The sequence below is a fragment of the Streptomyces sp. NPDC005402 genome (genome assembly GCF_040606575.1).
In the GTDB taxonomy this organism is placed as follows: Bacteria; Actinomycetota; Actinomycetes; order Streptomycetales; family Streptomycetaceae; genus Streptomyces.
The window spans coordinates 286,596-401,938 of sequence record NZ_JBEXFB010000002.1; the positions used below are offsets into that span (position 1 = coordinate 286,596).

At 70.3% G+C, this 115,343-nt stretch carries 84 protein-coding genes and 1 pseudogene (2 of these 85 cut by a window edge); 39 read left to right on the forward strand and 46 right to left on the reverse strand.

Annotated elements, in window-relative coordinates; all coding sequences use genetic code 11:
* The 3 genes in view from ABZT02_RS04450 to ABZT02_RS04460 are tightly spaced (each overlapping or abutting the next) and all read left to right on the forward strand, a layout consistent with a single transcriptional unit that may run on beyond the window.
* Positions 1-1,213 carry the 3' portion of an extracellular solute-binding protein gene (locus tag ABZT02_RS04450; RefSeq protein WP_356014101.1) on the forward strand. The gene continues 161 nt to the left of window position 1, outside the view, so 1,213 of the gene's 1,374 nt are visible here — the last part of the coding sequence; the start codon falls outside the window, past its left edge; its stop codon occupies positions 1,211-1,213.
* Complete coding sequence (locus tag ABZT02_RS04455; protein ID WP_356014102.1) at positions 1,213-2,235, forward strand: sugar ABC transporter permease; 1,023 nt, start codon at positions 1,213-1,215, stop codon at positions 2,233-2,235. Before ABZT02_RS04450 ends, ABZT02_RS04455 begins: the two co-directional genes overlap by 1 nt.
* Positions 2,232-3,110 carry a carbohydrate ABC transporter permease gene (locus ABZT02_RS04460; protein ID WP_356014104.1) on the forward strand — a complete coding sequence of 293 codons (879 nt, stop codon included), beginning with the start codon at positions 2,232-2,234 and terminating at the stop codon, positions 3,108-3,110. Before ABZT02_RS04455 ends, ABZT02_RS04460 begins: the two co-directional genes overlap by 4 nt.
* On the opposite strand, the gene ABZT02_RS04465 is transcribed toward ABZT02_RS04460, so the two are convergent.
* Both ABZT02_RS04465 and ABZT02_RS04470 read right to left on the reverse strand, forming a co-directional pair.
* Entirely contained in the window at positions 3,074-5,284 is a 2,211-nt protein-coding gene (locus ABZT02_RS04465; protein WP_356014106.1) for a glycoside hydrolase family 3 N-terminal domain-containing protein, read from the reverse strand. The genes ABZT02_RS04460 and ABZT02_RS04465 overlap by 37 nt on opposite strands.
* Positions 5,281-6,357, reverse strand: coding sequence for a BadF/BadG/BcrA/BcrD ATPase family protein (locus ABZT02_RS04470; RefSeq protein WP_356014108.1), 1,077 nt, complete (start codon positions 6,355-6,357; stop codon positions 5,281-5,283). Before ABZT02_RS04470 ends, ABZT02_RS04465 begins: the two co-directional genes overlap by 4 nt.
* A gap of 8 nt (positions 6,358-6,365) precedes the next feature.
* Here ABZT02_RS04470 and ABZT02_RS04475 point away from each other — a divergent pair, with 8 nt between their 5' ends.
* The gene (locus ABZT02_RS04475) at positions 6,366-7,688 is read left to right on the forward strand and encodes a glycosyl hydrolase (protein WP_356014583.1); all 1,323 of its coding nucleotides are present in this window, start codon (positions 6,366-6,368) and stop codon (positions 7,686-7,688) included.
* Positions 7,689-7,770: 82 nt separating this feature from the next.
* Here ABZT02_RS04475 and ABZT02_RS04480 read toward each other — a convergent pair whose 3' ends face one another.
* The 7 genes from ABZT02_RS04480 to ABZT02_RS04510 all read right to left on the reverse strand — a co-directional run bounded on the left by ABZT02_RS04480 (position 7,771) and on the right by ABZT02_RS04510 (position 22,304).
* The gene (locus tag ABZT02_RS04480; RefSeq protein WP_356014109.1) at positions 7,771-9,249 is read right to left on the reverse strand and encodes a glycoside hydrolase family 3 N-terminal domain-containing protein; all 1,479 of its coding nucleotides are present in this window, start codon (positions 9,247-9,249) and stop codon (positions 7,771-7,773) included.
* Between the two features lie 56 nt (positions 9,250-9,305).
* Complete coding sequence (locus ABZT02_RS04485) at positions 9,306-10,781, reverse strand: tryptophan 7-halogenase (protein WP_356014111.1); 1,476 nt, start codon at positions 10,779-10,781, stop codon at positions 9,306-9,308.
* 30 nt (positions 10,782-10,811) lie between these two features.
* Positions 10,812-18,671: a type I polyketide synthase gene (locus ABZT02_RS04490; protein WP_356014113.1), complete on the reverse strand. Its 7,860-nt coding sequence runs from the start codon at positions 18,669-18,671 to the stop codon at positions 10,812-10,814.
* A gap of 207 nt (positions 18,672-18,878) precedes the next feature.
* Positions 18,879-19,286 carry a peptide-methionine (R)-S-oxide reductase MsrB gene (gene msrB, locus ABZT02_RS04495; RefSeq protein WP_356014115.1) on the reverse strand — a complete coding sequence of 136 codons (408 nt, stop codon included), beginning with the start codon at positions 19,284-19,286 and terminating at the stop codon, positions 18,879-18,881.
* A gap of 13 nt (positions 19,287-19,299) precedes the next feature.
* Positions 19,300-20,691, reverse strand: a complete 1,392-nt coding sequence (murC, locus tag ABZT02_RS04500) for a UDP-N-acetylmuramate--L-alanine ligase (protein WP_356014117.1) — start codon at positions 20,689-20,691, stop codon at positions 19,300-19,302.
* 188 nt (positions 20,692-20,879) lie between these two features.
* Entirely contained in the window at positions 20,880-21,353 is a 474-nt protein-coding gene (locus tag ABZT02_RS04505) for an indole-3-glycerol phosphate synthase (protein WP_356014118.1), read from the reverse strand.
* Positions 21,354-21,506: 153 nt separating this feature from the next.
* Positions 21,507-22,304, reverse strand: a complete 798-nt coding sequence (locus tag ABZT02_RS04510; RefSeq protein ID WP_356014120.1) for a pyrimidine reductase family protein — start codon at positions 22,302-22,304, stop codon at positions 21,507-21,509.
* A gap of 73 nt (positions 22,305-22,377) precedes the next feature.
* Between ABZT02_RS04510 and zapE the strand changes: the two genes are divergently transcribed.
* The 14 genes from zapE (at position 22,378) to ABZT02_RS04580 (ending at position 36,017) form a co-directional block, all read left to right on the forward strand.
* Positions 22,378-23,442, forward strand: a complete 1,065-nt coding sequence (zapE, locus tag ABZT02_RS04515; protein WP_356014586.1) for a cell division protein ZapE — start codon at positions 22,378-22,380, stop codon at positions 23,440-23,442.
* A 691-nt stretch (positions 23,443-24,133) separates the two neighbouring features.
* Positions 24,134-24,712: a carbonic anhydrase gene (locus ABZT02_RS04520; protein WP_356014122.1), complete on the forward strand. Its 579-nt coding sequence runs from the start codon at positions 24,134-24,136 to the stop codon at positions 24,710-24,712.
* A 5-nt stretch (positions 24,713-24,717) separates the two neighbouring features.
* Positions 24,718-26,199: a SulP family inorganic anion transporter gene (locus tag ABZT02_RS04525; protein ID WP_356014124.1), complete on the forward strand. Its 1,482-nt coding sequence runs from the start codon at positions 24,718-24,720 to the stop codon at positions 26,197-26,199.
* A 100-nt stretch (positions 26,200-26,299) separates the two neighbouring features.
* Positions 26,300-27,076 (forward strand): slipin family protein, encoded by a 777-nt coding sequence (locus tag ABZT02_RS04530; RefSeq protein WP_356014125.1) that lies wholly within the window; start codon positions 26,300-26,302, stop codon positions 27,074-27,076.
* A gap of 100 nt (positions 27,077-27,176) precedes the next feature.
* Positions 27,177-28,544, forward strand: a complete 1,368-nt coding sequence (locus ABZT02_RS04535; RefSeq protein WP_356014127.1) for a PhoX family protein — start codon at positions 27,177-27,179, stop codon at positions 28,542-28,544.
* Between the two features lie 80 nt (positions 28,545-28,624).
* A complete protein-coding gene (locus ABZT02_RS04540) occupies positions 28,625-29,521 on the forward strand; it encodes a polyphosphate kinase 2 family protein (RefSeq protein ID WP_356014129.1) in 897 nt (298 codons plus the stop codon).
* 21 nt (positions 29,522-29,542) lie between these two features.
* The gene (locus ABZT02_RS04545) at positions 29,543-31,060 is read left to right on the forward strand and encodes an FAD-dependent oxidoreductase (RefSeq protein WP_356014131.1); all 1,518 of its coding nucleotides are present in this window, start codon (positions 29,543-29,545) and stop codon (positions 31,058-31,060) included.
* A 57-nt stretch (positions 31,061-31,117) separates the two neighbouring features.
* Positions 31,118-31,945, forward strand: coding sequence for a polysaccharide deacetylase family protein (locus ABZT02_RS04550; RefSeq protein ID WP_356014133.1), 828 nt, complete (start codon positions 31,118-31,120; stop codon positions 31,943-31,945).
* 9 nt (positions 31,946-31,954) lie between these two features.
* Positions 31,955-32,134: a hypothetical protein gene (locus ABZT02_RS04555; protein ID WP_356014134.1), complete on the forward strand. Its 180-nt coding sequence runs from the start codon at positions 31,955-31,957 to the stop codon at positions 32,132-32,134.
* 16 nt (positions 32,135-32,150) lie between these two features.
* Positions 32,151-32,867, forward strand: coding sequence for a peptidyl-tRNA hydrolase (locus tag ABZT02_RS04560; protein ID WP_356014136.1), 717 nt, complete (start codon positions 32,151-32,153; stop codon positions 32,865-32,867).
* Complete coding sequence (locus ABZT02_RS04565; RefSeq protein ID WP_356014138.1) at positions 32,864-33,466, forward strand: TetR/AcrR family transcriptional regulator; 603 nt, start codon at positions 32,864-32,866, stop codon at positions 33,464-33,466. The genes ABZT02_RS04560 and ABZT02_RS04565 overlap by 4 nt, the downstream gene beginning before the upstream one ends.
* Before the next feature lie 82 nt (positions 33,467-33,548).
* Positions 33,549-33,956 (forward strand): hypothetical protein, encoded by a 408-nt coding sequence (locus ABZT02_RS04570; RefSeq protein WP_356014139.1) that lies wholly within the window; start codon positions 33,549-33,551, stop codon positions 33,954-33,956.
* The gene (locus ABZT02_RS04575) at positions 33,956-34,561 is read left to right on the forward strand and encodes a TIGR03086 family metal-binding protein (protein WP_356014140.1); all 606 of its coding nucleotides are present in this window, start codon (positions 33,956-33,958) and stop codon (positions 34,559-34,561) included. Before ABZT02_RS04570 ends, ABZT02_RS04575 begins: the two co-directional genes overlap by 1 nt.
* Positions 34,562-34,709: 148 nt before the next feature.
* Positions 34,710-36,017, forward strand: coding sequence for a DUF692 domain-containing protein (locus tag ABZT02_RS04580; RefSeq protein ID WP_356014141.1), 1,308 nt, complete (start codon positions 34,710-34,712; stop codon positions 36,015-36,017).
* A 162-nt stretch (positions 36,018-36,179) separates the two neighbouring features.
* Here ABZT02_RS04580 and ABZT02_RS04585 read toward each other — a convergent pair whose 3' ends face one another.
* Positions 36,180-36,662 (reverse strand): ACT domain-containing protein, encoded by a 483-nt coding sequence (locus ABZT02_RS04585; protein ID WP_356014143.1) that lies wholly within the window; start codon positions 36,660-36,662, stop codon positions 36,180-36,182.
* Between the two features lie 160 nt (positions 36,663-36,822).
* On the opposite strand from ABZT02_RS04585, the gene ABZT02_RS04590 reads away from it, so the two are divergent.
* The 3 genes from ABZT02_RS04590 to ABZT02_RS04600 all read left to right on the forward strand — a co-directional run bounded on the left by ABZT02_RS04590 (position 36,823) and on the right by ABZT02_RS04600 (position 40,292).
* Positions 36,823-37,617: a DUF4142 domain-containing protein gene (locus ABZT02_RS04590; RefSeq protein ID WP_356014146.1), complete on the forward strand. Its 795-nt coding sequence runs from the start codon at positions 36,823-36,825 to the stop codon at positions 37,615-37,617.
* A 99-nt stretch (positions 37,618-37,716) separates the two neighbouring features.
* Positions 37,717-38,559 (forward strand): TIGR04222 domain-containing membrane protein, encoded by an 843-nt coding sequence (locus ABZT02_RS04595; RefSeq protein WP_356014147.1) that lies wholly within the window; start codon positions 37,717-37,719, stop codon positions 38,557-38,559.
* Positions 38,560-38,675: 116 nt separating this feature from the next.
* Positions 38,676-40,292 carry an alpha/beta hydrolase gene (locus ABZT02_RS04600; protein WP_356014149.1) on the forward strand — a complete coding sequence of 539 codons (1,617 nt, stop codon included), beginning with the start codon at positions 38,676-38,678 and terminating at the stop codon, positions 40,290-40,292.
* Here ABZT02_RS04600 and hemQ read toward each other — a convergent pair whose 3' ends face one another.
* Together hemQ and hemG are read right to left on the reverse strand one after the other, a co-directional pair.
* A complete protein-coding gene (hemQ, locus tag ABZT02_RS04605; protein ID WP_020122144.1) occupies positions 40,293-41,024 on the reverse strand; it encodes a hydrogen peroxide-dependent heme synthase in 732 nt (243 codons plus the stop codon). It abuts the gene before it with no gap.
* Positions 41,025-41,029: 5 nt separating this feature from the next.
* A complete protein-coding gene (hemG, locus tag ABZT02_RS04610; RefSeq protein ID WP_356014151.1) occupies positions 41,030-42,469 on the reverse strand; it encodes a protoporphyrinogen oxidase in 1,440 nt (479 codons plus the stop codon).
* 157 nt (positions 42,470-42,626) lie between these two features.
* Here hemG and ABZT02_RS04615 point away from each other — a divergent pair, with 157 nt between their 5' ends.
* Entirely contained in the window at positions 42,627-43,616 is a 990-nt protein-coding gene (locus tag ABZT02_RS04615) for a DUF4349 domain-containing protein (protein ID WP_356014152.1), read from the forward strand.
* A gap of 27 nt (positions 43,617-43,643) precedes the next feature.
* Complete coding sequence (locus tag ABZT02_RS04620) at positions 43,644-45,038, forward strand: FAD-dependent oxidoreductase (protein WP_356014154.1); 1,395 nt, start codon at positions 43,644-43,646, stop codon at positions 45,036-45,038.
* Positions 45,039-45,041: 3 nt separating this feature from the next.
* On the opposite strand, the gene ABZT02_RS04625 is transcribed toward ABZT02_RS04620, so the two are convergent.
* Entirely contained in the window at positions 45,042-45,368 is a 327-nt protein-coding gene (locus ABZT02_RS04625; RefSeq protein ID WP_356014155.1) for a hypothetical protein, read from the reverse strand.
* Between the two features lie 135 nt (positions 45,369-45,503).
* Between ABZT02_RS04625 and ABZT02_RS04630 the strand changes: the two genes are divergently transcribed.
* Entirely contained in the window at positions 45,504-46,331 is an 828-nt protein-coding gene (locus ABZT02_RS04630; RefSeq protein ID WP_356014158.1) for a rhomboid family intramembrane serine protease, read from the forward strand.
* A gap of 1 nt (position 46,332) precedes the next feature.
* Here the strand turns inward: ABZT02_RS04630 and hemE are convergent, their stop codons facing one another.
* A complete protein-coding gene (gene hemE / locus ABZT02_RS04635) occupies positions 46,333-47,388 on the reverse strand; it encodes a uroporphyrinogen decarboxylase (protein WP_356014160.1) in 1,056 nt (351 codons plus the stop codon).
* A gap of 116 nt (positions 47,389-47,504) precedes the next feature.
* On the opposite strand from hemE, the gene ABZT02_RS04640 reads away from it, so the two are divergent.
* The 3 genes from ABZT02_RS04640 (at position 47,505) to ABZT02_RS04650 (ending at position 50,462) form a co-directional block, all read left to right on the forward strand.
* The gene (locus ABZT02_RS04640; protein ID WP_356014161.1) at positions 47,505-48,173 is read left to right on the forward strand and encodes a DUF3000 domain-containing protein; all 669 of its coding nucleotides are present in this window, start codon (positions 47,505-47,507) and stop codon (positions 48,171-48,173) included.
* A gap of 211 nt (positions 48,174-48,384) precedes the next feature.
* Positions 48,385-49,047: a response regulator transcription factor gene (locus ABZT02_RS04645; RefSeq protein ID WP_356014163.1), complete on the forward strand. Its 663-nt coding sequence runs from the start codon at positions 48,385-48,387 to the stop codon at positions 49,045-49,047.
* A gap of 134 nt (positions 49,048-49,181) precedes the next feature.
* A complete protein-coding gene (locus tag ABZT02_RS04650; protein ID WP_356014165.1) occupies positions 49,182-50,462 on the forward strand; it encodes a ribonuclease D in 1,281 nt (426 codons plus the stop codon).
* Between the two features lie 108 nt (positions 50,463-50,570).
* On the opposite strand, the gene ABZT02_RS04655 is transcribed toward ABZT02_RS04650, so the two are convergent.
* From ABZT02_RS04655 to ABZT02_RS04665, 3 genes are read right to left on the reverse strand one after another with little or no spacing between them, the layout of a single operon-like run.
* The gene (locus ABZT02_RS04655; RefSeq protein WP_356014167.1) at positions 50,571-51,401 is read right to left on the reverse strand and encodes a carbohydrate ABC transporter permease; all 831 of its coding nucleotides are present in this window, start codon (positions 51,399-51,401) and stop codon (positions 50,571-50,573) included.
* The gene (locus ABZT02_RS04660; RefSeq protein ID WP_356014169.1) at positions 51,398-52,339 is read right to left on the reverse strand and encodes a sugar ABC transporter permease; all 942 of its coding nucleotides are present in this window, start codon (positions 52,337-52,339) and stop codon (positions 51,398-51,400) included. Before ABZT02_RS04660 ends, ABZT02_RS04655 begins: the two co-directional genes overlap by 4 nt.
* Positions 52,339-53,658 (reverse strand): ABC transporter substrate-binding protein, encoded by a 1,320-nt coding sequence (locus ABZT02_RS04665; RefSeq protein ID WP_356014171.1) that lies wholly within the window; start codon positions 53,656-53,658, stop codon positions 52,339-52,341. Before ABZT02_RS04665 ends, ABZT02_RS04660 begins: the two co-directional genes overlap by 1 nt.
* Before the next feature lie 154 nt (positions 53,659-53,812).
* Here ABZT02_RS04665 and ABZT02_RS04670 point away from each other — a divergent pair, with 154 nt between their 5' ends.
* From ABZT02_RS04670 to ABZT02_RS04685, 4 genes are all read left to right on the forward strand, one after another.
* Entirely contained in the window at positions 53,813-56,272 is a 2,460-nt protein-coding gene (locus ABZT02_RS04670; protein ID WP_356014172.1) for a glycoside hydrolase family 2 protein, read from the forward strand.
* Positions 56,269-57,306 carry a LacI family DNA-binding transcriptional regulator gene (locus ABZT02_RS04675; RefSeq protein ID WP_356014173.1) on the forward strand — a complete coding sequence of 346 codons (1,038 nt, stop codon included), beginning with the start codon at positions 56,269-56,271 and terminating at the stop codon, positions 57,304-57,306. Before ABZT02_RS04670 ends, ABZT02_RS04675 begins: the two co-directional genes overlap by 4 nt.
* A 118-nt stretch (positions 57,307-57,424) precedes the next feature.
* Positions 57,425-58,651 carry an acetyl-CoA C-acyltransferase gene (locus tag ABZT02_RS04680; RefSeq protein ID WP_356014175.1) on the forward strand — a complete coding sequence of 409 codons (1,227 nt, stop codon included), beginning with the start codon at positions 57,425-57,427 and terminating at the stop codon, positions 58,649-58,651.
* On the forward strand, positions 58,648-60,774 hold the full coding sequence (locus ABZT02_RS04685) for a 3-hydroxyacyl-CoA dehydrogenase NAD-binding domain-containing protein (protein ID WP_356014177.1): 2,127 nt from the start codon (positions 58,648-58,650) through the stop codon (positions 60,772-60,774). Before ABZT02_RS04680 ends, ABZT02_RS04685 begins: the two co-directional genes overlap by 4 nt.
* An 80-nt stretch (positions 60,775-60,854) precedes the next feature.
* On the opposite strand, the gene ABZT02_RS04690 is transcribed toward ABZT02_RS04685, so the two are convergent.
* Positions 60,855-61,883, reverse strand: a complete 1,029-nt coding sequence (locus tag ABZT02_RS04690) for a hypothetical protein (protein ID WP_356014179.1) — start codon at positions 61,881-61,883, stop codon at positions 60,855-60,857.
* 70 nt (positions 61,884-61,953) lie between these two features.
* Here ABZT02_RS04690 and ABZT02_RS04695 point away from each other — a divergent pair, with 70 nt between their 5' ends.
* Entirely contained in the window at positions 61,954-62,319 is a 366-nt protein-coding gene (locus ABZT02_RS04695) for an NTP pyrophosphohydrolase (protein WP_356014181.1), read from the forward strand.
* A gap of 157 nt (positions 62,320-62,476) precedes the next feature.
* Here the strand turns inward: ABZT02_RS04695 and ABZT02_RS04700 are convergent, their stop codons facing one another.
* From ABZT02_RS04700 to ngcE, 10 genes are all read right to left on the reverse strand, one after another.
* On the reverse strand, positions 62,477-63,907 hold the full coding sequence (locus ABZT02_RS04700) for a glycosyltransferase family 39 protein (RefSeq protein WP_356014182.1): 1,431 nt from the start codon (positions 63,905-63,907) through the stop codon (positions 62,477-62,479).
* 74 nt (positions 63,908-63,981) lie between these two features.
* A complete protein-coding gene (locus ABZT02_RS04705) occupies positions 63,982-65,481 on the reverse strand; it encodes an amino acid permease (RefSeq protein ID WP_356014184.1) in 1,500 nt (499 codons plus the stop codon).
* A gap of 142 nt (positions 65,482-65,623) precedes the next feature.
* Positions 65,624-67,543, reverse strand: a complete 1,920-nt coding sequence (gene dxs / locus ABZT02_RS04710; protein ID WP_356014187.1) for a 1-deoxy-D-xylulose-5-phosphate synthase — start codon at positions 67,541-67,543, stop codon at positions 65,624-65,626.
* A gap of 135 nt (positions 67,544-67,678) precedes the next feature.
* Positions 67,679-69,010 carry a sugar ABC transporter permease gene (locus ABZT02_RS04715; protein WP_356014188.1) on the reverse strand — a complete coding sequence of 444 codons (1,332 nt, stop codon included), beginning with the start codon at positions 69,008-69,010 and terminating at the stop codon, positions 67,679-67,681.
* Positions 69,007-69,798, reverse strand: a complete 792-nt coding sequence (locus ABZT02_RS04720; RefSeq protein ID WP_356014190.1) for an ATP-binding cassette domain-containing protein — start codon at positions 69,796-69,798, stop codon at positions 69,007-69,009. Before ABZT02_RS04720 ends, ABZT02_RS04715 begins: the two co-directional genes overlap by 4 nt.
* A gap of 288 nt (positions 69,799-70,086) precedes the next feature.
* Entirely contained in the window at positions 70,087-71,178 is a 1,092-nt protein-coding gene (locus ABZT02_RS04725) for a substrate-binding domain-containing protein (RefSeq protein WP_356014588.1), read from the reverse strand.
* 133 nt (positions 71,179-71,311) lie between these two features.
* On the reverse strand, positions 71,312-72,511 hold the full coding sequence (locus tag ABZT02_RS04730; protein WP_356014590.1) for an ROK family transcriptional regulator: 1,200 nt from the start codon (positions 72,509-72,511) through the stop codon (positions 71,312-71,314).
* 183 nt (positions 72,512-72,694) lie between these two features.
* A complete protein-coding gene (locus tag ABZT02_RS04735; protein WP_356014193.1) occupies positions 72,695-73,618 on the reverse strand; it encodes a carbohydrate ABC transporter permease in 924 nt (307 codons plus the stop codon).
* Between the two features lie 17 nt (positions 73,619-73,635).
* Positions 73,636-74,571 (reverse strand): sugar ABC transporter permease, encoded by a 936-nt coding sequence (locus ABZT02_RS04740; RefSeq protein WP_356014195.1) that lies wholly within the window; start codon positions 74,569-74,571, stop codon positions 73,636-73,638.
* A 67-nt stretch (positions 74,572-74,638) separates the two neighbouring features.
* Positions 74,639-76,084, reverse strand: a complete 1,446-nt coding sequence (gene ngcE, locus ABZT02_RS04745) for an N-acetylglucosamine/diacetylchitobiose ABC transporter substrate-binding protein (protein ID WP_356014197.1) — start codon at positions 76,082-76,084, stop codon at positions 74,639-74,641.
* Between the two features lie 434 nt (positions 76,085-76,518).
* On the opposite strand from ngcE, the gene ABZT02_RS04750 reads away from it, so the two are divergent.
* The gene (locus ABZT02_RS04750) at positions 76,519-80,247 is read left to right on the forward strand and encodes a GH92 family glycosyl hydrolase (RefSeq protein ID WP_356014592.1); all 3,729 of its coding nucleotides are present in this window, start codon (positions 76,519-76,521) and stop codon (positions 80,245-80,247) included.
* A 20-nt stretch (positions 80,248-80,267) separates the two neighbouring features.
* Positions 80,268-82,211, forward strand: coding sequence for an alpha-glucuronidase (locus ABZT02_RS04755; RefSeq protein WP_356014199.1), 1,944 nt, complete (start codon positions 80,268-80,270; stop codon positions 82,209-82,211).
* A gap of 6 nt (positions 82,212-82,217) precedes the next feature.
* Here the strand turns inward: ABZT02_RS04755 and ABZT02_RS04760 are convergent, their stop codons facing one another.
* The 6 genes and pseudogenes from ABZT02_RS04760 to ABZT02_RS04785 form a co-directional block, all read right to left on the reverse strand.
* Positions 82,218-84,227: a beta-galactosidase gene (locus tag ABZT02_RS04760; RefSeq protein ID WP_356014201.1), complete on the reverse strand. Its 2,010-nt coding sequence runs from the start codon at positions 84,225-84,227 to the stop codon at positions 82,218-82,220.
* Positions 84,224-84,886, reverse strand: a pseudogene (locus ABZT02_RS04765) (hypothetical protein); the annotation flags it as partial. The pseudogene ABZT02_RS04765 and the gene ABZT02_RS04760, both read right to left, overlap by 4 nt.
* Positions 84,887-85,101: 215 nt before the next feature.
* Positions 85,102-86,616 carry a xylan 1,4-beta-xylosidase gene (locus ABZT02_RS04770; RefSeq protein WP_356014594.1) on the reverse strand — a complete coding sequence of 505 codons (1,515 nt, stop codon included), beginning with the start codon at positions 86,614-86,616 and terminating at the stop codon, positions 85,102-85,104.
* Positions 86,616-88,271: an extracellular solute-binding protein gene (locus ABZT02_RS04775; RefSeq protein WP_356014203.1), complete on the reverse strand. Its 1,656-nt coding sequence runs from the start codon at positions 88,269-88,271 to the stop codon at positions 86,616-86,618. Before ABZT02_RS04775 ends, ABZT02_RS04770 begins: the two co-directional genes overlap by 1 nt.
* A 37-nt stretch (positions 88,272-88,308) precedes the next feature.
* Entirely contained in the window at positions 88,309-89,181 is an 873-nt protein-coding gene (locus ABZT02_RS04780) for a carbohydrate ABC transporter permease (protein ID WP_356014205.1), read from the reverse strand.
* Complete coding sequence (locus ABZT02_RS04785; RefSeq protein ID WP_356014207.1) at positions 89,175-90,155, reverse strand: ABC transporter permease subunit; 981 nt, start codon at positions 90,153-90,155, stop codon at positions 89,175-89,177. Before ABZT02_RS04785 ends, ABZT02_RS04780 begins: the two co-directional genes overlap by 7 nt.
* A gap of 204 nt (positions 90,156-90,359) precedes the next feature.
* Here ABZT02_RS04785 and ABZT02_RS04790 point away from each other — a divergent pair, with 204 nt between their 5' ends.
* Positions 90,360-91,373, forward strand: coding sequence for an acetylxylan esterase (locus ABZT02_RS04790; RefSeq protein ID WP_356014208.1), 1,014 nt, complete (start codon positions 90,360-90,362; stop codon positions 91,371-91,373).
* Here the strand turns inward: ABZT02_RS04790 and ABZT02_RS04795 are convergent.
* From ABZT02_RS04795 to acnA, 6 genes are all read right to left on the reverse strand, one after another.
* Positions 91,354-94,623 carry a GH92 family glycosyl hydrolase gene (locus ABZT02_RS04795; protein WP_356014210.1) on the reverse strand — a complete coding sequence of 1,090 codons (3,270 nt, stop codon included), beginning with the start codon at positions 94,621-94,623 and terminating at the stop codon, positions 91,354-91,356. The two genes, ABZT02_RS04790 and ABZT02_RS04795, sit on opposite strands and share 20 nt — an antisense overlap.
* Before the next feature lie 352 nt (positions 94,624-94,975).
* Positions 94,976-96,040 carry a lytic polysaccharide monooxygenase gene (locus ABZT02_RS04800; RefSeq protein WP_356014212.1) on the reverse strand — a complete coding sequence of 355 codons (1,065 nt, stop codon included), beginning with the start codon at positions 96,038-96,040 and terminating at the stop codon, positions 94,976-94,978.
* A 314-nt stretch (positions 96,041-96,354) separates the two neighbouring features.
* Positions 96,355-96,903 carry a DUF1062 domain-containing protein gene (locus tag ABZT02_RS04805; RefSeq protein ID WP_356014214.1) on the reverse strand — a complete coding sequence of 183 codons (549 nt, stop codon included), beginning with the start codon at positions 96,901-96,903 and terminating at the stop codon, positions 96,355-96,357.
* A 300-nt stretch (positions 96,904-97,203) separates the two neighbouring features.
* Complete coding sequence (locus ABZT02_RS04810; RefSeq protein ID WP_356014596.1) at positions 97,204-98,766, reverse strand: ATP-binding protein; 1,563 nt, start codon at positions 98,764-98,766, stop codon at positions 97,204-97,206.
* Positions 98,767-98,786: 20 nt separating this feature from the next.
* Complete coding sequence (locus tag ABZT02_RS04815) at positions 98,787-99,521, reverse strand: response regulator transcription factor (RefSeq protein ID WP_356014216.1); 735 nt, start codon at positions 99,519-99,521, stop codon at positions 98,787-98,789.
* Positions 99,522-99,657: 136 nt separating this feature from the next.
* Positions 99,658-102,375 carry an aconitate hydratase AcnA gene (acnA, locus tag ABZT02_RS04820; protein WP_356014218.1) on the reverse strand — a complete coding sequence of 906 codons (2,718 nt, stop codon included), beginning with the start codon at positions 102,373-102,375 and terminating at the stop codon, positions 99,658-99,660.
* Between the two features lie 516 nt (positions 102,376-102,891).
* On the opposite strand from acnA, the gene ABZT02_RS04825 reads away from it, so the two are divergent.
* Positions 102,892-103,017, forward strand: a complete 126-nt coding sequence (locus tag ABZT02_RS04825) for a hypothetical protein (protein ID WP_356014219.1) — start codon at positions 102,892-102,894, stop codon at positions 103,015-103,017.
* Here the strand turns inward: ABZT02_RS04825 and ABZT02_RS04830 are convergent.
* The gene (locus ABZT02_RS04830; protein ID WP_356014221.1) at positions 103,011-103,457 is read right to left on the reverse strand and encodes a hypothetical protein; all 447 of its coding nucleotides are present in this window, start codon (positions 103,455-103,457) and stop codon (positions 103,011-103,013) included. The two genes, ABZT02_RS04825 and ABZT02_RS04830, sit on opposite strands and share 7 nt — an antisense overlap.
* A 902-nt stretch (positions 103,458-104,359) precedes the next feature.
* Between ABZT02_RS04830 and ABZT02_RS04835 the strand changes: the two genes are divergently transcribed.
* Both ABZT02_RS04835 and ABZT02_RS04840 read left to right on the forward strand, forming a co-directional pair.
* Positions 104,360-104,560 carry a DUF4236 domain-containing protein gene (locus ABZT02_RS04835; RefSeq protein WP_356014223.1) on the forward strand — a complete coding sequence of 67 codons (201 nt, stop codon included), beginning with the start codon at positions 104,360-104,362 and terminating at the stop codon, positions 104,558-104,560.
* A gap of 83 nt (positions 104,561-104,643) precedes the next feature.
* On the forward strand, positions 104,644-106,173 hold the full coding sequence (locus ABZT02_RS04840) for a UDP-N-acetylglucosamine 1-carboxyvinyltransferase (protein ID WP_356014224.1): 1,530 nt from the start codon (positions 104,644-104,646) through the stop codon (positions 106,171-106,173).
* A 676-nt stretch (positions 106,174-106,849) separates the two neighbouring features.
* Here the strand turns inward: ABZT02_RS04840 and ABZT02_RS04845 are convergent.
* Positions 106,850-109,507, reverse strand: coding sequence for a discoidin domain-containing protein (locus ABZT02_RS04845; RefSeq protein ID WP_356014598.1), 2,658 nt, complete (start codon positions 109,505-109,507; stop codon positions 106,850-106,852).
* On the opposite strand from ABZT02_RS04845, the gene ABZT02_RS04850 reads away from it, so the two are divergent.
* Entirely contained in the window at positions 109,416-109,748 is a 333-nt protein-coding gene (locus ABZT02_RS04850) for a hypothetical protein (RefSeq protein WP_356014622.1), read from the forward strand. The genes ABZT02_RS04845 and ABZT02_RS04850 overlap by 92 nt on opposite strands.
* A gap of 54 nt (positions 109,749-109,802) precedes the next feature.
* Here ABZT02_RS04850 and ABZT02_RS04855 read toward each other — a convergent pair whose 3' ends face one another.
* The 4 genes from ABZT02_RS04855 to ABZT02_RS04870 form a co-directional block, all read right to left on the reverse strand.
* Entirely contained in the window at positions 109,803-111,263 is a 1,461-nt protein-coding gene (locus ABZT02_RS04855) for a glycoside hydrolase family 32 protein (RefSeq protein WP_356014225.1), read from the reverse strand.
* A 100-nt stretch (positions 111,264-111,363) separates the two neighbouring features.
* Positions 111,364-113,691, reverse strand: a complete 2,328-nt coding sequence (locus tag ABZT02_RS04860; protein WP_356014227.1) for a glycoside hydrolase family 3 N-terminal domain-containing protein — start codon at positions 113,689-113,691, stop codon at positions 111,364-111,366.
* A gap of 70 nt (positions 113,692-113,761) precedes the next feature.
* Entirely contained in the window at positions 113,762-114,655 is an 894-nt protein-coding gene (locus ABZT02_RS04865) for a carbohydrate ABC transporter permease (RefSeq protein WP_356014229.1), read from the reverse strand.
* Between the two features lie 6 nt (positions 114,656-114,661).
* Positions 114,662-115,343, reverse strand: partial view of a sugar ABC transporter permease gene (locus ABZT02_RS04870; RefSeq protein ID WP_356014231.1) — the 3' portion only. The gene runs 296 nt beyond the window's last position; 682 of the gene's 978 nt are visible here — the last part of the coding sequence; its start codon lies beyond the right edge, outside the window — the gene reads right to left on this strand; its stop codon occupies positions 114,662-114,664.

Sequence of the window (115,343 nt, forward strand, 5' to 3'; positions counted from 1 at the left end):
CGAGGTGAAGGGCGACATCACCTTCCAGACGACCAACCTGAAGAAAGACTTCGGTGACTTCTTCAACGGGGTGATCAAGTCCTTCGAGACGGCCCACCCCGGCACGAAGGTCAAGTGGATCGACGACCCCGGTGACTCGACGTTCGGCCAGCGCACCGTCGCCGACGCCCAGGCGTGCACCCTGCCCGACGTGCTCAACGTCGACTCCCCGACCGCCACCTCCCTCACCAAGGCCGGCTACCTGCTCAACGTCGGCGTCAAGGACCCGGACGCCGCCAAGCCGTTCGTCCCGGCGTTCTGGAAGTCCAGCACCATGAAGGACCCCTCGGGCGCCTCGGTGCACACGGTGCTGCCCTGGTACACCGGCGGCATTCTCCTGACGTACAACACCGACCTGCTGAAGCAGGCGGGCATCGACCCGGCGAAGCCGCCGACGACGGTCTTCGGACTGTTCGCCGACTACGAGAAGGTCGCCAAGGCGGCCAAGGGCAAGTACTTCGCGACGATGGCCAACCCGGTGTGGCGAATCCCGGCCGACTGGGACCAGATGAACATCAAGACCCTCTCCGCGGACGGCAAGTCCGCCGTCTTCGCCGACGACCCGCGCACCACCCAGTGGGTCGAGTGGATGACGAAGCTGTACAAGGAGGGCGCGATGCCGAAGGACTCGCTGTCCTCCAGCAACGACCCCTCCACGCTCTACAGCCAGGGCAAGGTCGCCTACGGTTCGACCAACCCGAGCTTCGTGCGCTTCGTGCAGCAGAACAGCCCGTCGGTCTACGACAAGACCGCCGTCGGACAGCAGCCCTTCGACGCGCTCGGCCACACCACCGGGGCCCCGCAGTACATCGCGACCACGGCGACCAGCAAGAACGCCCCCACGGCGCTGGCGTTCGCGGAGTTCCTCACCAACGCCGAGAACCAGACGGCCTGGTGCAAGGACCCGAAGGTGGTGATCTTCCCGACGACCACGACCTCGCTGGACGACCCGTTCTTCCAGAAGGTCAGCGGTGACGACCCGTTCGCCCAGGCGCGCAAGCTGGTCGCCGAGCAGCTCAAGACGGCGACCGCCTACCAGACCAACATCTCCTCGGCCATGCTGAACGTCATCGTGGGCCAGGTGCAGCTCGCCATGCAGGGCAAGAAGAGCGCGGCGGACGCGGTCAAGGACGCCCAGGAGAAGGCGAACGAGCTGCTGAAGCAGAGCAGCTGATGGTGGCGACGCACACCACGAACCCGGTGTCCGTGTCCGGTGCGCAGACCGAGGTCTCCGCACCGGGCCCGGCCCCGTCCCGCGCCCGCCGGCTCGCCAGGGCCGTCCTGCCGGGGCCCGCTCCCGGCGCCAACGGGGCGGCGATGTACCGCCGTTGGTGGCTGCCGTGGCTGTGGACCGCGCCCGCGATCGCCTGCGCGGTGATCTTCGGCGTGTTTCCGTTCCTCAACACGGTCCTGCTGTCGTTCACCAACGCCAAGCCGCTGGGCGGCGCGTCGAGCTTCGTCGGGCTCGACAACTACACGCGGATGCTGGACGACTCGGACTTCTGGCTGGCGACCCGCAACAGCATCCTGTACGCGCTGATCGTCGTCCCCCTGATGGTGCTGCTGCCGCTGCTGCTGGCCGTGCTGGTGGAGAAGAACCTGCCGGGCATCGGCTTCTTCCGGTCCGCCTTCTACACACCGGTGCTGGCCTCCAGCGTGGTCGTGGGCCTGAGCTGGCAGTGGCTGCTGGCCGACGACGGCCTGGTGAACACCTCGTTGCAGAAGGCCCACTTGATCAAGTCGGCCATTCCCTTCCTCTCCGACTCCTGGCTCATCCTGCTCTCCGCGATGGGCCTGACCCTGTGGAAGGGCCTCGGCTGGTACATGGTCTTCTACCTGGCCGCCCTCGGGAACGTTCCCAAGGAACTCCACGAGGCCGCCTCCATGGACGGCGCCGGGGCGGCCCGCCGCTTCTGGCACATCACCGTGCCCGGCGTGCGCCAGGCCATGATGCTCGTCGGCACTCTCACCGGCATCGGCTCGCTCAGGGTCTTCACCGAGATCTACATGCTGGGCAGCTCCACCGGCGGCCCCGGCGGCGCCGACCGCACCCTGCCGTTCTACATCCGGGACGTCGGCCTGGACCCCATCACCGGAAACGCCGGCTACGGCTCCGCCGTCAGCGTGGCCCTGTTCCTGCTGACGCTGGGACTGACCCTGCTGGCGCAGCGCCTGACGAAGGAGGACGAGGCATGAGCACGGTCGTCGAGAGGCGCCGCCGCCTGATGCCGCGGTGGCGGGACTACGGCCGCCCCCGCGAGCTGATCGTCCGCTATCTGCTGCTCCTGCTGGTCCTCGGCCTCACCGTGGGCCCGCTGCTCTGGCAGCTCCTCGCCTCGCTGAAGAGCACCGGCGAGGACGTGTTCGGCGCCAACGCCACCCTGCTGCCCCACCACCCGACCCTGCGGGCCTACCGGACCATCTTCGACCAGGTGCCGGTGGGCACGTACATCAGGAACAGCCTGATCGTGGTCGCCCTGTCGGTCACCAGCCAGCTGGTGTTCTCCACCACGGCCGGCTACATGCTCTCCAAGCCCGGCTGGAAGGGTCGCAAGGCGGTCTGGGTGGTCCTGATCGCCTCGATGATGTTCCCCTTCGAGTCGATCATGGTGTCGCTGTTCTTGAGCATCCGGGACATGGGCCTGGTCGACAACCTGGCCGGCGTGTGGCTGCCCGGGTTCGTCGGCGCCATCAACGTCCTCCTCATGCGCGGCGCGTTCCTCGCGGTCCCGCGCGAGATCGAGGACTCGGCCATGCTCGACGGCGCCAACGAGTGGCAGCGCTTCAGGCACCTGTATCTGCCGTCCGCGTGGGGCGCGATCCTGGTGGTCGTCATCAACACCTTCATCAGCGCCTGGGACGACTTCCTGTGGCCGCTGATCGTGCTGCGCTCCGAGAGCAACATGACGCTGACGCTGGGGCTGTCACGTCTTCAGAGCTCGTCGTTCGGCTACGACCAGCGGATGGTCATGGCCGGTTCGGTGATCTCCGTGATCCCGGTGCTGGTGCTGTTCGTGATCACCCAGCGGTGGTTCTACAAGGGCGTGTCGTCGGGGGCCGTCAAGCTCTGACCCCGGGCTCCGAGGGCCTCCCGTGCCGAGGTGGCGACCCTGATCTCGACCGTGCCGCTGAGGCCTTCGAGGGGCAGGGTCACCGTACGGCGCTCGCCCGGGGCCAGGCCGACACCCTCGAACGCGCACAGTTCGAGGGTGCGCGGCCAGGTCGGCGTGACCAGGCGGCGCAGATAGACCTGGACGACCGAACGCCCGTACCGCTGACCGGTGTTGGTGACGTCCACCTCGACCACGAGTCCCGTCGGGCGTGGCTCGCCGTACGCGAAACTCGTGTACGACAGCCCGTGCCCGAAGGAGTAGCGCGGCTCGGCGCTCTCGTCGACGTATCCGGCGTACTCGGTGTCCTTGTGGTTGTAGTGGACGGGGAGTTGGGCCACCGAGCGCGGCACGGAGAGGGGCAGGCGGCCCGCCGGTTCCGTGAGTCCGAGCAACACCTCGGCGATCGCCTCGCCGCCCCAGGGGCCGGGATACCAGGCGCAGAGCAGGGCCGGCGCGGTGTCCGGGACGATGTGCGGACGTCCTTGGACCAGCACGACCGCGGTCGGCGTGCCCGTCGCCACGACGGCGTCCAGCAGCGCGTACTGGGCTGCTCCGAGCCGCAGTCCGGCCAGGTCGACGCCTTCGCCGCAGGTCATCTCGGAGACCGCTGTGCGCGCGGCCCCGTTGGCGTCGAACTCGGTCTCCGGGGTACGGGCGCTGCTGCCGCCCAGCACCAGGACGGCGAGGTCGGACGCGGCGGCCTGGGCGATCGCCGCCGGGATGCCGGAGAGGTCGTCACCGGTGAGGGAACAGCCGGGGGCGTGACGGACGTCGAGGCCGGGCGGGGCGAGCCTGCGCAGGGCGTCGAGGACACTGCTGCCGGTGCCGGGGCGCTGCGGGGCCGTGTAGTCGCCCAACTGGTGGGCGGTGGTGGCGGCTTGGGGGCCGAGCACGGCGATCCGTGAGACGTGTCCGCCGAGGGGGAGCACCCCGTCGTTGCGCAGGAGGGTGACGGCGGCCCGGGCGACCTCCTTGCTGAGATCCTCCCCGCCGGCCGGCGGCGCGGCCGTCGTGTGCTGCGGCTCGAACAGCCCCAACCGGAACTTGAGGCGCAGCACGCGGGCGACGGCGGCGTCGAGGTCGGTCTCCTTGACGAGCCCGCGCTCGACCGCCTCCTCCAGATGCGTGAAGCCCTCGTCCCAAAGGCTCAGATCCACACCGGAGTTGAGGGCGAGCGCGCCCGCGGAGACCTTGTCGCCGGTGATCCGGGCCAGCCGGTCGACGGCCAGGCCGTCCGCCATGACCAGCCCGTCGAAGCCCCACTCCTCGCGCAACAGCCCGGTGAGCAGGGCGCGGTTGCCGGAGCAGGGCATGCCGTCGACCTCGTTGTACGCGGCCATCACGGCGGCGGCACCGGCGCGCACGCCGGCCCGGGCGGCGGGGAGGTGGATCTCGTGCAGTTCACGCCATCCCAGTTCCGACTCCGCGGAGTTGCGGCCGCCGACGGTGGCGCCCTGTCCCGCGAAGTGCTTGAGGACGACAGGGGCCTTGTCGGGGGCGAAGTCGGCACCCCGGCCCTGCATCCCCCTGACGAGCGCTTCCGTCAGACGGGCGGCCAGGTGGGGATCCTCGCCGAAGCACTCCTCGGTGCGGCCCCAGCGCGGGTCGCGGACGATGTCCAGCGCCGAGACGAGGGCCACGTGGCCGCCACGGGCGCGCAGTTCGGCGGCGGCATGGGCGGCGGCGCGCTCGTACAGGCCGGGATCCCAGGTGGCGCCGATCGCCAGGTTGACCGGGAGGACCGTGCCCTCGAGGGCCATGAGGCCGTGCGGGACCTCCTCGACGAACAGCGTGGGGATGCCGAGCCGGCTCCGGGCCACGACATGCCGCTGCACCAGCTCGGCGAGGGCGGCCCCGTCCGCCGCGCCGGGCCCGCTCCCGTGATCGACGCCGGACCAGGCGTCGGCGCGCTGGAGGCCGTACAGGGCGCCGAGTCCCTCGAAGCGGTCGGTCTCGGCGTGGAGGGCCTCGGTGAGTTCGAAGCCGCCGTCGGGGGTGCGGCGGTAGGCGTCCCAGCCGTACATCCGCTGGTTGAGCTGGCCGACCTTCTCGCGCAGGGTCATCCGGGAGAGGAGGTCGTGTACGCGGGCGTCGGTCGGGGCGGTGGGGTCGCGGTACACGGCATCGCTCATGACAGGTGCGCCAGCCGTGCGAGGGCCACCGCGCCCGGGCAGCCGTCGGCCACCCAGTCCAGGCTCAGGCCGTGCGCGTGGAGCCGTTCGGCCAGCGGGGTGGTCAGCGGCCCATCCGGACCGAGCAGGCCGCCGGTGGCGACGATCCGCTCACCGGGGCGCGGTTCCAGCGCCCGCACGGTCTCCAGCAGGTGGTCCGCCGCCTCGCTGAGGATCGTCCCCGCCACGGCGTCCTTCTCGGCGGCGGCCTCGGCGACCAGCGGGGCGAAGCGGGCCAGCCGGATGGGCGGATCGGCCATGACGGCGGGCAGCAGACGGCGGCGGAAGTCCTCACGCCGGGCGCGTTCCCAGCCGGGGACGCCGGTGGGGTGGGACGCGGTACCGCTCGGCGGGACGGCGCCGGCACGGTCGTACGAGGGGATCGCGCTCTTCGGGAGGACGTCCACCGGCAGGTTCAGGGCGCGGCCGACCCAGCCGGCGAGGACCGTCGGACGGCCGCGGCCGTCGGCCATGCGCAGGGCTGCGCGGACCGCGCTGCGGCCGATCCAGAAGCCGCTGCCCTCGTCGCCGAGGAGCCAGCCGTCGCCGTCCACGGTGGTCGTGGCGTGCCGGCCGGTGATGCGCATGGCGACCGCGCCCGTGCCCGCGACCAGGGCGAGGCCCTCGGAGGGGGTGCCGGGGGCGGCGGCGAAGGCGGCCTCGATGTCGCTGCACACACCGATCCGGACGGTCGGGACGGCGAGGCGGCGCAGGGCCTCGGTGAGGGCGGCGCGGGCCCGGCCGGTACCGGGGTCGTCCTCGGAGGCCGCCGTGGCGCCCGCGAAACCGCCGGTCACGGCCACGACCCTGGCGCGCGCCGACTCGGGCACCACCCGGGCGAGCGCCTCGGTGAGGTGGTCGGTGAGCTGCGGGACCGGGACCGTCATGGCGTTGCCCGGCCCGCAGGTGCTCTCGCCCAGCACACGGCCGTCGTCGGCGGCGGCGAGGACGGCGCGGGTGCGGGTGCCGCCGGCGTCGAGGCCGATGACCAGGTCGCGCCCGGCGTGCGGTGCGTGGTTCAAATCATTACCCATCGATGACTATGGTGATTGATACATTCGCGCAGGACAAGAGCGGACCACGAGCCGGACCGAGATCGGACCGAGGTCGGACCGGGCCCGAACCCGAGGAGGATCCCATTCCCACGCTCCGCTTCGGCGTCAACTACACGCCCCGCCACGGCTGGTTCCACGCCTGGCACGACTTCGATCCGGCCCGCACCCGTGAGGACCTGGCCCAGGTGGCCGGGCTCGGCCTGGACCACGTCCGGGTCTTCCACCTCTGGCCGCTCCTGCAGCCCAACCGCACCCTGATCCGCACCGCCGCCGTGGACCAGCTGGCACAGCTGGTCGACCTGGCCGCCGAGGCGGGCCTCGACGTGCTGGTGGACGGCGTACAGGGCCATCTGTCGAGCTTCGACTTCTACCCGGAGTGGACCCGCAGCTGGCACCACCGCAACGTCTTCACCGACCCGGACGCCATCGACGCCCAGGCGGACCTGCTCCGCACCCTCGGCCACGCCCTGTCCGGCCGCCCCAACCTCATCGGCCTCCAGCTCGGCAACGAGCTCAACAACCTGATCGAGCACAACCCGGCGACGCCGGCGGAGGTCGACCACTACCTGGACTCGCTGCTGGCGGCCGCCCGGGAAGGCCTCGGCGCCGACGGCGGCCTGGTCACCCACTCCGCGTACGACGCGGCCTGGTACGGCGACGACCACCCCTTCACCCCGGAGGCCTCGGCCCGCAAGGGCGACGTCACCACCGTCCATCCCTGGGTCTTCTCCGGCGGCTGCGCGAGCCTGTACGGCCCCCGTTCCCCCCAGGTCCTGCACCTCGCCGAGTACGGCACGGAACTCGCCAAGGCCTACGCCGAGGACCCCTCCCGCCCCGTCTGGATCCAGGAGACGGGCGCCCCCGAACCCCACATCCCGGCCGCCGACGCCCCGCACTTCGCCCGCGAGACGATCCTCAACGCGTCGGGGTGCGAGGGCCTGTGGGGCGTGACCTGGTGGTGCTCCCACGACGTGGACCGCTCACTGGCGGACTTCCCGGAACTGGAGTACACGCTGGGGCTGTTCGACGCGGAGGGCAGGCCCAAGCCGATCGCGGAGGCGGTGGCGGCGACCATCTCCGAACTGCGGGCCGGTTCGTTGCCGGTCGAGCCTCGCGACACGGCCCTGATCCTGGACTGCACGCCGTCCACGCGGTCGGTGTCGGGCCCGGGCGGGGCGTACTTCGAGGAGTGGATGCGCCTGCGCCGGCAGGGGGTGCGTCCGGCGGTGGTCCTGGCGGAGCGGGCGGGGGACGAGGCCTACCTGTCGGCAAGGGGAATCAAGGAGCTCATGGAAATGCCGCGAAGGTGAGCGCCCTACAGGGGCGCGGGGCTGTGCCGATGTGCGGCTCGGCCGCGTGGGCGCGACCAGCCCGCACCGACGCGCAGACACCTCACCGCTCCCCGCCCAGCACCTCGGCCACCGCCCGCAGATTGACCTTGCCCCGCCCGTAAGAACACAACGCCCCGTCCTCCGCCAACCCCGTGGCGACCCGCACTGCCCCCGGCCTGCGGGCCAGCAGTTCATCCCGCACACGGGCCTGCCACGGGTACAGGCCCGCATCACACGTGGCCACGACCAACGGGGCACTCCGGGCCTCCGCCAGAACCACGTCGACGAGCGCGGAAGGGTCGACCGGCTCTCCGGCCACCGCCGTCCCCGTGGCCGTCGGATCGACGGCGAGCACCTCGGTCAGCAGATCCTCGCCACCCCAGTTCAACGCGGGATGCGGCGTCGGAAACAGGTCGACGACGTGCGCGCCGGCCACGGGTGCCGGAAGAGCCTGCGAGCACACCGCCCGCCGAGCCGCCTCCAGCCCCGCCCCCGCGTCCCATATGGCGACCTCGCTCGCCGGCGTCGCGTACCGCTCGACGAGCCGCTGAACCCGCCGGGAGGCCTCGCCCACCCGCTCCTGCCCCAGCACCCCGTCCCGCAACGCCTCCAGCAACGCGTCCCGGCACTCGAGGGTGACCCCGAGATCCGCCACGGCGACGATGACCTGGTCCGCCCCGGCGGCGAGAGCGATCCGCGCGCCCGCCGCCTCGCCGTACAGGTCGGAGATCGCCTTCATCTCCAGCGCGTCGCTGACCAGCACCCCGTCGAAACCGAGCTCGTGCCGCAGCAGATCCCCGAGGATGCGCCGGCTGAGCGTGGCCGGCCGGTCGGCGTCCAGTGCCGGAAAGACGACGTGCGCGCTCATCAGCATCGGCACGCCCGCGGCGATCGCGGCCCGGAAGGGGTCGAGGTCGAGTTCGTCGTACGGCCGCGGGTCGACGGCGAGTTCGTGGTGGCTGTCGGTGAGCGTGCCCCCGTGCCCGGGGAAGTGCTTGGCACAGGACGCGATGCCCCGCGCCTCGGTGGCCGCGATCCAGGCGCCGAGGTGCCGGGAGACCAGCGCGGTCTCCTCGCCGAAGGCACGCGTGCGCACGATCGGGTTGTCGGCCTGCCGCTGGACGTCGGCGACGGGGGCGTAGGAGGCGGTGATGCCGAGGGTGGCCAGGTGACCGGCGAGGGCGTCGGCGCAGCGGGCGGTGAGGTCCGGGTCGTCGACGACGCCGAGGGCGTAGGAGCCGGGGACCTCCGGGGCGCCCGCGGCGACCAGGTGCCCGATGCCGCCGCCCTCGTTGTCGATGGCGACGAGCAGGTCGGGGCGCAGGGCGCGCAGGGTGTCGGTGAGCCGGCGCACCTGTTCGGCGTCGCGCACGTTGCGGGTGAACAGGATGACCCCGCCGAGACCGCGGTCGATGAGCCGCTTCAGGGTGTCGGGGACGGCCGTGGTGCCTTCGAACCCGGCGACGAGACAGCGGTGGGCGGCCTCGTCGAGGTCGACGGGGAGGGCGGTGCGGGCAGACGGGCGCTCGGTGTGGGTCACCCCTGGAATCCTCTGGCTGACTCAGCCGAAAGTCAACATACCAATGGTTCGGTCATTCATCCCGCCCTCTCCCAGCCCAGCCCGTCGGCGGAGGCGACGAGGTGGCCGGACGGGGCGGGCGCGGTGTCGTCCAGGGGGCCGCCGTACAGCGCCTGCTCCTGGAGGTCGTTGCCGGTCCGGAAGGTCTCGCCGACGACCCGCGTGGACAGCAGCGGATTGGTCCGGTCGCCCGCGGTCGCCAACCGGCCGACCGCGCCCTCCAGTTCGGACGCGGCCGCACTCCACTGGTCCCCGAACCGCTCCGGCCCCAGCACCGCCGTGTCACCCGAGACCAGTCCGCCGGCCAGTTCGGCGAAGGCCGCCACCTCGGTGCTGTCGACCTTCGTGACCTTCTTCGCGGACCAGAAGTACGACTCGTCGTTGCGCTCCATGTCGTAGAAGGCGATCAGGAACTCGTAGAACACCCCGTACTCGTGCCGGTAGCGGGCCTCGAACTCGGCGAAGCCGCGCTCCTCGGGCACACTGCCGTCCAGCGCGGAGTTGACCGCGCGGGCCGCCAGCAGGGCGCCGTAGGTGGCCAGATGGACCCCGGAGGACAGCACCGGGTCCACGAAGCAGGCGGCGTCGCCGACGAGCGCCATGCCAGGCGTCCAGAAGGACGTCCTCCAGTACGACCAGTCCTTGCGCACCCGCACCCGGTCGTACGGCGGCTCGGTCGCGGCCGGCACGCCGTCCAGCAGCTCGGCGACCTCCGGGCAGGCCGCGATCATGTCCTGCCAGGCGGCGCGCGGATCCCGCTGGACGGCCGGGTGGTGCTCGGGCGAGATCACGGCGCCGACGCTGGTCAGGTCGTCACGCAGCGGGATGTACCAGAGCCACCCGGCGTCGAACGCGGCGCAGAAGATGTTGCCCCGGTTCGGCTCGGGGAGCCGGCGTCCGCCCGCGAAGTACCCGAACACGGCGAGGTTGCGGAAGAAGTCGGAGTAGACGCGCGTCCCGCCCACCCCGGAGTGGACCCGGCTGGTGTTGCCGGACGCGTCGATGACATGACGGCCGTATGCGGTACGGGCGTTGCCGTCCCGGTCGGTGTACTCGACGCCGCGCACCCGCTCGCCGTCGGCGACGATCCGGCGCACCGGACTGCCCTCGCGCACCTCGGCGCCGACGCGGGCGGCGTTGCGCAGCAGGATCTCGTCGAACCGGGAGCGCTCCACCTGGAAGGCGGTCGCCGTGGGTTCGGGCAGCCGGGGCGTCATGGCGAAGGAGAACTGCCACGGCTTCGGGTCGCGGCCCCAGCGCAGCGTGCCGCCGCGTTTGAGGGTGAACCCTGCCGCGGCGACCTCGTCGGCGGCACCGAGGATGCCGCACAGGCCGTGCACGGTCGCGGGCAGCAGCGACTCGCCGATCTGGTACCTCGGGAAGGTCTCCCGCTCCAGCAGCAGCACCCGGTGTCCGCGCTTCGCGACGGCGGCCGCCGCGGTCGATCCGGCCGGTCCGCCACCGACGACGATCAGGTCGTACTCGGGGTCCATCGGGGCACTCCCCCTTCGTTTGTGGGACGGTCAGTCGGTCAGCCAGGCGCGGATCGCCGCTGCCGTGGAGTGGGCGTCCTGGTGGACGACGGAGTAGTGGTCGCCGGGGACGTCGGCGGTGTCGTGGGGCAGCGGCCAGTGCGGCAGCCATTCCCCGTCGGGGTCGGTCCGCCGCATCTCGGCGGTCGGGCGGCCGCGCACCAGCAGCGTCGGCACGGGCGGGGACCCGGGGACGGGCTCGGGGTGCCATCCCTCGAGAACGCGCGCATAGCCACCGCCCGCGATCAGCAACGAGTCGTCGAACTCCTCGACCACGTCCTCCGGCAGGGCGGCACCGGCCGCCATCAGGGCGAGTGCGCGTGCGTCTCCACGCTGGAGGACGCCCGCGTGGGAGTCGACCAGCACGACACCGGCCGGCGGCTCTCCGGCGGTCGCCAGCTGGCGCGCCACCTCGTGGGCGATCACACCACCGGCGCAGTAGCCGACCAGGACGACGGGGCCGCCCCGGGCGAGCTCGCGCACCGCGTCGGCGTGCGCCCGCGCCAGCGTCTCCATCGAGTCCGGGACCGCTCTGCGGGCGCCGAATCCGGGGTGCTCAAGGAGGTACAGATCCCGTTCCCCGTCGAACTGTCCGGCCAGTCCGGTCGGGACCCGGTGGAAGGGCGCGAGGTAGTCGGGGAGGTAGGCGAGCGCCGCGGCCTTTCCGCTGCTGCCGCCTCGGGCGAGCCGGACGGGTCCGACGGCGTGCCGGGCGCGGTCGGCTCGGGTGAAGGACGGCAGGGCGTACGAGGCGACGTACCGCAGGGTCATCGCTTCCAGTGGGCCCTGCTCGCGCAGGACGCGGTGGTAGAGGGTGCTGAACCGGTAGGCGGACGAGTGGCCTTGGGCCGCTGTCTCCGTCACCCGGGTGTCCGCCTGTTCCGGCAGCGCGCCCGCCTCCCCCAACGCGGCGAGGAGGTGCGCCGACAGCCCCTCCAGCGTCGGGTGTTCGAGGACCACCGTCGGCGCCAGCCGCACCCGGGTGAACGCGCTGAGCCGGTTGCGGAACTGAAGGGCCGTCAGTGAGTCGAAGCCGAGCTGTCCGAACTCCCGGTCGGCGGGGAACGCGTCCGCGTCGGGGAAGCCGAGCACCGCTGCCAGTTCGGCGCGGAGCAGACCGGCCAGTACTGCCTCGCGGTCGGTCTCGGGAGTCGCGGCGAGCTTCTTGCGCCAGGCGCCGGGAGCCTGGTCGGCCGCCGGTGACACGGCGACCGGGGCCGGGCGGGGCGGGAACAGGTCGGCGAGCAACGGCAGGGGCGAGCCGCTCTGCGTGGCGCGGGCGAACGGGACGGGCACCAGCACCGGTGCCGCCGTGCGCAGCGCGGAGTCCAGCAGTTCGAGGCCCTCCTGCTCGGTGATCGCGGGCACTCCGTCCTCGGTCAGCAGGTTCGGTGCGACCCGGCCCGCCATGCCGTCGTCGTGGGCGGTGGTCCACGGGCCCCAGGCGAGGGACCGGGCGGGCAGCCCGCGGGCGGCCCGGTGCTCGGCGAGCGCGTCGAGAAATCCGTTGGCGGCCGCGTAGTTGGACTGTCCCGGCCTGCCCAGCACTCCGGCGGCCGAGGAGTACAGCACGAACGCGGACAGCCCCAGGTTCGCGGTCGCCTCGTGCAGATGCCAGGCGGCGTCCGCCTTGGGCGCCAGCACTTCGGCCACCCGCTCGGGCGTCATGCCGTCCACCACGCCGTCGGACACCACCCCGGCGAGATGGAACACGCCGGTCAGGGGCGGCTCGCAGGAGTCGACCAGGGCGTCGACGGCTTTCCGGTCGCTCACGTCACACGCCACCACCCGTACGTCGGCGGCGAGTTCGGCGACCCAGTCAGGGCTACGGCCGCTGCGGCTCGCCAACAGCAGGTGCCGGACGCCGTGTTCGGCCACGAGGTACCGGGCGAGGCTCGCGCCGAGCGCTCCCGTGCCACCGGTGATCAGCACGGTGCCGTCGGGGTCGAGGGCGGGTGGAGCCTGGCTCGCGGGGCCTGTGGTGACCAGCCTGGGCACGAGAACCGTGCCGTCGTGCAGGGCGAGTTGGGGCTCGCCGGTGCGCAGGGCCGCGTCCAGTGCCGTCGGCGTGACGGTGCCGCCGCGGAGGTCGACCTGCACGATACGGCCGGGGTGCTCGGACTGGGCGCTGCGCAGGAGCCCGGCCACCGCGGCCTGCGCCGGGTCCGGGTCGTCACCGGTGGCGTGGTGGGTGAGCACCAGCAGCCGGCCCGGACGGCTGTCGGCGACCCAGTCACGTACCCGGGCGAGGACGGCCGTGACGAGGTCTCGGGCCCGGTCCGGCATGTCCACGGACGGCTGGGGCGACAGGTCTGCCGCATCGAGCAGTGCGTGCTCGGTGCCGGCGTGCCCGGCCTCCGCGGCGGGCCGCCAGGCCACCTTGTACAGCTCGGTGGGCCGCACCTTCATCACCCGGGTGACCAGGGACTCGACGGTGGCCAGCGGCCGCCCGTCCACGCCGGTCAGCGTCACCCGTACCTCGTCGGCCCCGAGTCGCTCCAGACGTACCCTCGCGGCGGTGGCGCCGCTCGCGTGCACGGTCACGCCGGTACAGGCGAGCGGGACCCGCGCCTCGCCCGGTCCCTCGGCCAGCAGCGCGGCGTGCAGGGCGGCGTCGAACAGCGCGGGATGCAGGGTGTACGAGCCGGCGTCCGCCGCCTCCTGCGGCCGCAGCGCCACCTCGGCGAACGTCTCCGCGCCGCGCCGCCAGAGCCTGGTGACCGCGCGGAAGGCGGGCCCGTAGTGGTGCCCGTACGCGGCGAGCCGCTGATAGTCGACGGCGAGCTCCTCGGCGCCAGCGGGCGGCCATGGCATGTCCCGAGCAGCCGCGGGAGGCGCTCCGACCGGGGCGACCGACGCACCGGCATGGCGGGTCCATGTCCCGTCCGTTCGCGCCCACACGGTGACCGGACGGCCGCCCTCCCGGTCCGGGGCGTCCGCGACCACCTGGATCCGCACCTGGTCCGACGCGGCAAGCACCAGCGGCTCGTGGAAGACCAGCTCGGACAGCCGTAGCGGCCCCTCCTCCACCGCTGTCCCCGCCGCCCGGAAGGCCAGCTCGGCGAAGACCGTCGCGGGCACCAGCACCCGGTCGCCGATCACATGGTCCGCGAGCCAGGGCTGCCGCGCGGTGGACAACACACCGCTGTGCCGGGTGCCGGGCCCGTCGGCGTCCGGCTGCGCCTCACCGACCAGCTTGCGATCCTCACCGCCGCCGTGGTCCCGGACGTCGAGCCAGTAGCGCTGCCGCTGGAAGGGGTACGTCGGCAACGGCCGCCGTCGGGCACCGGTTCCGGCGTACACGGACCGCCAGTCCACCGGCACCCCGTGGACGTGCAGCTCGGCCAGGGCGACGGCCATCTCGGCACCGGACGTGAACAGGGCTCCGGAGTCCGGCTCGACGCACTCCTCGGCCGCCGTGCTCAGCGCCGCCGACGGCCCGGCCTCCACGTACGCCGTCACACCCGTCCGCGCCAGCCACTCCACCGCGTCGGCGAACCGCACGGTCTCCCGCGCCTGCCGTACCCAGTACTCGGCGGTCCGGATCGCGTCCGGCTCCGGGCGGCCGGTCAGCGTCGACACCACCGGTACGGACGGCCGGTGGTAGGTGACCGACTCGGCGACCTCCCGGAACGCGTCCAGCATCGGGTCGAGCAGCGGCGAGTGGAAGGCGTGGCTGACCTTCAACCGCGTTGCGGAACGCCCCAGTCGGTCGGCCAGAGCGGACACGGCCTCCTCGTCGCCGGACAGCACCACGGACTCGGGTCCGTTGACCGCCGCGACGGCGACCCGGGCACCGGGCACCTCGTCGAGCCGCTTCACCACGTCCGCCAGCGGCGCCCGTACGGCCACCATCGCCCCGCCTGCGGGCAGTTGGGCCATGAGGCGGCCCCGCGCGGCCACCAGCCGTACCGCGTCGGCCCGGGAGAACACGCCCGCGATGTGCGCGGCGGCCAGCTCGCCGATCGAGTGGCCGACCAGGTGGTCCGGCCGTACGCCGCAGTCGGCGAGGAGGGTGTGAAGGGCGACCTCGTAGGCGAACAGGGCGGGTTGGGCGTAGTCGGTGCGGTGCAGGAGGTCGCTGTCGGGGTCGTCGATCACCTCTCGGAGAGGCCGGTCGAGCAACGGGGTGAAGGCGTCGCACAGTTCGTCGAAGGCGTCGGCGAACACAGGGAAGGCGGCCGCCAGTTCACTGCCCATGCCGGTCCGCTGGGCGCCCTGGCCCGCGCAGAGCAGCGCCACCTTGAAGGTGCCGCGCGCGGTGCCCTGGCGCAGGGCGGGGCTGTCCGCTCCTTCGGCCAACTCCCGAAGCCCGGCGAGGAGTCCGTCGGTGCCGGTGGCCAGTACGGCGGCGCGGCGCTGGAGCGGGGCGCGGGTGGTCGCGAGCGAGTACGCGACATCCAGGGCGGCCGTTTCCCCCTCGATGTCGGCGAGCGCGGTCGCCAACTCCCGTGCGTGGGCGCGAAGTCCGGCCTCGTCGCTGCCGCCGACGAGCCAGGGCGTGACGGCGTGCGGGCCCGAGCGGGCGTCCCGGGGCTCGTCCTCGGCTTCCGCCGGCTCCTCGATGATCACGTGCGCGTTGGTCCCGCCGATCCCGAACGACGAGACCGCCGCCCGGCGCGGCCGGTCGCGTTCCGGCCAGGACCGGGCCCGGTCCAGCAGCCGTACCGCCCCGTCGGACCAGTCGACGTGGCGCGACGGCTGCTCCGCGTACAGCGACCTGGGCAGTTCGCCGTGGCGCATCGCCTCGATCATCTTGATGACGCCGGCGACCCCGGCGGCGGCCTGGGTGTGCCCGAAGTTCGACTTGACCGAGCCGAGCCACACCGGGTCGTCGGGCCCGCGGCTCTGGCCGTACGTGGCCAGCAGGGCGCCCGCCTCGATGGGGTCGCCGAGCGCGGTCCCGGTGCCGTGGCCCTCGACGACGTCGACGTCGTCCGTGTTCAGCCCGGCATCGGCCAGCGCGAGTCGGATCAGCTCCCGTTGGGCCTCGCCGTTGGGGGCGGTGAGGCCGTTGGAGGCGCCGTCCTGGTTCACGGCCGAGCCGCGCAGGACGGCCAGGACCGGATGGCCGTTGCGCCGGGCGTCCGACAGCTTCTCCAGCAGCACCAGGCCGACTCCCTCGGCCCACGCGGTGCCGTCGGCGCCGTCCGCGAAGGACCGGCAACGGCCGTCCGCCGCCAGCCCCCGCTGACGGCTGAACACCACGAACGGCTTCGGACTGGCCAGTACGGTCACCCCGCCGGCCAGTGCGAGGGTGCACTCGCCCGCGCGCAGTGCCGCGGCGGCGAGGTCCATGGCGACCAGGGAGGACGAGCAGGCCGTGTCGACGGTCAGGGCCGGGCCGCGCAGGCCCAGCACGTAGGAGATCCGCCCGGAGGCCACGCTGCCGGACGACCCGGCACCGAGGTGCGCCTCCAGCGCGTGCGCCGAGGCCCCGCCGCCGTACCCGCCGTGCATCAGACCGACGTAGACGCCGGTGGCGCTGCCGCGCAGCGCGGGCGCGGGGATGCCCGCGCGCTCCAGCGTCTCCCAGGCGACTTCGAGCAGCAGCCGGTGCTGCGGGTCGGTGGCCGTGGCCTCGCGCGGCGAGATGCCGAAGAACAGCGGGTCGAAGTCGGCCGCGTCGGTGAGGAAGCCGCCACGTCGGGTGTACGTCGTCCCGAGCCGGTCGGGGTCGGGGTGGTACAGGGCGTCGACGTCCCAGCCCCGGTCGGCCGGGAACTCCCCGGTGGCGTCCACCCCGTCGGACACCAGCCGCCAGAGGTCCTCCGGGGAGCGCACCCCGCCCGGGTAACGGCAGCCCACGGCCACGATCGCGATCGGCTCGGCTGCGGGGCCGCGGGTCGGTTGTGCCGTCTCGCGGGCACTGCCGTACAGCCGCTCGTCCAGGTGTGCGGCGACCGCCGCGGGGGTCGGGTGGTCCCAGACCAGGGTGGCGGGCAGCCGCAGTCCGGTACGGAGGCCGAGCCGGTGCCACAGGGTCATCGCACCCATGGAGCTGAGACCGAGGTCGGCGAAGGCGGTGTGCGGGTCGATCGCCGCGGCGTCGGTGACGGGCGCCTCGGGCCGGACGGCAGCTTCACGGCCGACGGACCGGTCACGGCCCACGGCCTGCTCACGATCGACCGCCGCCTGCCTCCCCATGACGCGCCCCGCAACGCCCCGCCCCAGCCCCGGGGCCCGGGCAGCCGGTGCCTCCGCCGTCGGGCCGGCGGCCGTCGCAGCCCCGTCGGCGGCGCCACCGATCGTCGCCGTCTCCGCGCACACCAGCTCGGTCAGCACCGCCCGCCGCTCCGCCGGGGTCCGGTCCGCGAGGCCCGCGAGCGCCTCCTCGGAGGGGCGTGCGGCGAGGCCCTCGCGAAGGACCGCCCGTCGTGGCTTGCCGGCCGCGGTGCGGGGGATGGCCGGGGTGAACAGGACGTCCTCGGGCACCTTGTGCGCGGAGAGCACCTCGGCGCAGGCCCGCAGCAGTGCGCTCGTGTCGAGGCCCCGTTCCGTCGGTACGACGAACGCGACCGGGACCTCGCCGAGCAGCGGATGCGGCCGCGCCACCACGGCCGCGTCCAGCACTCCGGGCAGCCCGCACAGCACCTGCTCGACCTCGACGGGGTCGACGTTCTCCCCGCCCCGGACGATCCGGTCGTTCACGCGCCCGGTGACGGTGAGGTACCCGTGCTCGCCCAGCCGCCCCAGGTCGCCGGTGCGGTACCAGCCGTCGCCGTCCGCCCCCGCCCCGTCGTGGTGACCGAGCATGAGGCCGGGTCCGCGCACCCAGATCTCCCCCTCGGCGCCCACGACCTCCGCCCCGGTCCCGGGATCGACGAGCCGCACCTCCATGCCGGGCAGCACGGCCCCGCTGCTGCCCCGCACCCGCGGCCCGGTCAGGGACTCCATCGCGATCTTGCCGCAGGTCTCGGTGCTGCCGTACCCGTCGAGCAACGGCGCCCCGAACCGCCCCTCGACCCGCTCCCGCAGCTCCGGATCACTGGGTGCGCCGGCGGTGACGCAGACCCGCAGCGAGGGCACCTCGCCGAGTCCGGCGTCGAGCAACTGCTGGTAGGTGAGCGGCACTCCGCCCAGAACCGTCGGCGTGAACTCCTCGATCAGCCGTACCAGCGCGGCCGGTTCCCGCACCGCGGTGATCCGCGCGCTGCCGCCCGCCACGGTCGTACCGAGTACACAGAGCGAGTGGGCGTAGGTGTGCGCGAGCGGCAACGGCCACAGCAGCCGGTCGTCCGCCGAGAGTCCCAGCCGGGGCACGTAGCAGGCGACCGGCGACCAGAGCGCGGAGCGCTGACTGGCGACGGCGGCCCTGGGGGTGCCCGAGGTGCCGGAGGTGTAGAGCAGCCAGGCGGGCTCGTCCAGACCGAGGTCGTCGCGGGGCTCGGTTGAAAGGCCGTCCGCCACCAGGTCGTCGAAGTGCGCGACTCCCTCCGGCACCAGGCCGTCCCCGGTCACCACCAGTCGCGGTGACCGGTCCCCGACCACACTGGCGATCCGCGTCAACTGCCTTCGGTCGACGACGAGTACGTCCGGATCGCAGTCGGCGAGCAGCGCCGCGAGCTCGGCATGGGTGCCCCGCGGACTCAACGGCACCCCGACGGCGGCGGCCCGGACCGTGGCGAGCAACCCCTCGACCAGTTCCACGCTGTTGTCGAGACAGAACGCCACCCTGGCCCCGCGCCGCACCCCGAGCGCACCCGCCAACCGCCGTGTCCTGAGCTCCAGTTCGGCCCAGTTCACGGCCCGCCGGTCGTCGGCGAACGCGAGCTTCCCGCCGTGCCGCGAGGAGTTCCCGACCAGCAACTCCGCCACGGGCCGGACCGCCGACACTGTCCCGACGCGCATCGGGCCTCCTTCTGGATCACCGAATCCGCACCGTATCCCGCCCGCGCGCCCGACACCGCATCGCAAATGGGGGCCGGGCGAGCGGAGTTGGCGGAACCAGCCACCGAACTCTGCCCACCCGGCCCCCGTACTCCCACCTCTCGACGGGACCAGGATCCGGTCATGCGGCCGGAGCGAGTGAACCACCCGGGCCGCGACCGCTGAGCGTCAGCCCTCGTCCGCCGTCAAGCGCAACGAGATGCTGTTGATGCAGTACCGCTGGTCGGTGGGCGTCGGATACCCCTCGCCCTCGAACACGTGCCCGAGGTGCGAGCCGCAGCGGGCGCAGCGCACCTCCGTCCGCACCATCCCGTGCGAGCGGTCCTGGATCAGTTCGACGGCGTCGGTGTCCTTGGGGTCGTAGAAGGACGGCCAGCCGCAGTGGGACTCGAACTTCGTGGTCGAGGTGAACAGTTCGGCACCACAGGCGCGACAGGAGTACACGCCGGTGGTCTTGGTGTCGGTGTACTCACCGGTGAAGGCGGGTTCCGTGCCGGCCTGGCGGAGTACGGCGTACTCGGCCGGGGTCAGCTCCGCACGCCACTGCTCGTCCGGCTTGTCGACGTCGTACGACATGACTCTCAGCCCCTTACTTCGCGAGACGGTCCAGGATCAGCGGGCCGAGGTCGGTGACATCGCCCGCGCCCATGGTGAGAACGAGATCACCGGCCTTCGCCATTCCCGCGACCACCTCCGGCACGTCCGCCTTGTCGTGGACCGGCGTCACGTCCGCGCCCGCGGCCCGCGCCGCCCCGATGATCAGCTCACTCGTCACACCGGGGATCGGGTCCTCGCGGGCCGGGTAGATGTCCAGGACCAGCGAGCCGTCCGCGAGCGCGAGGGCGTCGCCCATCTCCTTGCCGAGCTCCTGCGTCCGCGAGAACAGATGGGGCTGGAAGACGACCAGGATGCGGGCGTCACCGGCGGCCGCGCGCATGGCCTCCAGGTCCGCCGTCATCTCGGTGGGGTGGTGGGCGTAGGAGTCGATGACCTGCACCCCGGCCGCCTCGCCCTTGAGCTGGAGGCGCCGCTTGACTCCGGTGTACGCGGCGAGCGCCGGCGCCAGCTCGGCGGCGGGGACCCCGAGCGCCACGCCCGCGGCCAGGGCGGCCACCGCGTTGTGCGCGTAGTGGCGGCCGGGGACGGACACGGTGAAGGTGAGCGGCGAACCGTCCAGCTCCACGGTGACCTCGCTCTTGAGGCCCTGCGCAACGACCGACAGCACGCGCACGTCGGCGTCCTCGGCGTCGCCGTACGTCACCACGCGCACGCCACTGGCCGTGACCCGCCGGGTCAGCTCCCGGGCGCCCTCGTGGTCCGCGTTGACGATCAGCGTGCCGCCCCCGGCGATACGGCCCACGAACGTCTCGAAGGACTCGTAGATCTCGTCCATCGACGCGTAGTTGGCGTGGTGGTCGAGCTCGACGTTGAGGATGATCGCGACCTCGGGGGCGTACTTGTGGAAGCTGCGGTCCGATTCGTCCGCCTCGGCGACGAAGATCTCGCCCTCGCCGTGCAGGGCGTTGGAGCCGGGGGCGTCCAGGTCGCCGCCGATCGCGTACGAGGGCTTCAGGCCCAGCTCGGACAGGGAGACCGCGAGCATCGAGGTCGTGGTCGTCTTGCCGTGCGTGCCCGCGACCGCGATCGGCCGCAGGCCGTCCATCAGCGAGGCGAGGGCGTCGGACCGGTGCACGACCGGGATGCCGAGCTCGGCCGCCCGCGCCAGCTCCGGGTTGTCGGCCCGGATCGCCGACGACACGACGACACAGGTGGCGTCGGAGGCCAGGTGCTCGGCCGCGTGCCCGATGTGCACGGTCGCGCCGAGCGCGCGCAGGGCGTCCGCGGTCGCGGACTCCTTGGCGTCACTGCCGGCCACCTTCGCCCCGCGCTGCGCGAGGATCTTCGCGATCCCCGACATCCCGGCCCCACCGATCCCGATGAAGTGCGGTCGGTCCATGGCGGTAGGAAGGCCGGGTGCCATGCGTGTTCTCCCCAGATGCGGTACGACGGTGAGTCCTCAGCCTATTGCGTACGAGGGCGTGCCCGGCCCGAGGGCCGCGTGACCGTGGTCGGGACACGGCTCTGCCGGACGGGTGCGGTCGGCCACCGGGCCCGCGGCCGACGACTGCCGGCAGCCCACGGCGCCTACGGTCCGGCCCGGCGGCTGCGCTACGCCTTGCTGTGCGAGAACAGCTTCAGCACCGGTACGCCCACCTTGTGACGGGCCCGGGACGCCCAGTCCCGGTGGAAGAACTCCTCCACGTAGTGGGGGTCCGTCAGCACGATCACCTCGTCCGCGCCGATCTCGCCGACCAGGGCCTTCAGCGCGTCCAGAGGGTGGTTCTCGATGAGCCGCCCCTCCGCCTCGCTCCCGGAGGCTCTGAGTGCCTGCAGGGACACCTCCAGGGCCCGCTCCCCGACGCCCTTCGCGGCCTCGCCCTCGGGCGTCTCCCGCTCCCGTACGGCCTCGTCCAGCTCGCCCAGCGCCACGTCGTCGATGGCCCGCAGCAGCCGGTCGGCCTGATCCCCCCGCGGCTGGAGCAGCACATGGAACGCGACCGACTCGTCACCGTGCAAAGTGGTGACGAACTCCACGTCGGCGGACGTCAGGGCCTTCTCGATCATCAAAACGCTGGTGAACACCGGGCGTCCCCTTCTCTGCTCGCTGCGGAAACCATCCTGCCCCGTGATCGCACGGGTACCGCCGGATTCAGTGTGCCCGCCGGAAGCTGACCGGAACGACAGATTCCGTCGATGTCGGCCTCAACGGCACCGACCGAACCCGCAGCCGGGCGATCAGTGCCTGCGATACCTGCTGAAGAGGAATCCGTCCTCCTCCAGCAGGGAGTCCAGTACGAACCGTGCCGGGACCGCCACCGACGGCCCCCCGGCGATCCGCTGCGCGTCCCCCGCGGTGAGCATCGGGGACAGGGTCAGACAGAGCTCGTCGAGCACCCCGGCGGCCACCAGCTGACCGAGCAGCCGGGGGCCGCCCTCGGTCAGCAGCCGGGTGTGCCCGAGCTCGGCGAGCGCCTGTACGGCCCGCGCGGGGTCCACCCCGACCCCGTCCCCGGCGATCACCACCCGCGCGCCCGCCTTCTCGGCCGCGGCGATCCGGTCCGGGGCCGCCGCGGCGCCCGTGAGGATCAGCGTGGGCACCAGGGGCGAGGTGTACAGCGGCAGCGAGAAATCCAGGTCCAGGCTCGCGGTGACCACCGCGAGCGCCGGGACAGGGCCCTGTCCGGCCGCCTCCCGCAACCCGGCGAACTCGTCACGCACGCGTGCGGGCCGGTAGCCCTCCTGCCGGACCGTTTCCGCACCGGCGATCACCACGTCCGCCAGCGCTCGCAGCGTCCCGAAGATCCGCATGTCGGTGGCGGTCGAGATGGGGTGCGACCGGCCGTCGTGCTGGGCGGCCCCGTCCAGCGTGGAGACCATGTTGGCGCGCAGCCACACCTCGGGGGTCCCGGGGCCGGGCCCGAGCTCGGGGTACGCGTAGGCGGCGGCCAGCTCGGCGAGGCTCCAGTCGTGGCCAGCCTCCCCTTCCTGGCTCCGGATCGCTGTCTCGTCGGTCACAGGGAACAGGCGTCGCATGTCGTGCAGTGTGGCACGGCGCTTAGCATGGTGAACCGTGTCTACTTCCCCCGCCGCGTCCGGGTCCGGTTCGATGACCGACACCGCCCCGCCGTCCCTGTGCGACCGTGAGCCGCACGTCCCCGCGGACCGGCTGGTCGCCGAGATGGTGCCGCCGCCGCGGTTCGACTCGGTGCGTTTCAACACCTACATCCCGGACCCGGACCAGCCCAGCCAGACCGAGGCCGTCCGGGTCCTGGAGGGCTTCGCGGCGGGCCTCGGCGGCGCGCACGCGGTCGGCGGCGGCAAGCGCGGCTTCCTCGGACTCGGCAGGCCCCGGACCCCGAAGCCCCCGGCGGGCCCCCGCGGCGTCTACCTCGACGGCGGCTACGGCGTCGGCAAGACCCACCTGCTGGCCTCCCTCTGGCACGCCACCCCCGCCGAACCCTCCCTCAAGGCCTTCGGCACCTTCGTCGAGCTGACCAACCTGGTCGGCGCCCTCGGCTTCCAGAAGACGGTGCAGACACTCTCGGGCCACCGTCTGCTGTGCATCGACGAGTTCGAGCTGGACGACCCGGGCGACACCGTCCTGGTCTCCACCCTGCTCGGCAAGCTGGTCGACGCGGGCGTGGCGCTCGCCGCCACCTCCAACACCCTGCCGGGCAAGCTCGGCGAGGGCCGGTTCGCGGCCGTCGACTTCCTGCGCGAGATCCAGGGCCTGGCGGCACACTTCCGCCCGCTGCGCATCGACGGCGAGGACTACCGCCACCGCGGACTGCCAAAGGCTCCGGCGCCGTTCACCGAGGAGGAGGTCACCAGGGCGGCGTACGCCACCGAGGGCGCCTCGCTCGACGACTTCCCGAGTCTGCTGGCGCACCTCGCCAAGGTCCACCCCAGCCGGTACGGCGCCCTGACCGACGGCCTCAAGGCGGTCTGTCTCACCGACGTGCAGCCGGTACCGGACCAGTCGACGGCGCTGCGGCTCGTGGTGCTCGCGGACCGGCTCTACGACCGCGAGGTCCCGGTGCTGACCTCCGGGCTGCCCTTCGACCGGCTGTTCAGCGAGGAGATGCTGAACGGCGGCTACCGCAAGAAGTACTTCCGCGCGATATCCCGGCTGACCGCGCTGGCGCGCGACGCGAAGGGTCTCGTCGCTTAATCACAGCGAAACCTCGCACGTCAAGGGCCAGTTCGCGTCAGCGACCCCGCAGGCTTCAGCCTCTCTTCAGCCGGAAACGTTAAGTTAACCCTGCAAACGACTTTGCCGAGTTAAGGTGTTTCTTGACCAGCCGTTGACCAATGGTTGGTCTGGACTAGAAGTGTGAACTGCCGAGAGGGGGACGCGTGTTCCGAGGTGCGAGGGTACGGACCGTGGTAGCGGTCGTCTCCGCCGTTCTTCTGGCGCTCCCCTTCTTCGGATCCACCGAGGGATTCGCAACCGCGCACACAGGCCGTCAGGCTGAGGCCAAAGCTCAGACCGGAACCAAGCTCTCCGGCAAGGCATCACGCGCCGAAGCCTCCGGCAAGCGCCACTGCAACCACATAGGGGGCCCGACCGGCCCCCTGCGCACCCGCGACCGGCACCGCGCCGTCGACTTCGCCCCGGAGGGGCCCGAGCGCTCCTTGCCGGCGCAGGAGCCGGCGGCCGCGCCCGAGCGGGTCGCAGCAGGCGAGTTCCCCCTGTCGAGACCCTCGACAGCCCATGCTCCGGCGGCACTTCAAGTTTTCCGCTGCTGACAGCAGAGCAGTGCCCCACCTCTGTTCCCCCCACCTGTCATGTAAGCCGACGCGCCCTGCGGCGCGCCAGGTAACCCGACGCGCCCCCACGGCGCGCCAGGAGGAGTCACCACATGCAGCCCCTCATCGACAACGCCCGTACGTTCGGACAGCGCCCTGAGGAGTTCGCCAAGCTGGCCGAAGGCCAGTCCCCCCAGGTTCTGTTCATCACCTGCTCGGACTCCAGGGTCGTCCCGGCCCTGATCACGGGCGCCCGCCCCGGCGAGCTCTTCGAGCTGCGCACCGCGGGCAACATCGTTCCCCCCTACGCCTCGGAGCACCCCACCAGCGAGGCGGCCACCATCGAGTACGCCGTGGAGGTGCTGGGCGTCCGCGACATCGTGGTCTGCGGGCACTCGCACTGCGGCGCCGTCGGCGCCCTCGTCCGCGGCGACGACCTGGACGCCGTTCCGGCCGTGCGCGACTGGCTCAATCACGCCACCCCGCGCCCGGCCGGCACGACCGAGGACCCGGAAGTGGCCGAGGGCGTGCAGAACCACGTCCTGGCCCAGGTGCTGCGCCTGCGGTCGTACCCGTTCATCGACAAGAAGCTGGCGGAGGAGCAACTGACCCTGCACGCCTGGTACTACGAGGTGCACACGGGCGCGGTGCGCGTCCACCGCAGCGAGACCGACGCGTTCGAGGGTCTGTGATCGCCATGATGACCAAATACCCTCACCTGCGGCAGGACTTCGCCGCGTCCCTGGTCGTCTTCCTGGTCGCGCTCCCGCTCTGCGTGGGCGTGGCCGTCGCCTCCGGAGTCCCGGCCGAACTCGGCCTCGTCACCGGCATAGTCGGCGGTCTGGTCACCGGACTCATGCGGGGCAGCAGCCTCCAGGTCTCCGGGCCGGCCGCCGGTCTGACCGTCCTCGTCTTCGAGGCGGTCGACGAGTTCGGGCTGCCCGCTCTCGGTGTGATCGTGCTGACCGCCGGACTGCTCCAGCTCGCCATGGGCGCCCTCAGGCTGGGGCGCTGGTTCCGGGCGATATCCGTCTCGGTCGTCGAGGGCATGCTGGCCGGAATCGGCCTCGTGCTCATCGCCGGCCAGCTGTACTCGGCGGCCGGCCTGAAGGCACCGACCACGGGTGTCGACAAGATCCTGGGGCTGCCCGGTGCCGCCCTCGACGCGCTCGGCAGCAGCACGGCGCTTGCCTCGCTCGCCGTCGGCGCGGGCACCGTCGCGGTGCTCGTGCTGTGGAAGAAGCTGCCCAAGAAGGCGCAGACCGTGCCCGGCGCTCTCGCCGCGGTCCTGCTGGCCACCCTGGTCACCCAGGTCTTCGGCCTGTCGATAGCCACCGTCGAGGTGAACGGCCTGCTGGACTCCATCCAGCCGCCCGGCACGGACGCCTTCGGCGAGCTGGCCAACCCCGCCATCTTCGGCACGATCATCGCCTTCACCCTGATCGCCTCCGCCGAGAGCCTGTTCAGCGCCGCGGCGGTGGACCGTCTGCACGACGGCCCGCGCACCGAGTACGACAAGGAACTCATGGCCCAGGGCGCGGGCAACACGCTGTGCGGCGCGCTCGGCGCCCTGCCCATGACCGCGGTCATCGTGCGCAGCTCCGCCAACGTCCAGGCGGGCGCGAAGACCAAGGCGTCCCGGGTCATGCACGGCGTGTGGCTGCTGCTGTTCGCGGCTCTGCTGCCCTCGACGCTGGCGCTGATCCCGCTGCCCGCGCTCGCCGGCATCCTGGTCCACGCGGGCTTCAAGCTGATCCCCTTCCGGAGCATCGTGTCGCTGTGGCGCGGCCACCGCGGCGAGGCGCTGATCCTGGTGGCCACGGCCGTCTCCATCGTCGCGGTGAACATGTTCGAGGGCGTGCTGATCGGTCTGGCCCTGTCGGTCGTCAAGACCGCGTGGGAGGCCTCGCACCTCAAGCTGGAGATCGTCGACAAGGGCGCGGGCCCGATCCAGGCGCACCTGTCGGGCAACGCGACCTTCCTGCGGCTGCCGAAGATCCTCGACAGCCTGGAGTCGCTGCCCCAGGACCGGCCCGTGGAGCTGGACCTCTCCGGTCTGCACCACCTGGACCACGCGTGCCGTACGGCCCTGGAGAACTGGGCCGAGCGGCACAGCGCGGTCGGCACGGAACCGGTCCGGGTCACCGAACCGGAGCTGGTGAAGGCCACCACGCCGTAGTGCTCCGACGCCCGGTCCGGGGCCTGTCATGGCTTCGGACCGGGCACCGGGCATATCGTTGCAGGAGCAGACATACAGACCTCTGGACGAGGAGGTCGGAATGCTCCAGGAACTGTTGACGGCGGCCGTGGCGGTCGGTTCCGCGGGGGTCGTCTACCTCGCGGCGGCGGCCCGGGTCGTCAAGCAGTACGAGCGCGGGGTGGTCTTCCGCCTCGGACGCCTCGCGGGCGAGGTGCGCGAGCCCGGATTCACGGCGATCGTGCCGTTCGTGGACCGGCTGCACAAGGTGAACATGCAGATCGTCACGCTCCCCGTGCCGGCCCAGGAGGGCATCACGCGGGACAACGTGACCGTGCGCGTGGACGCGGTCGTCTACTTCCGGGTCGTCGACGCGGCGAGCGCCCTGGTCAAGGTCGAGGACTACAAGTTCGCCGTCTCCCAGATGGCGCAGACCTCGCTGCGCTCGATCATCGGCAAGAGCGAGCTCGACGACCTGCTGTCCAACCGCGAGAAGCTCAACGAGGGCCTGGAGCTGATGATCGACAGCCCGGCCGTCGGCTGGGGCGTGCAGGTGGACCGCGTCGAGATCAAGGACGTGTCCCTGCCGGACGCGATGAAGCGGTCGATGGCCCGGCAGGCCGAGGCCGACCGTGAGCGGCGGGCCCGGATCATCAACGCCGACGCCGAACTGCAGGCCTCCAAGAAGCTCGCGGAGGCCGCCAAGGAGATGTCCGAGCAGCCCGCCGCGCTCCAACTCAGGCTGCTCCAGACGGTCGTGGCGGTGGCCGCCGAGAAGAACTCGACGCTCGTCCTGCCCTTCCCGGTGGAGCTGCTGCGCTTCCTGGAGCGGGCGCAGGAGCACCCGCCCGGGACGTGACGGGCGGGGACACGCTACGCGCGTGGTTCCCGCGGGCCGACCCAGGTGATAGACACAGCGACGTCACAGTCCTGTCCGCCAGCAGGAAGGTTGCTTTGCCATGTCCGCAACACGACGTCAGGTCCTGGCCCGCTCCGGCGCCTTGGGCGTGGGCATCGCCTTCACCGGCGCCCTCTCCGAGCTCTTCGCCGGCACCGCCGCCGCCCAGTCCCTCGGACACACCGGCTACGGCCCCCTCGTCCCCGATCCCAAGGGCCTGCTGGACCTGCCGAAGGGCTTCCGCTACAAGGTCCTCTCCCGCGAGGGCGACCAGCTGCGCTCCGGCGAGGGCAAGGTCCCCTCCAACCACGACGGCATGACCGCTCTGCCCGGCAGACACGGTCGCGTCCACCTGGTCCGCAACCACGAGAACCGCCCCACCGCGGCCATCGCCGTCCCCACCGTCGAGGGCCTGACCTACGACCCGGCGGGCAAGGGCGGCTGTACGGCCCTCACGCTGGACTCCCGCAACAACGTGCTCTCGGAGCGGGTCGCCATCGCCGGTACTGCGGTCAACTGCGCGGGCGGGCCCACCCCTTGGGGCACCTGGCTGACCTGCGAGGAGACCGAGGACAAGGCCGGCACCAACGGCTACACCAAGGACCACGGCTTCATCTTCGAGGTCGATCCGACGGACCCGGGCAAAAGTGGCGCGGTCCCGCTGACCGCGATGGGCCGCTTCCAGCACGAGGCGATCGCGATCGACCCCAAGCGCGGCATCGTCTACGAGACCGAGGACGCCTTCCTCAAGCCCTTCGGCCTCTTCTACCGCTTCCTGCCCAACAGGCCCGAGGGCGGCCTCGGTTCACTGCGCGCGGGCGGCCGGCTCCAGGCGATGCGGGTGCCCGGGGTACCCGACCTGTCGGTGGTCCAGGAGACCGGTGCCTGCTTCGAGGGCATCGAGTGGGTCGACGTACCGGACCCGCTGGCCACCCAAACCCCGGTCCGGCTCCAGGACTTCGGCCCGAAGGGCATCACGCACGCCCAGAAGCTGGAGGGCTGTTACTGGGGCGGGAAGAGCGTCTACTTCGTGTCGTCGTTCGCGCACAGCGCCGAGGGGTCGGCCGCCGACCACTTCGGGCAGATCTGGCGCTACGACCCTTCGGCGCGCCGGCTGACCCTGGTGATCGTCTTCGGCCCGGACACCGACGTGCAGCTGCCCGGCGAGTCCCCGGACAACATCTGCCTGGCCCCGAGCGGCGGCCTGATGGTGTGCGAGGACGGCAACGGCGCCCAGCACGTCTTCGGTGTGACCCGGCACGGCGAGGTCTACGCGATGGCCCGCGGCCGGCAGAACATCGGCACGCCCGAGGCACCGGAGTGGGGCGAGTTCGCGGGCGTCACCTTCTCCCCCGACGGGCAGACGATGTACGTCAACTGCTACACGCCCGGGACGACCTTCGCGGTGACGGGGCCCTGGCGCAGGTAGCCGCCCTCCACGACGGCTGGCGCGCCCCGGTCCTCCGGCGCAGGATCGAGGGGCCGGGCCCGGACCGGAAGGGGTGCCCCATGGCGAAGAAGGGCTCGAAGACCCACGCTGCGAAGAAGGGCTCGAAGGGCGGGGGCGACCTCGCCCTGCGCGAGCTGCTGCGCGTACCGGGCGGCAAGCCGGTGGACCTGGCCGCCCACGACGCCCGGGAGACCCCGGCAGGCCCCCAGGACAAGCGGGCGGGCCAGGCCGCGATGACCGAGCTGGCCACGCCGCTCGCCGACCTGCAGGAACGTCTGTGGGCGGCGAGCACGGCGGGCGACCGGCGCCGGGTCCTGCTGGTGCTGCAGGGCATGGACACCAGCGGCAAGGGCGGCACGGTCAAGCACGTCATCGGCCTGTTCAACCCGTCGGGCTGCCGTATCCACGCCTTCAAGGCGCCCACGCCGAAGGAACTCACGCACCCCTTCCTGTGGCGCGTCAAAAAGGCCCTGCCGCAAGCCGGTGAGCTGGGCATCTTCGACCGCTCGCACTACGAGGACGTCCTCATCGCCCGTGTCCGCTCGCTCGCCCCGCCCGCCGAGATCGAGCGCCGCTACGACGAGATCAACCGCTTCGAGAAGTCCCTCACCGACGACGGCGTCACCGTCGTCAAGTGCTTCCTGCACATCTCGTACGGCGAACAGCGCGACCGCCTCCTCAAGCGACTGGACCGCCCGGACAAGCACTGGAAGTTCAACGTCTCGGACATCGACGAGCGCGCCCTGTGGCCCGCCTACCAGCAGGCGTACGAGACGGCCCTGGAGCGCTGCTCGACACCGCACGCCCCCTGGTATCTGGTCCCCGCCGACCGCAAGTGGTACCGGAACTGGGCGGTGAGCCGGCTTCTGCTGGAACACCTGTCGCAGCTGGACCCGCGCTACCCCAAGGCCGACTTCGACGTGGAGGAGGCCCGCAGGCGGCTGCTGGAACAGTGAATCCCGGGGTACCCGGGGCACATGACCGAGAACCGGCACGTCAAGGGCTCGTACTGGCTGGAGACGGCACCCGGCGGGGCCCGGCCGCCACTGACCGAGGATCTCGACGTCGACGTGGCCGTCATCGGCGCCGGTATCGCCGGGCTGAGCACGGCGTGGGAGCTGACGCGGGCCGGGCGGCGGGTGGCGGTTTTGGAGGCCGGGCAGGTGGCCGCCGGAGTCACCGGGCACACCACCGCCAAACTGACCGCACTGCACACCCTGATCTACGACAAGCTGCGCCGTACCCGCGGCCCCGAGGGCGCCCGGCTGTACGCCCGCTCGCAGAGCGAGGCGATCGAACGGGCCGCGGAGATCGCGGCCGAGCTGGGCGTCGACTGCGACTGGGAGCAGCGCAGCGCCTACACCTACGTCCGTGACGAGAGCCGGGTCGAGGAGCTGCGGGCCGAGGCGGCGGCCGCCCGGGAGGCGGGGCTGCCGGCGTCGTTCGTGACGGAGACCGGGCTGCCGTTCCCGGTGGCGGGCGCGGTACGGGTGACCGGTCAGGCGCAGTTCCATCCGCGCAAGTACCTGCTGGCGTTGGCCGAGGACCTGGTCGCCTCGGGCGCGGCCGTCCACGAGCACACCGCAGTCCTCGGGCTCGACGAGGGCGAGCCGTGCCGGCTGTCGACCGACACCCGGGCCACGGTGACGGCCCGGGACGTCGTGGTCGCCACCCACTACCCGATCTTCGACCGGGCCCTGCTGTTCACCCGGCTCTCGCCACGCCGTGAGCTGGTCGTCGCCGGGACCCTCGACCGGGAGCGGGATCCGGACGGCATGTACATCACGCCGGACGAGGACACCCGGTCGGTCCGCACGGCTCCCTGGGACGCCGACCGGCGTCTGCTCATCGTCACCGGTGAGCACTTCACGCCGGGCACGGGCGACACCCGGGCCCGGTTCGACGAGCTCTCCGCCTGGGCCGTCCGGCACTTCCCCGGCGTCGAGCTCACCCACGCCTGGGCCACCCAGGACAACGACCCCACCGACACCGTGCCGATGGTCGGCCCGCTGCACCCGGGGGCCCGGCACACCTACGTCGCCACCGGCTTCGGCGGCTGGGGCATGAGCGGCGGCATCATGGCGGGCCGCCTGCTCGCGGCCCAGATCACGGGCGAGGACTGCGCCTGGAGCGACCTGTACGACCCGCGCCGTCTGCTCTCCCAGGTCCGTGAGGCCCCGTCCTTCCTCAAGACCCAGGCCCAGGTGGCCCGTCACTTCGTCGGCGACCGCCTGCGTCCCGCGCCTCCGCTGGAGTCGCTTCCGCCGGGAGAGGGCGCCGTGGTCCGCGTGAACGGCGACCGTCTCGCGGTCTACCGCGACGACGACGGCAGCCTCCACGCCGTCTCCCCCCGCTGCACCCACCTCGGCTGCCTGGTCTCCTTCAACGGGGCCGAGGACGCCTGGGAGTGCCCCTGCCACGGCTCGCGCTTCGCCACGGACGGCAAGGTGATCCAGGGACCGGCGACCAAGCCGCTGGAGCGGCGGGACATCTGAGCGGGTGACGTCACGGCCAGGGTGAGCGGGAAATGATACATTTCGCCCTATTTTCATATGGTGATCACTCTGGTACGACGCGTCACCGCCGCCTGTGTCCTCGCCGCCGCCCTCACGGCCTGCGCCGCCACTCCCCATCCGGCGGCCCCTCGCCCGGCCCACCCGGCCCCCTCCGCGACCTCCGCACCCCCCACGCTCGCCCCCGGCCCCGGAGGCCTGACCCCCGTCTTCAAGAACGGCTCCCGCGCCCACGGCAGGACGGTCGCGCTCACCTTCGACGCCGACATGACCGCGGACCAAGGGGCCCGGGCGGCAGCCGGTGAGCACTTCGACAATCCCGGGCTGATCGCGGCGCTGCGCGCCCTGAAGGTGCCGGCCACCGTGTTCATGACCGGGCGCTGGGCCGAGGAGTATCCGAAGCAGGCCCGCTCCCTCGGACGGGACCCGCTGTTCGAGATCGCCAACCACTCCTACAGCCACTACGCCTTCACCGACGACTGCTACGGGCTGCCGACGGTCTCCGGTGACCGGATGCGGGCGGACGTGGAGCGGGCGTACGCGGCGTTCCGGAGAGCCGGGGTGCCGGACGCGAGGCCGTACTTCCGTTTTCCCGGCGGATGCTACGACCGGCGGGCGCTGAAGGCGCTGACCCCGGTCGGCGTGACCGCCGTGCAGTGGGACGTGGTGAGCGGGGACGCGTTCGCGACGGACGCGGAGGCGGTGTCCCGGCAGGTGCTGGAGGGGGTGCGGCCGGGGTCGGTCGTGGTCATGCACTGCACGCGCAGTGCCGCGCCGACGACGGAACGGGTGGTGCGGACCGTGGTGCCGCAGCTGCGCGCGCGGGGGTTCCGGTTCGTGAAGGTGTCCGAGCTGATCGGGTCCTAGGCTGGAGGTATGAGCGAGGACTACTGCACGATCGGCGACGTGCCGAAGCCTCCGGTCGCCGACGGGCCGCCGTACGCGCAGTGCGTGCTGTGCCGGGAGCCGACGGAGTATCCGGAATCGTACAAGGGGATCACCCTGTGCCCCGTCTGCGAGTGGCAGGAGGCACAGCGGACGGCTTGTTCGGGGTGACCTTAGGGTTGTCCGGGTGAGCCACGACGTGACGCCCTCGACCGACAGCCCCTTCCGCCCCGAGCCGACCGCACGCGACCAGGCACCCCAGTTCGTGCTGCCCCTGGTCGTCCGCATCGAGAAGGCCGCTCCGCCCGCTCGGACCGACGCCCTGGAGACCGCCGCCCGCGCCGTTCTCGTGATGCTCGGCGACGAGCGCTCGGTCGGCGACGGGGAGTGGGCCGAGGCCGTGCGGGACTGGCAGGACGCCCGGATCCGGAAGGTCGTACGACGGGCCCGCGGGGCCGAGTGGCGGCGGGCCGAGGCACTGCCCGGCATCACCGTGACGGGGAAGGCGGCGGAGGTACGGGTGTTCCCGCCCGTGCCGCTCGACGGGTGGCCCAAGGAACTGGCCAGACTCCAGGTCTCCGGCACCGACCTCGACGATCCCGAGCCGCCCGGCGAGGCGGACACGACCGCTCCCGTGCTGTGGCTCAGCCCGGACCTCGACATGTCGGCCGGCAAGGCGATGGCCCAGGCCGGTCACGGTGCTCAACTGGCCTGGTGGGAACTGTCGGACGAGGAGCGGGCCGCCTGGCGGGACGCCGGGTTCCCGCTCGCCGTACGCACCGCGGATCCCCGGCGCTGGTCCGAACTCACCACCAGCGGGCTGCCGTTGGTCCGTGACGCCGGCTTCACCGAGATCGCGCCCGGCTCCTGCACGGTCGTCGCGGACCATCCGGCGCTGCGATGACCAGGGTCGACGGGCGCGTCGAGCGGGGCAACCGCACCCGGCGGACCGTGTTGCGGCGTGCCGTCGACATCGCCTCGGTCGAGGGACTGGAGGCGCTGTCGGTGGGGCGGCTGGCCGGGGAGCTGGAGCTGAGCAAGAGCGGGGTGTTCGCCCTGTTCGGCTCCAAGCAGGAGTTGCAGCTGGCGACCGTGCGGGAGGCCTCGCGGATCTTCGTCGCCGAGGTGCTGGAGCCGGTCTCCGAGGCGGCCGACGGGGTCGATCGACTGCGGGGCCTGTGCGAGGGCTGGCTGCGGTATTCGGAGCGGCGGGTCTTCCCCGGGGGCTGTTTCTTCTACGGCGTGATGGCCGAGTTCGACGCCCGCGAGGGAGCCGTCCATGACGCCCTCGTCGAGGCACAGCGCTCCTGGCTCGGGGAGTTGGAGAGGTGCGCCGGACGGGCGAGGGCCGCGGGTGAGCTGGGCGCGGACACCGATCCGGCGCAACTCGCCTTCGAGGTCGTCGCGTTGATGGAGACGGCGAACGCGATGTCGGTACTGCACGGCGAGGCCGCGCCCTATGTGCGGGCCCGGCGGGGCATCGCCGCACGGCTGCGGACCTGACACCTGAACCATTGCTCGGCCGGAGTCGTCCCGGGCACGGAAACTACTAGCACGATCGTTCGTTTAGTTTTATGGTCGGGGCATGGGCATTCCTCGACCACGCATCCTGCGCTCCCGCTGGAAGTCCGGCCCCGCCATCCCGCTCGACGATCCCGTGCTCGTCGGCGTCACCGACTTCACCGCCCACGACCACGGGCAGTTGCTGGCCGTCGCGCGGGCCGGGATGCGGTTGCGCCGCACCTGGCCGTCGACTCCCGGCGCGGTCGGGATGTGGCTGTGGGTGGACCCACTCCGCCGACGGTCCGGGTCCGTGTCCGTGTGGGCCGACGAGCGAGGACTGAAGGAGTTCACCGGCCGCCCCGACCACGTACGCATCGTCCGCGCGTATCGCGGGCGCGGCGAACTGCGGTCGGCCCGGCGGGAGTTCGAGGAGTTCGACCCTGATGCCGTGTGGGCGTACGCCCTGGATCTGATCACCGAGGAGCACTGATGGATGTGGTCGAGCTGGACCGGATCGCCGTACAGGAGGCTGCGCGGGTGGTGGAGCTGGCCCGGGGCGGGGACGACGGGGACTGGGCGCGGGACACCCCCTGCGCGGGGTGGGACCTGCGACGGCTGGTGGCCCACATGACCGCGCAGCACCACGGGTTCGCGGCCGCCGCCCGCGGCGTGGGCGGCGAGTTGGGGTACTGGCGGGAACCGGAGGAGGTGGACGAGCCCGCCCGGGCGCATCGCGCGGCCGCCGACGCGGTGCTCTCCGCGTTCGCCGAACCGGGTGCGCTGGAGCGGGAGTTCGTGCTGCCGGAGCTGGGCGGAGGGTTCGCCGGCCGTACGGCGATCGGCTTTCACTTCGTCGACTACGTCGTGCACGCGTGGGACGTGGCGGCCGCGCTCGGGGTGCGACTCCGGCTGGCCGACGAGGTGCTCGTCGCGGCGCTGGCGGTGGCCCGGCGCGTCCCGACCGATCCCGCCGGCCGTGGCCCGGGGTTCGCGTTCGCGCCCGCACGGAAGGTGCCGGAGCGGGCCGGGCCGCTGGAGGAGACGCTGCGGCTGCTGGGCCGGGAGCCGGAGGCGTGGCCCGGAACCAGCGTGTGACCTCACGTCCTCGCGGGGGTCGAACCTCAAATGTTGCTCTGAACGTCCCCCCGGCACGGTTCGAGCCCGTACCCCGGGGCCATACCTCCGTCACGCCGAGCGGGCGACGACCGAGCGGATGCGGGAGAGGCCGAGGAGGGGGACGGACATGGAGCGACTGGGCACGGGGATCGGGTGGCGGCCGGAGATCGCGGACGCCGTGGAGGGCATGCCCGGCATCGAGTGGGTCGAGGCCGTGGCCGAGAACGTCTGCCCCGGGCACCTGCCCGAGTCGCTGCGGCGGCTGCGCGAGCGCGGGGTGACCGTGGTGCCGCACGGCGTCTCGCTCGGCCTCGGCGGCGCGGACCGGCCCGACGCGGGGCGGCTGCTGGCTCTCGCCGAGCGGGCCGAGGCGCTGGGATCGCCGCTGGTCACCGAGCACATCGCGTTCGTCCGCGCGGGCGGCCCGCTGACCGTCTCCCCGCGCCTGGAGGCGGGACATCTGCTGCCCGTCCCGCGCACCCGGGACGCCCTGGACGTCCTGTGCGAGAACATCCGCATCGCCCAGGACGCGCTGCCGGTGCCGCTCGCCGTGGAGAACATCGCCGCACTGATCTCGTGGCCGGGCGAGGAGATGACCGAGGGGCAGTTCCTGTACGACCTCGCCGACCGCACGGGGGTACGGCTGCTGATCGACGTGGCCAACCTGCACACCAACCACGTCAACCGCGGCGAGGACCCGGCCGCGGCACTCGCCGAACTTCCCCTGGAGGCCATCGCGTACGTCCATGTCGCGGGCGGGTTCGAGCGGGACGGGGTGTGGCACGACAGCCACGCCCACCCGGTCCCGCGACCGGTCCTCGACATCCTCACCGACCTCGCGTCCCGGGTCTTGCCGCCGGGGGTACTGCTGGAGCGGGACGAGAACTTTCCCGAACCGGCTGAACTGGAGCGGGAGTTGGGGGCCATTCGCGAGGCGGTGGAGAAGGGGGGCGGCGCGCGGGCCGGAGGCGCGTGGGGCGCCGCCGCGTCCGCGGAGCCGTCGGGCGTCTCGACCGACCCCGCCCGCCAGCGGCTCGCCCTCGCCCAGACCGCCCTGCTGTCCGCGCTCGCGGCGGGAACGCCAGTGCCGGAGGGCTTCGACCGGGTACGGCTGGGGGTGCAGGCGCGGGCGCTCGCGGGGAAGCGGGCGGATGTGGTGGCGAAGGTGGCGCCCGAGCTGCCGGTGATCCTGGGGACGGGGTATCGACCGGCGTTCCTGGCGTATGCGCAGGGGGCGCCGATGGCCGACGGGTATCGGCGGGATGCGCTGGACTTCGCCGAACACCTGCTGCTGGGAGGGGAATTGCAGGAGGCGAGGGCACGACGGGAGCTGCGGGAGTGGTGGTTGGAGCGGTCGGGCCCGGCACCGAGGTCCCGCAGGCCGGGGTTGCGGCTGGCCCGGGCCACGCGCAAGGTGCTGCTGCGGCGCCGTTGACCGGCGCGCAGTGAGCACAGATCGAGCCGTTGCTCGGCAACCGGCAGAGCATCCACAACGACGCTGAGGGGCGGCAGACCGCCTCACGCGCCGGCTCAGAAAAGCTCGCCGTACACCTAGTGACAGAGGCTCAGACCGCTGGCCACCCCTGTCTCGGCTCAGTCATTCGGCCACATGGTGACCGGCCCGGCGGAGCACACCGACGGCTTCCTCAAGTCGGTCGGCCGGGACGAGTACGAGGTCTCCGTCGTAGCTCGCGGCGGTCCAGACCGGGAGCTCACCGGCCGCGAGCGGCGCGACGACGGCGCTGAGCATCCCCGTCGCCTCCGGGTCGTGCGCGTCATCGCCGTTCCACAGCGCCGCCCAGCCGTCCTCGGCCGTGTCGTCGCGCCGCATCGCCGCGCCTCCGTCCGGACCGAGCACGAGCGCGAGCAGGCCGGATTCGAGGGTGACCTCGCGGACGTCGGAGACCCGCTCGAGAACGAAGCGGCCTTCGAGCACACGCAGGTTCTGAGTCCGGGCGACCGGCACCGAACTCACGCCCCGCGCGGCCGGTGCACGCGCTGGTACAGCATCCGAGTCCGCCTGACCGTTTTCGTCGTCGCCGTCCTGAGCCATGCGCATGTCCTCCGATTGCGTCGTCACGATCCCGAAGGTGGCCGAGGGCGTTGCACCCCCGAAAGGGCACGATATTCGGCTGTTCCGCGAGGGACCACACCCTACGAAGGGCCGCACGGACTCGGCAGTAATATGTCAGTCCCGCACCTGAAACCCTCTAGCGTGCGGTGCCGCAACAGGAGGCACCATGCGAGCGCGACCGCGACCGCCCGTCAAGGGGCGAGGCATCTTCACCGGCACCGGGGTCATCATCGCCGGACTGACGGCGACCCTCGTGGCCCTGCTCATCCCGATCTGGTCGTACGCCGACCGCTCCGGCACCGGACTGAGCGTGCTCAAGGCCGGAACCGTGACGACACCGTACGGACCGCTCTCGGCGCTGGACCGGGACTTCGTCACGAAGGTGCGGCTGGCGGGGCTGTGGGAGCTGCCCGCGGGCCAGCAGGCCCAGCTGAAGGGGACGACGCAGGCCGTGCGGACGGCGGGGCAGCACCTCGTGGAGGGGCACACTTTCCTGGACGCACGCGTGCGTGACGTGGCGTCCAAGCTCGGACTCGCCCTGCCCAACGAGCCCAACGACCAGCAGAAGCAGTGGCTCGCCACCTTGAACCAGGCGCAGGGCGTCGACTACGACCGCCAGTTCGCCAACATCCTGCGCCTCGCGCACGGCAGGGTCTTCTCGGTCGTCGCCGAGGTCCGCGCGAGCACCCAGAACTCCCTGGTCCGCGCCCTGGCCGACGACGCCAACACCACCGTGCTCGACCACATCAAGATCCTGGAGGCCACCGGGTACGTCGACTTCGGCGCCCTGGCACAGGACATGGCCGCGGGCAGCACCCCGCCGATCGCCAACTCCCCCACGCCGCCCGGCCCGACGACCGACCCGGGCCAGGTCGTGCCTGTCACCCCGACGCCGTACGCGACGACCTTCACCCTTCCCCCGGCCGCCTCCAGCCCGCCTCCGGTCCCCGTGCCGTCGTAGTTCACTTCCGGACAAACGGAACGTCACACACCGACAACGCTCCGTCCGGATCCTGAACAGCCCATGGCGCCGCCAGGGCCTTTGGCATAGAAACGCGGCATGTTCTGGGTTCTTCTTCTGCTGCTGGCCTGGGCCGCCGCCGGCACCGCGTGCACCCGGCTGTGCCTGGCCGCCGTACACGCGGCGGCCGCGGACGCGGATCCCCGGGCACATGATCTGACGCTCTACGAGGCCGCGTTCCTGTCCGGCGGCCCGCGACGGGTCGCCGATCTGACGCTCGTCTCCATGGCCCGGCAGCGACGGCTGCTGCTGGCACACACCGGCTGGGCGACCGTCGTCGATCCGCGCGGCCGGGACGAGATGGAGCGCACGGTCATCGGGGCCATCGGGCCGGAGGGACAGTCCCGGATCGCTCCGGTGCGGGCGGACGCGGCCTCGGCGGACGCGGTGCGCAGCCTCGCCGACCGGCTCGTGGACGCGGGACTCGCCGTGCCCGACGGCGCCCGCTCCGGCATCGCGGCAGGCGTACGCCAGGTACGGCTGGCCGCGGTGGCCGTCGTCGCACTGGGCGCCATCGCCCTGCTGGTGCCCGCCCCGTCGGAGATGCCGCGGCACCTGGTCGCCCTCTGGTTCGCGCTGCCGCTCGCCCTCAGCCTGAGCTGTCTGGCCATCACGCGGGTGGAGGTCCACCCGTACTCGCGCTGGGCCTCCCCGGCCGGCCAGCGGCTGCTCGGCGCCCTGACCCGGCGCCCTGGCGGCACGGACGAGCGGACGTATCTCACCTCCGTCGCCGTGCGCGGTATCAGCGCGATCGGCGAACCGGGCCTGCGCGCGGCCTTCGCCCACCGTGAGCAGCACCACGGCCCGCACCGCGCGCAGGGGCGAGGACAACGGCCCGGTGGGCACGGCGAGGAGGACCGCCGTCCGCACCGGCGCGACTGAGCCCACCCGGGGGCGCACGGAGGCATTGGGGCCGACACCGGCGGGGCGGTGCTTGCCTTCACCCACAGCCGAACGAAACTTCCCTTTTGTCGCTGCCGCGCACCGAAGGGATACCGATGAGAGCTCCCGCCCTCTACACGGCCGCCGGGTCCTTGCTCCTGACCGCGCTCGTCGCCGCACCGGCCGGGGGCGCTACGGCCGCCCCGGGCGCGGCGGAACTCCACGGCACCGCGGTCGCCGCCGCGCGTGCCGGGGCGGCCGGGATCCGCTTCGGCGCCTGCCCCGCGGTGGAGGACCTGCCCGAGGGCGTCCGGTGCGGCACGGTGTCCGTCCCGCTCGACTACGCGCGCCCCGACGGCCGGCAGATCGAACTGACCGTCAGCCGCGTGCCGGCCACCCACAAGGACCCGCACAACAGCAAGCGCCGCGTGCCCCGGCAGGGCGCCCTGGTCTTCAACCCCGGCGGTCCCGGCGCCTCCGGCATGTACTTCCCGCTGGTCGGCGCGCTCCCCGAATGGAAGAGGCTCGCCGCGGCCTACGACCTGGTGGGCTACGCCCCGCGCGGGGTGGGCCGTTCGGCGCCGCTGTCCTGCACGGACCCGAAGCACTACTTCAAGGCACCCACGCAGGCGCCGACGCACCCCTCGGAGTCGTACAAGAAGGAACGCATCGCGCAGGCGAAGGCGTACGCGCGCGGATGCGCGCGGCGGGCGGGAACGGCTCTGCGCTCCTACACCTCCCTGAACAACGCCCGGGACCTCGACGTCCTGCGGGCCGCGCTGGGCGAGCGGAAGCTGACGTTCACGGGGGCGTCGTACGGGACCTACTTCGGCGCGCTGTACGCGACGCTGTTCCCCTCACACGTACGGCGGATGGTGTTCGACGCGGCGGTGAACCCGGACCCGGAGCAGGTCTGGTACCGCAACAACCTGGACCAGTCGGCCGCGTTCGAGGGGCGCTGGGCGGACTTCCGGGAGTGGGTCGCCCGGCACGACGACGTGTACGGGCTCGGGGCCACGGCCGACGAGGTGCTGCGCAGCTACGAGAAGGCGGCGGCGCGGCTGGCCGCCGAGCCGGCCGGCGGGAAGGTCGGGCCGGGCCAGTTGCAGGGGGCGTTCCTGTCGGCCGGTTACTACGACGACTTCTGGCCGCATCGGGCACAGGCCCTGTCGGCGTACCTCAAGGGCGATCCGAAGCCGCTGATCCAGCAGGCGCGGCCGCATCAGGAGGCGGCGAAGGAGGCCGAGAACTCGAGTGCGGTCTACACGGCCGTCGAGTGCAACGACGCGGCCTGGCCCACGGACTGGAAGGTGTGGGACCGGGACAACACACGGCTGGCACGGGTGGCGCCGTTCGAGACATGGGGCAACGTGTGGACGAATCTGCCCTGCGCGTACTGGCCGGCGCCTCGTCAGCAGGCCCTGGACGTGCGGACCGGGCCCGGTGAGGTGCCGCCCACGCTGATCCTGGCGGCCGAGCGGGACGCGGCGACCCCCTACGACGGCGCCCTGGAGCTGCACCGGCGGCTGTCCGGGTCGGTGCTGGTGACCGAGCGGGACGCGGGCACGCACGGCATCGCGGGCGGCCCGAACCCCTGCGTCAACGGATACCTGGACGCCTACCTGCTGGAGGGCAGCCTCCCGGTGCGGCGCGCCACGTGCGCCCCGCACCCCGAGCCGAAACCGAAGCCGAAGGCCGGCCCCCACAAGGCGACCGGCAAACCGACTCGCTGATCAGGCGAGGCCCGCCACGAGGTCGCCGAGGTCCTTGCGGCGGCCCGTGTAGAACGGCACCTCCTCGCGGACGTGCATGCGGGCCTCCGACGCACGCAGGTGGCGCATGAGGTCGACGATGCGGTAGAGCTCGTCGGCCTCGAACGCCAGGATCCACTCGTAGTCGCCCAGGGAGAAGGAGGCGACCGTGTTGGCGCGGACGTCCGGGTAGCCGCGGGCCATCTTGCCGTGGTCGGCGAGCATGCGGCGGCGGTCCTCGTCGGGCAGGAGGTACCAGTCGTAGGAGCGGACGAACGGGTACACGCTGACGTAGTCGCGAGCGTGCTCGTCCGCCAGGAACGCCGGGATGTGCGAGCGGTTGAACTCGGCGGGGCGGTGCAGCGCCATGTTCGACCAGACCGGCTCCAGGGCGCGGCCCAGCTTCGTGCGGCGGAAGAGGTTGTACGCCTCCTGCAGCTGGTCACTGGTCTCCGCGTGCCACCAGATCATGACGTCGGCGTCGGCGCGCAGCCCGGACACGTCGTAGGTGCCGCGGATCGTGACGTCCTTGGCCGCGAGCTGGTCGAACAGCTCCTGGACCTCGTCGGCGTAGCCGGTGCGGTCCTCGGGCAGCACGTCCTTCAGCTTGAAGACGGACCAGAGCGTGTAACGGATGACCTCGTTGAGGTCCTTGGCCAGCTTGCCCTTGTTCGGGACCCTGCCGGACTCGGGGGTGGGGGCGTCGTTGCTCATGGGTCTTATTCTCCCGCTCCGCCATGGAGACTCTGCACCGGGTTGGCGGTGAGCTCCCGTACGGCGGTCAGGTCGCCCCGGATCTGGTCCACGGCCGCGTAGGCGCTCGCGATGCAGGCCGGGATGCCGACGCCGTCGTACTGCGCGCCGCACACCGCGAGGCCCGGGAGCTTGGCGACGTGCTCACGGATGCGGGACACACGCGCGTAGTGACCGACGGGGTACTGGGGCAGGCCGTCGGTCCAGCGGGTGACGCGGGTCTCGAGAGGGGTGGCGTCCAGGCCGGTGGCCGCTTCGAGGTCCTGGCGGGAGACGTCGACCAGGTCGGCGTCGGCGCGCTCCAGGATCTTCGTCTCGCCGTAGCGGCCGACGGAGGTGCGCAGGACGACCATGTCCGGGTTCTCGTCGGCGATCCAGCCCCACTTCTGGGAGGCGAAGGTGGACGCCTTGATGGTGCGGCCGTCGACCGGCGGGACGAGGAAGCCGCTGCCGGCCGGCAGGGCGGTGTCGGCGCGGCGGTAGGCGAGGGTGACCAGGGCCATGGAGGCGTACTCCACGGTGTCGAGCTCGGTGGCGGCCTCGGGGGCCTCGGCGCGCAACAGGCCCGCGGCGGCCGGGGCCGGGACGGCGACGATCACTGCGTCGGCGTGCAGGACGCGGTCCCCGGTGACGACCCTCCAGCCGCCGGACGGCTCGCGGCGCAGTTCGCTCACCGGGGCGCCGGTGACGATCTCGCCGCCGCGCGCGCGGACCGAGTCGGCGACGGCGAGCGGGAGGGTGCCGACGCCGCCCTCGATGCCCATGAACACCGGGCCGGTCTGCTGGTTGGCGGCCATCCGCGCCTGGATCTCGCGGACGCCCTCCGTGAGGGAGGTGTGGGTCCTGGCGACCTGGAAGAGCTGCGGGACCGCCGAGCGCATCGAGATGCGGTACGCGTCGCCCGCGTACACCCCGCCGAGGAGGGGTTCGATGAGGCGGTCGACGACCTCGCGGCCCAGGCGCGCCGCCACGTACTCCCCGACCGCCACGTCGTCGCCGACCTCCGTGCGGGGCAGCTCGGCGTCCTGCCCGATGCGGGCGAGGCCCTCGTCGGACAGCACCCCGGCGAGCGCGTCGGCGGTGCCGGGGACGCCCATGACGTGGCCCTTGGGCATGGGGCGCAGGGCGCCGCGGGTCCAGATCGAGGCGGTCGCGGTGGCGGGCGGCTGGAGGCGCTCGCCGAGGCCCACCTCACGCGCCAGGTCCACCGCCTCCGGCCTGCGGGCCAGCATCGACTCGGCGCCGAGGTCCACGCGCGCGCCCGCGATCTCGCCGGGCAGCAGCTTGCCGCCGACACGGTCCGACGCCTCCAGCACGGTGACGCGCGCGCCACCCCGCGACAGCCGGTGGGCCGCGGCCAGTCCCGCGATGCCGGCTCCGATGACGACGACCTGTGATCCGCTCATGGCCCCAGCCTCTCAGACCCCACTGACAGTCCACCGGTGCCCCGGTGTCCTCCACGAGTCCTGACCGTGACCGCATCGGAACCACCGGAGTCCAACGTCCGCGGCCCCTCCGGCGTCGAAGGAGCGTCAGTTGTTCACGACCCTCGGGGGGACACCCATGCGGACATCACGTTCACGAAGTTCGGTACGGCCCGTGCAGGCCCTGGCCGGGCTTCTGCTGGCCGCGGCTCTCGCGCTGACCGGGTGCAGCGGGGGCGCCGACTCCAGCAGCGACGGCGGCAGCGCCCTTTCCGACGGCAAGGCGGCGCAGAGCGAGGCGAGGGGCGCGGCCGGTGCCGAGGACAGCGCGAGCGGCAAGCGGGCCACCGCCGCACCCCAGCCCGCCACGAACCACATCATCCGCACCGCCACGCTGACCGTGCAGGTCAAGAACGTACCGAAGGCGCTCGCGGCGGCCCGCACCACCACCGAGAACGCGGGCGGGTTCGTCGGCAAGGAGTCCACCTCCCGCGACGAGGAGGGCCACGAGCAGACGGAGGTGGTGCTGCGGGTGCCCGTCGAGAAGTACGACGAGGTCCTCGCCGATCTGGAGGGCGCGGGCAAGCTCCTGGAGCGCACCGCGAACGCGCAGGACGTCACCGACCAGGTCGTCGACGTGCAGAGCCGGATCGCGACGCAGCGCGCGAGTGTGGCGCGGATCCGGGAGCTGATGGACAAGGCGACCGTGCTGAGCGACGTGGTGACCCTGGAGGGCGAACTGAGCACCCGTCAGGCCGACCTGGAGTCGCTGCTGGCCCGCCAGGCGTCCCTGAAGGACCGCACGACGCTGGCCACCATCACTCTGTCCCTGTCCGAGAAGCCCGTCGTCATGGCCGAGGAGGACGACGACCCCGGCGTCGTGGACGCGCTGGCGGGCGGCTGGGACGCGTTCGTGACCATGCTGCGCTGGGTCGTGATGGCGCTGGCCGCGGTGCTGCCGTTCCTGGCGGGGATCGCGTTGCTCGTGCTGGTGTGGCTGCGGGTGGTCCGGCCCCGGCTGCCGCGCCGGCCCGCCCCCGCCGCCGCCTCGACCGCTCTGGGCCCGCTGCCCATGGCGCGTCCCGTACCGGACCCGGAGCGTGAGCAGGAGCGGGGCGGGCAGGACTGAAATGCCCCGCCCTCGTAGCGTGTTCGCATGAACATGAGCCGTACGCGGGACACGAGGGAACGTCTGGTAGTGATCGGTGGCGACGCCGCGGGGATGTCCGCGGCGTCGCAGGCACGCCGGGTGCAAGGCCCCGAGGAACTGGAGATCGTGGCGTTCGAGCGGGGCCACTTCACCTCCTACTCGGCGTGCGGCATCCCGTACTGGGTGGGCGGGGACGTCGCCGGGCCGGACCAGCTGATCGCCCGTACGCCCGAGGAGCACCGGGCCCGCGGCATCGATCTGCGGATGCGCACCGAGGTCACGGAGATCGACGTCGACCGGCAGCGGGTACGCGCGCGTGACCTCGATTCGGGGGCCGAGTCCTGGACGTCGTACGACAAACTCGTGATCGCGACCGGCGCCCGCCCGATCCGCCCGGACATGCCGGGCGCCGACGCCCCCGGTGTCCACGGGGTGCAGACCCTCGACGACGGCCAGGCGCTCATCGACACGCTGGCACACACGCGTGGCCGCAAGGCGGTGGTGGTGGGCGCCGGTTACATCGGCGTGGAAATGGCCGAGGCCCTGATCAACCGCGACTACGAGGTGACGGTCCTCAACCGCGGCAGCGAGCCCATGTCGACGCTCGACCCGGACATGGGCCGCCTGGTGCACGAGGCCATGGAGGGCCTGGGCATCACCATGGTCAACGACACCGAGGTGACCAAGATCCTCACCGGCGAGGACGGCCGGGTCCGCGCGGTGGCCACGCAGGACGGCGAGTATCCGGCCGACGTGGTGGTGCTCGGCATCGGGGTGCGCCCGGAGACGACGCTCGCGAGGGCGGCCGGTCTGCCGCTGGGCAGCCACGGCGGCCTGCTGACGGACCTCGCGATGCGGGTGCGCGGTCACGAGAACATCTGGGCGGGCGGTGACTGCGTGGAGGTCCTCGACCTGGTCTCCGGGCAGCAGCGCCACATCGCGCTCGGCACCCACGCCAACAAGCACGGCCAGGTCATCGGCACGGGCGTGGGCGGCGGTTACGCCACCTTCCCCGGGGTCGTCGGCACGGCCGTCAGCAAGGTCTGCGACCTGGAGATCGCCCGCACCGGGCTGCGGGAGAAGGACGCGCGTCGGGCGGGCCTGCAGTTCGTGTCGGTCACGATCGAGTCCAGCAGCCGGGCCGGCTACTACCCGGGCGCCTCCCCCATGACGGTGAAGATGCTCGCCGAGCGCCGCACGGGGCGGCTGCTCGGCGTGCAGATCGTCGGGAGAGAGGGCGCGGGCAAGCGGGTCGACATCGCCGCGGTGGCCCTGACGGCGGGGATGACGGTGGAGCGGATGACAACGCTGGACCTGGGGTACGCGCCGCCCTTCAGCCCGGTGTGGGATCCGGTGCTGGTGGCGGCCAGGAAGGCCGTCGCGAAGGTACGGGCCTCCTGACGGCTACGCCGTCCCGTTGATCCGTTCGATGGCCTGGCGGGCCTGGTCGGCGGGCGGCCGGGGCGGCAGCGCCGACACGGAGGCACTGCTGCCGGCGGGCATCGCGGACGGCTGCTCACCCGCCGGCTTCGCGTGCGCCGCGGACCGGGCGGACCTGAGCCGGTTGCTCACCGCCTCGTCGAGCGTCACCGGCCGCTGCATCTGGGACGCCAGCCGCCCGGCCTCCTGACCGAGCCTGGCCACGTCCTCCCACGGCAGCCGCACCACCAGGGAGAGTTCGGCCTCACCGTCGGGAAGAGCGTGCATCGGAGGAGTAATACGGTCGTTCATCGCTGTTCCTCACGTAGTCCCCGCGGCCCGCCTTCCCCGTGCCGCGGGCGGTTGAGGAGACATACGCACGCGTGCCTGCGGGTGTTCACCGAAGCGGCACCGATTCACGGGGCCCATCGCGGGCAGTACTTCCTTGTGGTCATCCCCGTCCATGACGTGAACCCCGTGCGCCGCACCCCCGTGGTGACGTACGCGCTCATCGCCGCGAACATCCTCGTGTTCCTGTACACGCCCGGCCTGGCCGGCTCCGTGGCGGGCGACAGCAGCCTGTCCCAGCTGTGCCACCTCCAGGCGTTCCTGGACCACTACGCGGCGGTGCCACAGGAGTTGATCCACCATCAGATGCCGCACCTCGTCCCCACGGGCGACGTCGGCACCAGCGCGCAGGGCTCGGCGGGCTGTGTGGTGGCCCCGCCGGACTACGACAAGTCCCCCGCCCTGTCGGTCATGACGGCGATGTTCCTGCACGGCGGCTGGCTGCACCTGCTGGGCAACATGCTGTTCCTGCTGATCTTCGGCAACAACGTCGAGGACCGCATGGGGCATGTGCGCTTCGCGTTGTTCTACGTCGTCTGCGGCTACGCGGCGTCGTACGGCTTCGCGCTTCTCAACGACGACTCGGGCGACCCGCTGATCGGCGCCTCGGGGGCCATCGCGGGAGTCCTCGGCGCCTATCTGGTGCTGTACCCGAAGGCCAGGGTGTGGGTCCTGGTGCCCTTCCTGGTCTTCCTGCCGCTCAGACTGCCGGCCTGGCTGGTGCTGGGCTTCTGGTTCGTGCTCCAGGCGGTGTACTCGTCCGGTGAGGGCGTCTCCGCGGCGGGCACGGTCGCCTACGCGGCGCACGTCGTGGGCTTCCTCGCCGGGATGCTGCTGGTCTGGCCGCTGAAGCCGGGCACTCCCCCGCCGCCGGAACCGCGCGGCCTGCTGTTCGGCAGGAAGGCGCGGCCCCGGCACACGTGGTGACTCAGCGGGCGGTGTGCGTGTGTACGTACTCCACGAGGCGGGTCAGGGCGTCCGGGTCGGTGGACGGCATCACGCCGTGGCCGAGGTTGAAGACGTGCCCCTCCAGGCCCTCGGCCGAGTCCAGGACCTCGCGGGTCTTGGCCTCGACGGCCTCCGTGGACGCGAACAGGACCGTCGGGTCGAGGTTGCCCTGGAGCGCCTTGCCGGGGCCGACGCGGCGGGCGGCCTCGTCGAGCGGGACGCGCCAGTCGACGCCGACGACGTCCGCGCCGGCCTCTCCCATGAGCCCCAGCAGCTCGCCGGTCCCGACACCGAAGTGGATGCGAGGGACGCCGTACCCCGCGACCGCCTCGAAGACCTTCGCGGAGGCGGGCAGGACCGAGCGGCGGTAGTCGACGGGGGCGAGCGCACCGGCCCAGGAGTCGAAGAGCTGGACCGCGGAGGCGCCGGCCTCGATCTGGACCTTCAGGAAGGCGGCCGTGATCTCGGCGAGCCGGTCGAGCAGGTCGGCCCACAGCTCGGGGTCGCCGTACATCATCGACTTGGCGTTCTCGTACGTGCGCGACGGGCCGCCCTCGACGAGGTAACTCGCGAGGGTGAAAGGCGCGCCGGCGAAACCGATGAGCGGGGTCGGACCGAGCTCGGCGGTCAGCAGGCCGATGGCCTCGGTGACGTAGGAGACGTCCTCGGGGGTGAGGTCGCGCAGCTGGGCCAGGTCGGCACGGGTGCGGATGGGGCGCTCGACGACCGGGCCGACGCCGGGCTTGATGTCGAGGTCGATGCCGATGGCCTTGAGCGGGACGACGATGTCGCTGTAGTAGATCGCCGCGTCCACGCCGTGCCGGCGGACCGGCTGGAGGGTGATCTCGGCGACCAGCTCGGGCCGCGTGCAGGACTCGAGCATCGGGATGCCCTCGCGGACCTTGCGGTACTCCGGCAGCGAGCGCCCGGCCTGGCGCATGAACCACACCGGGGTGTGCGGCACGGGTTCGCGCCGGCAGGCCTTGAGGAAGGCGGATTCGTACGTGGCTGACGGCGGCGTCTGGTGTGCACTCACGTCGGAAAGTCTCGCACGGTGTGATGAGTGCCGAGTGCGCGGTGTCTGTGTGGGCATGGAGCCGAGTCAGGGTGTCTAGGCCCGCACCACGCCCCCGTTCCCCTTAACCTTCCCGCATGGCTGCGGCACAGGGACGACTGTCGGACGACACGGGCGGAATGGACGACGCGAAGGGGAGTGACCGGGAAGGGAGCGGAGCGGCTCCGCCGGCCTTCCAGGCCGCGGTTCAGGCACTGCGCACCAGTCGGCTGCGGCCGCAGATCGAGATCGAGTCGACGCGGGCACCGCAGCGGCTCGCCCCGCACGCGTACGCGTTGGAGGCCGCCGTCGTCGACGGCGACCAGGACCTCGCCGACGGGCGCCTCGTGCTGCTGCACGACCCGGACGGCCACGACGCCTGGCGGGGCACCTTCCGGCTGGTGACGCTGGTGCGCGCGGAGCTGGAGCCGGAGATGGCCGCCGACCCGCTGCTGCCCGAGGTGTGCTGGTCGTGGCTGACCGGCGCGCTCTCGGCGCGGGGGCTGTCGTACGGCGAACCGAGCGGCACCGTCACGCGCGCGAGCTCGCACTACTTCGGCGGCCTGTCCGAGCGCCCCGCCGCCTCTCAGATCGAGATCCGTGCCTCCTGGACGCCCCGTGAGGGCCTGGGCGGGGTGCCGGACACGGCGGGGCACCTCGCCTCCTGGTGCGATCTGCTGGCCCAGGTCGCGGGCCTGCCGCCGGCCGGTCCGGGGGACGCGTCGGTCGTGACGTTGCCACAGCGGCGGGATCCGCAGGCCCGCTGACCACCCGTGCGGAGCATCAATTTGTCGATACGGCCACTTTCAGTCAGGAGTGGCCCCTCGAACGAACCGATATGTTCACCGAACGATCGACCGTACGTCCGAATTGCACTAATTGTTACTCACTAGATCGTGATCATTCTCTAAAGGACGCCGGGTTCGGTGCCGAAGACGTCTGTGACCTTCCAAGCCGTCCCGCACCCCAGGAGGCCCGGTGTCCGTTCTCCTCGAGCAGCCCGCAAGCCTGGTCGCCTACCGCCCGAACAAGCCCACCGCCATGGTGGTCGTGGCCGACCCGCGTGTCCGCTCCACCGTCACCCGTCACCTCTGGGCGCTCGGTGTGCGCGATGTCATCGAGGCCTCGTCCGTGGCAGAGGCCCGCCCCCGTATCGGCAGCCCCAGAGACATCTGCGTCGCCGAAGTCCACCTACCCGACGGCTCCGGCCTGACCCTGCTGTCGGAGACCCGCGCCGCGGGCTGGCCCAACGGGCTCGCCCTCTCCGCGGCCGACGACATCGGCGCCGTGCGCAACGCCCTCGCGGGCGGCGTCAAGGGCTACGTCGTCACCGGCACCCGGACCAACATCGGGCTCCCCACCCGACCGGGAGCCGCCCCCATCGGCGCCGCCGCCGCCCGTATGCACCGCCGCCCCCCGGGTGCCCCGAGTCACCCGGGCGGCTACCGCGAACTCTCCGGCCGTGAGGTCGAGGTGCTGCGGTTGGTGGCCGAAGGGCAGTCGAACAAGGCGATCGGCGTCTCGATGGGCCTGTCCGCACTGACCGTCAAGAGCCACCTCGCCCGGATCGCCCGCAAGCTCGGCACGGGAGACCGCGCCGGCATGGTGGCGGTGGCTCTCCGTACCGGCATCATCCACTGAGGCTCTTCGGGAGCCTCACTGTTCAAGGACGTGAACCAGTGCTTTCTCCGAGCTGACTGGTTTACGACCCTCAGGCGCCTGCCGACGGAACGTTCCGTCGGCAGGCGCTGTCCATACACAGATACCCTTGACATGTGACCGACGCCCAAGAGACCGCAGCAGACGTTTCACTGCGAACCACCGGAGGCGGCCCTCCGGACGATGGCGGATCTTCTGTCGCGGAGGCTCCGATCCCTCTGCTGGAGCCGCGCGAGGGCATTCCTCCCGTGATCGCCGACGAGGACGCGCTCGCCGAGGTGATCGCCGCGTTCGCCGCGGGCTCCGGCCCCGTCGCCGTCGACGCCGAGCGGGCGTCCGGCTACCGCTACGGACAGCGCGCGTATCTCGTGCAGCTGCGCCGCGCGGGGGCGGGGACCGCGCTGATCGACCCCGTGGCCTGTCCCGATCTCTCGGGCCTCGGCGAGGCACTCTCCGGTGTGGAGTGGGTGCTGCACGCCGCCACGCAGGATCTTCCGTGTCTTCGCGAGATAGGCATGATCCCCTCGCGTCTCTTCGACACCGAGCTGGCCGGGCGGCTCGCCGGGTTCCCCCGGGTCGGGCTCGGCGCGATGGTCGAGGGCGTGCTGGGCTTCGTACTGGAGAAGGGGCACTCGGCCGTCGACTGGTCGACCCGTCCGCTGCCCGAGCCCTGGCTGCGGTACGCCGCCCTCGACGTGGAGCTGCTCGTCGATCTGCGGGACGCGCTGGAGAAGGAGCTCGACCGGCAGGGGAAGCTGGAGTGGGCCCTTCAGGAGTTCGACGCGATCGCCTCGGCTCCCCCGGCTGAGCCGCGCAAGGAACCCTGGCGCCGGACCTCCGGGATGCACAAGGTACGGCGGCGTCGGCAGCTGGCGGTCGTGCGGGAGCTGTGGGAGGCGCGGGACCGGATCGCCCAGCGGCGGGACGTGTCGCCGGGCAAGGTGCTGTCCGACGCGGCGATCGTCGAGGCCGCGCTCTCGCTGCCGGTCAACGTGCACGCGCTGGCCGCGTTGAACGGGTTCGGGCACCGCATGGGGCGGCGGCAGCTGGAGCAGTGGCAGGCGGCCGTCGACCGGGCCAGGGCCCTGGCCGAGGCGCAGCTGCCGCAGCCCGGGCAGCCGGTGACGGGGCCGCCGCCGCCGCGGGCCTGGGCCGACAAGGATCCCGCGGCGGCGGCTCGGTTGTCCGCGGCCCGGGCGGCGGTGTCCGCGCTGGCCGAGACGCTGAACATGCCTCAGGAGAACCTGATCACGCCGGACACGGTGCGGCGGGTGTGCTGGGAGCCGCCGAGTGTGGTCAGTGCTGAGTCGGTGGGCGCCGCGTTGGCCGGCTTCGGGGCTCGGGCCTGGCAGGTCGAGCAGGTCACGCCGGTGTTGGTCGCCGCGTTGTCCGCATAGCCGCCGTGGGTGGAACTTGAGACACGGCGGCTGCGGGTTCGTCGTGGCTTGTCGCGCCCACGCGGCGGAGCCGCACATTGATACAGCCCCGCGCCCCTGGAGGGGCGCTTACCTGGTCGCGCCCCTCATGAAGCCGTTGTAGATGAATCGCTGCAATGACAGGAAGACGATCAGCGTGGGCAGGATCACCAGGACCGCTCCCGCCGAGATCACCTCCCAGTGGGCCGCGTACGGGCCCTTGAAGCGGAACAGCGACGTCGAGATCACGCCAAGATCTTCCGAGGGCATGTAGAGGAACGGGATGTAGAAGTCGTTGTAGACGGTGATGCCCTTCACGATCACCACGGTCGCCGTCGCCGGCTTCAGCAGCGGGAAGATGATCTTCCGGTAGATCGTGAAGGCGTTGGCGCCGTCCAGGCGGGCCGATTCGTCCAGGGAGATCGGGATCGAGCGGACGAACTGCAGGAAGATGTAGATCGAGACGATGTCCGTGCCCATGTAGAGGACGATCGGCGCCCACAGGGAGTCGAACATGCCGAAGCTGTTGACGATCTGGAACGTCGCCACCTGGGTGGTGACGCCGGGGACCAGCGCGGCCGTCAGGAAGAGCGCCACCACCAGCTTCTTGAAGCGGAAGGTGAAGCGGTCGATGGCGTAGGCCGTCATCGAGCCGATCAGGACCGTGCCGCTCACCGAGACCAGCAGGATGATCGCCGTGTTGGTGAAGGCGGAGAGCATCCCGCCGTCCTGGAAGGCCGCCACGTAGTTGTGGAAGTTCAGCGGATCGTCCGGGAGTTCCAGGGCGCCGCTCGTGTTCGCCATCTCCTTCTCCGACTTGAGGGAGGTGAGCAGGACGACCACGAGCGGGAGCAGGACCACCACCGTCGCGGCGATCAGCGACAGATGGACCAGGACGCGGGCGATCGTTCGGCGGGTCATACGAGGTCCACCTTGTCGTCGGGGACCAGGCGCCGCTGCACCCAGGTCACCAGCAGGATGATCAGCAGGAGGACGACGGCGGCCGCCGAGGCCAGGCCCGTCTTGTTGAAGCGGAAGGCCAGGTTGACCGTCTGGATCACGAAGGTCTCGGTGCCGGTCGCGCCGCCGGTCATGATGTACGGGATCTCGAAGACCGAGAGCGAGCCGGAGATCGAGAGGATCACCGTCAGCGTCAGGACCGGTTTGATGCCCGGCGCGATGATGTAGCGGAACTGGTGCCAGCGGTTGGCTCCGTCCAGCTCCGCGGCCTCGTACAGCTCCCCCGGGATGGACTGGATCGCGCCCAGGAAGAGGACGAAGTTCAGGCCCAGGTAGCGCCAGACCGAGACACCGGCCAGCGAGGTGTTCGCGGAGGCCGGGGTGCCGAGCCAGGCGTGGTCGGTGTGGACTCCGAACAGGCTCAGCACCGAGTCGAGGGTGCCGCCGTCCTGGAAGAAGTACAGGAACACGAAGCCGATCGCGACCCCGTTGATCAGGTACGGGAAGAAGAGCACGCCCTTGAAGAAGTTCCGGAAGCGGACGTTGAAGCTCAGGACCGTCGCGAAGTAGAGCGCGAGGACGATCTGGACCGCGGAGGCGGCGAGGTAGTAGCCGCTGACCCAGAACACCTCGAAGAGATCCGGGCGGGTGAAGACCTCCTGGTAGTTCTCGGTGCCCGTGTAGTGCAGTACGGGGCTGACGCCGTCCCAGTCGGTGAAGCTGTACGCGAGCATGTTGACGATCGGCGCGTAGGTGAAGGTGACCAGCAGGGCCAGCGGGGCGATCAGGAACAGCCAGGGGGTGACGCCTCGCCACGCACGGGTCCGGCGCGGGGCGGGCGCCGGGACGGGGGCGGCCGGGGTCACCTCCACGGCCGCCTTCTGTGTCGTGTCCGTCATCAGGACCCCAGGTTCTTCTGGGCGTCCGTCCAGCGCTTGCTGAGGTCGTCGAGGAAGCCGTCCAGGCTGCCCTTGCGGGCTCCGCGGGCGAGATCGACGAGGTTCTGGCGGTACTCGGGGGCGTAGATGCCCACCTCCGAGTCGCTGTCGAGCTGCTTGACCCGGGCGCCCTTGGCGTCGTCGACCTCGATGAGCTTCACGCCCTGCTCCTCGTACGGCTTCATCACCTCGGGCAGGGCCGCGTCCTTGAGCGGGGAGATGGCCAGGTTGTCCTCGACGTAGCCGGACTTGTCGGTGAACCAGTCGATCCAGGCGCGGGCGGCCTCCTTGTGCTGGGAGTGGACGTTGACGGCCTGGTTGTAGTCCGGGGCGACGGTCGCGCAGAACCTGCCGTCCGTCTGGGACGGGAAGGGCATGAAACCGATGTCGTCCGGGTTCACCCCGGCCTTCTTGGCGGCGTCCTTGAACTGCACGATCGCCCAGGTGCCGAGCCACTGGGTGGCGATCTCGCCCTTGGCGGTGCGGGGCTTGGACTCCTCCCAGTTGCTGGTCGTCGGGTCCTTCTCGATCAGGCCCGCCTTCACGATGTCGTAGAGCAGGGTGTCGCCGACGCGCAGGTCGGCGCCCTCGGCCCACGGGTCGTCCTGGGCCAGCTTGGTGGTGGCCTGCGGGTCGCAGTGGACCGCGCCGTCGACCGACGTCCACGAGGTGAGCGTCCAGCCGGCCGCGAAGTTGGTGTAGTACGGGATCGCGTCGGTCCTGGCCTTGATCGCCTTGAGGTCCTTGATGAACTCGGCCGGGGTGGTGGGCCATTCGGTGACCCCGGCCTCCTTCCAGATTCGCTTGTTGTAGACGAACCCGGGGGCCACGCCGATCGGGCTCTGGCCGTAGACCTTGCCGTCGACGGTGGCGTAGTCGGTGAAGCGGTACTTCTTGGCGCGTTCGGCCTGGGTGCCCAGCGAGGCGAAGAACCTCGGGTAGTCGGCCTTCTTGATGACCGCGGGGATCAGCAGGACGTCACCGTAGTTCTCGGTGTTCATCCGGATCTTGACCTCGGCCTCGTAGTTGGTGAGGGCCTCGAACTCGACCTTGACCTTCGGATAGGTCTTGTTGAACGCGGCGGCGTACTTCTTCATCGTGCCGTCCTGCACGAGGTCGGTGCGCTGGGTGAGGACCTTGATGGTGCCGGTGACCTTCGACGGATCGTCAGGAGCCTTGGCGTCGGCGCCCTTTGAGGATCCCCCGGCGCCTGTGCACCCAGGGAGCAGCAGGGCGGCACTCGCGACCATGGCCAAGGACAGGACTGTACGGCGGTTCATGTGCATCAGCTCCGTTCACGGGACGGACGAGCACGAGCGGGTTGGCTGGTTCGGTACTCTGACAACGTTTTCTTAACCGGTAAAGTCCCTATCGCGCCAACGATGCCGAAAAGCTTTCGCAACACTGGACTTGATCGGTTTAGGGAGTGCGTTCATGCTTCAGGCCACACCGCTCACCGACGGCTGGATCCTGCGGCACGAGGAGGGCACGCTGCCCGCCGTCGTGCCGGGCTGTGTGCACACCGATCTGCTGGCGGCGGGGGTGATCCCGGATCCCTTCCTCGGGCGCAACGAGACCGAGGTCGCGTGGGTGGGGCGGCGGGAGTGGACCTACGAGAGCGACCTCGCGCCCCCGAACGGGCATGAGCAGACCGACCTCGTCTTCGACGGCCTGGACACCGCGGCCGAGATCCGGCTCGACGGGCAACTCCTGGGCCGGACAAGGAACATGCACCGCTCGTACCGCTTCGACGTGACCGGCATGTCCGGGCGGCTCGTCGTGCGGTTCGTCTCCGCGTACGCCGAGGCCGAGGCGGTGCGCGGGAAGCTGGGCGAGCGGCCCGCCGCGTATGCCGAGCCCTATCAGTACATCCGCAAGATGGCCTGCTCGTTCGGCTGGGACTGGGGGCCCACGCTGGTGACGGCCGGGATCTGGCGGCCGGTGCGTCTGGAGCGGTGGTCGACGGCCCGGATCGCCCGGGTGAGGCCGCTGGTGACCGTCGAACAGGGCGTGGGGATCGTGGAGTTGGCGGTCGACGTGGAGCGCTCCCGGGTCGAGGCGCCGCTGACGGTGGAGGCTTCCGTGGGCGGGGTGCGGGCGCGCGCGGCGATCGACGGAACCTCGGGGACCGTGCGGCTGGAGGTGCCCGACGCCCGGCTGTGGTGGCCGCGCGGCTACGGTGAACAGCCGCTGTATGACGTGGAGTTGACGCTGCTGCACGAGGGCCGACCGCTGGACGTGTGGCGGCGGCGGGTGGGCTTTCGGACCGTCGAGCTGGACCGATCGGCAGATGAGCACGGCACGGGGTTCACGTTCGTGCTGAATGGCGAGCGGCTCTTCGCTCGCGGCGTGAACTGGATCCCGGACGACGTGTTCCCCTCCCGGATGACCCGTGAGCGGTACCGGGAGCGACTCGGGCAGGCGGCCGACGCGGGCGTCGATCTCGTACGGATCTGGGGCGGGGGGATCTACGAGAGCGAGGACTTCTACGACGCCTGCGACGAGTTGGGGCTGCTGGTCTGGCAGGACTTCCCGTTCGCCTGCGCGGCCTATCCGGAGGAACAGCCGCTCAGGGGCGAGGTGGAGGCGGAGGCGCGGGAGAACGTCGTACGGCTGATGCCGCATCCCTCGCTCGTGCTGTGGAACGGCAACAACGAGAATCTGTGGGGGTTCCGTGACTGGGGGTGGGAGGCGCGGCTCGCCGGGGACTCCTGGGGCGAGGGGTACTACCTGGGCGTACTGCCGGGGGTGGTGGCCGAGTTGGACCCCACGCGTCCTTACACGGCGGGCAGTCCCTGGTCCGGGTCGTGGGAGCACCATCCGAACGACCCGGCGCACGGGACACACCACTCCTGGGAGGTGTGGAACCGTCTCGACTACGCCGGGTATCGCGACGATGTCCCTCGATTCGTGGCCGAGTTCGGCTGGCAGGCACCGCCCTCGTACGCCACGCTCGCGCGTGCGCTGCCCGGGGAGGAGCTCGCGGCGGACTCCCCCGGGGTGCTGCACCACCAGAAGGCGGACGACGGGAACGGGAAACTACGTCGTGGCCTGGAGCGCCATTTCGCCTTCCCCGAGGGGGACTTCGACCGCTGGCACTACCTCACGCAGGTCAACCAGGCACGGGCGGTGGCCGCCGGGATCGAGCACTGGCGGTCGCACTGGCCGGTGTGTGCGGGGACGGTGGTGTGGCAGCTCAACGACTGCTGGCCGGTGACGAGTTGGGCGGCGGTGGACGGTGGCGGGCGGGAGAAGCCGCTGTACCACGAGCTGCGGCGACTGTACGCGGATCGGTTGCTGACGGTTCAGGAGCGGGAGTGGGGGCTGGTGTTGGCGGTGGTCAACCAGGCGGGTGAGCCGTGGGCGGGGGTGCTGCGGCTGCGGCGGATGTCGGTGGACGGCGACGTGATCGACGAGTCCGAGGTGGGCTTCCGCGCGGACCGACGGACGGTGGCCGATGTGACGGTGCCGCCGGAGCTGGTGCCGGCGGGGCCGAAGGAGTTCCTGGTGGCGGATGTGGGCGGGTTCGGTGGGACGACCCGAGGGGATGAGGCGGACGCGGGGCCGGAGACGGGCGCGGGCGGGCTCGGTGGGGCGGGCCTGGGCGCGGGTGGGCTGCGGGCCCTGCACTTCCCCTCCCCCGACCGTGAAATCCCCTACCCGCGGCCGGAGTTCGACGTGTCCGTGGGCCCGGGGGCCGTGACGGTGACGGCCCACACCCTCGTACGGGATCTGTTGCTCCAGGCGGACCGGTTGGATCCGGCGGCGCGGGCCGACCGGGGGCTGGTGACGCTGTTGCCCGGGGAGCGGGTGACCATCGGGGTACGGGGCTGGGAGACTCCTGATGCGGATGCCGCCCGGTCCGCCCTGTACTGCCTGGAGCCCAGCCGATGACAGCCCAGCCGGCCCCTCGCGTCACCATCAAGGACGTCGCCGCGCGCGCCGGGGTGTCCAAGGGGGCCGTGTCACTCGCCTTCAACCACAAGCCGGGGCTGTCGGAGGCGACCCGGGACCGGATCTTCCTGGCCGCCCGGGAGCTGGGCTGGGCGCCGAACCTCACGGCGCGGACGCTGGCCGGGTCGCGGGTGGACGTCGTAGGGCTCGCGATCTGCCGGCCGGCCCGGCTGCTGGGGCTCGAACCCTTCTACATGGAGTTCGTGTCGGGCGTGGAGAGCGTGCTGATCGAGCGGAACTGCTCGCTGCTGCTGCGGCTCGTGCGGAACGTGGAGGAGGAGGTCGGGCTCCAGGAGTCGTGGTGGCGGGGACGGCAGGTCGGGGGGTCGATCCTGGTCGACTTCCGGGCGGACGATCCACGTGTCGCGGCGGCCGAACGGCTGGGGATGCCGGTGGTGGCCGTAGGGCATCCGTCGTTCACCGGCGGCCTCACCTCCGTGTGGACCGACGACGCCACCGCCGTGACGGAGGCCGTGCGGTATCTGGCGGCGCTGGGGCATCGGCGGATCGCCCGGGTGGGGGGCGCGGCGGCGCTGGGGCACACGGCGATGCGGACGGCCGCGTTCGACGACGCGGCGCGCGGGCTGGGCCTTGCGGGGGCCTGGCAGGTGACCACCGACTACTCGGGAGAGTCCGGAGGGCGGGCCACCCGGTCCCTGCTGACCGCCCCGCCGAGCGACCGGCCGACGGCGATCGTCTACGACAACGACATCATGGCGGTCGCCGGGCTGTCGGTCACGGCGGAGATGGGGCTGCACGTCCCGCGTGACGTCTCGCTGCTCGCCTGGGACGACTCCCAGCTGTGCCGGCTCACCCATCCCACGCTCTCCGCGATGAGCCACGACGTGCACGGATTCGGCGCGGAGGCGGCGCGTACGCTGTTCGGGGTGATCACCGCGGAGGGTCCGGGTTCGCACCCGGTGCCCACTCCGGTACTGACACCGAGGGGTTCCACAGCACCTCCCGGGGTGTGACCTTCGCCGCTCCGGCCGCCAGGGGTGGGCAGTCACGTTACTGATAAGTAGCATGGGTCCTGAGCGCGCGCTCAGCGCATCGCAGCAGTGCAGATCCCGCATCTGGAGGAGAGCCATCGTGCCTCGTACCGTCAGGGACGTCGTCTTCGTCGACGGCGTCCGCACCCCGTTCGGCAAGGCGGGCCCGAAGGGCATCTACCACGAGACCCGCGCCGACGACCTCGTCGTGAAGGCGATCCGGGAGCTGCTGCGCCGCAACCCGGGTCTCGACCCCAAGAAGATCGACGAGGTCGCCATCGCCGCGACCACGCAGATCGGTGACCAGGGGCTCACCATCGGCCGTACCGCGGGGATCCTCGCCGGTCTGCCGCAGTCCGTGCCGGGTTACTCCATCGACCGCATGTGCGCCGGTGCGCTGACCGCCGTCACCGCGGTGGCCGGTTCGGTGGCCTTCGGGGCGTACGACATCGCCATCGCCGGTGGTGTCGAGCACATGGGCCGCCACCCCATGGGCGAGGGCGTGGACCCGAACCCGCGGTTCGTGAGCGAGAAGCTCGTCGACGAGTCGGCCCTGTTCATGGGCATGACCGCCGAGAACCTGCACGACCGGTACCCGACGATCACCAAGCAGCGCGCCGACGAGTACGCCGTGCGCTCCCAGGAGAAGGCCGCCAAGGCGTACGCCAACGGCAAGATCCAGGCCGACCTGGTGCCGATCTCGGTCCGCCGCACCAACCCGGAGGCCGGTGAGACCGGCTGGGGCCTCGTGACCGCCGACGAGCCGATGCGCCCGGGGACCACCCTGGAGAACCTGTCGGGCCTGAAGACGCCGTTCCGCGTCCACGGTCGGGTCACCGCCGGTAACGCGGCCGGTCTGAACGACGGCGCCACCGCCTCCCTCATCGCCTCCGAGGACTTCGCCCGCGAGAACGACCTGCCGGTGAAGATGCGTCTCGTCTCGTACTCCTTCGTGGGTGTCGAGCCGGAGGTCATGGGCTACGGCCCGATCCCGGCCACCGAGAAGGCGCTCGCGCAGGCGGGTCTGTCGATCTCCGACATCGGTCTCTTCGAGATCAACGAGGCCTTCGCGGTCCAGGTCCTCGCCTTCCTGGAGCACTACGGCATCGCGGACGACGACGAGCGCGTCAACCAGTACGGCGGCGCGATCGCCTTCGGTCACCCGCTGGCCTCCTCGGGTGTGCGTCTGATGACGCAGCTGGCCCGTCAGTTCGAGGAGCAGCCCGAGGTCCGCTACGGCCTGACCACCATGTGCGTCGGCTTCGGCATGGGCGCGACGGTCATCTGGGAGAACCCGAACCACAAGGACGCCGGAGGCAGCAAGTGAGCACCACTGAGCTCTTGAAGGGTGCGGCCGAGCTGTTCCCGGACGAGGTAGTCACCCAGGCGCACGTACGCCACCTGGACCTGCCGTTCAACGCGGGCCGTTTCGCGCTCATCACGCTGGACAACGGCTTCGACCACACCAAGCCGACCACCTTCGGCCCGGCCTCGCTGGCGAACCTGAACACCGCCATCGACCAGGTCGAGAAGGAGGCGTCGGCCGGCGAGATCGTCGGTGTCGGCATCACCGGCAAGCCGTTCATCTTCGCCGTCGGCGCGGACCTGAAGGGTGTCGAGCTCCTCAAGGAGCACAAGGACGCGCTCGCCATCGGCAAGGGCGGCCACGAGGTCTTCAAGCGCCTCGCCGGCATCGCGGTGCCGACCTTCGCGTACTACAACGGTGCCGCGATGGGCGGTGGCGTCGAGGTCGGTCTGCACTGCACCTACCGCACGGTGTCCGCGGCCCTGCCCGCCTTCTCGCTCCCCGAGGTCTTCCTCGGTCTGGTCCCCGGCTGGGGCGGCTGCACGCTGCTGCCGAACCTGATCGGCGCCGAGAAGGCCGTCTCGGTCATCATCGAGAACTCCCTCAACCAGAACAAGCAGCTCAAGGGCGTCCAGGTCTACGAACTGGGCATCGCCGACGCGCTGTTCGAGGGCGCGGACTTCCTGGAGCAGTCCCTGCTGTGGACGGCGTCCGTCCTCAAGGGCGAGATCGTCGTCGACCGCCCGGTGATCGACCGCGGTGAGGCCTGGGACCAGGCCGTCGCCAAGGGCCGTTTCGTTGCCGACTCCAAGGTGCACGGGGCCGCTCCGGCCGCCTACCGCGCCCTGGACATCATCGAGGCCGCCAAGAACGGCGACCTCCAGCAGGGCTACGACGCCGAGGACCAGGCCCTCGCCGACCTGATCATGGGTGGCGAACTGCGCTCCGGCATCTACGCGTTCAACCTGGTGCAGAAGCGCGGCAAGCGTCCCGCGGGCGCCCCGGACAAGAACCTGGCCCGCCCGGTCACCAAGGTCGGTGTCGTCGGCGCCGGTCTGATGGCCTCCCAGCTCGCGCTGCTCTTCCTGCGCCGCCTGGAGGTGCCGGTCGTGCTGACCGACATCGACCAGGAGCGCGTCGACAAGGGTGTGGGCTACGTCCACGCCGAGATCGAGAAGCTGCTCGGCAAGGGCCGTATCAACCAGGACAAGGCCAACCGCCTCAAGGCCCTGGTCACCGGTGTGCTGGACAAGGCGGAGGGCTTCTCCGACGCGGACTTCATCATCGAGGCCGTGTTCGAGGAGATCGGCGTCAAGCAGCAGGTGTTCGCGGAGGTCGAGGCGGTCGCCCCGGCGCACGCGATCCTCGCCACCAACACCTCCTCCCTCTCCGTCTCGGAGATGGCGTCGAAGCTGAAGAACCCCGAGCGGGTCGTCGGCTTCCACTTCTTCAACCCGGTCGCCATCCTCCCCCTGCTGGAGATCGTCCGCGGTGAGCAGACCGACGACGCCTCGCTGGCCACCGCCTTCGCCGTCGCCAAGAAGCTGAAGAAGACCGCGGTTCTGGTCAAGGACGCCCCGGCGTTCGTCGTGAACCGCATCCTCACCCGCTTCATGGGCGAGATCCAGAACGTCATCGACGAGGGCACCCCGGTGGCCGTGGCGGAGAAGGCGGTGGAGCCCCTGGGCCTGCCGATGTCGCCGCTCGTCCTGCTCGAGCTGGTCGGTCCCGCGATCGGTCTGCACGTCTCGGAGACCCTCAACCGGGCCTTCCCGGACCGCTTCACGGTCTCCCCGAACCTCGCGGCCGTCGTCAAGGCGGGCAAGCGCGGCTTCTACGTCTACGACAGCGGCAAGCCCGAGCTCGACCCCGAGGTCGCGGCGCTGCTCAAGCAGGGCGATGTCGTCCTGTCCGAGGAGCAGGTCCGTGAGCGCGTCCTGGACGCCGTCGCCCAGGAGATCGGGCTCATGCTCGACGAGGGTGTCGTCGCCGAGGCGCAGGACATCGACCTCTGCCTGATCACGGGCGCCGGCTGGCCCTTCCACCTGGGCGGCATCACGCCGTACCTGGACCGCGAGGGTGTCTCCGAGCGCGTCAACGGCAAGAAGTTCCTGGCTCCGGGCCTGGCTTCGGTTCCGGCGTAACACCCAGGCAGTTGACGAGGGCCTCCGCTTCGGCGGGGGCCCTCTGTCGTGCACCGTGACCGGACGGGCCGGGTGGGCGCTCAGACCTCCTGCCAGGCCGCCAGCGCGAGTCCCGGCTCGTCCTTCTGCCGGGCGATGCGGAGCTCGCCCTCAGGGGTCACCGTCGCGGCGACGATACGGCCGTCCGCGTCCTCGGCGAGGGCCACGGCCGTGCCCGTCGGCAACTGCGGCCCGGACTCGGTCCACCACAGGCCCGCCGCCTCCTGCTCCGTCGGACAGGCGGCGAAGGCGACCCGGCCGGAGGCCGAACGCTGGGCGAGCATCGTGCAGTCGTGGCCCTCCAGCGTGCAGCGCAGCAGGGCCGCCGGGCCGGGGCCGGCCGCCGCCAGCAGCGGGATGGGCTCGGTGTCCGCACGCCAGGCGTACAGCATGCCCTCGGGGTCCGCGTAGAACAGGGTGGTGTGTTCCTTGGAGGTGGGCAGCGCGCTGAGCGTGCCCGGCTCGACGCGCACCGGCAGCGGGTCGGCCGGGACGGGAGGCGCGCCCGCCTCCCCCGGGAGCCAGCGCAGGATGCCGGCCGCGTCGGTGCCGTACAGCTCGACCCGGCCCGACTCCCCCGTCACGGCGGTCAGTTGCTCGTGCACGCGGGTCCCTCCGAGGTCGGCCCAGGCGTTCCAGCCGCCGCGTTCCTTCTGGACGAGCCCGCGCACACCGTTCCCGCGGTCGCGGACGAAGACATGGGCCCGGCCCTCCGCGTCGACGGCCACGGCGGGCACGCCGGTGCGTGGGCCGGCCTTGTCGGGATGACCGACCGGGGCCCAGTCGAGGGCGGCGAGGTGGACGCGGAAGTGCGTGGAGTGGACCAGGCCCGCCTCCTGCGCCTTGGTGGGCCGCCAGGAGACGAGGTGTGCGTAACCGTCGACGCCGTGTCCCACGGCGAGTCCGGGATGCAGGCGCTGGCCGCCGCCGACCTTGCGCCAGGGCAGCCAGGTGTCGCCGCCCGGGTGGCGCTCCGCCCTGCACCACACCGCTTCGTCACGGAGGGCGTAGACACCGAGTCGGCCGTCGCGGGCGCGGATGAGCCAGTCGCCGTTCACTGTACGGACCATTGACACGGGTCCACTCTAATCAGGCGGTCAACGCCGTCTTCGGGTGGGCCGGTCGTGGGACGCTGGGGACATGAGTGACGTGCTGTTGGTCGTCGTGGATGCCGCGAACGTCGTCGGGTCGGTGCCGGACGGGTGGTGGCGGGACCGGCGGGGGGCGGCGGAGCGGCTGCGGGACCGGCTGGCGGCGGACGGGGTGCCGGGGCGGGACGGGCCGGTGGAGATCGTGCTGGTGGTGGAGGGCGCGGCTCGGGGGGTGGAGTCGGTGCCGGGGGTGCGGGTGGAGTCCGCTCCGGGAAGCGGGGACGACCACATGGTGGAGCTGGTCGCGGGGGCGGGCGAGCGGCCGGTGCTGGTGGTGACGGCGGATCGGGAACTTCGGCGGAGGGTCGGGGAATTGGGGGCGGAGGTGGCGGGGCCGCGGACGGTTCGTCCGTGAGACCTGCGGGTGAGTGACTGCGGGTGCGTCGTGGCTGGTCGCGCAGTTCCCCGCGCCCCCAGGTGGGTACGGCCGGGCATGCGTTGACTGCACCCAGTCAGGGGCGCGGGGAACTGCGCGACCAGCCCCCACCCGGCCGCACCCGACGACGCGCCCCCTACCCCCGTCGCACATACAGCACCGCCCCATCCACCGCCCCCACCTCCTCGTACCCCGCCGCCAACAACCGCCGGAGGCCCCGCACCCGTTCCGGCGCGTACGGCTTGCCCCGGGAGTCGTCCACCACCAGGACCGCCGATCCCGCCTCCCGCCGGAACACCGTCCACGCACCCCGGACCGCGTACCTCTCCCCCACCCGCCCGCCGTCCCGGCCCCCGCTGTAGTTCGTGAGGAGACCCGCCGTCAGATAGCGGGTGGCCGGGGCGCGGTCCGCCAGCCAGTACGTCTCCGGGTGTATCCCCCAGACCAGGACCGGATCGCCCGGCGAGGTGCGGGACGACACCGCCTGCGCGACCCGTCGGGCGTGGTCGAGGTCCGGGCGAGGGGCCAGCACACCCCAGGTCAGGAACAGCACGCACGCGCAGGCCGACGTGAGCACCGCCGTGACCGTGCGGTCGTACGGCACCGCGCTAAGCGCTCCCGCGGCCAGGAGCGCGACCGGCGGGAGGAGTTGGAGGTAGTAGTGGCCGAAGAAGTGGAGGCCGAGCAGGACCGCGGCCGCCGACGCGAGCAGCCACAGCCACAGATCGGTCGCCGGTGCGCGCCGGGCCCGTACGACAGGCGCGATCAGGCCCACGCAGGCCACCGACACGATCGCGGTGTTGACCAGACCCCTTGCCAGAACGTGGAGTTCGGAGCCGGTCAGGGTCGCGTAGGCGCCCGAGCCCGTCACCGTCCAGAACACGAAGCCCGCCGGGTCCGTGACCAGCGCCGCGCACAGCACCGGCACCACCGCCCCCGCGACCAGCCGCGCAAGGCCACCACGCCGCGCGCCCGAGGCGACGTACAGCCACAGCACCGGCAGCAGCACCGTCCCGCCCGTCTGCTTGGTCAGGAAGGCGCACGCGACCGCCGTCCCCGCCGCGCCCCACCGCCGCCGGTCCGCGCACCACATCGCCGCGGCCGTGCAGGGCAGCAGGAACACCTCGAAGGTCGCGGCCTGGGCGTCCTCGGGGTTCAGTCCGACGGAGATCAGCAGGTACAGCCCACCGGCGGTACGGCCGGACGTGTCGCCCCAGCGGCGGCGGGCCAGGGCGGCCAGCAGGGCGGCGGTGAGGAGTTGGGCCAGGACCGCCAGGACCCGCACCCCGGCCAGCGTGCCGGAGCCCGTCACCGCGAACGCGGCCTCGTAGAGCCACGGTACGAGCGGCGGCTTGCGGTCGACGACCGTCTCGTAGAGCTGTCCGCCGTGTGCCAGCAGCCGTGCCTGTACGGCGAGATAACCCTCGTCCGGGTTCCAGAGGGGCCGGGTGAAGGACGGGAGCCTCGTCGCGCAGGCCAGCGCCGCGAGCAGGGGCAGCAGGCGGCTCCAGTACGCCGTACGGGAACCGGGTACGGAGGGTGACGGGAGCAGGAGCTCTGCGGGCATGGGCGGCACGCTATCCGGCCCCGTATCTCCTGAGTGAGCAGGACATACGGGGCCGGAGAGGTGGAACGTATGTGTTACTCCGTGGTGTCGGCGGTCGTCGCCGTGCGCTGTGCGAGACGGCTGTGCGTGCGGCCGTAGAGGAAGTAGACGAGGAAGCCGATGACCATCCAGATCGCGAACCGCAGCCAGGTCTCGGCCGGCAGGTTGAGCATCAGCCAGAGGGAGGCCGCCACCGACAGGATCGGGATGAACGGCACCCAGGGGGTGCGGAAGGCCCGCGGCAGGTCGGGGCGGGACTTGCGGAGGATGATCACGCCGATCGCGACGACCACGAAGGCGAACAGGGTGCCGATGTTGACCAGTTCGGCGAGTTCGCTCAGGGGCGTGAAGCCGGCGACGATCGCGATGATCACGCCGAGCAGGATGGTCGGGCGGTGCGGGGTCCGGAACTTCGGGTGGACGTGGGAGAAGAACGTGGGCAGCAGTCCGTCGCGGCTCATCGCGAAGAAGACCCGGGTCTGGCCCAGCAGCAGGATCATGCACACCGTCGTCAGGCCGACCGCGGCGCCGAAGCTGATGAAGCCCGCGAACCAGGGGTGGCCGGTGGCCTTGAAGGCGTCCGCGAGCGGGGCTGTGATGGACAGGTCCGTGTACTTCTGCATACCCGTCACGACGATCGACACGGCCACATAGAGGGTCGTGCAGATGATGAGGGAGCCGAGGATGCCGCGGGGCATGTCGCGCTGCGGGTTCCTGGTCTCCTCGGCGGCCGTGGCGACGACGTCGAAGCCGATGAAGGCGAAGAAGACGACGGAGGCCGCGGTGAAGATGCCCATCACGCCGAAGTTGGAGGGCGCCCAGCCGAACATCAGCTGGATCAGCGGCGACTGGAGACTGTCACCGGCCGGCACGCCCTTCGCCTTCGGGACGAACGGGTGGTAGTTGTCGCCGCTGACGAAGAAGGCACCGGCGATGATGACGGTCAGGACGACCGTCACCTTGATGGCGACGACGACCGAGGTCACGCGCGCGGAGAGCTTGGTGCCGAGCACGAGGATGCCGGTGAGCACCAGGACGAGCGCGGCGGCGAGGATGTCGAAGCCGAAGCCGTGGGCCCCGTCGCGGCTGCCGAGCGCCGCCGGCAGATGCCAGCCCGCGTTGTCCAGCAGCGAGGCGATGTAGCCGGACCAGCCGACGGACACCACCGCCGTGCCCAGCGCGAACTCCAGGACCAGGTCCCAGCCGATGATCCAGGCGGGCAGTTCACCGAGGGAGGCGTACGCGAAGGTGTACGCCGATCCGGCCACCGGGACGGTGGAGGCGAACTCGGCGTAACAGAGCGCGGCGAGCGCGCAGACGACACCGGCCACGACGAAAGCCAGGGCGACGGCCGGTCCTGCGTTGTTCTTGGCGACGGTGCCGGTCAGGACGAAGATGCCGGTGCCGATGATGACACCGACGCCGAAGACGGTCAGATCCAGCGCGGACAACGACTTCTTGAGCGCGTGCTCTGGCTCCTCGGTATCGCGGATGGACTGCTCGACCTTCTTCGTCCGGAAGAGGGTGCTGCTCACGGGTACCTCCCACGCTGTGTCGTCCTCGACATGATCGAGAGGGGGCGTAGGTCGTATGCCCCGGCGCGGGCGGATTCACGCGAACGGGCCGGTCACACCACTGTCAAGAGTGGTGTGCCCGGCCCGTTCGGGCGAGCCCCGGTCAGTCGCGGGCGGGCTCCGCCTCGGCCGGGGCGCTGTCGTAGCGGCCATCCAGCTTGGAGACCAGCCCGGTGACCTGGCGGGCGATGTCGGGCGCGGTCAGCCCGATCTCCGCCATGATCTCGGCGCGGGAGGCGTGGTCGAGGAAGCGCGGCGGGATGCCGAAGTCGCGCAGCGGGACGTCGACGCCCGCGTCGCGCAGGGCCTGAGCGATGGCCGAGCCGACACCCCCGACGCGGGAGTTGTCCTCGACGGTGACGACCACGCGGTGCCGCTCGGCGAGCGGGGCCATGGCCTCGTCGACGGGCTTGACCCAGCGCGGGTCGACGACGGTGGTGGAGATGCCCTGCTTGTCGAGCAGACCGGCGATCTCCAGGCACATCGGGGCCAGGGCGCCGACGGAGACGAGGAGCACGTCGGGCTTGTCCGTCCCCGGCTCACGCAGGACGTCCATGCCGCCGACGGTGCCCACGGCGGGTACGGCGGGGCCGACGACGCCCTTGGAGTAGCGCAGCACGGTCGGCGCGTCGTCGACCTGGACGGCCTCGCGCAGCTGGGCCCGCAACTGCTCGGCGTCGCGCGGGGCGGCGAGCCGGAGCGTCGGGACGACCTGGAGCATCGACATGTCCCACATGCCGTTGTGCGAGGCGCCGTCGTCGCCGGTGACGCCGGCCCGGTCGAGCACGAAGGTCACGCCGCACTTGTGCAGGGCGACGTCCATGAGGACCTGGTCGAAGGCGCGGTTGAGGAAGGTCGCGTAGACGGCGAAGACGGGGTGCAGGCCGCCGGTCGCGAGGCCCGCCGCGGAGACGGCCGCGTGCTGCTCGGCGATGCCGACGTCGTAGATGCGGTCGGGGAAGGTGTCCGCGAACTTCTTCAGGCCGACCGGCTGGAGCATGGCCGCGGTGATGGCGACGATGTCCTTGCGCTCCCGGCCCAGCTTGACCATCTCGTCACCGAAGACGGAGGTCCAGCTGGCGGCGGACGCCTTGATGGGCAGTCCGGTGTCGGGGTGGATGGGGCCGATGCCGTGGAAACGGTCGGCCTCGTCCTGCTCGGCGGGCTTGTAGCCGCGGCCCTTCTCGGTGAGGCAGTGCACGATCACCGGGCCGCCGAAGCGCTTGGCGCGGGCCAGCGCCGACTCCAGCGCCTCGATGTCGTGGCCGTCGATGGGGCCGACGTACTTCAGGCCGAGGTCCTCGAACATGCCCTGGGGCGCGATGAAGTCCTTGAGGCCCTTCTTGGCGCCGTGCAGGGTCTCGTACAGCGGCCGGCCGACGACCGGAGTGCGCTCCAGGAGGTCCTTGCCGCGGGCCAGGAAGCGCTCGTAGCCGTCGGTGGTGCGCAGGGTCGCCAGGTGGTTGGCGAGGCCGCCGATGGTCGGCGCGTAGGAACGCTCGTTGTCGTTGACGACGATGACCAGCGGCCGGTCCTTGGCGTCGGCGATGTTGTTCAGCGCCTCCCAGGCCATACCGCCGGTCAGGGCACCGTCACCGATCACGGCGACGACGTGGTCGTCCCGTTCGAGCACCTGGTTGGCCTTCGCGAGCCCGTCGGCCCAGCCGAGGACCGTCGAGGCGTGGCTGTTCTCGATGACGTCGTGCTCGGACTCGGCGCGCGAGGGGTAGCCCGACAGGCCGCCCTTGGAGCGCAGCTTCGAGAAGTCGTGGCGCCCGGTGAGCAGCTTGTGCACATAGGACTGGTGCCCTGTGTCGAAGAGCACCCGGTCCCTGGGCGAGTCGAAGACCCGGTGCAGGGCGATGGTCAGCTCGACCACACCGAGGTTGGGGCCGAGGTGGCCGCCGGTCTTGGAGACCGCGCCGACGAGGAAGCTCCGGATCTCCTCCGCCAGCTGGTCCAGCTCCTCAAGGCTGAGCCGGTCCAGATCACGCGGTCCCCTGATACGGGTCAGCAGCGCCACCCGTGCCTCCTTGCATTAGAGCTGATCGAGCTTTGCCGGGCGTGTCGAGTCTAGTGTTCTACGAGAACAGTCTTGCCCGGCACCTCGTGGGTACCGGGCAAGACGATCGACCTGGGGGGGCGCTCCCCTGCGGTGTTATCCGCGACCCGCGGCCTTCTGAGACTTACGGGACACCGAGTCGATGACGACCGCGCCCAGCAGAACACCACCGGTGATCATGTACTGGATGGACTGGTTCATGTTCAGCAGGTCCAGACCGGTCTGGATCGACTGGATCACCAGCATGCCGAGCAGCGCCGACCACACCGAGCCGCGCCCACCGAACAGCGACGTACCGCCGATGACGGCCGCGGCGATGGCGAGCATCAGCGTGTTGCCGCCGCCCGCGCTCAGCGTCGCGCTGGCGGTCTGACCGGCGAAGAACATGCCGCCGATCGCCGCGAATCCGCCGGAGATGGCGAAGACGGTGATCCGGATCATCGGCACGTTGATACCGGCACGACGGGCCGCCTCGATGCCGCCGCCGACCGCGAAGACCTTGCGGCCGTACGTGGTGCGGCGCAGCACGAAGTCCACGATCACCAGCGCCGCCAGGAAGATCACCAGGGCGTTGGAGACACCCGCGGCGTTGTTCAGCACGGCCGCCGTCGCGAAGGACGCCACCGCGAGCGCGCCGACGCGCACCAGGATCTCGCTGGTCGGCCGGAAGGGGACGCCCGCTGCCTTGCGGCGCCGCTGCTCGCCGAAGTTGCCGACGAGGGTCAGGACGACACCGAGAGCGGCCAGCAGGTACGCGCCGATGATGGCCTGGTCCATGAAGAACGAGTTCTGGCCGAGCAGGTGGACCGGACCCGAGTCGGACGGGATGTTGATGGTGCCGCTGGAGCCCAGCAGCCACAGCATCAGACCGTTCCAGCCGAGGAAGCCGGCCAGGGTGACGACGAACGCCGGTACCCCGATCTTGGCGAAGAACCAGCCCTGCAGCGCACCGACGGCGATGCCGGTGAGGACCGCCAGGATCAGCGCCAGCCAGGGGTTCATGCCGTGCTGCACGACGTACACCGCGAACAGGGTCGACGCCAGACCGCTGACCGAACCGACCGACAGGTCGATCTCGCCGAGCAGCAGGACGAAGACCAGGCCGATGGCGAGCATGCCGGTGGCCGAGAGGTAGTAGCTGATGTTCGAGAGGTTGTCGGCGCTCAGGAAGCGGTCGTTCTGCAGCTGGAAGATCGTCCAGATGACGATCAGTCCGATCACGACCGGCAGCGAGCCCAGCTCACCGCCCTTGACCTTGCGCGTGAACTCGGTCCAGTAGCCCTTGAGGCCCTCTTCACGGACCAGCAGTCGGGGGTCGACCACCGAGACCGGTGCGGCGGTGGGGTCGTCGGCGGGGGCAACCGTTGACTGCTGCGCCTGACCGTCCGCCGCGGAGTCCGCCTTGGAAACCTTGGATGTGTCGCTCACTTCGCGGCCTCCGTGCTGCGACGCCCCGCACGACGGGTCACGGCGTTGTCCGTGGCACCCGTGATCGCGGAGATGATCTCTTCCTGACTGGTGTCCTTCACCGAGAAGGAACCGTTGTTCCTGCCCAGCCGCAGCACGGCGACGGTGTCGGCGACGGCCTTCACGTCGGCCATGTTGTGGCTGATGAGGATGACGCCGAGGTTGCGCTCGCGCAGCCGCTCGACGAGGTCGAGGACCTGTGCGGTCTGCTCGACACCGAGGGCGGCGGTGGGCTCGTCCAGGATCACGACCTTGGGGTCGCCGATCAGGGCGCGCGCGATGGCGACGACCTGCCGCTGACCACCGGAGAGGCTCGCGATCGGGATGCGCACACTCGGGATGCGGATGGAGAGCGTGCTCAGCAGCTCGCGGGCCCTCTGCTCCATCGTGACCTCGTCGATGATGCCGCGGCGCAGCAGCTCGCGTCCGAGGTAGAGGTTGCCTACCACGTCGAGGTTGTCGCACAGGGCGAGGTCCTGGTAGACCGTCGCGACGCCGAGTCCCTGGGCGTCGTGCGGCTTGTTGATGCTGACCGGGTTGCCGTCCCACTCGATGACACCCTCATCGATGGGGTGGACACCGGCGATCGTCTTGACCAGCGTGGACTTTCCGGCGCCGTTGTCGCCGACCAGGGCGACCACTTCTCCGGCGTGGACCTCCAGTTCGACATCGGTGAGGGCCTGCACCGCACCGAATCGCTTGGAGACTCCGCGCAACGCCAGCACGGGCGTAGCGGACACGTGAACCATCTCCTTCGCCGCCTGACCGGCGGGGATGCCGCGCTTGGGGTAAGGCGCGGAGGGGTTGTGCTCTGGCACTCAGGCTCGTAGCACTCGACTGACGAGTTGTGCCGAAAGCACGGATTTACTAGTCGAACATGCGCGCGGCCGATGCCTCTTGGCAACGGCTGCGTCCGCCATGCTTCCGTCCGGCGCCCGCCCCGCAGCGGGGTATGAAGGCGGTGCGGGCACCGGACAGGCTTGGGGCCTGCCTCGGGGCGGGTCCGTCGAAGGACGCGCCCCGGGGCTCAGCGGCTCTTACTGAAGGCCGGCCTTCTTGCACGCGGCGGCGTAGTCCGAGGTGCAGATGTCGGCGACGGTGTACAGACCGTCCTTGACGACCGTGTCCTTGATGTTCTTGACGGTCACCGAGACCGGGGTCAGCAGCTTCGCCTGGACCTTGTCACCGGAACCGCTGGTGACCTGCGTGTCGGCGAGGGACTTGATGTCCTTGCCCTGGAGCAGGTTGACCGCCAGCTCGGCGGCGTTGTCGGCCTCGCCCTTGTAGGGCTTGTAGACGGTGGCCGACTGGGTGTCGGCGACGATCCGCTGGATGGCCGCGAGCTCGGCGTCCTGACCGGTCAGCGGGATGCCGCTGATGCCCGCGCCCTTGAGGGTGTTGGCGATACCACCGGCCATGCCGTCGTTGGCGGCGTAGACGCCCGCGATGTTCTTGGCGCCCAGCTGGGTGATGGCCGCGGACATCTTCTGCGCGGCGACGGTGTCCTTCCACAGGCCGGACTGCTCGTAGGCGATCTTGACCTTGCCGTCGAGGACCTTGTGCGCGCCTTCCTTGAACTGCGCGGCGTTCGGGTCGGCGTCGTCACCGTTGATCATGACGACGTTCGACTTCGGCGTCGCCTTGGAGCCGAGGGCGTCGAGCAGGGCCTGGCCCTGGAGCTCGCCGACCTTGACGTTGTCGAAGGAGACGTACGCGGAGACCGGGCCCTGGGCCAGACGGTCGTACGCGACGACCTTGACGCCCTTGCTCACGGCGGAGGCGATGGAGGACTTGATGGCTGCGGAGTCCTGCGCCGAGACCACGATCACCTTGACGCCCTTGGTGACCATGCTGCTCATCTGCTGGGCCTGCTTGGCCGGGTCGGCCGCGGCGTTGGCGTAGGAGACGGTGCAGTCACTGCACAGCTCCTTGACCTTGGCCTCGAAGTACGGCTTGTCGAACTTCTCGTACCGCGCGGTGACGTTGTCGGGCAGGAGCAGGCCGATCGACTTGCCGCCGGAGCCGGAGCTGCTGCTGTCACTGCCGCTGTTGTCGTCGCCGGCCTTGCCGCAGGCGGCGACCGAGACGGCGAGTGCCGAGATCGCTACGGACACGGCGGCACGACGCATGAGCGTGTTCACTTTTGAAACCTCCCTGACGAGGCCGCGTCGTTGCGGCCGAGGTGGCTGGAAGTCAACTCGGCCACACGTGCGACGTCAAGAAGTAAATACTTAACGAGATGGCAACGACGTCGTGCGTTCTCTAAGTGAACGCAGGCGCCGCGGCATGCAGCGTGCTGTCCAAAAGGGTCGAATCACCCATCTCGCTGAGGGCGAGGGCGAGTGCTCCGAGCACTTCCGCACGGCCTCCAAGTGCCCCTGGAAGCACGGACAGTTGACGTGCCGCACTCGGGATCGCGTAGCGGCCGACGGACTCCCTGATCGGACCGAGCACCAGCTCACCGGCCTCAGCGAGATCACCGCCCAGGACGACTCGGCTCGGGTTCAGCAAGTTGCAGAGATTGGCGACTCCACTGCCGATGTGTCGGCCGACGTCGGCGATCACCCGACGGCAGCCAGGGTCTCCGTCCCGTGCGAGTCGAACAACGCCTTCCATGGTGAGATCGGTGCCGTGACTGGACTGGAGCAGCGGCAGCACATAGCGCGCGGCCGCGAAGGTCTCCAGGCAGCCGCGGTTGCCGCAACGGCAGACGGGGCCGGACTCATCAAGAGTAATATGCCCGATTTCTCCCGCTGTGCCACCCGGGCCCCGATAGATCTTGCCGCTGATCACCAGTCCGGCGCCCACACCGCTCGCGACCTTGATGTACGCCAGGTCGCGCACCCCGCGGCCACTGCCCCACACCAGCTCGCCGAGGGCGCCGAGGTTCGCGTCGTTGTCCACGTGGACGGGCACGCTGAGGCGCCCCTGGAGCTCCTCGGCGGGCTTGGTGCCGATCCAGCCCGGCAGGATGGCGGAGGAGCCCAGCGACCCGGACTCCAGGTCGATCGGCCCGGGTACGCCGAGACCCACCCCGGCGATCTTGGAGCGGTCCACGCCGGTCGCCTCGATCAGCCGGTTGACCAGCTGTTCCGCCCGGTCGAAGCCCTGGGTGGAGGAAGCGTCCACGTCCAGCGGCTCGGACTCCTCGGCGAGCACCTGATGGGCCAGGTTCCCGACCGCGACGCGCAGATGGGTGTGCCCGAAGTCCACCCCTATGACGATGCCGGCGTCTCCGCTCAGGGAGACCGCGCGGGCCCGTCGGCCACCCGCCGATGTGGGGGTGACCTCGACGGTTCCGCCGTCCTTGAGCTCGCGCACGATGTTGGAGACGGTCGCGGCGGACAGTCCCGTGGTCCGTGCGATCTCCGCCTGCGTGAGCGACCCGGCCAGCCGGACGGCCCGTACGACCCGCTCCAGGTTGGCTCGGTGCAGCGACGACTGCGACCCCGGAGTCTCCACGACGACCTCCTGCGCGCGGGACCGCAGCGATGAGGCCCCGTCTATGTCCAACTAGTGAACTCTAAGCTGAGCCGTTAGGGTCGCCTCCCGTCAAGAGGTTGAACAGTATCCGGGGTGTAGGGCACACGTGCGCGCACCGTCACCGGGGCCGGGGACGGTGCGCCTGCGCGCGCTCGCGGAGCGCTACTTCAAGGTCGCCGAAGTCAGGCCCGCCTGCACCTGGCGCTGGAAGGACAGGTACACCACCAGCATGGGGATCATCGCGATGGTCACCCCGGCGAAGAGCACGGGCAGGTCCGAGGCGTACCCCATCTGCTGCTGGAGCTGGATCAGGCCCTGGGTCAGCACATAGCGCTCCGGATCGTCGCCGCTCTGCGGCTGCATCAGCACCGTGGGCAGGATGAACTGGTTCCACTGGCCGAGAGTGTTGAAGATGCCGACGCTGATCAGTCCCGGCTTCGCCATCGGCAGCATCACCTGGAAGAAGGTCCGGGTGTGCGAGGCGCCGTCGAGGACCGCGGCCTCGAACACGGCCGTGGGCAGCGTCCGGAAGAACGCGTGCATGAAGAAGACCGTGAACGGCATCGAGTAGGCGACGTACACCAGGATCAGCCCCTGGTAGGTGTTCAGCATGTCCAGCCGCTTCACCATGAAGAACAGCGGGACCAGCGCCAGGAACACCGGGAACATCGCGCCCGCGACGAAGAAGAAGTACAGGAACCTGTTGCCCCAGAACTGGTAGCGGGCCAGGACGTAGGCGGCCATGGAACCGAGCAGCATCGTCAGCGGTACCGAGAAGACCAGCACGATGACGGTGTTCAGGAAGTAGTCGCCGATGCCCTTGTCCCAGGCGCGTCCGAAGACGCCGAGGGACCAGTTCTGCGGCCATCCGAAGGCCGAACCGCCGATCTGGACGTCGGTCTTGAAGGAGCTGAGCACCAGCCACAGCAGTGGCAGCACGATCAGCAGGGCCCACAGCGCGAGGAAGCCGTGCGAGAAGGCGTTCAGCACGACGCCCTCGCTGCGCTCGCTGCCGGGGCGGGCCGGGGCGGTGCCCGTGGTCCGCTGGGCCGGCACGGCGGCGGTCTCCTTGATGGGTGCGCTCATCGTCGTATCTCTCCCGCTCAGAACTCGACGCGGTCGCGGCGGGTGGCACGCAGCATGACCACGGACAGGACCAGGGTGAGCAGCAGCATGACGACGCCCATCGCGCAGGCGTATCCGCTCTTGCCGAAGTACTGGAAGTTGCGCATCATCACCGTCGACATCACGTCGCTGTGATGGTCGGGGCCGCCGCCGTAGGCGCCCATGTTCTGGGTCATCGACGACACCAGCACGAACATGTCCATCGCGACGATGCCCAGATAGACCCAGGCGGTCTGCACGGTGTCCCACAGCAGCGGCAGGGTGATGCGGAAGAAGGACTGGTTGCGGCCCGCCCCGTCGATGAGCGCCGCCTCGTAGATGTCCCTCGGAATGGACTGCATGGCGGCCGAGAACAGCACCAGGTAGAAGCCGACCCCGTGCCACACCACGGCGATGACCAGCATCCACAGCACGAGGTTGGGCTCATTGAGCCATTCCATGGGATTCTCGGCGTCGACCAGGCCGAGTTTGATCAGGATCCCGTTGAGGAGACCGCCGCCGTCACTGCGGTACACCGCGTTGAACAGCACGGCGACAATCGCCAGCGACAGCACCTGGGGAAAGAAGTAGACGACTTTGTAGACCTGCGATCCGGCGACTCCCCGCACCCCGCCGGCCTTGCTGCGCCCGCCCGCGTTCAGCATGAACGCGAAGAACAGGGCGAGCAGAATCGTGATCACCGGGATGAAGATCAGGAACAGGATGTTGTGCCAGATGGCCTGCATGAAGACGTCGTCCTGGAACAGCGCCTTGTAGTTGTCCAGGCCGATGAACTTGAACGTCTGCGACTGCCCCTTCCAGTCGGTCAGCGAATAGCCGAACGTCTGGACGTAGGGCCAGATCACGAAGATCAGGTAGAGCGACACGGGAGCGAAGAGAAAACCCGCGACGAACCTGTACTGCCCTTTGCGCATTGGCGATTCCTGCCCCTGGTGTCCCTTCCCGGGCCGGAGTGCTCCGGCCCGGGAAACGGCGTTGCGGTCAGTCCCGGTGGTTCTTCTTGGAGGCCGGGTCCTTGGCCTGCTTGTCGACCGCGGCCTGGGCCCGCTTCAGCCACTCCTTCGGCTGGATGCGCTTGGCCATCAGCTCGTTGGACGCGGCTTCGATGGCCGCTCCCATCTCGCTGTACCACTCGGTGTACAGGTAGCGGAAGGTGTCGTCACCGGCCGCCTTCGAGGCCTCGACGGTGGACTGGGTGCCGGGGCGCAGCTTCACGCTCGGGTCGACGCCGTCCTTGAGGATGGTGAGGGAGTTGGCCTCCTTCGCGAAGAGCGTCGACCACTCCTTGGAGAGCATGCGCCGCATGAACTCCTTCGCACCCGCCAGGTTCTTGGCCTTGGCCGGGATGATGAAGGGCTCGCCGGAGCCTGCCCGGATCGCCGGGAAGGGCAGCGCGCTGTCGGGCAGCAGCGGCATCGGCATGAACTTCATGTCGAAGTCCGCCGGCGTCTGCTTGAGCTGCTCGTTCTCCAGCCAGGAACCGCAGGTGATGAAGGCGGCCTTGTACTGGTTCCAGCGGGTCTGGGACTCGGTGTGGGTGAGACCGTTGGTGCCCGGCATCAACAGGCCCTTCTCCACCACCTCGTAGATCGCCTCGACACCGGCCTGGGCCGCGTCCGAGCCGACGAAGGCCTTCGGGTCGAGGTTGTCGATCGCCTTCATGGCGTCCAGGCCGCCCTTCTTGGCGATCAGGTCCATGATGGCGACGTTGATGTAGTACGGGTACTTGCCCTGGTGGGCGAGGCCGCCGATGCCCTGCTTCTTGGCGTCCTGGCAGACGGCGAGGAAGTCGTCCCAGGTCTTGGGCTCCTCCCAGCCCTTCTCCTTGAAGAGCTTGCCGGAGTACCACAGGCCCCAGACGGTGTAGATGTAGTTGAGGGCGACGACCTTGCCGCCCTGGAGACCCGCGTCGAGCGTCCCCGGGATGATGAGGTCTTTGACCTTCTTGCTCGGGTCGTCGATCGCGGGCGCGTCCAGGACCTCGGCGAGATCGAGCAGCTGCCCGTTCTTGTAGAGGACGTCGACCTTGATCTGCTGGGCGCCGGAGTCGTCGACGATGTCCGGCGGGTTGCCCGCGTTGAAGCGCGGCTGCAGCTTTCCGGTGATCTCCTGGGTGCCGGTGTGGGTGGAGGTGATCCCGAGCTTCTTCTGGAAGTCGGCCTCCCACGCCTTGGCGTAGTCGTCGCCGTAGCCGCCCTTGAAGATCACGACGTCGAGCTTGCTGCCCTTGGCCGCGCCGAAGGGGTTCTCCTTCGAGGTGGTGCCCTTGGTGTTGTCGTCACTCGGTTCGTCGCCGCCACCGCTGGCGCAGGCGGACAGAAAACCGGTCGCGGGAACAGCGGCCAGTCCGAGCGCGGCAGAGCGCTTGATCAGATCGCGGCGGCCGACACCTTCATCACCGTGGCTGTCTGCGGAAGTGGATCCCATGCTCAAGTCCTCGCCTTCTCCAGGACTCAGGCGGTGAACCGGATCCTCCCCGGCACCGCGGTCAGGTCAAGCAGGTTCGTGCAGGAGGTTCGTGCAGGAGCTTCGTGCAAGAGGGGTGAATCGCCGACAGGTATAGTCCACTTCCGGTCGGCGGAGCAAGATCGAACGCAATGTTGGCCATGGGTGTTTTCGAGTTGAGACCTCACGGAAATATGAGCGGACTGTGCGAAGCTTGCCGGAAAAATCCGCGACATAGGCCTCGAATGCCACAGGCAACACCCTTGACATCACTGTCCACTTGGGCCACTACTGATCCTTGCACGGAATTGGTGACAACGTTGTCCGTCCTCGTGCAGGGAGGGTACTCGCCCATGCATCGGTACAGAACTCGGCTCAGACGGAGTGCGGCGGTCGTGTTCACGGCCGCCTTTGCCATGACGGTGGGCTCGCAGGGCGCGGCGGTCGCCCTGCCCGAGGCCGCCGCTCAGGCCGATCGGGGGTTCGCCACCTCCTTCGAGGCGGGCGATCCCGCCCCCGACTGGATCAACAGCGTCGACGGCGGCAGGTCCTCCGGCGTCGACGGCGGCTACAGCACCGGCATCCCGGGCAACATCACCGACCACGTCACGGACGTCCGGGCGAGCGCCGAGAACACCGGCGGCGGCGAGGTGAAGGAGAACCTCGTCGACGGCGAGCCCGGCACCAAGTGGCTGGCCTTCCAGAGCACCGGCTGGGCCGAGTTCGACCTGGACAAACCGGCCAAGGTGGTCACCTATGCGCTGACCTCGGCCAATGACTACGCCGAGCGCGACCCCCGGGACTGGACACTCCAGGGCTCGACGGACGGCAAGGACTGGAAGACCCTCGACACCCGCTCGGGCGAGGCCTTCACCGAACGGTTCCGGACAAACTCGTACGACATCCAGGATCCGGCCGAATACCAGCACTTCCGGCTGGACATCACACGCAACAACGGCGCCTTGGGCATCCTCCAGCTGGCCGACGTGCAGTTCTCCACGGGCGGGAGCGACGGGCCGGTTCCGCAGGACATGCTCTCGCTGGTCGACCGGGGCCCGAGCGGATCGCCCACCGCGAAGGCGGGCGCCGGATTCACCGGAAAGAGGGCTCTGCGTTACGCCGGTCGGCACACCGCGCGGGGGCGGGCGTACTCGTACAACAAGGTCTTCGACGTGAACGTGGCGGTGGACCCGCTGACCCGGCTGTCGTACCGGATCTTCCCCTCGATGGCGGACGGCGACCGGGACTACGACGCGACGAACGTCTCCGTGGACCTGGCCTTCACCGACGGCACCTTCCTGAGCGACCTCGGCGCGCGCGACCAGCACGGATTCACGCTCTCCCCGGAGGGACAGGGCACCTCGAAGGCGCTCTACGTCAACCAGTGGAACCACGTGGTCTCGCGGATCGGGTCGGTCGCGGCCGGCAGGACCGTCGACCGGATCCTCGTCGCCTACGACTCCCCGAGCGGGCCGGCGAAGTTTCGGGGCTGGCTGGACGACGTGACGCTGGAGCGGGCCGCGCCCGAGCAGCCCAAGGCGCATCTGTCCGACTACGCGCTCACCACCCGCGGCACCAACTCCAGTGGCGGCTTCTCGCGCGGCAACGACTTCCCGGCGACGGCCGTGCCGCACGGCTTCAACTTCTGGACGCCGGTGACCAACGCGTCCTCGCTGAGCTGGCTGTACGACTACGCCCGCGCGAACAACGACGACAACCTGCCGACGATCCAGGCGTTCAGCGCGAGCCACGAGCCGAGCCCGTGGATGGGTGACCGGCAGACCTTCCAGGTGATGCCCTCAGCCGCCTCCGGCACCCCGGACACCGGCCGCGAGGCCCGGGCGCTGGCCTTCCGGCACGAGAACGAGACCGCGCGGCCGTACTACTACGGGGTGCGGTTCGAGAACGGGCTGAAGGCGGAGATGGCGCCGACCGACCACGCGGCGGCCCTGCGCTTCACCTACCCGGGCGACGACGCGAGCGTGCTCTTCGACAACGTGACGGACCAGGCGGGCCTGACGCTCGACAAGGACGCGGGCGTGATCACCGGGTACTCGGACGTGAAGTCCGGGCTGTCGACCGGGGCGACCCGGCTCTTCGTCTACGGCGTCTTCGACTCGCCGGTGACGGACGGCTCGTCGAGCGGGGTCAAGGGCTATCTGCGCTTCGACGCGGGCGGCGACCGGACCGTCACGCTGCGGCTCGCGACCTCGCTGATCAGTCTCGACCAGGCGAAGGACAACCTGCGCCAGGAGATCCCGGACGGCACCTCCTTCGAGAAGGTCCGCGACCGCGCCCAGCGGCAGTGGGACCGGCTGCTCGGCAAGGTCGAGGTGGAGGGCGCCACGCAGGACCAGCTGACCACGCTGTACTCCAGCCTGTACCGGCTGTACCTGTACCCCAACTCGGGCTTCGAGAAGGTGGGTTCGAAGTACCAGTACGCGTCCCCGTTCTCCCCGATGCCCTCTCCCGACACCCCGACGCACACCGGGGCGAAGATCGTGGACGGCAAGGTGTACGTCAACAACGGCTTCTGGGACACCTACCGGACGACCTGGCCGGCGTACTCACTGCTGACGCCCTCTCAGGCGGGTGAGATGGTCGACGGGTTCGTCCGGCAGTACAAGGACGGCGGCTGGACCTCGCGCTGGTCCTCCCCCGGGTACGCGGACCTGATGACCGGCACCTCCTCGGACGTCGCCTTCGCCGACGCGTACGTCAAGGGTGTCGACTTCGACGCGAAGTCGGCGTACGACGCGGCCCTGAAGAACGCCACGGTCGTGCCCCCGTCCTCCGGTGTGGGCCGCAAGGGCATGGAGACCTCACCCTTCCTCGGCTACACCAGCACCGACACCCACGAGGGCCTGTCCTGGGCGCTGGAGGGCTACCTCAACGACTACGGCATCGCGCGGATGGGCCGGGCGCTGTACGCGAGGACCGGCGACAAGCACTACAAGGAGGAGTCGGAGTACTTCCTCAACCGGGCCCAGGACTATGTGAACCTCTTCGACAAGAAGGCGGGCTTCTTCCAGGGCCGGGACGCGGACGGCAAGTGGCGTGTGGAGTCGTCCAGTTACGACCCACGGGTGTGGGGCTACGACTACACCGAGACCAACGGCTGGGGTTACGCCTTCACCGCCCCGCAGGACAGCCGGGGCCTCGCCAACCTGTACGGCGGCCGCTCCGGGCTCGCCGAGAAACTGGACCAGTACTTCGCCACGCCCGAGACGGCCTCGCCGGACTTCGTCGGCTCCTACGGCGGTGTCATCCACGAGATGACGGAGGCGCGGGACGTCCGGATGGGCATGTACGGCCACTCCAACCAGGTCGCCCACCACGTCAACTACATGTACGACGCGGCCGGCCAGCCGTGGAAGACGCAGCGGAACGTCCGTGAGGTGCTGTCGCGGCTGTACGTCGGCAGCGAGATCGGCCAGGGCTACCACGGTGACGAGGACAACGGCGAGCAGTCGGCCTGGTACCTGTTCTCGGCGCTGGGCTTCTACCCGCTGGTCATGGGCAGCGGCGAATACGCCGTCGGCTCACCGCTGTTCACCAAGGCCACGGTCCATCTGGAGAACGGCCGGGACCTGGTGGTCAGGGCGCCGAAGAACAGCGCGCGCAACGTGTACGTGCAGGGCCTGAGGGTCGACGGGAAGCCCTGGAGGTCCACTTCGCTCCCCCACTCGGTCCTGTCCAGGGGTGCCGTCCTGGACTTCGACATGGGGCCGCGGCCGTCCAAGTGGGGCACGGGCAAGAGCGCCGCTCCGGCTTCGATCACCCAGGACGACGAGGTGCCGACGCCGCGTGCGGACGTGCTCACCGGCGACGGCGCGCTGTTCGACAACACGTCGGCCACGGACGCGACGGTGACCTCCGTGGACCTTCCGGTGTCCGGCGGGGTGAAGGGGCTCCAGTACACGGTGACCTCGTCGTCGGACCACGCGAAGGCCCCGACCGGCTGGACGCTCCAGGGCTCGGACGACGGGACCACGTGGAAGACCCTGGACCGGCGGTCCGGTGAGTCCTTCGCATGGGACCGGCAGACACGGGCGTTCTCCGTGTGGTCTGCGGGTACGTACGGGAAGTACCGTCTCGTGTTCGACGGCGAGGCGGTGGTCTCGGAAGTCGAACTGCTCGCCTGAGCAGTGGCGTTGGGGGTCTCATGCAGGGTGTCGATCCGGCCTGGCTGCCGGACGGGGCGTTCCGGCCGATCGGCACCCGGCGGACCCTGATCCGCGGTTCGGGTCCGCTGGTGGACACGGTCCGCGGGGAGGTGGCGGCGGCCTGCGAGCGCTTCGGCGGAAGTGTCTCGAGTGAACCCGGGCCCTGCGACCTGGTGTTGCAGTTGGACGGCGACGACGGCTCCGAGGGATTCGTGTACGGACGCCGTGACGGCTGTACGAGCGTCACGGCGTCCGGCGCGCGCGGGCTGCTGTACGGGTTCTTCCACGTCGTACGGCTCGGTGAGGCGGCCTTTCTGGGCGAGGCTCAACCTGCCGCACATGGGCCGGTGTTGGCGTCGCGCATGCTCGACCACTGGGACAACGTGGCCGTGCACCCGGTCATGGGCCAGGTGGAGCGCGGGTACGCCGGCGGCTCGCTGTTCTGGGAGGACGGGCGGGCGCGCGGGGAGCTGGAACGCGTACGGCAGTACGGCAGGCTGCTCGCGGCCTGCGGGATCAACGCCGTGGCCGTCAACAACGTCAACGTGCACGCGGCCGAGGCACGGCTGCTGACCGACCGGATCGGTGAAGTGGCCGACATCGCGGGCGCGTTGCGGCCGTACGGCATCCGGACGCATCTGTCGGTCACCTTCGCCGCGCCGATGGTGCTGGGCGGGCTGCCGACCGCGGATCCGCTGGAGGAGTCGGTGCGGGCGTGGTGGGCCGAGGCGACCGCGCGGGTGTACGCGGAGATCCCCGACTTCGGCGGGTTCGTGGTGAAGGCCGACTCCGAGGGGCAGCCGGGGCCGTTCGCGTACGGGCGCAGTCACGCGGACGGCGCGAACATGCTGGCCGCCGCGCTCGCCCCGCACGGCGGCACGGTCCACTGGCGGGCCTTCGTCTATGACCACCGTCAGGACTGGCGGGACCGTTCGACCGACCGCGCGCGGGCCGCGTACGACCATTTCGTGCCGCTGGACGGGGAGTTCGCCGACAACGCCGTCCTCCAGGTCAAGCACGGGCCGATGGACTTCCAGGTGCGCGAGCCGGTCTCCCCGCTGATCGGGGCGATGCCCGGGACGCGGCTGGCGGTGGAGCTCCAGGCTACCGGGGAGTACACCGGGCAGCAGCGGCATGTGTGCTGGCTGGGGCCGATGTGGAGCGAGGTACTGCGCTTCGGGATCGACGGGGAGTGCGCTGTCGGAGAGCTGGCGCGCGGTGGGCTCGTCGCCGTGTCCAACGCCGGGGACGACCCGTTCTGGACCGGGCATCCGCTGGCCCAGGCGAACCTGTACACCTTCGGGCGGCTGGCCTGGGACCCGGATACCGATCCGCATCGTGTGCTCGACGAATGGATTCGGCTCAGCTTCGGGACGGACCCGGCGCTCGCGGCGGGTCTGCGCTCGATCCTCGACGGTTCGTGGCGGACGTACGAGAAGTACACCGCTCCCCTCGGAGTCGGGTTCATGGTCCAGCCGGGGCACCACTACGGGCCCAGCGTCGACGGCTACGAGTACAGCCCGTGGGGCACCTACCACTTCGCCGACCGCGACGGCATCGGTGTCGACCGGAGCGTGGGGAGCGGGACGGGGTACGCGGGGCTGTACGCCAAGCCGTGGGCCGAGGTGTACGAGTCGCCGGCGACCTGCCCCGACGAGCTGCTGCTGTTCTTCCACCACGTGTCGTACGGGCACGTGCTGCACAGCGGCAGGACGGTGATCCAGCACATCTACGACACGCACTTCGAGGGTGTGGCGGAGGTGGAGGCGGCCCGGGAGGTGTGGGCCTCGCTGACGGGCCTCATGGACCCGGCGCGTCACGCGCGGGGGGCGGAGCGGTTCGAGGAGCAGCTCCGGAGCGCCCGCGAGTGGCGCGATCAGGTCAACAGCTATTTCTTCCGGAAGTCGGGAGTGCCGGACGAGCGGGGGCGGACCATCTTCTGAAGCCGGCTATGGGAGGCGCAGGACCGCGACGCCCCGTGGGTCGAGGGTCACAGCAGCCCCGGCCTCCGTCTGTTTGCCGGTGAGCAGGTCGGTCGCGGTCACGTGAGCCGTCAACTGGGCCGACTGGTCCGTGTGGTTGAGGAGGAAGAGCAGGCGGGTTCCGTCGGGGGCCACTCGGGTGGCCGTCTCCAGGCCCTCGTGGTCGGCGTACGGGCCGATGAGGTCGTGGCGGGACAGGACGCGGCGTACCACCTGGTCCACGCCGGGCTGGTCGAGGGCCGTGGCGACGTACCAGCCCTCGCCCCGCCCGTACCGGTTGCGGGTGACGGCGGGGGTCCCCGCGTAGAAGTCGGAGCCGTAGGTGGCGACCGTCTCGGCGCCCCGGGGCAGGACGATCTCGAAGACGAGCCGTGCCTGTGCGGCCAGTTCCGGGACGGGCTGGGCGAACTCCGCCTGTCGGGAGTCCCATTCGTCGATCCGGATGCCCATCAGGGGCGCCAGAGGGCCGGGCACGTCGGTGAGGAAGGCCCGGTCGTGTTCGTCGACGCGGCCGGAGAGGAAGGTGGCGAGGACCGTGCCGCCGCGTTCCGCCACCGCTTCGAGGCGGGTGGCGAGGTCGCCCTTGACCATGTGCAGGGCGGGGGCGAGGACCACGTCGTACGGGGTGAGGTCGGCGGTGTGCGGGACGACGTCGACGTCGGCGCCTGCCTCGCGGGCGGCCCGGTAGTAGGCGTGGACCACCTCCTGGTACTTGACCAGCCGGGAGGGGCCGTCGGAGATCTCCAGCGCCCACCAGCTGTCCCAGTCGAAGAGCAGGGCGGTGCGGGCGGGGGTGCGGGCGCCGAGGGAGGCACTGCCCAGCAGCTTCAACTCCTCGCCCAGTGCGGCCACTTCCCGGAAGACGCGGGTGTCGTCGCGGCCGGCGTGGCCGATGACCGCCCCGTGGTACTTCTCGCAGGCTCCCCGGGAGGCGCGCAGCTGGAAGTAGAGGGCCGCGTCGGCGCCGTGGGCGATCGCCTGGAAGGTGGCCAGGCGCAACTCACCTGGTCTGCGCAGGGGGTTGACGTCACGGCAGGCCGTCGTGGACGGGGTCTGCTCCATCAGCCAGAAGGGGGCGCCGTCCTTGAGGCCGCGCATCAGGTCGTGGGCCAGGGCGGCCCAGCTCGGCGGGGCGTCCAGGGGCGGGTAGCTGTCCCAGGACGCGAAGTCGAGGTGGGGTGCCCAGCGGTGGTAGTCGAGGGGGCGAAACATGCCCATGAAGTTGGTCGTGACGGGGGTGACCGGATCATGGGTGCGGATCACCTCCTTCTCGGCGAGGAAACAGCCGAGCAGCGCGTCGGTGGTGAAGCGGAAGTAGTCGAGCGTGACGCCCTGGAAGGCGGTGTGGTCGGGGCCCCGCCAGTGCTCGGTGAGGGCGCTGGGCGGTTCGATCTCCTCGAAGGAGGTGTAGCGGTGCGACCAGAACGTCGTCCACCAGGCGTCGTTGAGGGCGTCGAGGGTGACGTACCTGTCCCGCAGCCAGTCCCGGAAGGCGTCGGCGCACAGCTCGCAGTAACAGACGCCGCCGTACTCGTTGTTGATGTGCCAGGCGAGCAACGCAGGGTGGTTCGCGTACCGTTCGGCGAGTCGTGCCGCCATTTGCGTGGCCAGCCTGCGGTACGCCGGCGAGCTGGGGCAGAAGTTGTGGCGTTGCCCGTAGCGGTGCCGCCGGCCCTCGAAGTCGGTGCGGTTGACCTCGGGATACCTGTGCGCGAGCCAGGGCGGCAGGGCGGCCGTGCCGGTGGCCAGACAGACCTGCCGACCCTCGGCCGCCGCCCGGTCCAGGACGCGGTCGAGAACCGTGAAGTCGTAGGTGTTCTCAGCGGGTTGGGTGAGGGACCAGGAGAAGACGCCGACGGTGAGGGTGTCGATCCCGGCCCGGGTGAACAGGTGGTGGTCCGCGTCCCGGACCTCCTCGGGCCACTGCTCGGGGTTGTAGTCGCCGCCGTAGGGGATCTTGGAGCTCGACGGGCTCATACGGTGAAGTCCTCCTGGGTCTCGGCGATCACCGGACGACTGCTGTGCAGCAGGGACAGCAGCAGCGGTGCCGCCAGCAGGGCGGGCAGGGCCTCGGTCAGTACGGCGGTCCCGGCGGCGGTCAGGACGAGCAGTGAGGCGGCGCCGAGGGTGGCGCGGCCGTGCCGGAACAGGAAGTAGCCGGCGAGGCGTGCGGTGTCACGGGTCCGGAACGCGAACAGGGAGGTGAGCACGAGTGCGTGCGCGCCCCAGAGGAGCGAGCCGACGCCGATCCCCGCGAGCAGCACCGCCCACCAGCCGGGCAGGCCGGTGGCGGTGAAGTGGGTCAGCGTGAACGCGATGACCGTCAGCCACGCCAGCAGGGGTGCCCACAGCTTCAGGGCGGGGACGGCGTTGAGCCGCCAGCCGCGCCAGTAGGACCGGGCCGGGTGGAGGTCGGCGAGGTCGCGGTCGCGGTGGTCGAGGGCGTACAGGGCGGCGGCCGTGGCCGGGCCCAGGGGCAGCAGGCACACGGCGGCCAGGGGGAGGTTGGCGGGGGCGGGGCCCAGCAGGAGCAGACCCGCCAGGCCCGGGGAGGCGGCGACGAGGAGCAGGGCCTCGACGGTGAGGAGGGTGTGGACGAGGGCCGCGGCGCGGGAGAGGGAGCCGGATCCGAAGGAGGGGGACGAGGGTGGGGCGTCGTGGGCTGCCGGTGTCCGCCGTTGCGTGGGCCGGAGGCCGGGGGCCGTGCCCTGCGGGACCTGTGGGTCGGCGGGCACCTCGCCGGGCCGCTGGTCGCGGCTCGCCCGCGTCGGCACGGCTCGGCCGGTGGTCGAGGCTCGGCGGGCCGCGCGGGCCCCGGCCCGGGTGCGGTCGGCTGTCAGCCGTTCCCCGCTCACCGCGGCTCCCTTCCCAGCAGTCGGCGTTCGTCCGACCACTCCGGTGCCTCCTCCACGACCGGGGACACCTCCAGGAGGGTGATCTCGTGGCGGGCGAGTGTCAGGTCCAGTTCGGTGCGGTCGTCCTCGACCGGGAGCCGCAGGTGCTGTCGGGCGGGCTCGGCCGCCTCGTGGAGTACGTCGAGCTGCTGCGGGCCGGGTGAGCGCGGGCTGCCCATCCGCTGCCAGGCCGTGCGGGCGTTGCCGTGCTCCTCGTCGACCACGGACCGCCGTACGAACGCCACCCGTGCGCCCCGCACCGGCACCGACAGGCGCAGCCGGTGCCGCTCAGGCCCCGGCGTCTTGCCGGTTTCGTCGACCGGTGCCCAGGCGAGGACGGTCACCCGGCCGTCGGGGTGCCGGGTGGCCAGGTGGTCGGCGCCCCGGGTGAGCAGGTCGGGGCCCATGCGGGCCATGAAGGAGTAGAGGTGGTACGTCGGTTTCCGCACCTGTCGGTGGGTGAGCAGGCCGAAGCCGCCGTGGAAGAGAGCCGTGGGAGGCCCCGCCTCCTCGAACATGTCGCTGAAGGTCCAGTACGAGAAGGAGTCGGCGTGGTCACCGCCGCGGGCGAGGACCGGTGCCAGGTACGCCGCGTGGAAGGCGGTGTCGTGGACCGGGTTGTCGGGGCGGTAGGAGGAGTTGAACTCCGTGATGTGGACCGGGAGTTCGCCGAGCCGGGTGCCCTTCAGCCGTGCGCGGGGCGTGGCGAACTGGTCCAGGAGGTCCTGGGCGGGTGCCAGGACCTGGTGGGTGCCGAAGGGGACGTGCTGGGCGGGGCCCGAGGTGTAGGCGTGCTTCGACACGAAGTCGACCGGGACGTCGTGCTGTTCGGCGAACTCCGCGAAGCGGTCAAGCCACTCGTCGGCGGCCGGTGAGATCGCGGGGCCGCCGACCTGGAGCTCTGCGTCCACTTCCTTCACCGCGCCCGCCGTCACCTCGTAGAGGCGGTGGTACGCCTTCTCGTCCGCGCCCGCCCAGAAGTCGGGCAGGTTGGGCTCGTTCCACACCTCGATGGGCCAGGTGCGCACCTCGGCGAGGCCGTACCGGTCGACCAGGTGCCTGAGGGTCGCCCGGACCAGGTCGGCCCACTCCCCCATGTCCCGGGGCGGGGTGACATTCCCGTGCCACCAGAACACCGTCTGCTCCCCCGACGCCAACTCCGTCGGCATGAAGCCGAGTTCGAGGAAGGGCCGGATGCCGAGCTCCAGGTAGGCGTCGACGACCTGGTCGACGTAGGTGAAGGAGTGACGGACGCCTCGGACACCCTCGGGCCACTCGTACGGCCGGTACACGCCCATGCCGTCGCTCAGCAGCCCGTGCCCGCGGATGTACCGGAAGCCGATCTCGCGCTGGAGCAGCCGCAGGGAGTCCTGGTAGTCGCGGCGCAGGGCGAGTTCGATCCTCCCGGTGCCGACGCAGTGGCGCCAGGCGTCGGAGAAGGGGACGGACGGCTCGGCGGGGACGCGGTGGATCACCCGTTCTCCTTCTTGAACCGATCGTGCGCCTTGTTGTGCAGGTCGACGAGTTGCTGCATGTTCTTCGCCTTCAACTCGGACAGGAACGCGTCCCATTCGGACATGGGGCGCTTGCCGAGCACGAACTGCAGGGTGTTCTGGATGGCGTGGTCCTTGAGGGGGGTGTCCCAGAGCGTTGCCTGCTCCTGCTCGAAGGACTGCAGGGGGTGGGCCGGGTCCACGGGCAGTTCCCTGCGCTGGGACATGACGTCCTGGAACTTCTTCTCGTCCGGGCTGAAGTTGGAGGACACCAGCTCCCAGCTGCCGCCGTAGGTGAACACTCCGTTGAAGAAGCCGAAGTCCTTCTGGAGGTCCTTCGGGGCGTCGGGATCGGAACCCATCAGCGAGATACCGGGCTTGAGCGTGTACTTGCCGCCGGACTCGGTGTAAGTGACGCCGTCAACACCCCACTTGCAGAACTTCTGACCCTCGTCGGAGTACCAGAGCCAGTCCACGAACTGCATCATCGCGACGAAGTCGGCGCTCTTGAGGGCCTTGCTGGAGATCATGATGCCGTTCTCCAGCCGGATGCCGCTCAGCAGAATGGGCCCTGCCGGTCCGAGGGGCACCGGGACCATCTCGATCTTCGAGCCCTTGACCTGCTTGCCCAGGTTGTAGCGGTAGTTCTGCACCAGCTCCTGCGGATTGGCGCTGATCACGTACGACTTCTCGGCCAGCAGCTTCTGCACGGCCTGGTCGTCCTGCTGGGTGAAGCTCTCGGGGTCCAGCAGCTTCTCGGCGACGATCTTTCGCAGGTACTCGATCATCTGCCGGTAGGCGTCCTGAGCGGCGGTGAAGACGAACTTCTGCGCCTTGGTGTCGAAGCTGATGTTGTCGTACGTCCAACCGGCCTTCACTCCGTGCGCCTGGCCGAGGTACTGGAACAACGCCCCGCACGGGAACGGGGTGTTGGTGCTCCAGCGGTCGGTCCAGGGGTATTTGTCGGGGTACTCCGCCTTGAGTGCCTTGAGGACGTCGTACACCTCGTCCCAGGTCGTGGGCAGGGACAGGCCGTGCTTGTCGAGGATGTCCGTGCGGAAGGACAGCGAGTAGCCGGATCTGGGCTTCTCGTGCAGGCCGGGGAGCAGGTAGTACCTGCCGTCGGACTGGCGGATGGAGTCGAGTTCGGGCTCGAGCTTCCATTTCTTCACCTTGTCGCGGAAGTTGGGCATCAGATCGACGTATTCGCTGACCGGGAGGATGGCGCCCGAGGACACGAAGGCGACCTCGCCGGGGTGGTACGTCTTCGGGATGATGAAGGGGGCGTCGCCCGAGCCGATGAGGACGCTGCGCTTCTTCTCGTAGTCGGCCAGCGGGACGTCGAGGGGCTTGATGGTGACCCCGGTACGCCGGGTGACCTCCTTCCAGAACAGCCAGTCCTTCTTGAGCGGGTAGACCGGGTTGTCGTTGTGCAGCATGGAGAAGGACAGCGCCTTGGTGGCCTTGAACCGCTGGCCGGCCTGGTACTCCTTCATCGCGCCGTTCTGCTTCTTGGACAGGTCCTTGGAGTCGCCTCCGTCGTCGCCGCTGCCGCAGCCGGTGAGGGTGGCGAGACCGATGAATCCCGCGGCGGCGAGGATCTGACGCCGCGACAGCTGTCCGGTGTTCTCCACGGATGCTCCCTTGTTCCGTAAGTGAAATGACGGGCTGTCAGCCCTTGACCGCGCCGAGCATCACGCCCGAGACGAAGAAGCGCTGGACGAACGGGTACACGCAGATGATCGGCAGGGCGGTGAGCACGATCGTGACCGCCTGGATGCTCGCGCCGACCTGGCTGAGCTCCGCGGTGCCGGCGCCCGCGTTGCCGCCGCCGGTGGCACCCGCGATGAGGTTGCGCAGATAGACGGTGACCGGCATCAGGTCGGAGTGGTCCAGGTAGAGGAACGCGCTGAACCAGGAGTTCCAGAAGGACACCGTGTAGAAGAGCACCATGGTCGCGACGACCGCCTTGGACAGCGGCAGCACGACCCGCAGGAGGATGCCGTAGGTGTTCAGGCCGTCGATCTGCGCAGCCTCCTCCAGCTCGGTCGGCAGGCTCTCGAAGAAGGCCTTCATCACCAGCAGGTTGAAGACGCTGATCGCGTTGGGCAGCGCGATGGCCCAGACGCTGTTCTTCAGTCCGAGCTCGGTGACCAGGATGTAGTGGGGGATCAGACCGCCGGTGAAGAACATCGTGAACACGGCGATACCGATGAGCAGCCCGCGTCCCCTGAGGTGCTTCTTCGACAGGACGTAGGCGTAACAGGTCGTCAGGACCATGGCCACCGCGGTGGACACGACCGTGTAGAACACGGTGTTGCCGTAGTTCCGCCAGAACATCGAGTCCTGGAAGACGATCCGGTACGTGGTGAGGTTGAACCCCTTGGGCCACAGGGTCACTTCACCGGCCCGGATCTGCCGCTCCCCGCTGAAGGACCGCGCGACGATGTTGACGAAGGGGTACAGGGTCACGATCACGACGAGGGTGAGGATCACCCCGTTGACGCCCTGGAAGACCCGGTAGGAACGGCTCGGCTTCACCACAGGCTGGTCCCCACTGTGCGGCGCGAGAGCGTGTTGGCGGAGGTGATGAGGACCAGGCCGATGACCGCCTCGAACAGGCCGATGGCGGCCGCGTAGCTGAAGCTGTTGGACTCGACGCCGGCCCGGTAGACGTAGGTCGAGATCACGTCGGCGGTCGGATAGGTCAGCGGGTTGTACAGCAGCAGGACCTTCTCGAAGCCGACCGCCATGAACGTGCCGACGTTGAGGATCAGCAGCGTGACCATGGTGGGGCGGATACCGGGCAGGGTGACGTGCCAGATCTGTTTCCAGCGGTTGGCGCCGTCGATGCGCGCGGCCTCGTACAGGTCCTCGTCGATGGTCGTGAGCGCGGCGAGGTAGAGGATCGTGCCCCAGCCCGCGGTCTGCCAGATCTCCGAGCCGACGTAGATCGTGCGGAACCAGTCGGGCTCCTGGATGAAGCGGATCTCCTCGTGCCCGAACCAGCCGAGTGCGTGGTTGACCGGCCCGTCGGTGGCGAGCATCTGCATGGTGAGGCCCGCGACGATCACGATCGACAGGAAGTGCGGGAGGTACGACACCGACTGCACGAACCGCTTCAGGGAGCGCCGGCGCACCTCGTTGAGCAGGAGGGCGAGGACGATCGGGAGGGGGAAGCAGAACACGAGCGTGAGCCCGCCGAGCCACAGGGTGTTGCGGAACACCTGCCAGAAGGTCGGGTCGCTGAGGAACATGCGCACATAGCGCAGGCCCACCCAGTCCTCACCGAACATCGAACCGCCGGGCTCGAAGCGCCGGAACGCGATCACGTTGCCGATCATCGGCAGATAGCGGAAGACCAGGAAGAACAGCAGCGGCAGGACGGCCAGCGAGTAGAGCTGCCAGTCGCGACGCAGGGCCCGGCGCCATCCGCTCCGCGGCACAGGGCGGGCGACGGCTCCGGGCGGGTCCTCGACGCTGGGTGATGGAGAGGCCGACTTGACGGATGTGCTCATGCTCGGTCCTCTCAGACGGAGACATGGAACCGAAACTTTCGAGCTCTTACCGGTAACTTCGCGGCAACTTAGAGGCAGCGAGAAAGCGCTGTCAATGGGGCGGGTGGGAGATACCCGGGACAGGAGTGGGGTAGAACAGGGGAGGCCACATCCCGGCCCCCTCCGCAAGTTTCACTACTTGGACCGACTCATGCGAGGTGCCCTGTGCCTGCGTTCGACCTGCCCGCCGCGGAGCTGGAGCACTACCGTCCCGATGTCCAGGAACCCCCGGATTTCGACGAGTTCTGGCGTGACACCCTGAAGGAGGCCGCGCAGACGGACGCGTTGGTGTCGGTACGCCCGGTGGAGAGCGGGCTGCGGCTGACGCAGACCTGGGACGTCACGTTCCGGGGCTTCGCCGGCGATCCGGTACGCGCATGGTTCAGCAGACCCGCCGGGGTGCGCGAGCCGCTGCCGGCGGTCGTGGAATATGCGGGCTACGGCCGCGGCCGCGGCCTCCCGCACGAGCGGCTGACCTGGGTGAACGCCGGGTACGCGCATCTGCTGATGGACAACCGCGGCCAGGGCGACCAGTACGGCAACGGCGGCGCGACCCCCGACCCGCACGCCTCGGCACCGGGCGGGCCGGGCCCCGCGGTACGGGGACTGCTCGACCCGCGCGCCTACCACTACCGGCGGCTGATCACGGACGCGGTGCGCGCGGCGACGGCGGTGCGGGCGCTGCCGGAGGTGGACGGGGGACGCATCGCGGCCGTCGGCAACAGCCAGGGCGGCGGGCTGGCGCTGGCCGTCGCGGGACTGGTCCCGGATCTGGCGGCGGTCGTGGTCACCGCGCCCTTCCTGTGCGGCATCCGACGCGCTCTGGACCTGACCGACGCGAGTCCGTACGGCGAGATCAGCGCGTACCTCTCCGTGCACCGGGGCGTGGAGGAGGCCGCGTATCGCACGCTCTCGTACGTGGAGGGCGTCTCCTTCGCACGGCGCGCCGTCGCCCCGGCCCACTTCGGGGTCGGCCTGCGCGACACGGTGTGCCCGCCGAGCGGGGCGTACGCGGCCTTCAACCGCTACGGCGAGGTGACCGGCGTGGATCCCCGCAAGGAGATCCACGCCTATCCGTACAACGGCCACGAGGGCGGCGACGCGGTACAGGTGCGTCGCCAACTCAAATGGCTGGCAGGGGTGTTCGGGATCAGCCCCGTCAGCTCACAGCCATGGTGAACACGTGAAGGTCCGTGTTCCGCGGCAACTTCACGCTCGCGATGCGCTTGCCTTCCGGTGCCGTGAACGGCTTCGTGGCGAAGACGTACGTCGCCACCGGATCCCGGTCCGCGCCCGCCACGTTGCGATAGGCGGCGCGGGCGACGACCTCGTTGCCGTACTGGACGGTGCCGCCGCCTCCTCCGACGGTCCAGTCGGTGAAGGCGAGTTCGACCGTACCGATGCTTCCGTCGGTGTAGGTGACGGTGGCCTGGGACCGCTGGTCGCCGTTGACCGCGCTGCCGATGAAGGACAACTGGCTGATCGGCTCGTCCAGTTGGATGGTCTGGCCGGATGCCCTCGCGTTGTCGGGGCGGCCGTTCGGTGAGTTCGGCCAGGTGAAGGTCAGGCCGTCGACCGTGCCCTGCTCGCCCGGGGCAAGACCTGCCGCCTCCAGTGCCTGGCGGGAGTAGCTCCAGCCGCCGCCGTCGTAGTCGGCCTCGTCGTGGTCGCCGGAGTCGTCCGAGACACCGGTGTTGTCGTAGGCGGCGAGGAGGGCGCCGGGTGCGGCGACCGTGAGGGACACGGGCTGTTCGTACGCGGTGCCGTCCGAGGTGACGGCGACCGTGACGTCGTAGAAGCCCTGCGTGGTGCCCTCGGTCGTGCTCAGGGTGATCTCCTTCGAGCCGTCGGTCACCGTGCCCTCGGCGGGGGTCGCCGTGATGCCGTCCGGTGTCTCGACGCGGAAGCGGACCTCGGGGCCGGTGCCGTCGCCGCTCAGGGACAGCGCGCGGACACCGACCTTCGTGCTGCCGCCCGGCGCGATCGTCGCCGTGGTCGGGCCGACACCGATCTGGTACGGCTGCTCGCCCTCGCGGAAGGACGGCGGGGCCGCGCTCGTCCCCCAGGCCGGGGCGGGCTCGGTGGAGAGGGTGTAGTCCAGTCGGCCGCCGTCCCGCACGAAGGAAGCCGGCAGCCAAGGTGCCCGGCTGGTACGGCCGTTGACCTTCAGGGAGTGGACGTACGGCGCGTCGGCGGCCGCCCCCTCCGCGCGGACGGAGATGTCGTTGCCGGACGGGCGGTCGATCTCGATACGCGGGAAGAGCGGTGAGGCGAGGACCAGTTCGGACCGGGACGGCACCTGGGGGTACATGCCGACGGCGGAGAAGACGTACCAGGCGGACATCGCGCCGAGGTCGTCGTTGCCCGGGATGCCGCCCGGCTGGGTGGACCAGAGCTGCCGCATGGCGGCGCGGACGGTCTCCTGCGTCTTGTAGGGGGCGCCCGCGTAGGCGTACAGGTACGGGACGTTGATCGACGGTTCGTTGTCCAGCTCGGACTTCTCGCCGCCGTTGCCGGTGAAGGCCCAGTCGCCGTTGTCGTCGTGGAAGAAGGCGTCCAGGCGGTCGAGGGCCTTGTCACGACCGCCCATCGCGGCGAACAGGCCCGCCGGGTCGTGCTGGACCATCCAGGTGTACTGGGCCGCCGTCTCCTCGACGAAACCGTTGCCGGTGGCCGGGGTGAAACCGGTGACCCAACTGCCGTCCGCCTTGCGGTTGGCGATGTATCCGCCGCTCGGGTCGGCGGCGATGTTGAAGCTGTTCTGCCACCACTGGGATCTCTTGGTGAAGGTCGCCGCCGTGTCCTTCTCCCCTGCCGCGCGCGCCAGTTGGGAGAGCGCGAAGTCCGCTCCGGACATCTCCAGGGTCTCGGCGGCGCCGCCCCAGGCGTTGGAGACGGACGGCATGTAGTGCAGCTTCAGGTACTTGTCGAGGGAGGGGCGCTGACCGATGGACAGCACCGGCTTGCCGGCGGACGACAGGTCCTGTGCGGTGGGGACCGTGGCGGCCTGGACGAGCGAGTCCAGTGCCCCGCGCAGGTCGAAGCCGGTGCCGCCGAAGGCGCGGATGCCGGCCAGGGCGATGGGTGAGGGGTCGCCGTTCATGACATGGGTGCCGCTCGCGCCGTGCAGCCAGCGGTCCCAGACGCCGCCGTTCTGCCGGGCCAGCTCGTACAGGGACTGCGCCACGTCCGTGCCGGTGCGCGCGTCGAGCAGGGTCAGCAGCTGCACCTGGCCGCGATAGACGTCCCAGCCGGAGAAGGTGCCGTACTGGGCCCGGTGGCCGCGGGCGACACGGTGCACCTCGTCGTCGCTGCCCCGGTATCTGCCGTCGGCGTCGCTGATGACGTTGGGGTGGAGGAGGGCGTGGTAGAGCGCGGTGTAGAAGGTGGTGCGTTCGTCGTCGGTGCCGCCGCCGACGCGGATCGCCCGCAGTCGGTCACGCCAGGCGTGGCGGGCCGCCTCGCGCACCGCGTCGAAGGAGCGCCCTCGCGGGTTCTCCGCGGCGAGGTTGGCCTCGGCTCCCGCCCGACTGACATACGAGATCCCGATCCTGACGCCGACCTGCTCGGTGCCGGGCGCGAACTGGACGTATCCGCCCGCCCCCTTGCCCACGACGGGCCGCCCGCCCTGGGAGAAGCCGCCCGTGCCGCCGGAGGCCTTGAGGCTTCCGGGGGTGAGCTTGTCGTCCTGCCAGGTGCCGGTGGCCGCGAAGGGGCGGTCGAAGTGAGCCGTGAAGTGGACGGTGTAGTAGGCGCGTTGACCTTCCGGGTCCAGGTAGCCGCAGAAGTTGCCGGACGTGACCGAGCCGGAGACCGTCCGGGTCGCCGGGTCGATCTCGACCGTCGAATCGGTCGAGCCCACCTCGGAGTTGGCGGTCCGGAAGAGCAATGAGGCGGGCTGGTCGGCCGGGTAGGTGAAGCGGGCCGAGCCGGTGCGGGCGGTGGCGGCGAGGTCGGCGGTGACTCCGGAGGCGAGGCCCACCTTGTAGTGGCCGGGCTCCGCGGTCTCGTCGGCGTGACTGAAGTCGGCCGCGTACACCGCGTCCTTGGTGTCGCTCGCCGGCGACGAGGTGACCTCGCCTGCGAAGGGGAAGAGCGGGATGTCGCCGCTGCCGCCCGCGCAGCCCGTGCCGGACATGTGCGTGAGGCTGAAGCCGCGGACGCGGGTGGCGTCGTACAGGTAACCGCCGGGCGCGGCGGTGCGGGTGGCGTCGCCGCGGGTGTTCTCGGGGCTGAAGGAGAACATGCCGAACGGGGTGACGGCTCCGGGGAAGACGTTGCCGCCGTTCTTCGTGCCGATGAGCGGGTTCACGTAGGCGGTCGGGTCGTCGACGAGATCGGGTGGCGCGGCGGGCGCCGCGAGGGCGGGGGTGGCGCCGGTGGCCGCGAGAACGGCCGCCAGCAGCAGGGACGTAGGACGGAAACGCATGACGCGGCCCCTCCTCCTTCGGACGGGTCGCGCACCACAGGTCGCACAAGCCGCAGGGACAGTAACGTGCGCCACGCGTATCACGGAAGGGTGCGTACGGCGGAAGGGACGCGCGAGGGGTTCGCCCGGGCGGGTCCAGCCATTGCCCCCAACTGATTTGACATCGTTGTCCGTTGACGCGGTAGAGTCATGTACAGACCACTCGACAACGTTGTCGCGCGTCGCGTCGTCACAAGCCATGCACCATCCGCGTCGGCCACCACCCCCCTTGTGCCGACACGGCTCGCGGACCCGGTGGCGCACAGCCCCACCGGGTCCGCCCTGAGCGGTTCGAGCGCGTACTGACGGTGCCTCAGCCGACCCGGCAGGGCAGGGTCGTGGCCGTGTCGCCTCCGGAGCCGGTGACGACGTAGCCGAACGTCGCACTCTGCCCCGGACTGAGCGAGCCGTTCCAGTTGGCGTTGTGGACCATCACGTCCTGGCCGGTGTAGGTGGCGTTGCCGTTCCAGAGACTGTCGACCTTCTGTCCGGTGGGCAGGATCCAGTCGACCATCCAGCCCAGCATGGGGACGTTGCCGGAGTTGGTGACGGTCACCTCGGACTGGTAGCCGCCGTTCCAACTGCCTGTCGTCTTACGGGTGGCGGTGCAGGTGCCGGGGACCGGATCGGTCGGGTTGCCCGGCTCATGGATGCCGGTGACCTCGCCGTTGCCGCCGTCGAAGACGACGTCGGAACAGGAGTAGAAGGTCTCTGCGCTGTCCGAGCGCTGCCAGACCATGTAGATGATGTGGCGGCCGGACTTGTTCGCCGGAAGCTGCCCGGTCCAGGAGTAGTTGGCCTCGACCGTGCCCGGGCTGCCGTTGAGCGGCGGGTGGTCGACGCTGAGGAACGGCTGGGCCTCCATGTCGTCCCAGGTGAGCGTCTTCTTCGGGTCGAAGCCGTCCTTGGTGACGTAGACGTAGAACCAACCCGGGTGGGCGGCCCAGGCGTTGTAGGAGAAGTCGACCGTCTTGCCGGCGGTGAGGTGGGTGAGCGGCCAGTCGTCGCGGGGGGCGTTGAAGCCGGTGAAGTTGGTGTTGCCGCCGCTGCACAGCTGACCGTCCGGCACGAAGCCGCGGGTGCGGCCGGCGCCGTCCGAGCGGAGCACGGAGAACCAGTTGTAGAACGGCGTGGTGCCGCTGACCGCCTGTGCGTTCCGGCAGGCCGGGTTGACCGGTTTGATCTCACCGGTGTCGGTCAGCCCGTCCTGCCAGCACAGGAAGGTGCGGCTGGCGGGCTTCATCGGGGTGCCGTGGGCCTCGGCCTTGCCACCTGCCGTGAGAACCAGGCTGAGGGCGGGGATGGTGGCGAGCAGGGAGACGAGGACCAGGAAGAGGGCTCTGGGACGGGTCACCCTCGATAACTTTGTCAGGATCATGACAGACCAGTCCGTTCCTTGAGGTACGGGCCGTGCGGGGTGTGTGTGGTTGCCGTGGGGTGGGGGCGGCACGCGGGCGGGTTCCGGTCCGTCCGGGTGGGAGCGCTCCCACCCCACGTGTTGCGGAAGGTAGCGCGAACTGGGGCGACTGTAAACAGCTGACGGTGCTTCGTGCGGTGGGGATCCCGGGTGGGTGGGGCGGGAGATCTGGGCGGTCTTGGGAGGCCGGCGGGACAGGCCGTCCGGGAGCTGAACCGCCTCCCCTCGTGGGCACCTGGGGCCTGGCCGGGCAGGCCCCAGGTACCCAGGTGGGCTCAGCGCTTGAGCGTGAAGGAGAAGGCGTCGGAGAGTTTGGCGTTCAGCCGGACTGCCGAGACCAGCCTCCCCTCCGCGATCAGTCTCTCGACCTCGGCCCGGGAAAGGCCGCAGCCTTCGGCGATCAGCCGTACCGGACGGACAGGGATCCGCGCGGCGAAGCGGACCGATATATCGATCACCTCGCGGTCCAGATGATCCGATCCGTCGGTGTCGAGACGCCAGGCGCCGTCCCAGTCCAGGGCGACGCGGTTACGGCGCCGCACGACCGGGTCCTGGAGCAACTCGGCTGCGAGAGCAGGGTCGTTGTCGTGCAGCCGGTCCAGCAGTTCAGGTCGTACGGAACGCACATGCATCCGCTCCAGGACCGTGAGCTTCGCCGTTTCCCCGCAGGCGGTGCAGAGGACGAGGAGCCAGACGTCGAGGAGCTTGTGGTTCGCGTTGACGCGAAACTTGCCGTTGGCCCGGAAGCGGTCCGACGCGCAGGTGTGGCAACGGCGGAGGACGTGCGGAAGGCAGGTGGGCATGACCACCCAGGTGGTGAGCACAGAAGTACACCGGTTTCAGTGAGAAGTCCGCAGCAAAAAGCAGCGCGGCGCACATGTGCGACGCGCGACCGATCAGCGCTTGGGGGGTCTCACAGGGTGTACAACGGGACGTCCTTGCCTGGGCGACTTGGTTCGGCAGCACGGTAGCGGCGCATGGCGGCCCTGATCCACTGGTTTTTCGGCCGCCGACCGCACACCTGCCGGAGCGTGCGGGCAGATGGCGCGAGGTTCTCGACTCGGGTGCTCTGTCACGACGGCTGGTAAACGCCTGCCCGCGAACACCCGTCTCTCGGAAGGGAGTTACACCGACGCGCCGTTTCCCGCAACGGCCCGTTCCGCCACCCCCGCCTCCATGGATGCCGGTAGATCGATCGTGAACTCGGTATGTCCTGGGACGCTGTTGACCTGGATATGGCCTCCGTGCGCCCCCGCGATCGCCGTCGCGACGGCCAGACCCAGGCCGGATCCACCGGAGTTGGCGTCGGCGCGGGAGCGGGAGGTGTCCGCTCGGGTGAAGCGTTCGAAGACGGTGGGAAGGAGCGCCGGGGGGATTCCGGGGCCGTTGTCGTGGACGCGGATCACACAGCGCCCGTCGGCGGACTCCACCGATGCCGTCACCCTCGTGCCGGCCGGCGTGTGCGTCCGCGCGTTGGACAGGAGGTTGGCCACCACCTGGTGCAGGCGGGCCGCGTCCCCGGTGACCAACGCCGGGACCTCCAGGCTCAGTTCGAGCTGCCAGTCGTGGCCGCCGCCCGCCGCCCTCGCCTCCCACACCGCCTCCGCGACCAGCGCCGCCAGGTCCACCTCGGCGGACTGGAGGGGGCGGTCCTCGTCGAGGCGGGCGAGCAGGAGCAGGTCCTCCACCAGGCCCGTCATACGGGCGGACTCCGCCGAGACCCGACGCCAGGCCAACACCGGTTCGATGCGGCCGGTGCCGCGGTTCATCAACTCGGCGTATCCGGCGATCGAGGCGAGCGGTGTACGCAGTTCGTGGCTGGCGTCGGCCAGGAACCGCCGCATGCGTTCCTCGCTGCGCCGCATCCGCTCCTCGCCGCGCTGCCGCTCGGCGAGGGAGGACTCCACCTGGTCGAGGAGATGGTTGAGCGCGGCGCCGACCTGACCGGCCTCAGTGGCGGGGTCGGTGTCGCCCTCGGGTACGCGGGTCAGGCCGGTGACCTCGCCGTGTCCGAGCGGGGCCCGGGAGACGGCGGCCGCGGTGGCGGCGACCCGGCCGAGGGGGTGCAGTTGCCGTCGTATGACCACCGCGCAGACACAGCCGGCGGCGACGAGCCCGGCCGCGGCGACACCTGTCTCGATCATCACGAGTTCGCTGATCATGTCCTGGACGTCGTCCATGGGCAGGCCGGCGAGGACCCGGACACCTCCGTCCACCAGGACCGTGACCCGATAGGTGCCGAGGCCGGGCACGTTCCGGGTGTGCATCGCGCCGTCGGCCCGGAACCCGGCCAGGGCGGTGCGCTGGCCGGTGCCGAGGTCGCGGGGCGGGGCGTCCTGGACGACGACGGCCGCGGAGAGGATGGCGCCGTCCTCGTCCACCCGGGCGGAGAGCAGCCCGGCGGGCTGCCCGGTCTCCCTCAGGAAGGTCAGATCGCCCTCGCGATCCGGATGCGACGAGGCTCCCGCCAGGGCCCGTTCGGCGGCGTCGAGGACGCGGTCGTCCAGGTTGCCCATCAGGTAGGCGTGCTGGAACAGTGTCGTGATCACGCCCATCGCGACGCAGACACCGACCAGCGTCGCACTGACGAAGACGAGCAGACGGGTACGGATCGACCGGGTACGGATGGAGCGGGTACGGATCGACCGGGTACGGCCGGAGCGGGTACGGATCGACCGGGTGCGCATCCTCGCGCTCTGCCGCCGGCTCATCTCCCGTCCTCCGCGGGCCTGATGGCGCTGTCGAGGCCGCGCACGGTGTGGATCAACGGCGCCCGTCCCTTGTCGATCTTCCGGCGCGGACCGGAGATGTGGACCTCGACGAGGTGGCCGTCGCCGAGCAGCAGGCTGAGCAGATCGAGCTCCTTCGCGGCGAGCCGCACGGGCACGCCCGTCCAGCGCACTTCTCGGGTGTCCTCGGCCATGGCCAGGTCCCCGAGCACATGGACGGAGTCGCCGGTGCGGCCGTGCCCGGAGCCCGCCCGGCGCAGCAGTCCGTGCAGCCGCCGTACGGCCTCCTGCAGGGAGAAGTGCTGGGTGACGCGGTTGTCGGCGCCGGTCTCCGGTCCGTCCAGCCGGTGGTCCAGGGCGTGGCGGGCGGTGAGCATGCGGACGGGCGGCTTCAGGTCCTCGAAGCGCGGCCGGCGCAGTACCTGGAGTCCGTCCAGGTCGGGCAGCGGGCCGTCGAGCGCGACGGCGTGGGACGCGGGACCGCGGGCCGCTCGAGGGGCGCTGCGCCCGTCCGCGTCGACACCGGCCGCGAACGCCCGCCGCCCGCGCGCCGATTCGAGCTCGCGGGTCACCGCGTCGGCGCTCTCCGGTACCGGGCAGGGGCGGCGGCCCGCCTCGGTGAGGGCGGCGGACGGCACTTCGTTGAGTGCGGGCCCGGCGTCGGCGATGAGCCCGCGTACGCGGCGGGTTCGGGGCCCGGATGTGCCAGTCATGTACCGATCGTGTCCCCGCCCGCTGAGGGAACCCTGTGTTCCGCCTGAGGGTGGGTCATGACCTGCGGTGACGGGGGTACGGCGAAGGGCCGCGCCCCCGTCACCGGGAGTGCGGCCCTCAGGCGCCCGAAAGGATTTACTTGCGGATCAGGCTGCGCAGCACGTACTGCATGATGCCGCCGTTGCGGTAGTAGTCGGCCTCACCGGGGGTGTCGATGCGGACGACCGCGTCGAACTCGACGCCCGTGTCGGTGGTGACCTTGACCGTGCGCGGCGTGGTGCCGTTGTTGAGCTCCTCGACCCCGGTGAAGGAGAAGGTCTCCTCGCCGGTCAGACCGAGGGACGCGGCATTGGCGCCCTCCGGGAACTGAAGCGGCAGGACGCCCATGCCGATGAGGTTCGAGCGGTGGATGCGCTCGTACGACTCGGCGATGACGGCCTTGACGCCGAGGAGCGCGGTGCCCTTGGCGGCCCAGTCGCGGGACGAGCCGGAGCCGTACTCCTTGCCGGCCAGGATGGCCAGCGGGATGCCCTGCTCGATGTAGTTGCGGGAGGCGTCGTAGATGAACGACACCGGACCGCCGTCCTGGGTGAAGTCGCGGGTGTAGCCGCCCTCGGTGCCCGGCGCGATCTGGTTGCGCAGGCGGATGTTGGCGAACGTGCCGCGGATCATGACCTCGTGGTTGCCTCGGCGCGAGCCGTAGGAGTTGAAGTCACGACGCTCCACACCGTGCTCGGTGAGGTACTTGCCGGCCGGGGTGTCGGCCTTGATGGCACCGGCGGGCGAGATGTGGTCGGTCGTCACCGAGTCGCCGAGCTTGGCGAGCACGCGGGCGCCGGTGATGTCGGAGACCGGGGTGGTCTCCATCGTCATGCCCTCGAAGTACGGGGGCTTGCGGACGTAGGTCGACTCGGCGTCCCACTCGAAGGTGTTGCCGGTCGGGATCGGCAGCGCCTGCCACTGGGCGTCGCCCGCGAAGACGTCCTGGTAGGACTTGTTGAACATGTCCTCGCCGATGGCGTTCGCCACAACGTCGTTGACCTCGGCCTCGGAGGGCCAGATGTCCTTCAGGTAGACCGGGTTGCCGTCCTGGTCGGCGCCCAGGGCGTCCTTGGTGATGTCCACCTTCATGGAACCCGCGAGGGCGTACGCGACGACCAGCGGCGGGGAGGCCAGGTAGTTCATCTTGACGTCGGGGTTGATACGGCCCTCGAAGTTCCGGTTGCCGGAGAGGACCGAGGTCACCGCGAGGTCGTGGTCGTTGACGGCCTTGGAGACCTCCTCCGGCAGCGGGCCGGAGTTGCCGATGCAGGTGGTGCAGCCGTAGCCGACGAGGTTGAAGCCGACCTTGTCGAGGTACGGGGTCAGGCCCGCCTTGTCGAAGTAGTCGGTGACGACCTTGGAACCCGGGGCGAGGGTGGTCTTGACCCACGGCTTGCGGGTCAGGCCCTTCTCCACGGCCTTCTTCGCGACCAGCGCGGCGGCGACCATGACGTACGGGTTCGAGGTGTTGGTGCAGGAGGTGATGGCCGCGACGGTCACCGCGCCGTGGTCGATCTCGTACGTCGAACCGTCGGGGGCGGTCACGGTGACCGGGTTGGACGGGGCGCCGTTCGGGGCGACGGCCGGGGCGTCGGAGGCCGGGAAGGACTCCTTGCCGGACTCGTCGACGTCGTCGACGTAGTTGCGGACGTCCTGCTTGAACTGCTCGGCGGCGTTCGCGAGGACGATGCGGTCCTGCGGGCGCTTCGGTCCTGCGATGGAGGGGACGACCGTGGAGAGGTCGAGCTCCAGCTTCTCGGAGAAGTCCGGCTCGGCCTTCGGGTCCAGCCAGAGACCCTGCTCCTTGGCGTACGCCTCGACGAGCGCGAGCTGCTGCTCGGAGCGGCCGGTGAGCTTGAGGTACTTGATGGTCTCGTCGTCGATCGGGAAGATCGCGGCGGTCGAGCCGAACTCCGGCGACATGTTGCCGATGGTGGCGCGGTTCGCGAGGGAGGTGGCGGCGACGCCCTCGCCGTAGAACTCGACGAACTTGCCGACCACGCCGTGCTTGCGGAGCATCTCGGTGATGGTCAGCACGAGGTCGGTGGCGGTGGTGCCGGGCTTGAGCTCACCGGTCAGCTTGAAGCCGACGACGCGCGGGATGAGCATGGAGACCGGCTGGCCGAGCATCGCCGCCTCGGCCTCGATGCCACCGACGCCCCAGCCCAGCACACCGAGGCCGTTGACCATGGTGGTGTGCGAGTCGGTGCCGACGAGGGTGTCGGGGTACGCCTGCCCGTTGCGGACCATGACCGTGCGGGCCAGGTGCTCGATGTTCACCTGGTGGACGATGCCGGTGCCCGGCGGGACGACCTTGAAGTCGTCGAAGGCGGTCTGGCCCCAGCGCAGGAACTGGTAGCGCTCGCGGTTGCGGCCGTACTCCAGCTCGACGTTCTGCGCGAACGCGTCGTGGGTGCCGAACTTGTCCGCGATGACGGAGTGGTCGATGACCAGCTCGGCCGGGGAGAGCGGGTTGACCTTCGCGGGGTCGCCGCCGAGCTCCTTGACGGCCTCACGCATGGTGGCGAGGTCGACGACACAGGGCACGCCGGTGAAGTCCTGCATGATCACGCGGGCCGGCGTGAACTGGATCTCCTGCGACGGCTGGGCCTGGGAGTCCCAGCTGCCGAGGGCGCGGATGTGGTCGGCGGTGATGTTCGCGCCGTCCTCGGTACGGAGAAGGTTCTCCAGGAGAACCTTGAGGCTGTACGGCAGGCGGGCCGCGCCCTCCACCTTGTCCAGCCGGAAGATCTCGTACGACTCGTCGCCCACGCTCAGCGTGGCGCGGGCGTCGAAGCTGTTCGCCGACACGACAGTCTCCTTCATTTTTGTGCGCTTACCACCGCATCCTGCCGCCACGCCGTCTTGGCCGATCCGCTAAGGTAAGGCTAAGTTAGGTATGCCTTACTGCCAGACCCAGCGAAAGCGTGCGACTGCGGTACGCCTCGGCAGATATCTCGATGTCGAGATAACTCTAGTACATGAGGCCCGGATGGTCATGCCCGGGCTTGCTGTCCTGTCCCAGCGAACCCTGGGCAGTCTCCGTCTTCCCTGGGCAAATGGACCCACGTCTCAGTCTTCTCCGGGCAAACGGTGTCGTGTCTCAGTCTTCCGTGAGCACCGGCGTCCGGCCTTTCGTAGCTTCGCTGCACCGCGTCGGCGCTTGGCTGCGGAGGCCGGGATGGATGCAGCGGACTACTGGATGACGTTGATCGGCCCTGATGATGCCGATCGGCAGGGTCCGATGAGTGTGAGGTGGCCGCAGCGGTTCGAGGTGGGCCGCCCGTCGCGGCCCTTTCCCGCCTATCGCGGGCAGCGCAACTCAAGATGGCTCTTCACATCAACAGATGGGAGATCCTGACCATCCTCTTCCACGAAGAGACCATCCGCCGCCTCACCAAACGGCCCGCAACCGACCTACGCACCTTCCCCCTGCCCCTGCCCTCCTACTGAAGAGCCTCTGGACGGATTCCGTATTCGGCCAGCCAGGTCATCAACTCCTGCCGGGAAGCCCCGACCAGTCTCCCGCCGGTGAAGCGCGCGTCGTCCGTGACCTCCGCCAGGCACTCCGCAGGAGGTACGAAGGCCAGGGCCTCTTCATCCCTGGTGAACTCGGCCTCCGCCAGGACCAAGCCCTGCAGAGGACCGTCGAAGACGTCAACGCCCAACGGAGGCACGCTGAACCGCGTCTTGGACAACACCGCAGCCGGCAGCGAGGCAAGCAAGTCGTACTCGGCTGGGGACAAGTAGGTATTCGTGATCAGCCCCTGCACGGCACCCGGCCGATCGGCAGGCACCTTCTGGGTGAGTTTGAGTTCACAACCACCGACATCCGGGCGCTCGGCCCGTCGCAGACGCAGACGTGTCCCTACCAGATACCGGTCTGTGATCACACGGGTGACTGTGACCGCCGAAGGAGCCGGAGGCCCTGCCAGCAGGAACCGTCTCTCCCTCTCGACACGCGCATACTTCCCCTGACTGACGACATCACCTTGCACACGATCGGCCCGATCCACCATGAGCCGAGCATCTCAGCCCGCCCCGATTCGCACAGGACACCCACGATCGTTTGAGACATGAGCCCGCGCTGGTCTCATCCGATCGTGGGCACCCCAGGTCACGGGCCCGCACTGCTCTCGATCGATTGAGACAGGGCACTTGCCGTGATGTCCGGGCGGCTCGTGGATCCCGTGCGAGCCGGGGTGACCGTCGCCTTCCGGGAGCCTCGCGGGGCGGCCGACGCGTGCCGGTGACCTGGCACGGTACGGCTGGTCCCGACCCTGACCATGCCGGTGCCGACCGGAATCACGCCGGACGTCCGGCTCCAGTCCCGAAGGGCGACAGTTCGGCCCGGCTCGCGGCCACCGCGGCGCCCGGCGCGGTGGGTGTGCTGTGCGAAACCAGACGGCCGTCCGGCCATCCGGTTTCGCGGCCTCGCGGCCTTTCGGGTGGCGATGTCCGCCAGGCCCCCGCGGGGACACCGGCCGCGATGTCCGGGCCAGGCTTCGGGTCGACCTTTCGGCCTCGGTCGCGGGTGCGGAGCCGCAGCCAGGTGGCTCACCGTCGGGTGACGCTTCGACGCGGCGGTCGGTCGACTCCGGAAGAGGAAGCCGACCGGATGCCGTCGCGTTGCCGGGACGGGCGTCGCGGGTGACGTCCACCCCGGACGACACGTCCTGCCCCAACTCGCCCGCCGGAGCGGGGCGGTTACAAACCCGGCACCCATCACTTCGCCGGGCGGGGGTATTCGAACACCGTCGCAAGCACGAGACCGAACCTTCGATGGGAGACCCCGATGCCGCTCACGTTCCGCAAGAGTTTCCGGATCCTTCCCGGGGTGCGACTGAACATCAACCGGCGCTCCTGGTCCATCACCACCGGCGGGGGAAGCCACGGGCCGAAGCACACCCACAGCAGCACGGGACGTCGTACGACATCGGTTGATTTGCCCGGACCTTTCGGATGGCGTCGAACCCGTAGCGCCAAGCGTCACTGACGTTCCCTCACGTTCGTCCAGGCCCTCCCCCGAACGGACCTCCCCGGAATGCGCCATCTCATATCTGAGATAGCCTCAGCCCCATGGCAGACGACTACCTCGTACGTATCGGCAGGCTCATCCGTGACGCCCGGCAGCACCGGGGCTGGACACAGTCGCAGCTTGCCGAGGCGCTCGGCACCAGTCAGAGCGCCGTCAATCGCATCGAGCGCGGCAACCAAAACATCAGCCTTGAGATGATCGCCCGTATCGGTGAAGCACTGGACAGTGAAATCGTCTCTCTGGGCTACGCGGGCCCGATGCATCTGCGTGTGGTCGGCGGCCGTCGGCTGTCCGGCGCGATCGACGTCAAGACGAGCAAGAACGCGTGTGTGGCCCTGCTGTGCGCCTCGCTCCTCAACAAGGGGCGCACGGTGCTGCGCAGGGTCGCCCGCATCGAGGAGGTCTACCGCCTCCTGGAGGTACTGAGCTCCATCGGGGTGCGCACCCGGTGGATCAACGGCGGCGTCGACCTCGAACTCGTACCGCCGGCCGAGCTGGACATGGGCGCCATCGACGCCGAGGCCGCGGTCCGCACGCGCTCGATCATCATGTTCCTCGGCCCGTTGCTGCATCGCATGGACAGCTTCCGGCTGCCGTACGCCGGAGGTTGCGACCTCGGCACCCGGACCATCGAGCCGCACATGATCGCGCTGCGCCGGTTCGGTCTGGACGTCGCGGCGACCGAGGGCCAGTACCACGCCCGGGTCGATCGGGCGGTCCGCCCCGACCGCCCGATCGTGCTGACCGAGCGCGGCGACACCGTGACGGAGAACGCGCTGCTCGCGGCGGCCCGCCACGACGGCGTCACCGTCATCCGCAACGCCTCCTCCAACTACATGGTCCAGGACCTCTGCTTCTTCCTGGAGGCTCTGGGGGTCAAGGTCGAGGGCATCGGCACCACCACGCTCACTGTGCACGGCGTGCCGCGCATCGACGTGGATGTCGACTACTCCCCCTCCGAGGATCCGGTCGAGGCGATGAGCCTGCTGGCCGCGGCCGTGGTGACGGAGTCGGAGCTGACGGTGCGCCGGGTGCCGATCGAGTTCCTGGAGATCGAACTCGCGGTGCTGGAGGAGATGGGGCTCGACCACGACCGTACGCCGGAGTACGTCGCCGACAACGGCCGTACCCGACTGGTCGACCTCACGGTCCGGCCCTCCAAGCTGGAGGCGCCGATCGACAAGATCCACCCGATGCCGTTCCCCGGCCTGAACATCGACAACGTCCCCTTCTTCGCGGCCATCGCGGCGGTCGCCCAGGGCCAGACCCTCATCCACGACTGGGTCTACGACAACCGCGCGATCTATCTGACGGATCTGAACCGGTTGGGCGGACGCCTCCAACTCCTCGACCCGCACCGGGTGTTGGTGGAGGGCCCGACCCGCTGGCGCGCCGCCGAGATGATGTGCCCGCCGGCCCTGCGCCCCGCCGTGGTCGTCCTGCTGGCGATGATGGCGGCGGACGGCACGTCCGTGCTGCGCAACGTCTACGTCATCAACCGCGGTTACGAGGACCTGGCCGAGCGGCTCAACTCGGTGGGGGCGCAGATCGAGATCTTCCGGGACATCTGAAGGTCTTCAGGAAAAGTGCCGCTACACCCCTCCTGACCTGCATAAACGCGAGGCGGGAGGGGAGGCGGCGGCACCTCTGGGACTTTTCTGGGACTTTTGGCTGGGACCGCGTCATCGAAATGACGTCAGAAGTGTGGCCCCCTGACGTAACCGCAGGTCAGATGGCATTTTCGACTCCACCGAAGGACCCTTTGAACGCTCAGAGCGTCAAACGAGCGTCACGGCCGAGGTATGCATTGGCCTCCGTTCCTGAGCCCTCCAGTGCAGTGCCGCACGGGTGACGGCCGTCCCTCTCCCCGTAATCGGTAGTACCGAAGGGGGACGCCTGTCGTCGGCGTGACGGAGGAAGGCGACGTGATCCGGGTGGCGGTACGAATCAGTGACGATCCGGTGCCGTGCCCGGTGTGTGGGCAGCTGACCGGGCGAGTCCATGTCTTCCACGCGCGGTTGGTCGCGGACGTGCCGATGGACGGACGACAGGTCGTGGCGTCGGTGGGGGTCTGCCCGGTGCCCGGTTGCCCGCTGGTGGCGTTCCGCGAGCAGGTTCCCAGCGTCGTGGAGCGCCACCAGCGACGCACCAGACGTCTGGCCACCCGACTCGGCTCCACGTCACGGAGACCGGCTTATGGTGAGAGCCCTCAGCGAGGCGTGTCACTCCGGCCGTGAAAACCCGAGATCAGTTGTAGGCGTTGAATTCCGCGATTGACCACCAGTTACTCGCGACATCACCGGTGTTGACGACCTTGATGTAGCGAGCCGTCTGGGTCGGGAAGGAAATCAACTCGACTCGCTGGCCGTCCTTTATGGAAGAGACCTTGGTCCAGTCGGTTGCGTTCGCGGAGACGTACATGTCCGCGCTTCGCGCATAGTCGCCGATGTTGCTGCCGGAATCCAGCAGAATCTTGCCGAACGTCTGCGTCTGCCCCATGTCCACCTGGATCCACAGGCCGTCGTATTGGCCCCTTCCGGAGCTGTACCGGGTACTGGAATCGCCGTCCAGCATGTTCGCGGGACCGTCGTTGTACGGGCTTGTGTCGGAGGTCGTGGCGGTCCAGCCCGTGCGCGACAGAGCGGGGCCCAGGTCTATGACGTCGAAGGAAGCTTCACCCGCGTCCGCTCCGCTGGCGCCGTTCACCGAGACCTTGTACGTCCCCACCGGAAGACCGCTCGGCACGTACGCGCTGATGCTCGTGTCCGACCAGCTGTCGATTTCGGCGAAGAGCTTCCCGAAACGCACCGTACCCAGCCCCTGGGCGTCACCGAAGTGAGAACCGCTGATCGTGAACTTGGCACGCGGTATGCCTTGCTTCGGCTTCAGGCTGCTGAAGACCGGTGCGGGGAAGCTTGACAGCTTCTGCGTGGTGAACATCGCCGAGGTCCCGCTCGTGAGGGTGTAGGTGTACGAGCCGTCGGCGGCCACCGGGAAGCTCTGGCTGCTGGCGGTGCCGTTGAACACCGCGGTGACCTGCGCCCCTTCCGGACTGGTCCACGTCTTCAGCTGGAGGCCCTTGGGCACCGCCGTCGGGGCTGCGATCGAACCGGTGCCACTCGCGGATCCGTATACGTTGATTTCGGCGACGCTCCACCAGAAACCGGATGCCGCGACACAGACGATGCGGATGTACCGTGCCGTCCGAGTTGGCAACGTGACGGCTATCTTCCCTATGTTCCCATTGCCGTTCGCGACCGCGCTGCCCCATTCGGCCCCGTCGTCCGAGACATACACCTGGTATTTGGTGACGTAGTCGAAGGAGTTGCTTTCTCCGGTGGCGAAGACGATCTTGTTGAAGCTCGTCGGGCTCCCCAGATCGATCTGGAACCAGGCGCCGCTGGTCGTCCCCTGGCCGAGATTCCACCGGCTGTTGATGTCGCCGTCGATCGCGTTCGCGGCCGCACCCCAGTCCGGGCTCGACGAGGCCGTGGCGGTCCACTTGCCACGGCTCAGTGACGTTCCGGGCGTCTTGATGGACGCTCCGATCGGCAGGGAGTACGTGAGCAGCTTGCTTCCGGTGCGGACTGCGTTCTGGTACTGCAGGAGTGCCGGGTCGTACGTGACCGTCATCGGCCCCATCGACGACTTGAACGTGAAGTCATGGGTCGGGTCGAAGACATTGGTCGCCGCGGGGGTCCCGCCGCTGCGCCCGCCCGTGTAGGTGAACGTGACAGCGTCGCCGGCGTTCAGGGTGTAGTCGAAGGACTGCGTCCCGTCCGCCACACTGAAGTTCTTCGCCGCGCTACCCGAGTTATACGCGATCACGACCTTCGAGGCGTCCGGGTTCAGGAACGCGACGCTCTCGATGCTTCCCTCCCCGAAGGTGTTCGAGTAGATGCGATGCGCTCCGGGCTTCACAAACCGGCTGGCGTGAGCGAGTGCGTAATAGTCCACGTTGTAGGACACCTGCCCACTGTCCGGATCGACCGTGACCAGTCCCCGGCACATGGGGATGCCGTTGGTGTCGCTGTTGAGCGGCCCCAACTTGGGGTCGAGCGCGGTGTTCCAGAACATCACGCCGTTGGCCCAGTTGCGCATGCCCTTGATGATCCACGTGCCGAGTGCGTCATTGAACGCCGTCTCGTCGTCGCCCTGCCAGACGCCTCCGCTGGCCTCCGTGATGTAGGTTTCCTTGCCCGGAAAGTCGTTGTGGACCACAGTCTGGTACGTCGGGTTGCCACTGTAGATGTGCCATCCGGTGCCAGCCGTGTATTGGGAGGCGGCGGGGTCGCTGAAGATCGTCTCGGGATACGAGGGCACATCCCAGTTGTGGTCCCAGGCCAGGATCTTCGTGGAGATGCGGTTGGCCGCGAACGCCTGGCCGATCTCCTGGATCAACGCGGATTCCTGGTATGCGGACAGGAACATGCCGGGCCAGCTGGGCGTGCCCATGGGTTCGTTCTGCGGCGTGATGTAGGAGATGGGCACACCGGCCTTGTCGTAAGCCTTGATGAACTTCACGAAGTAGTCGGCCAGCGTGGAAGTGCTCTCGCTGTTGAGGGTGCCTCCGATCATGGAGTCCGAGGTCTTCATCCAGCCTGGCGGGCTCCATGGGTTGGCCAGGATCTTGGCGGACGGGTTCTGTGCGAGAGCCTGCCGCAAGACCGGAATGATGTACTTCTCGTCGTGCTGGACCGAGAAGTTGGCCAGCGTCTGGTCCGTCTGTCCCGCCGGCATGTCGTCGTAGGAGTAGTTGCCGGACGCGTTGAAGTCCGTGGCGCCCATCGGCGTACGGATCAGGCTGAGGCCGATGCCCTTCGAGGGGTCGTACAGCTTCTGCATCAGCTTCGCTCGGTCAGCGGTGGACAGCTTGTTGATGAGCCAGGCGGAGGAGTCGGTCATGGCTGCCCCGAAGCCCTGGATCTTCTGGTACTTGACGCTGTCGTCGACCTTGATGGTGAGCGGGTTGCTGGCGCTCTTCGTCCGGAACAGCACATCGCTCTGGCCGACGACCCACTTCTTGGCCGATATGTCGGTCAGCCAGACCTGCACCGAAGAATTGCGCGAGGAGGTGGCGGCGGAAGCGTTGCCGGAAACCTGGGTCCAGGCTGCGGCGACGCCGATGGCGGTGGTGAGGAACTGACGTCGTCCAAAATCGTGCGAGCTCATTGAGGATCCTCCTTCAGACCTGTTGGTTTCAGTACTGCTCTGCGGCGCCGGCGGTCGGCGTCTTGATCACCAGCGGGTGCAGCTCCCACGCGTCGACCGCGTAGCGAAGGCGCGTGCCCGGTGCGGTGCGGGCCTGAAGTCGCCACGCGTCCTGCCCTGTCGGGTAGAAGCGCAGCGTGAGGACCTGGCCGGTAGAAGTCAGGAAGACCTCGGCGATGGAGTGGTCGACGACCACGCGCAGGTCGACCGGCTGGCCGGTGGGGCAGGGCATCCGGTAGGCGCCGCCGTGGGCCCGCGTGTCCAGGGAGGCGTGGTCACGGTCGACGACCAGTTCGCCCGCGTCCGGATCGAGACGGATGTCGAGGTACTCGGATCCGTCCGGGGTGGTGAGCAGCCGCAGGCCGGCGATCCCGGTCGGCTGCAGACGGGCCGTCAGGTCGAAGGCGCGTCCCACGCTGCCCAGTTCCACCGGCTCCGGGCCATGGGTCGCACCCTCGGCCTGCACAGTGCGCTCACCGCGCAGCGCGAGCAGCTCGGTGGCGGGCCGCTGACGCAGCATGCCGTCGCCGCCGACATGGATCTCGCGGGGCACGGTCAGAACGCCGGCCCATCCGCCGGCGACGGCCCAGGCTTGGTCGCGGGCTTCCCAAGACCAGCCCCACAGCAGCCATCTGCCGCCAGGTGCACGCAGGAGGGCAGGTGCGTAGCAGTCCGGGCCGTGGTCCGCCCACACCGGGCCGCCTGCCCTGAAGTGGCCGTCGTGCTCTTCGCCGATCAGAGCTGCGACGCGCATCGGGCCAGTAGGTTCGGTCCAGGTACTGAAGATGAGCGCGGCCGGTCCGCCGGCTGCCGGGAGGTACTGGGGGCATTCCCAGCCATCGCCGGTGAGCTCCTCGGTGCCGCCGATGGGCTCCGGATGACGGGCCACGAAGGGCCCTCGGTAGACCCAGGTCTCCAGATCGGGTGAGTCGTACAGGAGGGTGGCGGCCCGGCCGTCGGCGAGAGCGGCGCCGACCAGCATCCGCCAGCCGGCACCGTCACGCCAGACGTACGGGTCGCGGTACATGGTGCAGCCCTCGGGCAGCTCGGGGATGAGCAGTTCGCCTCGCGGGCTGAAGGTCTGGCCGCCATCGTGGGAGACGGCACAGGTGACCGGCTGGTGCTGGGGCGAGCGCTCCACGAGGTGCGCGGAGTAGAAGGCGACGAGCCGGTCGCCGTCGGAGACGACGTTGCCGGAGAAGCAGCCGTCGCCGTCCACGCCACCGGGCGTCGGTGACAGGGCGATCGGCAGCGGCTCCCAGGTCAGCAGGTCGGGGCTGCGGAAGTGGCCCCAGTGCATGTTCGCGTGTGTCGCGCCGTACGGGTTGTACTGGTAGGAGACGTGGTAGTGGCCGTCGTGGAAGACCAGCCCGTTGGGATCGTTGACCCAGTTGCGGGGCGGGCGCAGGTGCACCACGGGGTAGTGCACATCGCGGGGTGTGGTGGACACACGCGTGCCTTTCGGTGGTTCGGAGGGGCCCGCCCAGCCGGGTCAGGGATCGGCTGGGCGGGGGCTTCGAGCGGCCTTCGCATAGCCGACAGGCGGCGTTTCAGGCCCGGATGCGGAATTGCTCGCTCAGCTGTTGTTCCCGCCGTGAGCTGGGGCCGACGCGGAGGGCGAACTCCCCTGGTTCGACCACGCGGCGGTTGTCGGCCGTGACGAGTGAGCACTGCGCGGCGGGGATGCTCATGTCGACGGCAACGGTTTCACCTGGAAGCACTTCAGCCTGGGTGAAAGCCTTCAGCTCCTGCTCGGCCCAGGTGACGCTGGTGGTCAGGTCGCTGACGTACGCCTGGACCGTCTCCAGGGCCGGACGGCTTCCGCTGTTGGTGAGTCGCACCGTGGCGTGGACGGTGCCGTCGGCGGAGACCTCGTCCTCGTGCACAGTGAGGCCGGAGTAGGTGACGGTGGTGTAGCTCAGGCCCTCGCCGAACGCGAACAGGGGGTCCTGGGTGAGATCGGCGTAGCGGTCCCCGTGCTGGCCGCGCACCTGGTTGTAGAAGACGGGCTGCTGTCCGACGTGGCGGGCGAAGGAGACCGGGAGCCGGCCGCTGGGTTCGATCAGCCCGAGGAGGAGTTCGGCAATGGCGCGACCGCCGCGCATACCCGGGTTGAACGCCTCGATGAGCGCTGCCGCGTTGAGGGCCGAGTCCGGGAGGCTGCTGGGCTTGGACTGGGCGAGTACGACGATCATGGGTGTGCCGGTGGCAGCCACCGCGTCCAGCAGGGCGAGCTGGCCTCCTTGGAGCTCGAGCGTGGCCGTGGAACGCACCTCGCCCGCGAGCGCGATGGTGTCCCCCACGACGACGACGGCGTAGTCGGCGGCCTCGGCAGCGGCGGTGGCCTCCCGAAGCTGTGCCTGGTCGACCGGGGCCGGGGTGAAGACGGGCGGCTGCGGCTGGCCGTCGGGCCCGAGCGACCACTGGGTGGGGTCGAAGGCGAGGCTTTCGATGTCGGCCCCGCGGGCATGTGTGATGGTCCAGTCGGACGGCGCGACGGCGCGCAGGCCGTCCAGCACCGTCTCCACCGACTCCCGTGGATGGCCTTCGGGCATCCACGGGACCTGCCCGGTGGCGCCCGCCCAGTCGCCGAGCATGACTTGCGGGCTGTCGGCGTTGGGGCCGATGACCGCGATGGTCCGCGGCGTGCCCTGCCCTGCGGCGCGGCCGGTTCCGTCCGAGGTGAGCCCGCCTTCGAGGGGCAGGACCCCGTCGTTGCGCAGCAGCACCAGGGAACGACGGGCGGTCTCCAGGTTGAGGTCGGCGTGTGCGCGGCAGCCGATCACCTGTGCCTGCCGCTCGGGGTCGGGCATACGAGGGTCCTCGAAGAGCCCGAGCTCGAACTTCAGCCGCAGAACCCGCCGTACCGCGTCATCGATCTGCTTCTCCTCGACCAGACCCCGGGCGACCGCCTCCTGGGCGCCCTCGAAGAACGCCGGCGTAGCCATGATGAGGTCGTTGCCGGCGTTGACGGCGAGAGCCGCCGCCTCGACGTGGTCGGCACAGACCCGCTGGTCGTAGACCATCCGGCCGACGTTGTCCCAGTCGGTCACCAGCGTGCCAGTGAAGCCCCACTCGCCCTTGAGTACCTCGTTGAGCAGCCACTGGTGCGCGGTAATGGGCACGCCGTCGATCGACTGATAGCCGATCATGAACGTGCGGCAGCCCGCCCGGGCCGCCCGCTCGAACGGGGGCAGGAACCACGAGCGCAGCTTGCGCGGGCTGAGATCGGCCTCGCTCGCGTCGCGTCCGCCGAGAGTCTCGGAGTAGCCCGCGTAGTGCTTGGCGCACGCCAGCACGGCCGTCGGGTCGCCGAGGCCCTCCCCCTGGTAGCCGTGCACCATCGCCGCGCCCAACTCGCCTATCAGGTAAGGGTCTTCGCCGAACGTCTCGTCGATTCGCCCCCAGCGCAGGTCCCGGGTGATGCACAGGACCGGCGAGAACGTCCAGTGGATTCCAGTGGACGCGATCTCGGTAGCGGCCACGCGGGCGACCCGCTGAAGCAGAGCGGGATCCCAGCTGCAGGCCATGGCCAGCTGGGTCGGGAAGATGGTCGCACCCGGCCAGAACGAGTGGCCGTGGATGCCGTCGTCGCCTGTCAGCAGCGGAATCCCGAGCCGAGTTCGCCGAGCCAGCTCGATCGCTTCCGGCATCAGCGCGGGTGTCACGTGCAGGACGGACCCGGCCAGCTTGGCCGACACGATGTCCTCCAGGTCCCCGTGCTGTGCGTCGAGCGTCAGCAGCTGCCCGGCCTTCTCCGGCAGGGTCATCCGTGACAGCAGGTCCTCGATCCTCGCTTCCACGGAAGCTTCCGGATCCAGGTACGCCGCGGTGCGGACGGGCTGTCCCACTGTGGACTCCAAGTCATCAGTCGTCATAGGTCATCAGTCGTGACGGGGCAGGAAGTTGATGGCGGACGGAAGGTCGCCGCCGGTCAACGCAGGTGTGTCACTTCAGGCCGGTGGTGGCGATGCCCGCCACGAACTGGCGCTGGAAGAGGAGGAAGACGATCATCACGGGCAGCAGGACGATCACGGCGCCCGCGAGCAGGATCCCGAAGTGGGTGAAGGACTGTCCGCTGCTGGCCAGGGCGAGGCCGACGGGGAGGGTGTACTGGCTCTCGTTCTGGGCCACGACCAGCGGCCACAGGAAGTTGTTCCAGGAGCCGAGGAAGGTGATGATCCCCAGGGTGGCGAGGGCCGGCTTGGTCAGTGGCAGGACGATTCTCCAGAAGATGGCCAGCTCGCGGCAGCCGTCGACGCGGGCGGCGTCGATCAGCTCGTCGGGCAGGGTGGAGATGAACTGCCGCATCAGGAACACGCCGAACGGGCCGGCCAGGAACGGCAGGACGAGCCCGAGCATGGAGCCCGTCAGCTTCATGTTGGCCACCAGCACGTACAGCGGTACGAAGGTGACCAGGCCGGGGACCATGAGCGTCCCCATGACCAGCAGGAAGACGGCGCGCTGTCCGCGGAACTCCAGCTTGGCCAGGGCGTAGCCGAGCATCGAGCAGAAGAGGAGGTTTCCCGCGGTGACGGCGAGGGCCACCATCACGGAGTTGGCGAACATGCTCGTGAAGTCGAGCTTGCTGAACAGCTGGCTGTAGTTGCCGGTGGTGGGCGCGGTGGGGATCAGGACCGGCGGCACTCTGCGGATGTCGGCCTCGGGCTTGAAGGAGCCGGAGAGCATCCACAGGAACGGCGCGATCGTCAGCAGCAGGGCGCCGGCGAGCGGTACGTACATCCAGGGGTGGCCCCAGGTCTGCCGGATGTGCCGGCGCCTCAGGGCGCCGTCCGCGCCCGGGTCGCCCGGATGTGCCGTGCGAGTGGTGAGGGTGCTCATGGGGCGTCAGTCCTTGTCTCGCAGCAGCCGGAACTGCAGTACGGTCAGCGCGACGATGAGGACGAAGATGACGTAGCCGGCGGCCGACGCCATGTCGTAGTTGCCGTTGCCGAACTGGTTGTAGGCGTACAACGTGGCCGACAGGGTGGAGTCCAGCGGTCCGCCGCCGGTCATCACGAACGGCTCGTCGAAGAACTGCAGATAGCCGATGCCGGTGGTGACGGCGGTGAGCAGCAGGGCCGGGCGCAGAAGCGGGAAGGTGACCCGCCAGAACCGCTGCCAGGCCCCGGCGCCGTCGAGTTCGGCCGCCTCCATCAGGGACTGCGGTACGGATTGCAGCCCGGCCAGCATGATGATCATGACTGTGCCGAGATTGCGCCACACCGCCATCAGGATCATGACGGGCAGGGCGAACCGGGTGTCGGCCAGCCAGTTCGGACCGTCGATCCCGAACCAGCCCAGGACGGTGTTCACCAGTCCCGAGCGCGGGTCCAGGAGCGTCTTCCAGACCACGGCCACCGCCACGATGCTGGTGATCACCGGCAGATAGAAACCGACCCGGAACACGGCCCGGAAGCGGCGGATGCCACGGTCGAGGGCGACCGCCGCGGCAAGCCCGGCGGCCAGCGTCAACGGCAGGCCGACCAGGACGAAGACGGCCGTGTTGCGCAGCGCGTGGCGGAACTGC

Excerpts from the sequence above, each read along its gene's own strand:
- ABZT02_RS04455 (WP_356014102.1), top strand. The coding sequence starts at position 1,213 with ATGGTGGCGACGCACACCACGAACCCGGTGTCCGTGTCCGGTGCGCAG.
- ABZT02_RS04460 (WP_356014104.1), top strand. The coding sequence starts at position 2,232 with ATGAGCACGGTCGTCGAGAGGCGCCGCCGCCTGATGCCGCGGTGGCGG.
- ABZT02_RS04465 (WP_356014106.1), bottom strand. The coding sequence starts at position 5,284 with ATGAGCGATGCCGTGTACCGCGACCCCACCGCCCCGACCGACGCCCGC.
- ABZT02_RS04470 (WP_356014108.1), bottom strand. The coding sequence starts at position 6,357 with ATGGGTAATGATTTGAACCACGCACCGCACGCCGGGCGCGACCTGGTC.
- ABZT02_RS04475 (WP_356014583.1), top strand. The coding sequence starts at position 6,366 with ATGGTGATTGATACATTCGCGCAGGACAAGAGCGGACCACGAGCCGGA.
- ABZT02_RS04485 (WP_356014111.1), bottom strand. The coding sequence starts at position 10,781 with ATGGACCCCGAGTACGACCTGATCGTCGTCGGTGGCGGACCGGCCGGA.
- ABZT02_RS04490 (WP_356014113.1), bottom strand. The coding sequence starts at position 18,671 with ATGCGCGTCGGGACAGTGTCGGCGGTCCGGCCCGTGGCGGAGTTGCTG.
- msrB (WP_356014115.1), bottom strand. The coding sequence starts at position 19,286 with ATGTCGTACGACGTCGACAAGCCGGACGAGCAGTGGCGTGCGGAGCTG.
- murC (WP_356014117.1), bottom strand. The coding sequence starts at position 20,691 with ATGGCACCCGGCCTTCCTACCGCCATGGACCGACCGCACTTCATCGGG.
- ABZT02_RS04510 (WP_356014120.1), bottom strand. The coding sequence starts at position 22,304 with ATGCGACGCCTGTTCCCTGTGACCGACGAGACAGCGATCCGGAGCCAG.
- zapE (WP_356014586.1), top strand. The coding sequence starts at position 22,378 with ATGACCGACACCGCCCCGCCGTCCCTGTGCGACCGTGAGCCGCACGTC.
- ABZT02_RS04520 (WP_356014122.1), top strand. The coding sequence starts at position 24,134 with ATGCAGCCCCTCATCGACAACGCCCGTACGTTCGGACAGCGCCCTGAG.
- ABZT02_RS04525 (WP_356014124.1), top strand. The coding sequence starts at position 24,718 with ATGATGACCAAATACCCTCACCTGCGGCAGGACTTCGCCGCGTCCCTG.
- ABZT02_RS04530 (WP_356014125.1), top strand. The coding sequence starts at position 26,300 with ATGCTCCAGGAACTGTTGACGGCGGCCGTGGCGGTCGGTTCCGCGGGG.
- ABZT02_RS04535 (WP_356014127.1), top strand. The coding sequence starts at position 27,177 with ATGTCCGCAACACGACGTCAGGTCCTGGCCCGCTCCGGCGCCTTGGGC.
- ABZT02_RS04540 (WP_356014129.1), top strand. The coding sequence starts at position 28,625 with ATGGCGAAGAAGGGCTCGAAGACCCACGCTGCGAAGAAGGGCTCGAAG.
- ABZT02_RS04545 (WP_356014131.1), top strand. The coding sequence starts at position 29,543 with ATGACCGAGAACCGGCACGTCAAGGGCTCGTACTGGCTGGAGACGGCA.
- ABZT02_RS04550 (WP_356014133.1), top strand. The coding sequence starts at position 31,118 with ATGGTGATCACTCTGGTACGACGCGTCACCGCCGCCTGTGTCCTCGCC.
- ABZT02_RS04555 (WP_356014134.1), top strand. The coding sequence starts at position 31,955 with ATGAGCGAGGACTACTGCACGATCGGCGACGTGCCGAAGCCTCCGGTC.
- ABZT02_RS04565 (WP_356014138.1), top strand. The coding sequence starts at position 32,864 with ATGACCAGGGTCGACGGGCGCGTCGAGCGGGGCAACCGCACCCGGCGG.
- ABZT02_RS04570 (WP_356014139.1), top strand. The coding sequence starts at position 33,549 with ATGGGCATTCCTCGACCACGCATCCTGCGCTCCCGCTGGAAGTCCGGC.
- ABZT02_RS04575 (WP_356014140.1), top strand. The coding sequence starts at position 33,956 with ATGGATGTGGTCGAGCTGGACCGGATCGCCGTACAGGAGGCTGCGCGG.
- ABZT02_RS04580 (WP_356014141.1), top strand. The coding sequence starts at position 34,710 with ATGGAGCGACTGGGCACGGGGATCGGGTGGCGGCCGGAGATCGCGGAC.
- ABZT02_RS04590 (WP_356014146.1), top strand. The coding sequence starts at position 36,823 with ATGCGAGCGCGACCGCGACCGCCCGTCAAGGGGCGAGGCATCTTCACC.
- ABZT02_RS04595 (WP_356014147.1), top strand. The coding sequence starts at position 37,717 with ATGTTCTGGGTTCTTCTTCTGCTGCTGGCCTGGGCCGCCGCCGGCACC.
- ABZT02_RS04600 (WP_356014149.1), top strand. The coding sequence starts at position 38,676 with ATGAGAGCTCCCGCCCTCTACACGGCCGCCGGGTCCTTGCTCCTGACC.
- hemQ (WP_020122144.1), bottom strand. The coding sequence starts at position 41,024 with ATGAGCAACGACGCCCCCACCCCCGAGTCCGGCAGGGTCCCGAACAAG.
- hemG (WP_356014151.1), bottom strand. The coding sequence starts at position 42,469 with ATGAGCGGATCACAGGTCGTCGTCATCGGAGCCGGCATCGCGGGACTG.
- ABZT02_RS04615 (WP_356014152.1), top strand. The coding sequence starts at position 42,627 with ATGCGGACATCACGTTCACGAAGTTCGGTACGGCCCGTGCAGGCCCTG.
- ABZT02_RS04620 (WP_356014154.1), top strand. The coding sequence starts at position 43,644 with ATGAACATGAGCCGTACGCGGGACACGAGGGAACGTCTGGTAGTGATC.
- ABZT02_RS04625 (WP_356014155.1), bottom strand. The coding sequence starts at position 45,368 with ATGAACGACCGTATTACTCCTCCGATGCACGCTCTTCCCGACGGTGAG.
- ABZT02_RS04640 (WP_356014161.1), top strand. The coding sequence starts at position 47,505 with ATGGCTGCGGCACAGGGACGACTGTCGGACGACACGGGCGGAATGGAC.
- ABZT02_RS04655 (WP_356014167.1), bottom strand. The coding sequence starts at position 51,401 with ATGACCCGCCGAACGATCGCCCGCGTCCTGGTCCATCTGTCGCTGATC.
- ABZT02_RS04660 (WP_356014169.1), bottom strand. The coding sequence starts at position 52,339 with ATGACGGACACGACACAGAAGGCGGCCGTGGAGGTGACCCCGGCCGCC.
- ABZT02_RS04665 (WP_356014171.1), bottom strand. The coding sequence starts at position 53,658 with ATGAACCGCCGTACAGTCCTGTCCTTGGCCATGGTCGCGAGTGCCGCC.
- ABZT02_RS04670 (WP_356014172.1), top strand. The coding sequence starts at position 53,813 with ATGCTTCAGGCCACACCGCTCACCGACGGCTGGATCCTGCGGCACGAG.
- ABZT02_RS04675 (WP_356014173.1), top strand. The coding sequence starts at position 56,269 with ATGACAGCCCAGCCGGCCCCTCGCGTCACCATCAAGGACGTCGCCGCG.
- ABZT02_RS04690 (WP_356014179.1), bottom strand. The coding sequence starts at position 61,883 with ATGGTCCGTACAGTGAACGGCGACTGGCTCATCCGCGCCCGCGACGGC.
- ABZT02_RS04695 (WP_356014181.1), top strand. The coding sequence starts at position 61,954 with ATGAGTGACGTGCTGTTGGTCGTCGTGGATGCCGCGAACGTCGTCGGG.
- ABZT02_RS04700 (WP_356014182.1), bottom strand. The coding sequence starts at position 63,907 with ATGCCCGCAGAGCTCCTGCTCCCGTCACCCTCCGTACCCGGTTCCCGT.
- ABZT02_RS04720 (WP_356014190.1), bottom strand. The coding sequence starts at position 69,798 with ATGGTTCACGTGTCCGCTACGCCCGTGCTGGCGTTGCGCGGAGTCTCC.
- ABZT02_RS04725 (WP_356014588.1), bottom strand. The coding sequence starts at position 71,178 with ATGCGTCGTGCCGCCGTGTCCGTAGCGATCTCGGCACTCGCCGTCTCG.
- ABZT02_RS04735 (WP_356014193.1), bottom strand. The coding sequence starts at position 73,618 with ATGAGCGCACCCATCAAGGAGACCGCCGCCGTGCCGGCCCAGCGGACC.
- ABZT02_RS04740 (WP_356014195.1), bottom strand. The coding sequence starts at position 74,571 with ATGCGCAAAGGGCAGTACAGGTTCGTCGCGGGTTTTCTCTTCGCTCCC.
- ngcE (WP_356014197.1), bottom strand. The coding sequence starts at position 76,084 with ATGGGATCCACTTCCGCAGACAGCCACGGTGATGAAGGTGTCGGCCGC.
- ABZT02_RS04750 (WP_356014592.1), top strand. The coding sequence starts at position 76,519 with ATGACGGTGGGCTCGCAGGGCGCGGCGGTCGCCCTGCCCGAGGCCGCC.
- ABZT02_RS04755 (WP_356014199.1), top strand. The coding sequence starts at position 80,268 with ATGCAGGGTGTCGATCCGGCCTGGCTGCCGGACGGGGCGTTCCGGCCG.
- ABZT02_RS04760 (WP_356014201.1), bottom strand. The coding sequence starts at position 84,227 with ATGAGCCCGTCGAGCTCCAAGATCCCCTACGGCGGCGACTACAACCCC.
- ABZT02_RS04785 (WP_356014207.1), bottom strand. The coding sequence starts at position 90,155 with ATGAGCACATCCGTCAAGTCGGCCTCTCCATCACCCAGCGTCGAGGAC.
- ABZT02_RS04795 (WP_356014210.1), bottom strand. The coding sequence starts at position 94,623 with ATGCGTTTCCGTCCTACGTCCCTGCTGCTGGCGGCCGTTCTCGCGGCC.
- ABZT02_RS04800 (WP_356014212.1), bottom strand. The coding sequence starts at position 96,040 with ATGATCCTGACAAAGTTATCGAGGGTGACCCGTCCCAGAGCCCTCTTC.
- ABZT02_RS04810 (WP_356014596.1), bottom strand. The coding sequence starts at position 98,766 with ATGCGCACCCGGTCGATCCGTACCCGCTCCGGCCGTACCCGGTCGATC.
- ABZT02_RS04815 (WP_356014216.1), bottom strand. The coding sequence starts at position 99,521 with ATGACTGGCACATCCGGGCCCCGAACCCGCCGCGTACGCGGGCTCATC.
- ABZT02_RS04825 (WP_356014219.1), top strand. The coding sequence starts at position 102,892 with ATGGCTCTTCACATCAACAGATGGGAGATCCTGACCATCCTCTTCCAC.
- ABZT02_RS04835 (WP_356014223.1), top strand. The coding sequence starts at position 104,360 with ATGCCGCTCACGTTCCGCAAGAGTTTCCGGATCCTTCCCGGGGTGCGA.
- ABZT02_RS04840 (WP_356014224.1), top strand. The coding sequence starts at position 104,644 with ATGGCAGACGACTACCTCGTACGTATCGGCAGGCTCATCCGTGACGCC.
- ABZT02_RS04850 (WP_356014622.1), top strand. The coding sequence starts at position 109,416 with ATGCCCTTCGAGGGGTCGTACAGCTTCTGCATCAGCTTCGCTCGGTCA.
- ABZT02_RS04845 (WP_356014598.1), bottom strand. The coding sequence starts at position 109,507 with ATGACCGACTCCTCCGCCTGGCTCATCAACAAGCTGTCCACCGCTGAC.
- ABZT02_RS04860 (WP_356014227.1), bottom strand. The coding sequence starts at position 113,691 with ATGACGACTGATGACTTGGAGTCCACAGTGGGACAGCCCGTCCGCACC.
- ABZT02_RS04865 (WP_356014229.1), bottom strand. The coding sequence starts at position 114,655 with ATGAGCACCCTCACCACTCGCACGGCACATCCGGGCGACCCGGGCGCG.